General features: G+C 67.3%; 96 protein-coding genes, 1 tRNA gene and 2 riboswitches (1 of these 99 only partly in view). Of the genes, 28 read left to right on the top strand and 69 right to left on the bottom strand.

Features of this window, described 5'->3' with window-relative positions; genetic code table 11:
* The 13 genes from AC1D1A_RS17680 to AC1D1A_RS17740 all read right to left on the bottom strand — a co-directional run.
* A protein-coding gene (locus tag AC1D1A_RS17680) for an McrB family protein (protein ID WP_476948329.1) crosses the window boundary here: on the bottom strand, nucleotides 1–1,118 show its 5' portion. The gene continues 1,114 nt to the left of window position 1, outside the view; 1,118 of the gene's 2,232 nt are visible here — the first part of the coding sequence; its start codon is at nucleotides 1,116–1,118; the stop codon falls past the left edge of the window.
* A 68-nt stretch (nucleotides 1,119–1,186) separates the two neighbouring features.
* Complete coding sequence (locus AC1D1A_RS17685) at nucleotides 1,187–1,531, bottom strand: hypothetical protein (RefSeq protein WP_476857119.1); 345 nt, start codon at nucleotides 1,529–1,531, stop codon at nucleotides 1,187–1,189.
* Between the two features lie 59 nt (nucleotides 1,532–1,590).
* Complete coding sequence (locus tag AC1D1A_RS17690) at nucleotides 1,591–2,022, bottom strand: acyl-CoA thioesterase (protein WP_230007937.1); 432 nt, start codon at nucleotides 2,020–2,022, stop codon at nucleotides 1,591–1,593.
* Nucleotides 2,023–2,171: 149 nt separating this feature from the next.
* Nucleotides 2,172–4,247: an ABC transporter ATP-binding protein gene (locus tag AC1D1A_RS17695; RefSeq protein WP_476859698.1), complete on the bottom strand. Its 2,076-nt coding sequence runs from the start codon at nucleotides 4,245–4,247 to the stop codon at nucleotides 2,172–2,174.
* Nucleotides 4,244–5,977, bottom strand: coding sequence for an ABC transporter ATP-binding protein (locus tag AC1D1A_RS17700; protein ID WP_028275633.1), 1,734 nt, complete (start codon nucleotides 5,975–5,977; stop codon nucleotides 4,244–4,246). The genes AC1D1A_RS17695 and AC1D1A_RS17700 overlap by 4 nt, the downstream gene beginning before the upstream one ends.
* Before the next feature lie 308 nt (nucleotides 5,978–6,285).
* The gene (locus tag AC1D1A_RS17705) at nucleotides 6,286–8,280 is read right to left on the bottom strand and encodes an MDR family MFS transporter (protein ID WP_476948369.1); all 1,995 of its coding nucleotides are present in this window, start codon (nucleotides 8,278–8,280) and stop codon (nucleotides 6,286–6,288) included.
* Nucleotides 8,281–8,383: 103 nt separating this feature from the next.
* Complete coding sequence (locus AC1D1A_RS17710; RefSeq protein ID WP_476859696.1) at nucleotides 8,384–8,869, bottom strand: MarR family winged helix-turn-helix transcriptional regulator; 486 nt, start codon at nucleotides 8,867–8,869, stop codon at nucleotides 8,384–8,386.
* Between the two features lie 33 nt (nucleotides 8,870–8,902).
* Nucleotides 8,903–10,639, bottom strand: a complete 1,737-nt coding sequence (locus AC1D1A_RS17715) for a thiamine pyrophosphate-binding protein (protein WP_476948330.1) — start codon at nucleotides 10,637–10,639, stop codon at nucleotides 8,903–8,905.
* Nucleotides 10,636–11,715 carry an agmatinase gene (gene speB, locus AC1D1A_RS17720; RefSeq protein WP_476948331.1) on the bottom strand — a complete coding sequence of 360 codons (1,080 nt, stop codon included), beginning with the start codon at nucleotides 11,713–11,715 and terminating at the stop codon, nucleotides 10,636–10,638. The genes AC1D1A_RS17715 and speB overlap by 4 nt, the downstream gene beginning before the upstream one ends.
* Before the next feature lie 89 nt (nucleotides 11,716–11,804).
* Nucleotides 11,805–12,146 carry a P-II family nitrogen regulator gene (locus AC1D1A_RS17725; protein ID WP_230007931.1) on the bottom strand — a complete coding sequence of 114 codons (342 nt, stop codon included), beginning with the start codon at nucleotides 12,144–12,146 and terminating at the stop codon, nucleotides 11,805–11,807.
* Complete coding sequence (locus AC1D1A_RS17730; protein WP_476872080.1) at nucleotides 12,143–13,588, bottom strand: ammonium transporter; 1,446 nt, start codon at nucleotides 13,586–13,588, stop codon at nucleotides 12,143–12,145. Before AC1D1A_RS17730 ends, AC1D1A_RS17725 begins: the two co-directional genes overlap by 4 nt.
* Before the next feature lie 240 nt (nucleotides 13,589–13,828).
* The gene (locus AC1D1A_RS17735; protein WP_476872079.1) at nucleotides 13,829–14,605 is read right to left on the bottom strand and encodes a hypothetical protein; all 777 of its coding nucleotides are present in this window, start codon (nucleotides 14,603–14,605) and stop codon (nucleotides 13,829–13,831) included.
* A gap of 102 nt (nucleotides 14,606–14,707) precedes the next feature.
* Nucleotides 14,708–15,283, bottom strand: coding sequence for a helix-turn-helix domain-containing protein (locus AC1D1A_RS17740; protein WP_476872078.1), 576 nt, complete (start codon nucleotides 15,281–15,283; stop codon nucleotides 14,708–14,710).
* A gap of 282 nt (nucleotides 15,284–15,565) precedes the next feature.
* Between AC1D1A_RS17740 and AC1D1A_RS17745 the strand changes: the two genes are divergently transcribed.
* A complete protein-coding gene (locus AC1D1A_RS17745) occupies nucleotides 15,566–17,089 on the top strand; it encodes a sodium:solute symporter family protein (RefSeq protein ID WP_476851375.1) in 1,524 nt (507 codons plus the stop codon).
* 108 nt (nucleotides 17,090–17,197) lie between these two features.
* On the opposite strand, the gene AC1D1A_RS17750 is transcribed toward AC1D1A_RS17745, so the two are convergent.
* Entirely contained in the window at nucleotides 17,198–17,434 is a 237-nt protein-coding gene (locus AC1D1A_RS17750; RefSeq protein ID WP_079550403.1) for a hypothetical protein, read from the bottom strand.
* 234 nt (nucleotides 17,435–17,668) lie between these two features.
* On the opposite strand from AC1D1A_RS17750, the gene AC1D1A_RS17755 reads away from it, so the two are divergent.
* The gene (locus AC1D1A_RS17755; RefSeq protein ID WP_476873512.1) at nucleotides 17,669–18,961 is read left to right on the top strand and encodes a VIT1/CCC1 transporter family protein; all 1,293 of its coding nucleotides are present in this window, start codon (nucleotides 17,669–17,671) and stop codon (nucleotides 18,959–18,961) included.
* Nucleotides 18,961–19,920: a matrixin family metalloprotease gene (locus tag AC1D1A_RS17760; protein WP_476948332.1), complete on the top strand. Its 960-nt coding sequence runs from the start codon at nucleotides 18,961–18,963 to the stop codon at nucleotides 19,918–19,920. Before AC1D1A_RS17755 ends, AC1D1A_RS17760 begins: the two co-directional genes overlap by 1 nt.
* Nucleotides 19,921–19,924: 4 nt before the next feature.
* Here AC1D1A_RS17760 and AC1D1A_RS17765 read toward each other — a convergent pair whose 3' ends face one another.
* The 5 genes from AC1D1A_RS17765 to AC1D1A_RS17785 all read right to left on the bottom strand — a co-directional run bounded on the left by AC1D1A_RS17765 (nucleotide 19,925) and on the right by AC1D1A_RS17785 (nucleotide 24,754).
* A complete protein-coding gene (locus AC1D1A_RS17765; RefSeq protein ID WP_476948333.1) occupies nucleotides 19,925–21,058 on the bottom strand; it encodes an LOG family protein in 1,134 nt (377 codons plus the stop codon).
* Nucleotides 21,059–21,166: 108 nt separating this feature from the next.
* Complete coding sequence (locus AC1D1A_RS17770) at nucleotides 21,167–21,943, bottom strand: SDR family NAD(P)-dependent oxidoreductase (RefSeq protein ID WP_476948334.1); 777 nt, start codon at nucleotides 21,941–21,943, stop codon at nucleotides 21,167–21,169.
* A 27-nt stretch (nucleotides 21,944–21,970) separates the two neighbouring features.
* A complete protein-coding gene (locus tag AC1D1A_RS17775) occupies nucleotides 21,971–23,344 on the bottom strand; it encodes an MFS transporter (RefSeq protein ID WP_476948335.1) in 1,374 nt (457 codons plus the stop codon).
* 193 nt (nucleotides 23,345–23,537) lie between these two features.
* Nucleotides 23,538–24,245 carry a FadR/GntR family transcriptional regulator gene (locus tag AC1D1A_RS17780; protein WP_079550394.1) on the bottom strand — a complete coding sequence of 236 codons (708 nt, stop codon included), beginning with the start codon at nucleotides 24,243–24,245 and terminating at the stop codon, nucleotides 23,538–23,540.
* 14 nt (nucleotides 24,246–24,259) lie between these two features.
* Nucleotides 24,260–24,754, bottom strand: coding sequence for an SRPBCC family protein (locus tag AC1D1A_RS17785; protein WP_230008250.1), 495 nt, complete (start codon nucleotides 24,752–24,754; stop codon nucleotides 24,260–24,262).
* Nucleotides 24,755–24,793: 39 nt separating this feature from the next.
* On the opposite strand from AC1D1A_RS17785, the gene AC1D1A_RS17790 reads away from it, so the two are divergent.
* On the top strand, nucleotides 24,794–25,567 hold the full coding sequence (locus tag AC1D1A_RS17790; protein WP_476931864.1) for a gamma-glutamyl-gamma-aminobutyrate hydrolase family protein: 774 nt from the start codon (nucleotides 24,794–24,796) through the stop codon (nucleotides 25,565–25,567).
* Nucleotides 25,568–25,588: 21 nt separating this feature from the next.
* On the opposite strand, the gene AC1D1A_RS17795 is transcribed toward AC1D1A_RS17790, so the two are convergent.
* Genes AC1D1A_RS17795 through AC1D1A_RS17820 form a run of 6 tightly spaced genes read right to left on the bottom strand, consistent with a single transcriptional unit; the run spans nucleotide 25,589 to nucleotide 31,579 of the window.
* Nucleotides 25,589–26,623: a Gfo/Idh/MocA family oxidoreductase gene (locus tag AC1D1A_RS17795; protein WP_476948336.1), complete on the bottom strand. Its 1,035-nt coding sequence runs from the start codon at nucleotides 26,621–26,623 to the stop codon at nucleotides 25,589–25,591.
* Entirely contained in the window at nucleotides 26,620–27,414 is a 795-nt protein-coding gene (locus tag AC1D1A_RS17800; protein ID WP_476948337.1) for a TIM barrel protein, read from the bottom strand. The genes AC1D1A_RS17795 and AC1D1A_RS17800 overlap by 4 nt, the downstream gene beginning before the upstream one ends.
* The gene (locus AC1D1A_RS17805; protein ID WP_476851301.1) at nucleotides 27,414–28,517 is read right to left on the bottom strand and encodes a Gfo/Idh/MocA family oxidoreductase; all 1,104 of its coding nucleotides are present in this window, start codon (nucleotides 28,515–28,517) and stop codon (nucleotides 27,414–27,416) included. Before AC1D1A_RS17805 ends, AC1D1A_RS17800 begins: the two co-directional genes overlap by 1 nt.
* A 31-nt stretch (nucleotides 28,518–28,548) precedes the next feature.
* Entirely contained in the window at nucleotides 28,549–29,466 is a 918-nt protein-coding gene (locus AC1D1A_RS17810; protein ID WP_476851300.1) for an ATP-binding cassette domain-containing protein, read from the bottom strand.
* Nucleotides 29,467–29,481: 15 nt separating this feature from the next.
* Complete coding sequence (locus tag AC1D1A_RS17815; protein ID WP_028275613.1) at nucleotides 29,482–30,531, bottom strand: ABC transporter permease; 1,050 nt, start codon at nucleotides 30,529–30,531, stop codon at nucleotides 29,482–29,484.
* A gap of 52 nt (nucleotides 30,532–30,583) precedes the next feature.
* Nucleotides 30,584–31,579: a substrate-binding domain-containing protein gene (locus AC1D1A_RS17820; RefSeq protein WP_028275612.1), complete on the bottom strand. Its 996-nt coding sequence runs from the start codon at nucleotides 31,577–31,579 to the stop codon at nucleotides 30,584–30,586.
* A 348-nt stretch (nucleotides 31,580–31,927) separates the two neighbouring features.
* On the opposite strand from AC1D1A_RS17820, the gene AC1D1A_RS17825 reads away from it, so the two are divergent.
* A complete protein-coding gene (locus AC1D1A_RS17825) occupies nucleotides 31,928–32,668 on the top strand; it encodes a GntR family transcriptional regulator (protein ID WP_223914252.1) in 741 nt (246 codons plus the stop codon).
* Between the two features lie 94 nt (nucleotides 32,669–32,762).
* Nucleotides 32,763–33,659: a 5-deoxy-glucuronate isomerase gene (gene iolB / locus AC1D1A_RS17830; RefSeq protein ID WP_476851298.1), complete on the top strand. Its 897-nt coding sequence runs from the start codon at nucleotides 32,763–32,765 to the stop codon at nucleotides 33,657–33,659.
* Nucleotides 33,660–33,686: 27 nt separating this feature from the next.
* Here iolB and AC1D1A_RS17835 read toward each other — a convergent pair whose 3' ends face one another.
* Both AC1D1A_RS17835 and AC1D1A_RS17840 read right to left on the bottom strand, forming a co-directional pair.
* Complete coding sequence (locus tag AC1D1A_RS17835) at nucleotides 33,687–34,514, bottom strand: aldo/keto reductase (RefSeq protein WP_476948338.1); 828 nt, start codon at nucleotides 34,512–34,514, stop codon at nucleotides 33,687–33,689.
* 46 nt (nucleotides 34,515–34,560) lie between these two features.
* Entirely contained in the window at nucleotides 34,561–35,826 is a 1,266-nt protein-coding gene (locus AC1D1A_RS17840; protein WP_476948339.1) for an MFS transporter, read from the bottom strand.
* Nucleotides 35,827–35,990: 164 nt separating this feature from the next.
* On the opposite strand from AC1D1A_RS17840, the gene AC1D1A_RS17845 reads away from it, so the two are divergent.
* The gene (locus AC1D1A_RS17845; RefSeq protein ID WP_223915289.1) at nucleotides 35,991–36,440 is read left to right on the top strand and encodes a MarR family winged helix-turn-helix transcriptional regulator; all 450 of its coding nucleotides are present in this window, start codon (nucleotides 35,991–35,993) and stop codon (nucleotides 36,438–36,440) included.
* 101 nt (nucleotides 36,441–36,541) lie between these two features.
* Here AC1D1A_RS17845 and AC1D1A_RS17850 read toward each other — a convergent pair whose 3' ends face one another.
* From AC1D1A_RS17850 to AC1D1A_RS17890, 9 genes are all read right to left on the bottom strand, one after another.
* Nucleotides 36,542–37,957: a sugar porter family MFS transporter gene (locus AC1D1A_RS17850; protein ID WP_476873505.1), complete on the bottom strand. Its 1,416-nt coding sequence runs from the start codon at nucleotides 37,955–37,957 to the stop codon at nucleotides 36,542–36,544.
* Nucleotides 37,954–38,829, bottom strand: coding sequence for a sugar phosphate isomerase/epimerase family protein (locus AC1D1A_RS17855; protein ID WP_476948340.1), 876 nt, complete (start codon nucleotides 38,827–38,829; stop codon nucleotides 37,954–37,956). Before AC1D1A_RS17855 ends, AC1D1A_RS17850 begins: the two co-directional genes overlap by 4 nt.
* An 82-nt stretch (nucleotides 38,830–38,911) precedes the next feature.
* Nucleotides 38,912–39,925, bottom strand: a complete 1,014-nt coding sequence (locus tag AC1D1A_RS17860) for a Gfo/Idh/MocA family protein (RefSeq protein ID WP_476948341.1) — start codon at nucleotides 39,923–39,925, stop codon at nucleotides 38,912–38,914.
* A 16-nt stretch (nucleotides 39,926–39,941) separates the two neighbouring features.
* Nucleotides 39,942–40,853: a sugar phosphate isomerase/epimerase family protein gene (locus AC1D1A_RS17865; RefSeq protein ID WP_476860164.1), complete on the bottom strand. Its 912-nt coding sequence runs from the start codon at nucleotides 40,851–40,853 to the stop codon at nucleotides 39,942–39,944.
* Between the two features lie 91 nt (nucleotides 40,854–40,944).
* Nucleotides 40,945–42,453 carry a CoA-acylating methylmalonate-semialdehyde dehydrogenase gene (locus tag AC1D1A_RS17870; RefSeq protein ID WP_476948342.1) on the bottom strand — a complete coding sequence of 503 codons (1,509 nt, stop codon included), beginning with the start codon at nucleotides 42,451–42,453 and terminating at the stop codon, nucleotides 40,945–40,947.
* Between the two features lie 48 nt (nucleotides 42,454–42,501).
* Nucleotides 42,502–44,430 carry a 3D-(3,5/4)-trihydroxycyclohexane-1,2-dione acylhydrolase (decyclizing) gene (iolD, locus tag AC1D1A_RS17875; RefSeq protein ID WP_476948343.1) on the bottom strand — a complete coding sequence of 643 codons (1,929 nt, stop codon included), beginning with the start codon at nucleotides 44,428–44,430 and terminating at the stop codon, nucleotides 42,502–42,504.
* A 39-nt stretch (nucleotides 44,431–44,469) separates the two neighbouring features.
* Nucleotides 44,470–45,420, bottom strand: coding sequence for a Cgl0159 family (beta/alpha)8-fold protein (locus AC1D1A_RS17880; RefSeq protein ID WP_476948344.1), 951 nt, complete (start codon nucleotides 45,418–45,420; stop codon nucleotides 44,470–44,472).
* Entirely contained in the window at nucleotides 45,417–46,418 is a 1,002-nt protein-coding gene (gene iolC / locus AC1D1A_RS17885) for a 5-dehydro-2-deoxygluconokinase (RefSeq protein WP_223914263.1), read from the bottom strand. The genes AC1D1A_RS17880 and iolC overlap by 4 nt, the downstream gene beginning before the upstream one ends.
* 243 nt (nucleotides 46,419–46,661) lie before the next feature.
* Entirely contained in the window at nucleotides 46,662–47,066 is a 405-nt protein-coding gene (locus AC1D1A_RS17890) for a tautomerase family protein (protein WP_476948345.1), read from the bottom strand.
* A gap of 246 nt (nucleotides 47,067–47,312) precedes the next feature.
* Between AC1D1A_RS17890 and AC1D1A_RS17895 the strand changes: the two genes are divergently transcribed.
* Nucleotides 47,313–47,675 carry an ArsR/SmtB family transcription factor gene (locus AC1D1A_RS17895; RefSeq protein WP_476857099.1) on the top strand — a complete coding sequence of 121 codons (363 nt, stop codon included), beginning with the start codon at nucleotides 47,313–47,315 and terminating at the stop codon, nucleotides 47,673–47,675.
* Nucleotides 47,672–48,154, top strand: coding sequence for an SRPBCC family protein (locus AC1D1A_RS17900; protein WP_476857098.1), 483 nt, complete (start codon nucleotides 47,672–47,674; stop codon nucleotides 48,152–48,154). The genes AC1D1A_RS17895 and AC1D1A_RS17900 overlap by 4 nt, the downstream gene beginning before the upstream one ends.
* A 173-nt stretch (nucleotides 48,155–48,327) precedes the next feature.
* Here the strand turns inward: AC1D1A_RS17900 and sucD are convergent, their stop codons facing one another.
* From sucD to AC1D1A_RS17920, 4 genes are all read right to left on the bottom strand, one after another.
* Nucleotides 48,328–49,230 (bottom strand): succinate--CoA ligase subunit alpha, encoded by a 903-nt coding sequence (gene sucD / locus AC1D1A_RS17905; protein ID WP_476948346.1) that lies wholly within the window; start codon nucleotides 49,228–49,230, stop codon nucleotides 48,328–48,330.
* A 12-nt stretch (nucleotides 49,231–49,242) separates the two neighbouring features.
* Nucleotides 49,243–50,412 carry an ADP-forming succinate--CoA ligase subunit beta gene (sucC, locus tag AC1D1A_RS17910; RefSeq protein WP_018776032.1) on the bottom strand — a complete coding sequence of 390 codons (1,170 nt, stop codon included), beginning with the start codon at nucleotides 50,410–50,412 and terminating at the stop codon, nucleotides 49,243–49,245.
* Nucleotides 50,413–50,806: 394 nt separating this feature from the next.
* A complete protein-coding gene (gene pcrA, locus AC1D1A_RS17915; protein ID WP_476948347.1) occupies nucleotides 50,807–53,380 on the bottom strand; it encodes a DNA helicase PcrA in 2,574 nt (857 codons plus the stop codon).
* Nucleotides 53,381–53,742: 362 nt separating this feature from the next.
* A complete protein-coding gene (locus AC1D1A_RS17920; protein ID WP_476857096.1) occupies nucleotides 53,743–54,600 on the bottom strand; it encodes an inositol monophosphatase family protein in 858 nt (285 codons plus the stop codon).
* A 101-nt stretch (nucleotides 54,601–54,701) separates the two neighbouring features.
* On the opposite strand from AC1D1A_RS17920, the gene AC1D1A_RS17925 reads away from it, so the two are divergent.
* Nucleotides 54,702–55,352 carry a hypothetical protein gene (locus AC1D1A_RS17925; protein ID WP_476948348.1) on the top strand — a complete coding sequence of 217 codons (651 nt, stop codon included), beginning with the start codon at nucleotides 54,702–54,704 and terminating at the stop codon, nucleotides 55,350–55,352.
* 257 nt (nucleotides 55,353–55,609) lie between these two features.
* On the opposite strand, the gene AC1D1A_RS17930 is transcribed toward AC1D1A_RS17925, so the two are convergent.
* A complete protein-coding gene (locus AC1D1A_RS17930; RefSeq protein ID WP_476873497.1) occupies nucleotides 55,610–56,533 on the bottom strand; it encodes a hypothetical protein in 924 nt (307 codons plus the stop codon).
* Between the two features lie 310 nt (nucleotides 56,534–56,843).
* Here AC1D1A_RS17930 and AC1D1A_RS17935 point away from each other — a divergent pair, with 310 nt between their 5' ends.
* A complete protein-coding gene (locus AC1D1A_RS17935; RefSeq protein ID WP_164468567.1) occupies nucleotides 56,844–56,993 on the top strand; it encodes a hypothetical protein in 150 nt (49 codons plus the stop codon).
* Between the two features lie 150 nt (nucleotides 56,994–57,143).
* Here AC1D1A_RS17935 and AC1D1A_RS17940 read toward each other — a convergent pair whose 3' ends face one another.
* The 3 genes from AC1D1A_RS17940 to AC1D1A_RS17950 are packed head-to-tail and all read right to left on the bottom strand — an operon-like array spanning nucleotide 57,144 to nucleotide 61,205.
* Nucleotides 57,144–58,676, bottom strand: a complete 1,533-nt coding sequence (locus AC1D1A_RS17940; RefSeq protein ID WP_476860158.1) for a putative bifunctional diguanylate cyclase/phosphodiesterase — start codon at nucleotides 58,674–58,676, stop codon at nucleotides 57,144–57,146.
* Entirely contained in the window at nucleotides 58,666–59,175 is a 510-nt protein-coding gene (locus tag AC1D1A_RS17945; RefSeq protein ID WP_476851283.1) for a DUF7793 family protein, read from the bottom strand. Before AC1D1A_RS17945 ends, AC1D1A_RS17940 begins: the two co-directional genes overlap by 11 nt.
* On the bottom strand, nucleotides 59,172–61,205 hold the full coding sequence (locus tag AC1D1A_RS17950; RefSeq protein WP_476948349.1) for a glycosyltransferase family 2 protein: 2,034 nt from the start codon (nucleotides 61,203–61,205) through the stop codon (nucleotides 59,172–59,174). Before AC1D1A_RS17950 ends, AC1D1A_RS17945 begins: the two co-directional genes overlap by 4 nt.
* Before the next feature lie 520 nt (nucleotides 61,206–61,725).
* Here AC1D1A_RS17950 and AC1D1A_RS17955 point away from each other — a divergent pair.
* Nucleotides 61,726–63,327, top strand: coding sequence for a chitinase (locus AC1D1A_RS17955; protein ID WP_476948350.1), 1,602 nt, complete (start codon nucleotides 61,726–61,728; stop codon nucleotides 63,325–63,327).
* 75 nt (nucleotides 63,328–63,402) lie between these two features.
* Here the strand turns inward: AC1D1A_RS17955 and AC1D1A_RS17960 are convergent, their stop codons facing one another.
* Nucleotides 63,403–64,200, bottom strand: a complete 798-nt coding sequence (locus AC1D1A_RS17960) for a DUF998 domain-containing protein (protein ID WP_476872056.1) — start codon at nucleotides 64,198–64,200, stop codon at nucleotides 63,403–63,405.
* Nucleotides 64,201–64,282: 82 nt separating this feature from the next.
* On the opposite strand from AC1D1A_RS17960, the gene AC1D1A_RS17965 reads away from it, so the two are divergent.
* The 3 genes from AC1D1A_RS17965 to AC1D1A_RS17975 all read left to right on the top strand — a co-directional run bounded on the left by AC1D1A_RS17965 (nucleotide 64,283) and on the right by AC1D1A_RS17975 (nucleotide 65,378).
* Nucleotides 64,283–64,355: transfer RNA gene (locus tag AC1D1A_RS17965), tRNA-Arg, on the top strand.
* A gap of 1 nt (nucleotide 64,356) precedes the next feature.
* Nucleotides 64,357–64,974 (top strand): DUF6314 family protein, encoded by a 618-nt coding sequence (locus AC1D1A_RS17970; RefSeq protein WP_476948351.1) that lies wholly within the window; start codon nucleotides 64,357–64,359, stop codon nucleotides 64,972–64,974.
* Nucleotides 64,971–65,378, top strand: coding sequence for an NUDIX hydrolase (locus AC1D1A_RS17975; RefSeq protein ID WP_476948352.1), 408 nt, complete (start codon nucleotides 64,971–64,973; stop codon nucleotides 65,376–65,378). The genes AC1D1A_RS17970 and AC1D1A_RS17975 overlap by 4 nt, the downstream gene beginning before the upstream one ends.
* A gap of 46 nt (nucleotides 65,379–65,424) precedes the next feature.
* On the opposite strand, the gene AC1D1A_RS17980 is transcribed toward AC1D1A_RS17975, so the two are convergent.
* Both AC1D1A_RS17980 and AC1D1A_RS17985 read right to left on the bottom strand, forming a co-directional pair.
* Entirely contained in the window at nucleotides 65,425–67,338 is a 1,914-nt protein-coding gene (locus AC1D1A_RS17980; RefSeq protein WP_476858031.1) for an ABC transporter ATP-binding protein, read from the bottom strand.
* Nucleotides 67,335–69,002, bottom strand: coding sequence for an ABC-F family ATP-binding cassette domain-containing protein (locus AC1D1A_RS17985; protein ID WP_223914280.1), 1,668 nt, complete (start codon nucleotides 69,000–69,002; stop codon nucleotides 67,335–67,337). The genes AC1D1A_RS17980 and AC1D1A_RS17985 overlap by 4 nt, the downstream gene beginning before the upstream one ends.
* Nucleotides 69,003–69,280: 278 nt before the next feature.
* Here AC1D1A_RS17985 and AC1D1A_RS17990 point away from each other — a divergent pair, with 278 nt between their 5' ends.
* From AC1D1A_RS17990 to AC1D1A_RS18000, 3 genes are read left to right on the top strand one after another with little or no spacing between them, the layout of a single operon-like run.
* Nucleotides 69,281–70,027, top strand: a complete 747-nt coding sequence (locus AC1D1A_RS17990; protein ID WP_230012263.1) for a hypothetical protein — start codon at nucleotides 69,281–69,283, stop codon at nucleotides 70,025–70,027.
* Nucleotides 70,024–70,755 (top strand): hypothetical protein, encoded by a 732-nt coding sequence (locus AC1D1A_RS17995; RefSeq protein WP_476858029.1) that lies wholly within the window; start codon nucleotides 70,024–70,026, stop codon nucleotides 70,753–70,755. Before AC1D1A_RS17990 ends, AC1D1A_RS17995 begins: the two co-directional genes overlap by 4 nt.
* A gap of 43 nt (nucleotides 70,756–70,798) precedes the next feature.
* A complete protein-coding gene (locus tag AC1D1A_RS18000; RefSeq protein WP_476948353.1) occupies nucleotides 70,799–71,542 on the top strand; it encodes a hypothetical protein in 744 nt (247 codons plus the stop codon).
* 258 nt (nucleotides 71,543–71,800) lie between these two features.
* Here the strand turns inward: AC1D1A_RS18000 and AC1D1A_RS18005 are convergent, their stop codons facing one another.
* From AC1D1A_RS18005 to AC1D1A_RS18045, 9 genes are all read right to left on the bottom strand, one after another.
* Nucleotides 71,801–74,836, bottom strand: coding sequence for an alpha-mannosidase (locus AC1D1A_RS18005; RefSeq protein ID WP_476948354.1), 3,036 nt, complete (start codon nucleotides 74,834–74,836; stop codon nucleotides 71,801–71,803).
* A gap of 90 nt (nucleotides 74,837–74,926) precedes the next feature.
* Nucleotides 74,927–75,799 (bottom strand): formate dehydrogenase accessory sulfurtransferase FdhD, encoded by an 873-nt coding sequence (gene fdhD, locus AC1D1A_RS18010; RefSeq protein WP_476948355.1) that lies wholly within the window; start codon nucleotides 75,797–75,799, stop codon nucleotides 74,927–74,929.
* A gap of 134 nt (nucleotides 75,800–75,933) precedes the next feature.
* Complete coding sequence (locus AC1D1A_RS18015; RefSeq protein WP_476948356.1) at nucleotides 75,934–77,523, bottom strand: molybdopterin molybdotransferase MoeA; 1,590 nt, start codon at nucleotides 77,521–77,523, stop codon at nucleotides 75,934–75,936.
* Entirely contained in the window at nucleotides 77,520–77,807 is a 288-nt protein-coding gene (locus tag AC1D1A_RS18020; protein ID WP_476948357.1) for a DUF6457 domain-containing protein, read from the bottom strand. The genes AC1D1A_RS18015 and AC1D1A_RS18020 overlap by 4 nt, the downstream gene beginning before the upstream one ends.
* A gap of 21 nt (nucleotides 77,808–77,828) precedes the next feature.
* A complete protein-coding gene (mobA, locus tag AC1D1A_RS18025) occupies nucleotides 77,829–78,500 on the bottom strand; it encodes a molybdenum cofactor guanylyltransferase (protein WP_476851274.1) in 672 nt (223 codons plus the stop codon).
* Nucleotides 78,501–78,594: 94 nt separating this feature from the next.
* Nucleotides 78,595–79,095, bottom strand: a complete 501-nt coding sequence (locus AC1D1A_RS18030) for an HNH endonuclease (RefSeq protein WP_026266867.1) — start codon at nucleotides 79,093–79,095, stop codon at nucleotides 78,595–78,597.
* Nucleotides 79,096–79,314: 219 nt separating this feature from the next.
* Entirely contained in the window at nucleotides 79,315–80,073 is a 759-nt protein-coding gene (locus AC1D1A_RS18035; protein WP_230009730.1) for an NlpC/P60 family protein, read from the bottom strand.
* Nucleotides 80,074–80,368: 295 nt separating this feature from the next.
* Nucleotides 80,369–80,538: riboswitch (cyclic di-AMP (ydaO/yuaA leader) on the bottom strand.
* 136 nt (nucleotides 80,539–80,674) lie between these two features.
* Nucleotides 80,675–81,496 carry a M23 family metallopeptidase gene (locus AC1D1A_RS18040; RefSeq protein ID WP_476851273.1) on the bottom strand — a complete coding sequence of 274 codons (822 nt, stop codon included), beginning with the start codon at nucleotides 81,494–81,496 and terminating at the stop codon, nucleotides 80,675–80,677.
* Nucleotides 81,497–81,500: 4 nt separating this feature from the next.
* Nucleotides 81,501–81,714, bottom strand: a riboswitch (cyclic di-AMP (ydaO/yuaA leader).
* A gap of 150 nt (nucleotides 81,715–81,864) precedes the next feature.
* On the bottom strand, nucleotides 81,865–82,560 hold the full coding sequence (locus AC1D1A_RS18045; RefSeq protein WP_079555358.1) for an iron-dependent transcriptional repressor DtxR: 696 nt from the start codon (nucleotides 82,558–82,560) through the stop codon (nucleotides 81,865–81,867).
* 355 nt (nucleotides 82,561–82,915) lie between these two features.
* Between AC1D1A_RS18045 and serC the strand changes: the two genes are divergently transcribed.
* Nucleotides 82,916–84,046, top strand: a complete 1,131-nt coding sequence (serC, locus tag AC1D1A_RS18050; RefSeq protein ID WP_476931845.1) for a phosphoserine transaminase — start codon at nucleotides 82,916–82,918, stop codon at nucleotides 84,044–84,046.
* A 61-nt stretch (nucleotides 84,047–84,107) separates the two neighbouring features.
* Here the strand turns inward: serC and AC1D1A_RS18055 are convergent, their stop codons facing one another.
* Genes AC1D1A_RS18055 through AC1D1A_RS18065 form a run of 3 tightly spaced genes read right to left on the bottom strand, consistent with a single transcriptional unit; the run spans nucleotide 84,108 to nucleotide 86,475 of the window.
* The gene (locus tag AC1D1A_RS18055; protein ID WP_476948358.1) at nucleotides 84,108–85,427 is read right to left on the bottom strand and encodes an MFS transporter; all 1,320 of its coding nucleotides are present in this window, start codon (nucleotides 85,425–85,427) and stop codon (nucleotides 84,108–84,110) included.
* Nucleotides 85,428–85,471: 44 nt separating this feature from the next.
* Nucleotides 85,472–86,083, bottom strand: coding sequence for a DUF3027 domain-containing protein (locus AC1D1A_RS18060; protein WP_476948359.1), 612 nt, complete (start codon nucleotides 86,081–86,083; stop codon nucleotides 85,472–85,474).
* Nucleotides 86,084–86,091: 8 nt separating this feature from the next.
* Nucleotides 86,092–86,475, bottom strand: coding sequence for a cold-shock protein (locus tag AC1D1A_RS18065; protein WP_120955117.1), 384 nt, complete (start codon nucleotides 86,473–86,475; stop codon nucleotides 86,092–86,094).
* Between the two features lie 177 nt (nucleotides 86,476–86,652).
* Between AC1D1A_RS18065 and AC1D1A_RS18070 the strand changes: the two genes are divergently transcribed.
* The 6 genes from AC1D1A_RS18070 (at nucleotide 86,653) to AC1D1A_RS18095 (ending at nucleotide 93,768) form a co-directional block, all read left to right on the top strand.
* Nucleotides 86,653–86,886, top strand: a complete 234-nt coding sequence (locus AC1D1A_RS18070; RefSeq protein WP_079555362.1) for a hypothetical protein — start codon at nucleotides 86,653–86,655, stop codon at nucleotides 86,884–86,886.
* Between the two features lie 10 nt (nucleotides 86,887–86,896).
* Nucleotides 86,897–89,389, top strand: a complete 2,493-nt coding sequence (locus tag AC1D1A_RS18075) for a helicase-associated domain-containing protein (protein ID WP_476948360.1) — start codon at nucleotides 86,897–86,899, stop codon at nucleotides 89,387–89,389.
* On the top strand, nucleotides 89,386–91,032 hold the full coding sequence (locus AC1D1A_RS18080) for a DNA repair helicase XPB (RefSeq protein ID WP_476948361.1): 1,647 nt from the start codon (nucleotides 89,386–89,388) through the stop codon (nucleotides 91,030–91,032). The genes AC1D1A_RS18075 and AC1D1A_RS18080 overlap by 4 nt, the downstream gene beginning before the upstream one ends.
* 78 nt (nucleotides 91,033–91,110) lie before the next feature.
* Nucleotides 91,111–91,821 carry a response regulator transcription factor gene (locus tag AC1D1A_RS18085; protein ID WP_018775770.1) on the top strand — a complete coding sequence of 237 codons (711 nt, stop codon included), beginning with the start codon at nucleotides 91,111–91,113 and terminating at the stop codon, nucleotides 91,819–91,821.
* A gap of 2 nt (nucleotides 91,822–91,823) precedes the next feature.
* Nucleotides 91,824–93,290 (top strand): sensor histidine kinase, encoded by a 1,467-nt coding sequence (locus tag AC1D1A_RS18090; RefSeq protein ID WP_476851307.1) that lies wholly within the window; start codon nucleotides 91,824–91,826, stop codon nucleotides 93,288–93,290.
* Nucleotides 93,291–93,480: 190 nt separating this feature from the next.
* Nucleotides 93,481–93,768, top strand: coding sequence for a WXG100 family type VII secretion target (locus AC1D1A_RS18095; protein ID WP_026538909.1), 288 nt, complete (start codon nucleotides 93,481–93,483; stop codon nucleotides 93,766–93,768).
* Nucleotides 93,769–93,781: 13 nt separating this feature from the next.
* On the opposite strand, the gene AC1D1A_RS18100 is transcribed toward AC1D1A_RS18095, so the two are convergent.
* The 6 genes from AC1D1A_RS18100 to AC1D1A_RS18125 all read right to left on the bottom strand — a co-directional run bounded on the left by AC1D1A_RS18100 (nucleotide 93,782) and on the right by AC1D1A_RS18125 (nucleotide 99,606).
* Complete coding sequence (locus AC1D1A_RS18100) at nucleotides 93,782–94,852, bottom strand: RNase H family protein (RefSeq protein ID WP_476948362.1); 1,071 nt, start codon at nucleotides 94,850–94,852, stop codon at nucleotides 93,782–93,784.
* Nucleotides 94,853–94,987: 135 nt separating this feature from the next.
* Nucleotides 94,988–96,625 carry a chaperonin GroEL gene (gene groL, locus AC1D1A_RS18105; protein WP_079555368.1) on the bottom strand — a complete coding sequence of 546 codons (1,638 nt, stop codon included), beginning with the start codon at nucleotides 96,623–96,625 and terminating at the stop codon, nucleotides 94,988–94,990.
* A 295-nt stretch (nucleotides 96,626–96,920) separates the two neighbouring features.
* Nucleotides 96,921–98,189 (bottom strand): ABC transporter substrate-binding protein, encoded by a 1,269-nt coding sequence (locus AC1D1A_RS18110; protein WP_476948370.1) that lies wholly within the window; start codon nucleotides 98,187–98,189, stop codon nucleotides 96,921–96,923.
* A gap of 59 nt (nucleotides 98,190–98,248) precedes the next feature.
* A complete protein-coding gene (locus AC1D1A_RS18115) occupies nucleotides 98,249–98,452 on the bottom strand; it encodes a cold-shock protein (RefSeq protein WP_230008017.1) in 204 nt (67 codons plus the stop codon).
* A 158-nt stretch (nucleotides 98,453–98,610) separates the two neighbouring features.
* A complete protein-coding gene (locus tag AC1D1A_RS18120) occupies nucleotides 98,611–99,249 on the bottom strand; it encodes a LytR C-terminal domain-containing protein (RefSeq protein ID WP_476860139.1) in 639 nt (212 codons plus the stop codon).
* Nucleotides 99,250–99,342: 93 nt separating this feature from the next.
* Complete coding sequence (locus tag AC1D1A_RS18125) at nucleotides 99,343–99,606, bottom strand: DUF3263 domain-containing protein (RefSeq protein WP_223915291.1); 264 nt, start codon at nucleotides 99,604–99,606, stop codon at nucleotides 99,343–99,345.
* A 203-nt stretch (nucleotides 99,607–99,809) separates the two neighbouring features.
* Here AC1D1A_RS18125 and AC1D1A_RS18130 point away from each other — a divergent pair, with 203 nt between their 5' ends.
* Both AC1D1A_RS18130 and AC1D1A_RS18135 read left to right on the top strand, forming a co-directional pair.
* On the top strand, nucleotides 99,810–100,616 hold the full coding sequence (locus AC1D1A_RS18130; RefSeq protein ID WP_476872038.1) for a uracil-DNA glycosylase: 807 nt from the start codon (nucleotides 99,810–99,812) through the stop codon (nucleotides 100,614–100,616).
* Between the two features lie 51 nt (nucleotides 100,617–100,667).
* Nucleotides 100,668–101,507, top strand: coding sequence for a siderophore-interacting protein (locus AC1D1A_RS18135; RefSeq protein WP_476948363.1), 840 nt, complete (start codon nucleotides 100,668–100,670; stop codon nucleotides 101,505–101,507).
* 169 nt (nucleotides 101,508–101,676) lie between these two features.
* Here AC1D1A_RS18135 and AC1D1A_RS18140 read toward each other — a convergent pair whose 3' ends face one another.
* Nucleotides 101,677–103,173 carry a threonine/serine exporter family protein gene (locus AC1D1A_RS18140; RefSeq protein WP_476948364.1) on the bottom strand — a complete coding sequence of 499 codons (1,497 nt, stop codon included), beginning with the start codon at nucleotides 103,171–103,173 and terminating at the stop codon, nucleotides 101,677–101,679.
* 30 nt (nucleotides 103,174–103,203) lie between these two features.
* Nucleotides 103,204–104,277 carry a lipid II:glycine glycyltransferase FemX gene (locus AC1D1A_RS18145; protein ID WP_476948365.1) on the bottom strand — a complete coding sequence of 358 codons (1,074 nt, stop codon included), beginning with the start codon at nucleotides 104,275–104,277 and terminating at the stop codon, nucleotides 103,204–103,206.
* A gap of 114 nt (nucleotides 104,278–104,391) precedes the next feature.
* Here AC1D1A_RS18145 and AC1D1A_RS18150 point away from each other — a divergent pair, with 114 nt between their 5' ends.
* Nucleotides 104,392–104,961 carry a TspO/MBR family protein gene (locus AC1D1A_RS18150; protein ID WP_476872034.1) on the top strand — a complete coding sequence of 190 codons (570 nt, stop codon included), beginning with the start codon at nucleotides 104,392–104,394 and terminating at the stop codon, nucleotides 104,959–104,961.
* A 93-nt stretch (nucleotides 104,962–105,054) separates the two neighbouring features.
* Here the strand turns inward: AC1D1A_RS18150 and AC1D1A_RS18155 are convergent, their stop codons facing one another.
* Together AC1D1A_RS18155 and AC1D1A_RS18160 are read right to left on the bottom strand one after the other, a co-directional pair.
* The gene (locus tag AC1D1A_RS18155; protein WP_476948366.1) at nucleotides 105,055–106,467 is read right to left on the bottom strand and encodes an L-serine ammonia-lyase; all 1,413 of its coding nucleotides are present in this window, start codon (nucleotides 106,465–106,467) and stop codon (nucleotides 105,055–105,057) included.
* A gap of 174 nt (nucleotides 106,468–106,641) precedes the next feature.
* Nucleotides 106,642–107,144 (bottom strand): PLP-dependent aminotransferase family protein (locus AC1D1A_RS18160; RefSeq protein ID WP_476948367.1); only part of this gene is annotated, 503 nt, incomplete at its 5' end.

Below are 107,144 nucleotides of genomic sequence, written 5' to 3' on the forward strand. Positions count from 1 at the left end.
TCGCCGAGGACCACGCCGATCCGGACCTTGCCCGAGCTCTGGTAGAGCGCAAGGTCACCCGGCTTCATGACGGTCAGGAAGGCGAAGACTGCGGTCTTGGTGTCCTCACGCTCCACGTAGCCGAGGTGCTTGTAGTCCTCGTCAACGGCATTCTGGACCAGCCCCGCGGAGACGCCGGGGTCCAGCAGGCGGAGGTGTTCGACGTCGAGCGTCACCGCTTCCTCGTCCCGCCACTCGCCCAGCAGCTCGGCGTTGTCGTGGTGGGTGCGCAGGAGCCAGGCGCGGCGGCCGGGGTCGCCGACCTTCCGCCACTGGCTCACCAGCTGGCGTGAGTACCAGTCGATCCGCTGCCCGGCCTGCTGGTCCAGGTGCAGGCGGATCCGGTGGATGTCCGCCGAAATGTCCTCGTCGCTGTCCCCCTTGGCCCCACCCACGAGGGAAGCGAAAGCGTCACGGATCTCCTGCCGTTCGACATCGGCCACCACGGGTTCGAAATAGCTGGGCCAGACCAGGAACTCAATGCTGCGGCGGATGGCCGGCTGGTCATCCGGGGTGCCGGCGACCAGCCGGTGGAAGGCCAGCGGATCCTTGACCGCGGCCTGGACGACGTGGGCCGGCCGCCGTGCGACATGCTGCACGAAGCGGCAGAGCCATTTCAGGTGGTCCCAGATGGTCCAGTTGAATTCCGCGGTGCGGTCCCGGATCACGCCGTGGTCCGTCATGCCCGCGTAGAGCTCGTCGGGGAGCTCCAGGGCAGGCTCCAGCCAGGATGCCGCCTCGGCGACGCGGGCCCGTTTGACCTTCAGCGACTTGACCTCGTGGGCCAGCGGCAGGGACTGGAGGAAGAGTAGCTCCACGGCCAGTTGCTTCGCCCCGCGGGTGGCGTCTTCCAGGTTCTGGCGCAGGTTAGTCATCATCGGCGCCTTGGGATCCGGAACGCCCCGTTCGAGGCGTTCCAGCAACTCCGCGGCAGCCTGGACGGACCACGTTTTGGTGCGGCCGTCCAGGGGGGACGCCTTGCCGAGCAACCCCGGGCCCAGCACAAACCACGCCGCGTCTTCAATCTCCTTGGAGATACCGAGGGCGCGGTGCAGGGCAGGCTTCTTGGTTGGGGTCATACGTTCAATTTACAGGCTTAAACTGAACGCGCCCATTTAACGCCGCCCCTAAACTACCGGCCAGTAGATTATGGACGGGCGGGCAGCAGACCCGGTTTCGCGCCGGGCCGGCGCTTCACGCCGAAGGTGAAATACGTGGCCGGACCGATGAAATTCACCAGCGTGGCGAGCCGCCACATGGCCTTGCTGCCACGGATCTGCGCAGCCGGGCGTCGGCTGATGTCCGTCTGGGCTGCGACCAGCAGCGAGAGTTGGACGATGCCAGCCGAGATGGTTCCGAACCGTGCCATCGGCGAGAGTTCGTTCCACTTCTTCTTGCGGGTGTGCTGCTTGTGGATGTTCTGGTGCAAGGTGTTGCCTAGGTTGTGATGCATGTTCTTGTGCATGTCTTTGCCCATGTTCACGGCGACCACGCCTCCTTATGCGTCGGGATTGTTCATTCTAGGAGCCGTGCCGGGAACCGGAACAGAGGCTATGGGACCGGGTGGGCGCGGGTGTGGGGAGCCAGCCGGTCCTTCTGCTCCGGCGTCAGCCGCAACACCCGGCCGGTTGCCTCGTCCACAAAGGCAAGATGGCTCGTGGCCCGGACACAGTCCTCCCGCGTGACGGGATCCTGCACCAGGTAGTGGATGTCGAAACTGGCGCCCTTAACCGCCCCGATCCACAACTGGACGACGGCGGGCACGTTCCGGTACTCAAGGGTCCTGACGTACCTGATCTTGTGCTCGACGACGAGCGCCAGCGTCCCTTCCGGAATTTCATTGAAGAGCGGCACCAGCGGTTCGGTTCCCGGCAGCCCGGGACCCCGGGGCGGCCCGAAAGCCGCGATCCGTGCTTCTTCGAGGATCCGGACAATCTGGACGTTGTTGATGTGCCCGTAGGCATCCATGTCGCTCCAGCGCATCGGCACCTCCACCTCGAGGCGCCAGGGCTCCGTGGATGTGTTCTCCTCAGCGGGTCCACCCTTCCCGGCGGGGCCCGCGGCTGTGCCTGCGCTCTCCCTGCCGGGCCCGTTCCCGCCGGCTGCGCCGTTCCCGGCGGGGCCTGCGGCGCTCAGCTGTGCACCGCCGTCGCGTCCTCCGCGGAATCCGCCACGGCAGACTCTGCGTCCTCACCGGCGAACTGGGACATGTACAGCCTGTAGTACGCGCCCTGCAGGGCCAGCAGTTCGGCGTGCCGGCCCTGCTCGACGATCTGCCCGTCCTCCATGACAAGGATGGTGTCCGCGTCCCGGATGGTGGAAAGGCGGTGGGCGATGACGAAGCTGGTGCGCTCCGTCCGCAGCGCCGCCATGGCCTTCTGGACCAGGGCTTCGGTGCGGGTATCCACGGAACTCGTGGCCTCGTCCAGGATCAGCAGCGACGGGTTCGCCACAAAGGCCCGGGCGATGGTGATCAGCTGCTTTTCGCCGGCACTGACGTTGTTGCCCTCTTCGTCGATCACCGTGTTGTAGCCGTCCGGCAGCGCCCGGACGAAGCGGTCCACGAACGTGGCCTTGGCCGCCGCCATGATCTGTTCTTCGGTGGCGTCCAGCTTGCCGTAGCGGATGTTCTCGTAGATGGTGCCGCCGAACAGCCAGGCGTCCTGCAGCACCATACCGACCTTGGCGCGCAGCTCCGAACGGCTCAGCCGGGTGATGTCCACCCCGTCCAGGGTGATGCTGCCGGAGTTGAGCTCGTAGAAGCGCATCACGAGGTTGACCAGGGTGGTCTTGCCCGCCCCGGTCGGTCCCACGATCGCCACCGTGTGACCGGGCTCGGCCGTGAAGGACAGGTCCTCGATCAGCGGCTTGTCCGGCGTGTAGCTGAAGGTGACGTGCTTGAACTCGACGTGCCCGTCGGTCTTCGCCGGGAGGTGCTCGGTGGCGGTCTCGGCGTCCTGTTCGTCGGCGTCGAGGAATTCAAAAACCCGCTCGGCGGAGGCGACACCGGACTGCAGCATGTTGGCCATGCCGGCCATCTGGCCCAGCGGCTGGGTGAATTCGCGCGAGTACTGGATGAACGCCGTGGCGTCGCCCAGGCTCATGCTGCCCGAAGCCACGCGCAGCCCGCCGACGACGGCGATCCCGACATAGCTGAGGTAGGAGACAAACTGCATGACCGGCATGATCATGCCGGAGACGAACTGGGCTCCGAAGCTGGCCTTGTAGAGTTCCTCGTTGCGCTCGTCGAAGCGGGCCAGCATGTCAGCGTCGCGGCCGAACACGCGGACGAGGTCGTGGCCGGAGAACGATTCCTCGATCTGGCCGTTGAGCTCGCCGGTGTTCTTCCACTGGGCGGCGAAGAGTTTCTGGCTGCGGGCGCCGATGATGCCGGCGGCCACGCCGGAGAGCGGCAGGGCGACGAGGGCGATCAGGGCCAGCTGCCAGGACACGATGAACATCATGATCACGATCCCGATGACCGTCAGGGCCGAGTTCACGAGCTGGGCGAAGGCCTGCTGGAGCGCCTGCTGGATGTTGTCGACGTCGTTCGTGACACGGGAAAGGATGTCGCCGCGCTGGCGGGTATCGAAGTAGTTCAGCGGCAGCTTGTTGAGTTTCTTCTCGGTGTCATCGCGCAGCGTGCGCACCACGCGCATAACCAGCACGTTGAGGACATAGCCCTGGAGCCACAGAAAGATGTTGGCGACGAAATACATCACCAGCACCACGCTGATGAGGAACGCGAGCTTCTGAAAATCGATGCCGGCGCCCGGCACGACGTCCATCTTGGCCAGCATGTCGGCAAAGTTGTCCTGGCCCTGGGAGCGGAGTCCTTCGATGAACTGTTCTTTGGTGGCCCCGGCCGGGAGCTGCTTGCCGACCACTCCGGCGAAGATCACGTCCATCGCCTGGCCCAGGATCCTCGGGGCAATGACGTTGAGGACGACGGCGACCGTCACCATGGCGAGCACGGCGGTGATGCCGGCGCGCTCGGGTTTCAGCAGTCCCATGAGCCGTTTGGCCGAGGGCCAGAAGTGCTGGGCCTTCTTGGCCGGCACGGCGCCGAACATGCCGCCGTCGGCCTCGCCGGGCGTGTACTCCTCCTCGATGAAGTCATCTTCGATCAGGTCGGTGGCGTCCGTATCGGCAGCGGCCTGGCCGGCTGCGGTGGCCGGCGTGGTGGAGACTTTCTCGTTGGTGCTCATGCCACTGCCTCCGCGCTCAGCTGGGATTCGACGATTTCCTGGTAAGTGCTGGAGCTTTCCAACAGCTCCTCATGTGTTCCGCGGTCCACGATCCTGCCGTTGTCCAGCACGAGGATCTGGTCCGCATCGGCGATGGTAGACACCCGCTGGCCGACGATGATCACCGTGGCATCGGCCGTCTTGGCCTTGAGCGCCCGGCGGAGCCTGGCGTCGGTGGCGACGTCAAGGGCCGAGAACGAGTCGTCGAACAGGAAGACCTTGGGTTCGGTGACGAGCGCGCGGGCGATGCACAGCCGCTGCCGCTGGCCGCCGGAGACGTTGGTGCCGCCCTGGGCGATCCGCGCTGCGAGGCCACCCTTCTTTTCGCGCACGAACTCCGCGGCCTGGGCGACCGTCAGCGCCTCCCACAGGTCCGAGTCCGTGGCCTCGGGCTTGCCGAAGCGAAGGTTGTGCTCAATGGTTCCGGAGAACAGGTAGGGCCGTTGCGGCACCATGGCCACGCGCTGCGTGATCTCGGCGCGGTCCAGCTGGGTGACGGGGACGCCGTCGAGCAGGACCTCGCCCGACTCGGCGTCGTAGAGCCGCGGGAGCAGGGCCAGCAGGCTGGACTTGCCGGCGCCGGTGGAGCCGATGATCGCCACGGTCTGTCCGGGCTCGGCCGTAAAGCTGATGTTGCTGAGCACGGGAGCCTCGGCGCCGGGGTAGGCGAAGGTCACGTTGCGGAATTCGACGCGGCCGGCCTTTGCCGCAGGCGCCACCGGGGTGAGCGATTCGTGGATGGAGGGTTCGACGTCGAGCACTTCACCGATCCGGTCGGCGCAGACCGAGGCGCGGGGAATCATCATGGCCATGAAGGTGCCCATCATGACGGCCATGAGGATCTGCAGGAGGTACTGGAGGAAGGCTGTCAGGGAGCCGACCTGCATCTCGCCGGCATCGACGCGCTGGCCACCGAACCAGAGCACGGCGGCCGTGGAGATGTGCAGGATCATGCCGATGGCGGGGAACATCAGGACAAACAGGGAACCGATCTTCAGCGAGACGTCGGTGAGGTCCTGGTTGGCCGCGCCGAAGCGCTCGGCCTCGTGGGGTTCGCGCACGAAGGCCCGGACCACGCGGATGCCGATGATCTGCTCGCGGAGGACACCGTTGAGCCGGTCGATCTTCTCCTGCATGGAACGGAAGAGCGGCATGAGGCGGACCACGAGGTAGCCCACCACGACCACGAGCAGGGGCACGGACACCCAGACGAGCCAGGACAGGTTGAGGTCCTCGCGCAGGGCCATGAAGATCCCGCCGATGCACATGATAGGTGTGGCCACCATGAAGTTCAGCGCCATGAGCATGAGCATCTGGACCTGCTGCACATCGTTGGTGCCCCGGGTGATCAGGGTGGGGGCACCGAAGAGGTTGACGTCCCGCGCCGAGAAGCTGCTCACCTTGCGGAACACGCCGCGGCGCAGGTCCCGGCCGAACGCCATCGCCGCCTTCGAGCCGAAGTAGACGCCGGCGATCGCGGTGGCCACCTGGATCAGCGCGACGCCGAGCATGACGCCGCCGGTGCGCCAGATGTAGTCCGTGTCGCCGCGGGAGACGCCCTCGTCGATGATCTGGGCATTGAGGCTGGGGAGGTACAGAGCCGCGATGGTCGAGGCCAGCTGGAAGATGACCACAGCCGCGATGTATGGCAGATACGGCTTGGAATAGCGCCGCATGAGGGTAACGAGCATGCCCACGAGTCCTTACGAAGACTGAATTATAGGGAGACCAAATTATGGGGAGAGCAAAGTATGGGAGAGCTAAATAGTGAAGATTATTGGAAGGCTGATTGGAGACTAGCCCATGGGACCGACAGCCTTAGCCACCCAACTCTACGAAAACCCTCGCCCGGGAGGAACATCGGGAGCTCAATATCATCCAAACGGCGTACTTAAGCGGCTGCTGTGGTCTCCCCCGCAACCGTCTCGCCGCACGAAGGCCCCGCAGCCGCCCCTCGGGCGGCCGCGGAGCCTCTGCGGTCCGGTACTGTGAGCCGGCGCTACTCGGTCCGGTGCCGGCCGTGGGTGGCGATGTAGTCGGCAGCCGCGCGCTGCATCTTGCGCTGCTTGGCGAGCTGCCGGCGCAGGGCCGTGAGCTCCTCGGCAACCCGGGCCTGTTCCGCGGCGATCGCACGCTGCTCGGCGGCCTGCTCGTGCACCGCGCGCAGGGCGTCCGCCAGCAGCAGCTGCTGCTCCGCGAGGAGCCTCTGGGTCTGGAGCATCACAGGTACGACGTCGGCGGCTTCGGGCCGGTCCTCGGCCACCAAGGTCCGGGTCCGCTGGCGGGCGGCATCGGGGAAGCGGGATTCGGCGCGCTCCCGGCTGAGCACCTCGATGAATTCCCGGTCCAGGTCAACGATGCCGGTTCCGGCGGGCGAAGCTTCCTCGGCGGCGTCGTTCCCTGTGTAACCCGTGTTCCCCAGAGCCGGGGCCGTGGCACCGGCCATCGCGGCCATCCCGGCATCCGGGGCGTCCCCTGCGAGTTCGGCGGGTTCCGGCCGGACGTCGACGGTGCGGCGCAGCGGGCGTTCCTTGATGAACAGGATGGCCACCAGCGCCACGAGTCCGACGACTGCGGAGATCAGGAAGACCTCGGCGATCGCGTCGCCGTAGGCGGCACGCATGATGTCGCGGATCGGTGCCGGCATGTCCTTGAGGTCCATGCTGGCCCCCGCGGATCCGGCGGGAACCTGGATGCCGGCCGAAGCCAGCCCCTCCACGACGAGCTCCTTGACCCGGTTGCCCAGCACGGCGCCGAGGACCGATACGCCGATCGCACCGCCGACGGACCGGAAGAAGGCCACAGAGGCGCTGGCCGTGCCGATGTCCTTGGCCTGGACCGTGTTCTGGACGGCGAGGACGAGGTTCTGCATCAGCAGGCCCAGGCCGACGCCGAGGATGGCGGTGTAGATACCGGTCATCCACAGGTCAGTGGTGTGGTCCATGCTGCCGGCCAGGCCCAGGCCGCCGATCAGCAGGATGGCGCCGGCCACGAGGTACCGCTTCCACTTGCCGGTGCGGCTGATCAGCATGCCGGAGGCGACCGACCCGATGAGGTTGCCGGCGATCATGGGCAGCGTGAGCAGGCCGGCCTCGGTGGGGGTGGCGCCGCGTGCCACCTGGAAGTACTGGCCAAGGAAGGTCGAGGAGCCGAACATGCCCACTCCGACGGCCACCGAGGCGAGGATTGCGAGGGCGGTGGTCCGCTCAGAGATGATCTTGAGCGGGATGATGGGCTGGGCGACCTTGGATTCCACCAGCACGAGCAGGCCAAGGAGCACGATGCCGCCGCCCACCATGGCGACCGTCTGCCACGACCACCAGTCGTAGTAGTCGGGATTGCCGGCGAAGGAGACCCAGATGAGCAGCAGGCTGACGCCGGAGGTCAACAGGATGGAGCCGAGCCAGTCGATCTTGGCGGGGCGCTTGACGTGCTGGATCTTGAGGGTGACCTGCAGCAGGATGAGCGCGACCACGGCGAGCGGGACGCAGACGAAGAAGGTCCAGCGCCACCCCAGCGGGCTGTCGACAATGAAGCCGCCGAGCAGCGGGCCGCCTGCCGTGCCCACGGCCATGACGCCGCCCATGTAGCCGGAGTACTTTCCGCGGTCGCGCGGCGGAATCATGGAGCCGATGATGGCCTGGGCCAGGGCGGTGAGGCCGCCCATGGCGATGCCCTGGATGACACGGGCGGTCAGCAGCAGCGGGATGGTCTCGGACAGGCCGGCCATAACGGAGCCCGCCACGAAGATCACGATGCTCAGCTGGACGAGGACCTTCTTGTTGAAGAGGTCCGCGAGCTTGCCCCAGATCGGGGTGGTTGCCGCGTTGGCCAGGAGCGCGGCGGTGATCACCCAGGCGAAGTCCGTCTGGGTGCCCTTGAGTTCGGACATGATGGTGGGCAGCGCGTTGGCGACGATCGTGCTGCTCAGGATGGCGGTGAAGAACGCCGCCAGCAGCCCGGTGAGGGCCTCCATGATCTGGCGGTGGGTCATCGCCACAGGTTCTGCGGCGGTCTGGGATGCGCGGGATGCCCCCTGCGGAACGTCCGACGGGGCCGGGGACGGCCCTGTGGCGGCGGCGTGGCTAGCCATATATCTACTCCTCAACAATTTCGGTCGTATTCGTGGGTCCGGCCGTCGTTGCCCGGGCTGAGGTCCTGAGGGACTCAGCAAGTTTTTCGAGGGTGCGCGCCGTCAGTTCGACGTCGTCCTGGCTCCAGTCCTGCAGCAGGTCCTGGATGGTGGCCGTCCGCTGGTCCTCGATGAGACGCAGTTTCTCCGTGCCGGCGGCAGACAGGGCGATCAGCTGCGCGCGGCCGTCTTCCGGGTCCGGCCGGCGGACCACATAGCCGTGCTCTTCGAGGTCGGCGATGTGCCGGCTGAGGACCGGGGCGCTGACGCCGAGCCGCTCCGCAAGATGCGTGGCCCGGGATTCGCCCTCCCCCACAAAGCGCAGAACGCCTTGAAGCGCCACTCCGGTGTCCTGCCCGCGCAGGCTGGCGGCGGCAACGCAACGGACCGCGCGCTGCAGATCGAAGATCTGGTAAACGAGTCTGGCTGCAGCGTTGGATTCAACTGACATGATGGACACCCCTCTTTTGTTTGCCCTAGGCAACTATATACGAAAATGGTTACTTCGGGAAACTAACTCTCTCGTGGGAGGTGCCGCGCGGCCTCGGAAGACCCTTAAATAGCAAACGCGGACCGGCCGGGTCTGCCCCTCGCGGTGAGGGGCAGACCCGTCCGCGGCGAAGCCCGCCTTCAGGGCGTCCCCGACGTCCTCCGGGGCAACCCGGACGGCCGGGACGCCGAAGGACTCTGCCAGCTTGACGAAGTCGGGGCGGGCGAGCTCAGTGGCCGTGGCCTTGCCGAAGGCGCCGACCATGTATTCGCGCAGGATGCCGTAGCCGCCGTCGTCCACAATGAGCCAGGTGACCGGGACGTTGTGCTGCTTGGCGGTGGCGAGCTCGGAGATGGAGTACATCGCCGAGCCGTCGCCGGAGACGGCCAGCACTCTGGCGTGTCCGGCAGGTGCGCCGGCGGATGCGCCGGTGGTTTCGAGCCCGACGGCGCCGCCGATCGCCGCGGGGAAGCCGAAGCCCAGCCCGCCGGCGCCCTGCGCGGAGTGGAACTGGCCGTCGCGGGCATCCCAGCAGCTCCAGCCCCAGTAGGCCGAGATGGTCATGTCCCAGAACGTCTGCATGGCCGCGGGAACGGCCTCGCGGATGTCGGCCATGAACTTCAGTTCCTTGCCGAGGTCCTGGGACTCGAGCCGGGCCTTGACCTTGGCCAGGGTGTCCTTGACGAGTACCTCGGGAGCCGTGCCGTGCCAGTCGGCACGTTCGCCGTGCGGTTCAGTCAGGGCGGCGTCGAGGGCGRCCAGGGCCTGGCCGGCGTCCGCCCGGATGCCCAGTCCCGGGCGGTTGGACTCCAGGACGCGGGGCTCGGCGTCGATCTGGATGATCCGGCCGCGCGGTTCAAAGGTGAAGTAGTTGGAGGTGACCTCGCCCAGGGAGGAGCCGATGACGATCAACACGTCGGCGTCCTCGAGCACCTCCGTCATGTACTGGTCCTCGATCCAGGACTGCAGGGAGAGCTCATGGTTCCACGGGAACGCGCCGTTGCCGCCCGGGGTGCAGATGACCGGCGCCCGCAGCTTCTCCGCAATCGAGAGCAGCGACTTTTCGGCATGGCCCCGGCGGGTGCCGCCGCCGGCGATGATGGCGGGACGTTCCGCCGTCGATAGCCATTTCACGGCTTCGCGAACCAGCTCCACGCGGGGCGGGTTGTCAGCCGCTTCGGCGAGGGCGTCCTCCACGGGAGGCACCATGATGGGGTCCAGCAGGACGTTCTGCGGGATTTCGAGCCACACGGGGCCCTGCGGCGAGGAGATCGCCTCGGTCCAGGCATCCTGGATGGCCGAGGGGATGCCGGAGGCGTGCTGGATCAGCCGCTGGGACTTGGTGACGTTCGCGGCCGAGGCCTTCTGGTCATCGAGCTGGTGCAGCATGCCCTTGCGCCGGGCGCCAAGGCCCTCGAGCGGGATCTGGCTGGCCACGACCACCATGGGAACGCCGGTAGCGTAGGCCTCCTGCAGCCCGGCCAGGGACGTCAGCGCGCCCGGGCCGGTGGACAGGAACAGCACGCCGACTTCGCCGGTGGCGCGGGAGTAGCCGTCGGCGGCGAAGGCCGAGTTGTTCTCGACCCGGGAGGAGACGAAGTGCAGGTTCCCGCGGCCCATCGCGTCGAACAGGCCCAGGGCGTGCTGGCCCGGGATGCCGAAGACCGTCTTGGCGCCGAGTGCCTCAAGGGTTTCGACGACGAGGTCCCCGCCGTTGCGCACGCCGGTCATCGCGAAGCCACCGGCGAAGCCACAAAGGAGCTGAAGCCGGCGGGTCGGCGGGATTCCTGGCCGAGGGCCTGGGCAGCGTAGCCGTTCGGGGCGCCGAAGCGGTCCCCTTCGACGGCGCGGTCCGCCATCAGTGTTACGAGTTCGTAGGCGACGTGGCTTGCCGCCACGCCTGTGATCTCGGCGTGGTCGTAGGCCGGGGCGACCTCGACGACGTCGGCACCGACGAGGTTCATGCCGCGGAACCCGCGGATGATTTCCAGCAGCTCGCGGCTCGTGATGCCGCCGGCTTCCGGCGTGCCGGTGCCCGGGGCGTGCGCGGGGTCAAGGACGTCGATGTCCACTGAGATATAGAGCGGGCGGTTGCCGATCCGGTCCCGGACCTTGGCGACCGTCTCCAGGACGCCCTGGTAGTAGACGTCGGCGGAGGTGACGATGCCGAAGCCGAAGCGGTGGTCGTCGTCGAGGTCCTTCTTGCCGTAGAGCGGACCGCGGGTTCCGATGTGGCTGATGGCCTCGGTGTCCAGGATGCCTTCCTCGACGGCGCGGCGGAAGGGTGTGCCGTGGGTGTACTCGGCGCCGAAGTAGGTGTCCCAGGTGTCCAGGTGCGCGTCGAAGTGCAGCATGGCTATGGGGCCGCCGGCGCGCTCGGCGGCGGCGCGCAACAGCGGCAAGGCGATGGTGTGGTCGCCGCCGAGGGTGACGAGCTTGCTGCCGGACGCCGTCAGGTCCAAGGCGTTCTGCTGGATGGTTTCGATGGCGTCGTTGATGTTGAAGGGGTTGACCGCCATGTCGCCGGCGTCGGCAACCTGGATGTTCTCGAAGGGGCTGACGTCCCAGGCCGGGTTGTACGGCCGCAGCAGGCGGCTGGCCTCGCGGATGTGGTTGGCCCCGAAGCGGGCGCCGGGGCGGTAGGAGACGCCGGTGTCGAACGGCACGCCGACCACCGTGACGTCTGCCTTGGCCACCTGGTCCAGGCGCGGCAGGCGGGCATACGTGGCAGCCCCGGCGTAGCGTGGGACGCGGGATGAATCGATGGGGCCAAGGTTGCCATTGGCCTCGATGCGCAGCTCTTCCAAAAGAAGCCTCTCCTTCGAGGATTGACCGACGGTTGTGACAGCCATCATACACTCGAAGTTTCGTATTGCGCATCAGTTGTTTACCAACCTCAGGCGATGGCCGACGCGCCCCGCTCCCCCGTGCGGACGCGGACGGCGTCGCGCACCTCGATAATCCAGATCTTGCCATCGCCGAAGCGGCCCGTGCGCCCGCCCTCTTCAATGGCAGCCATGACGGCGCCGAGGGCGCCCTCGTCGACCAGGACTTCGAGCCGCACCTTGGGCAGCAGGTCCGAGCTGTATTCAGCGCCCCGGTACACCTCGGTATGGCCCCGCTGCCGGCCGTAGCCGCTGGCCTGGCTCACGGTCAGGCCGTTGACCCCGGCCCGCTCCAGGGCCGCGCTAACGGCCGCGACCCGCTCCGGCCGCACAATCGCCGTGACGAGCTTCATGACGACACCCTGCCGCGGACGGCCTCACCCTCGGCCTCGGCTTTGGTCCCGGCTGGGGCTTCGGCCGGGGTCCCGGCGTGGGCCGTCGCGTGGGCCTCGGCCGCATCAGTCCGGGCATGCGGGTCACCGGGGTGGAAGCTGCCGCCGACCATGAGGAGCTCATACGCCGTTTCGGCGTGCTCCGTCACGTCAATGCCGGAGAGCTCGTCGGCTTCGGAAACGCGCATGCCTATGCTCTTGTGGATCGCGAAGCCAATCAGTGTGGTCATGGCGGCGCTCCATGCCGTGACGATCAGGGCGGTGAGAATCTGTGGCCAGAACTGCGCCAGGCCGCCGCCGTAGAACAGGCCGCCGGCCGTCTTGGTGGACGGAAGCGCGAAAAATCCGAGGGCCAGGGTCCCCCACAGGCCGCCGACGAAGTGCACGGCCACGACGTCCAGGGAGTCGTCGAGTCCGATCTTGAATTTCAGCCCGACGGCGAGCGCGCAGACGGCCCCGGCGATCGCGCCGATCAGGATGGCGCCGATGGGGTCGATGAATCCGCAGGCCGGGGTGACTGCCACGAGTCCCGCGACGGCTCCCGAGGCGGCGCCGAGCGAGGTGGCATGCCCGTCGCGCAGCCGCTCCACGAGCAGCCAGCCCAGCAGGGCGGCGCTGGTGGCGAGCAGCGTGTTGGTCCAGGCCAGGGCGGCCGTGGCGTCGGCGGCGAGTTCCGAGCCGGCGTTGAAGCCGAACCAGCCGAACCAGAGCAGCCCTGCGCCGAGCATCACGAACGGCAGGTTGTGCGGGCGGATGTTGGGGTCTTTCATGAAGCCGAGCCGCTTGCCCAGAACCACGGCAAGCATCAGTCCGGCAATGCCGGCGTTCATGTGGACCACCGTGCCGCCGGCGAAGTCGAGGGCCGAGATCTTGCTGCCGATGATGCCGTTAGGTCCGAAAATGCCGCCGCCCCAGACCCAGTGCGCGATCGGCGCGTAAACGAGCGTGACCCAAAGGGCGGCAAAGAGGAGCCAGGGGCCGAACCTGACGCGCTCGGCCACCGCGCCGCTGATCAGTGCGACGGTGATGATGGCGAACGTGGCCTGGAAGCCGACGAAGATCATGTCCGGCAGGCCTGCCGCCTTGGAGCCGATGCTGGTGGTCAGCCCGCTCAGGCCGAAGTTGGTGAAGGGATCCCCGACGAAGCCGCCCAGCGCATCCGGACCGAAGGCCAGGCCATAGCCCCACAGGGCCCAGACGACGGCCACCACGCCCATGGCGCCGAAGCTCATCATCATGATGTTGAGGACGGACTTCATTCTGACGAGCCCGCCGTAGAAGAACGCAAGCCCGGGGGTCATCAGGAGGACCAGAGCGGACGCCGTGAGCATCCACGCGGTCGATCCGGGGTCAAGGACCTGCGGATCTGTTGCCATTCCTACTGCAAGCACAGAGAACTTCATAGCGGGAGCCTTCCTCGAGTGCCGGCGCTGCGAGGGCGCCGATGCGGCGAGACCATGTGATGTTTGGGACTGACGAGCGTCCCCCCGCCGTTGACGCTACTCACGGCGTGTTTCGGGAAGGCTTTCCCATTCTTGCGGGCACGTTACGTGCCGGCTCCGGGCATTAAATTGCCGTTTCCGGCAGATTGCCGGGATGTGACGTACATCTCACCGCGCCCGATCTCACCAAGGAAAGGGAGGTCAGCTGTACTTGAGGGTGAGCAGCAGGCGCTTGAGCTGGCTGTACTGCTCCGTGGTCATCCAGGCTTTGGCGGCGTCGACGGAGGCAAACGCCGGGCTGCCGAAGAGCACCCTGGCTTCCGCCCCGCCGTTGGCGAAGCTGACGTAGGCGGAGCCGGAGTCAGAGACCGCGGGCGCGAAGTCGCGTTGCTTGCGCACGCTCATGTGGAAATCGGACTGGTCGGCAAGGGAATCGAACGCGAAGCCGAAGGCCAGCTGTTCGCCGTCCACATCTTTCAGCCCCGGCACCGGAGCGGTGTCCAGCACGGTGCGGGCCACCGGGCCGGAGGCGTTGCTGGCGCTGGTGCTGCTGGTGATGGAAGCCAGTTCGTTGCCGGTGGCGTCGGCGATGACCGCCTGCAGGCCCCGCAGCTTGGCCGCATTCTCGGGCGAGCCCACCAACCGGACGGACCAGCCGCTCGGATAGGAGAAGGAGAGGTGCCCGTCCGGGAAGGTGAAGGTTTTCACGCCGGCCACCGCGCTGGCCGTGGCCGTGGGCGCGGCCGGGACGGGGGTAGCGGAGGCGCTCGGGGCAGCCGAGGGCAGCGCCGAAGCGGCAGAGGAGGCGGTCGGGGCGGCCGCACCGGGTTCCTGCTGCGCCGGGGCCGCGGATTCACTGGCGGGACCGCTTGCCGTTTCGCCGGCCCGCTGGCCCGCGGCGGCGCACGAGCTCAGGCCTAGGGCGGCCGCGAGCGCGGCGGCCACGGCCAGGGACAGAAAGACGTTGTTGCGGTTCATGGATCCCCCAGTTGATGACGCGAGCGGATTCCGCTCGTCCTGTGTATCTCCGGCGTGCGCCGTGCGGATACTTTTGCGGTGGTTACGGATGCGTTCATGCCTTCAGCGGCTGGCGGCGGGCACGAGCACCCACAGCACCTCGACGGCGTCGTCCGTGGGATTGACCCAGGTGTGGGGTTCCCGGCCGGGGAACGTTACGGTGTCTCCGGTGCTGAGCTCGAATTCCTCATTCGTGAGGATCAGGCGGATGCTTCCCTTGACCACATGCAGGACGTCGACGTCGCAGTCCACGGCATAGAGTTCGGACTCGCCGCGCCCGCGCGGCTCGATCACGGCCTGGATGATCTGGACGCGGCGCTCGGAGCGCGCGGTCAGCAGCCGCTCGACGATCCCCTCGCCGCCGAGGGAGATTCGAGGGCCCTCACTCTGCTTCGTGAGGTGCGTTTCGGGGGCGGCGAAGAGGTCGCCGATAGAGATGGACAAGACCTGGCACAGCGTTACCAGGGAGGCAACCGAGGGCGAGGTCAGGTCCCGCTCGACCCGGCTCAGGAATCCCTTGGTGAGCCCGGTGGCGTCTGCGACCTGTTCAATGGTGAGCCGCTGGGACTGCCTGGCGGCGCGGATCCGCGAACCGATGGCAACGGGAACATTGCTCGGTTCAACTGGTAGTGCCTTCATTTAGGAACCTTTCACGGCCGGCCGCTTGGCCCCATCATTGGAGCAATCCTAGCGGGAGCGGGCCTTCGTGACGCGGAGGCGGCGGCACCACGCCCGGCGTCTTGACTGTTACCGGAGTCACAGCATACTCTTCTGGGCAACATGTGTTGCCTATAAGGCAAAACTGGGGGTTCCGACGGAAATCCTCCTCTAACCACTTCCCGCAGCAGCGGCCTTGCCGAACATACTGTTGAGGCCCGGCAGGCCCGCATCCGCTGTCAACCAGCTCCAAGGAGCCTTTATATGGACGCAACTTTCGTCAACATCGCAATCGTGGTGGTGTACCTGGCCGCCATGCTGGCGTTCGGATGGTGGGGCAAGTCCCGCACCAAGAACAATAGCGACTTCCTCGTGGCCGGCCGCCGCCTCGGTCCGTTCCTCTACACCGGCACCATGGCCGCCGTCGTCCTGGGCGGCGCCTCGACCGTCGGCGGCGTGGGCCTGGGCTACAAGTTCGGCATCTCCGGCATGTGGCTCGTCGTCGCAATCGGCGCCGGCGTCCTGCTGTTGAGCCTGCTCTTCGCCAGCACCATCCAGAAGCTGAAGATCTATACCGTCTCCCAGATGCTGACCCTGCGCTACGGCAGCAACGCCACGCAGACCTCGGGCATCGTCATGCTTGCCTACACGCTGATGCTCTGCGCCACCTCCACGGGCGCCTACGCCACCATCTTCGTGGTGCTCTTCGGCTGGGACCGCGCCCTCGCGATCGCCGTCGGCGGGGCAATCGTGCTGGTGTACTCGACCATCGGCGGCATGTGGTCCATCACGCTGGCCGACCAGGTCCAGTTCGTTATCAAGACGGTCGGCATCTTCTTCCTGATGCTGCCGTTCACGCTCAACGCCGCCGGCGGCCTCGACGGGATCCGCAGCCGGGTGGACGCCACCTTCTTCCAGATCGACGGCATCGGCGCCCAGACGATCATCACGTACTTTGTGGTGTACACCCTCGGCCTGCTGATCGGCCAGGACATCTGGCAGCGTGTGTTCACCGCCAAGACGCCTGAAGTTGCCCGCTGGGGCGGCGCCACGGCCGGCATCTACTGCATCCTCTACGGCGCAGCCGGCGCACTGATCGGCCTCGGCGCACGGGTGGCCCTGCCGCAGATCGACGTCAAGGCCCTGGGCAAGGACGTCGTCTACGCAGAGGTCGCCACCCACCTGCTGCCCATCGGCATCGGCGGCCTCGTGCTGGCCGCCGCCGTCGCCGCCATGATGTCCACCGCCTCCGGCGCCCTGATCGCGGCCGCCACCGTGGCCCGCGCCGATGTGCTGCCGTTCGTTGCCGGCTGGTTCGGCAAGACGGTCAACACCGATGACACCGACAACCCGGAACACGACGTCAAGGCCAACCGCATGTGGGTCCTGGGCCTGGGCATCGTGGCAATCGTGATCGCCATCGTCACCAAGGACGTTGTCGCGGCCCTGACCATTGCGTACGACATCCTGGTTGGCGGCCTGCTCGTGGCCATCCTTGGCGGCCTGGTCTGGAAGCGCGGCACCGGCGTCGCCGCCGCGGCGTCCATGGCGGTGGGCTCGGTCATCACGCTCGGCACCATGATCATCCTGGAAATCAACGCCGAGGTTCCGCTGGACGGCATCTACGCCAACGAGCCGATCTACTACGGCCTGGCGGCCTCCGCGGTCGTCTACATCGCGGTGTCGCTGCTGACCAAGCCGACGGATCCCGCGGTCATGCAGAACTGGCGCCGGCGTGTCGCCGGCCGCGCGGCCGAGGAAGAAAAGGCCCCGGCCCTCACGCACTAGGGCCCAGGCCCGGCAGGGTCTTGACCGCAAGTTAAAGGTCGACGGCGGCGCTCCCCATTCGGGGGCGCCGCCGTCGGCCTTCAGGCAACTTAACGGGCCGCGGGAGGATCACTCATTTTCCTCCGGCGCAAGGAATTCTTCACCTTCCACGGGCACCACCGGCTTCTCGTCGCCCAGGAAGTCTTCCGCGTCCAGGGGAACGAGCCGGTCGGCCTCTTCGAGAAGCTCCTCGTCCTCGGTCTCCGCGGCATCACTGACGGGCGCGTCCTCGGCGTAGTCGTAGGCGGGATCGGACTCGAGTGACTCCCGGGCCGGCTGGATGGGATGTGATGCGGTGCTATCCATGATGCAACCTCCATGCGGCTTCGGTGGCGGCAAGGCCCCGGGGAGCCCGCCCTGGGTTTCATTCGAACACCGCGGACCCGGGCGGTCAAGGGCTCACAATTGCTGCCGGAAAGCGGCTGCGGGCGGGCCCGCCGGAGCAGGGCAGTTACGGCCTCCCTAAACTTTCCACTGAGGATTGCCAGCCGGAAAAGCGCGGAAATACGGGGTAGTCTGGAGTCGCAATGGGGCCGGACCATGCCCGACCAAACCCAGGAGTTTTTCGTGTCTCAGCACACCGAATCGGACCGCAACGATTCTTCGCAGCACCACCCGACACAGCCCTCTTCGGTCCGCGATACGGACCCGCGCCCCGCCTCGCCGCACGCCTCTGCTGGCCCCGGGGCGGCTCCCTCCACTGCCGCTCCCGTCAGCGCACCGAGCCCGTCGCCCGCAACAGACGCGAGCGCAGCGCCCAGCGCAGCGGACATCAAGCGCTGGCGACAGTATCTCGCCGACGAACGTGCCGAGGCGGCCGTCTACCGGGACCTGGCGCAGAACCGCGCCGGGGAGGAACGCGCCATCCTGCTGGCGCTGGCCGAGGCCGAGGGACGCCATGAAGCGCACTGGCTCCAGTTGCTGGGCGATCACGCCGGCAAGGACCGGCATGCCTCCCTCCGGAGCCGGTTCCTGGGCTTCCTGGCCCGGCACTTCGGCTCGGTCTTCGTCCTGGCCCTGGCCCAGCGGGCGGAGAGCCGCTCCCCGTACGCCACCGAATCGTTCGCCACCCCGGCCATGGTCGCCGACGAGCAGATCCACGAAGAAGTGGTCCGCGGGCTGGCCACCCGGGGCCGCAACCGGCTGGCCGGAACGTTCCGCGCCGCCGTCTTCGGCGCCAACGACGGGCTGGTCAGCAACCTGTCCCTCGTCATGGGCATGGCGGCCTCGGGCGTGGGCAGCCAGGTGGTACTCCTCAGCGGCGTCGCCGGGCTGCTGGCCGGCGCACTGTCCATGGGGGCCGGCGAGTTCATTTCCGTGCGGTCGCAGCGGGAGCTCCTCGCCGCGACCCGACCCACCCAGATCACGTTGGCGGCGGCGCCGCTGCTCGATATCGAGCACAACGAACTCCTCCTCGTCTATCTGGCCCGCGGCATGTCCCGGGAGGCCGCCGAGCACCGCGTCGCGGAGCGGATGGGCCTGTTGGACTGCGACTGCGATCCCAGCCTGTCCCTGCGTCCGGAACTGCCCGAAAGCGAGGACCAGCACGAGGCGGTCGGCACCGCCTGGGGCGCGGCGGCGTCGAGCTTCTGCTTCTTCGCCTCGGGCGCGATCGTGCCCATCATTCCCTTCCTGCTGGGCATGACAGGACTCGCCGCACTGGTGGTTTCCGCGTCCCTCGTCGGCTTGGCGCTGCTGCTTACCGGCGGCGTCGTGGGCCTGCTCTCCGGTACCTCGCCCGCCACCCGCGGCCTGCGCCAGCTGGCCATCGGCATGGGTGCCGCGGGCGTGACGTACCTGCTGGGCATGGCCTTCGGCGCCGTGGTTGGCTAGTGGACGGCCCTGAATTTCGGGACCGCGGACCTCGGCACAGCCGGCCAGCCACCGCTCTGCGGATCATCAGGAACCTCGCCGCCGCTGCGGTGATCGCCGCCGGCGCCTTCCTCACCGCCGGACTCGTCTACGGCGATCCGAGGTTCACGGGCCTCTTCGAGGTCTCCCGAGGAACGGGGAACAACGCAGGGCACAGTGCAGAAAACAAAGCAGGCAGTGACCTGCAGGCACAGCCCCAGGCTGGCCAGAAATCCGGCCAGCCTGCCGTGCCGGCCGGCGAAGACCGGACGGACACTCCCCCGCCCGGGCTCGAGGAGCAGGACCACCCCCTCGGCGCGGCCCGGAAACCGGAGGCCGCCAGCACCTCGTACAAGTTCCTCGCAACGAATGACGACGGCACTCCGGTGGGTTACTCGCCGTGCCGCCCGCTGCACTACGTCATCAATGCCACCCTGGCCCCGCCGGGTGCCGAGCGGCTCGTGGACGACTCGATCAGGACGATCTCGGAGGCCACCGGAATCACCTTCATCAATGACGGCCCCACGTCCGAGGCCCCCTCGTCCACACGTGCGCCCTACCAAAAGGATCTCTACGGGGACCGGTGGGCGCCGCTGCTGATCGCCTGGACCACCCCGGAGCAGGCGCCGCAGCTCAAAGGCCCGGTGATCGGCACAGGCGGAAGCACACACTTCAGTTTCGGCGACGGCCCCAAGAGCTTCGTCACCGGCAGCCTGGAGCTGGATGCCCCGCAAATCGCGGAAGACCTGGACCGCTCCGAGGGAGCGGCCTATGCCACGGCCGTGATCCTGCACGAGCTCGGCCATGTGATGGGCCTGGAGCATGTCGATGACCCGGCCCAGCTGATGTACCCCGAGATCGGAGCCCCGGACGGGCTTGCCGCCGGCGACCTGAACGGACTCTACGAGCTTGGCCACGCCCAGTGCCGCAAGGATCTCTGACCCCCTAGCGCTCCAGCGCCTCAAGGGCTTCTTCGACCGTATCGACCAGGAAGATCCTTCCCTCCATCCGGCGCCCTGACGCCAGGCTCTGTAAGAGGGGCCAGGCCGGGAATCGCCGCAGCCAGTGTTCGTGCCCCACCAGGACCATGGGAGTGACGGTTTCCGGAGCGGCGTAGTAGTTCTCGCAGGCGTCCTGGAAGATCTCCTGGACCGTGCCGCCCGAACCCGGCAAAAAGACAATGCCGCCGTTGCACAGTTCAAGCAGGATGGCTTCCCGGATGGCATTCGCGAAGTATTTGGCCACATGCGTGGCGAAGAAGTTCGGTGGTTCATGGCCGTAAAACCATGTGGGAATCCCCAGCGACGGCACACCCTCCGGGTGGCGTTGGGCGACCGCCGCGGCCGTCCGCGCCCAGGCGGCCACCGAGGGGCGGAAGGACGGCACCGCCGAGAGGTCGGCCAGGGCCCGCCGGAAGTCCGGTTCGGGGGCCTCGCTGAGGAAGGCGCCAAGATTCGCGGCCTCCATGGCCCCGGGGCCGCCGCCCGTGGCTACCACCCGGCCGCTGCGGGCCAGCAGCCGGCCCAGCAGCGCGGCTCCCTCAAAGACGGCGGTGCCGCGACGGGCAATGTGTCCGCCCATGACCCCCACCATCGTGCGGCCGGCGCGGAGATAGGTGCCGGCCAGTTCGTCGAGGGCCACGCCGATCGAGTGGTCATGCAGGGCGGCGGCCAGTGTCGCATCAAGCCGGCGTCGCTGGCCCGGCCGGATGCTCCACTGGTACACCCGAGCGTCGAGCGTGTCCTCGTAGGGTGAGGTGGCGATCCCGGAATAGAGTTCCTGCGGCGTGTACAGCTGCCCGCGGTAGGGGTTGAACGGCACGGCCGTGAGCCGGGGAAAGATGAGGGCGCCCCGGCCGCGCAGCAAGTCCTCCACACCGTCGTCGAACCTGCAGCCCAGGAAGACCGCGCCCTGGGCCTCAAGCGCCCCCAGCTGTGCCCGGCGGCCCCGCAGGTCCAGCGACTGGACATGCCAGCCGTGCATGCTGCGCGCCCCCGCCGCGACCAGCCGGTCGAAACCGGCAAGGCTCTCGACCTCCAACGTGCGGGGGCTGGGGTGAAGGCTGCGGGCGGCGTTCATGGAGCCAGCCTAGACCGTGGCCAAGCTCCCCCGTTGCGCTATCACTCTTGGTGGCCATTCCGGGATCTGAAGGCCCAAAAGTGATAGCGCAACGGGGGTGCGTGCGGGTTAGGAGACCTGGAGGCCGCCGTTGATGTCATAGGTGGCCGCGGTGATGTAACCGGCGTCCGGGCCGAGCAGGAAGGCGATCAGGGCCGCCACTTCCTCGCGGCTGCCGACCCGACCCATCATGATGCCCTCCGACATCTGCGCCTTGCGTTCCTCGCTCAGGGTGCCGCCCATGATGTCGGTGTCGATGGGGCCTGGGGCGATGGCGTTGACCGTGACCCCGAACTCGCCCACCTCGCGGGCCAGGGCGCGGGTGAATCCGATGATCCCGGCCTTGGAGGCGCTGTAGGCGACCTTTGAGTAGGTGCCGCCGCCCCGCTGTGCCGAAATCGAGGAGATGCTCACGATCCGGCCGAGCTTGCGCTCGATCATGCCCTTGAGCACGCGCTGGGAAACGATGAAAGATCCGCGCATGTTGATGGCGAAGACCTTGTCCCATTCCTCGACCGTGGTGTCCATGAACGGCGTCGGGGAACTGATGCCGGCCAGGTTGGCCAGCGCGACGATCGGGGGCAGCGAGCCCTCGATCTCGGTGATGGCCCGGTCAACCGACGCGGCGTCGGAGACGTCCGCACCGACGCCGATGGCCTTGACCGCACGGTTGGAACCGATTTCGGCCGCAGCGGCGCTGGCGTCCTCGGCATTGATGTCCAGGATTGCGATGGACCAGCCCTCGCTGGCCAGGCGGTCGGCGGCGGCACGGCCGATGCCGCGGGCTGACGCGGCTCCGGTCAGGACCACGGTGCGTTCAGTGGGGAATGTGGTAATTGATGTCATGACGAAGATTCCTTCGGGGGGTTCGGATCAGGATACTTTGGCCGGGTCGACGGCGGCAGCCGCTGCGACCGCGGGGTCAAGGCTGGCGTCGCCTTCGGGGCGCCGGTGAGCGTACAGGTAGGTGGCCACGGCCGTGAGGCACAGGCACAGGGACAGGAACAGGAGCCCGCTCTGGTTGCTTCCGGTGGCGTCCTTGAGGAGGCCGACCGCGTACGGGGAGATGAAGCCGCCGAGGTTTCCGAGGGAGTTCACCAGGGCCAGCCCGGAAGCGGCAGCCGCACCGGTCAGCGCCGCGGAGGGCATCGAGAGGAAGGGGGCGATCGCCCCGTAGATCCCCATGGCGGAGAGCGTCAGACCGACCATCGCGAGAATCGGGTTGACCGGGAGCAGGTAGCCGGCGGCCACGAGCCCGACGCCCGCAAGCACCATGCTGACCGAGGCGTGCCAGGCACGCTTGCCGGTCCGGTCCGCGCGCTTGCTCCAGAAGTAGACGAATACTGCGGCCACGGCATAGGGGATGAAGACGATGAAGCCGACCTCTGCCGTGGAGAACTTGCCCAGGGCCGCGACGATGGTGGGCATCCACAGGCCCAGGCCGTAAATCCCGCACACCAGGCCGAAGTACAGGGCGGAGTAGACCAGGGTGCGCTTGTCCTTGAGCCCGGCCATGAAGTTGTGCTTGCCCGACTGGGACTTGGCGGCCAGTTCGGCGTCCATGGTGGCGGTGAGCCAGTTGCGCTCGTCGGCTTCGAGCCATTTGGCGTCCCGCGGACGGTCCGTCATGAGGATGGGTGTCAGCAGGCCGAGGGCGATCGCCGGGATGCCTTCGATGATGTAGAGCCACTGCCAGCCCTGGAGGCCCATGACGCCGTCCATCTGCAGCAGGAGCCCGGACACCGGGGCGCCGAGCGCGTTGGATACGGGCTGGGCAAGGATGAAGATGCCCAGCACGGTGACGCGCTGCGCGGCAGGGAACCACAGCGTCAGGTAGAACAGGATCGCCGGGAAGAACCCGGCCTCGGCGGCACCGAGCAGGAACCGGACAATGTAATACGTGGTTTCACCGTTCACCAGGCACATGGCGGTGGCGAAGATGCCCCACGTGATCAGGATGCGGGCCAGCCATTTCCGGGCTCCGAACCGGTACATGCCGGCGTTGCTGGGAACCTCCAGGAGGGCGTAGCCAAGGAAGAAGATGCCGGCGCCCAGACCGTAGGCAGCGGAGTTCAGGCCGATGTCCTCGCTCATGGTGAGTTTGGCGAATCCGACGTTGTTGCGGTCCAGGTAGGCAACGAAGTAGAGCAGGACAATCAGGGGCATGACGCGGCGGCGGACCTTGCGGAGCGTGCGGTCGCCCAGTTCGCCGAGTCCGAAGGACTTGGGGGTTAATGAAGTCATCATCGACCTTCTTAAATGTTTTCCTGCCCTGCGGCTGTGCCGGGTGAGGAAAGCGGTGGATTGGGGTGGTCATCCTGCCCGCCTGGAAGCGTGTGCTGCAGGATACTTGTTGAGTCAGATGTCAGACATCTGATTCACGAACTAGCCAAAATCTTAGAATGTGATTCGGATTACGTCAAGAGTCCGGAGGCGGACGTCAGGACTTGGCGCCCCGGACGTAGCGCTCGTAGTCCGCATTGGTCTGGTCCATGTGCTCATCCATCGCCTGCCGCGAGCGCTCGGCGTCGCCGCTCAGAATGCTGTCCAGGACCCGCTGGTGGTAATCGATGGCGTGCTGCTGGATCACCTCGACGGCCGACGTTTCGCGCCGGGTCACGTACAGCAGCTGGCCCAGCTGGGCGAACAGGGCCCGGACAAAGGGGTTGCCGGACGCCTTCAGGACGGCGTCGTGGAAACCAATGTCCGCCTCCACGAAGCGGTCCAGGTCGCCGGAGTCGTGGAAGCGCTTCATGTCCGCGATGCACTCGCGCATGCGCTCGGCCTGCTCCGGGGTATAGCGTTTGGCGGCGAGCGCCGCGGCCCCGGTCTCCACCATGCGGCGCATCTCAATCAGCCCCACCGAGACCTGGTCGGCCGCATTGCCATGGGAGGCTGCCTTGAAGATCGCGTCCAGACCGGTCCAGTTGTCCGTGGGATTGACGAAGGTTCCCCGGCCGGCCTTCACATAGAGGATGTTTTGCGCCCGGAGGGCTTTGAGGGCCTCACGCACGGTGAGCCGGCTAACGCCGTAGGCCTTGGCGATGTCGGCCTCGGGCGGAATCGGGTTGTGGGGCAGGAGCTTTCCGTCAAGGATTTCGGTCAGCAGGCCGTCGACGAGATCGTCGACCAGTGTCCTGCGGCCCATCCCAGTTCCCACCTTCAGTCTCGTTTCGTGCTGCCATCCACATTACCCATGTCCGGGTGCGCAGCCATGTAGGCGTCGAGCTTGGCAAGCGTCTGTTCCAAATTGACCGGATGGCGGCGCAGGTAGCCGGCCAGCCGGAGAAAGCTCTTTCCACGGACCCGCCGCGCGTCCCATTGCTCGGTCACCAGCGTGCCGGGGGTACCGTCCGGGCCCGTGGCCGGATCCAGCAGGTAGCGCCACACGTGGCCGTAGAAGTGCCGCCACGCGATCCGGTGGCCTTCCTCGAACTCGCAGACCCTGTTCAGGATCTTGTAGTTCACCCGCATGCGCATTTGCATGCCGAACCTGGCGCCGAGGTACAGCCGTCCGGGCCCGCGCGGCTGGACGCCCTTGACCGTGTCCGAGCCGTCGATCACGCTGTGCAGGGCAGGCGTGGCGAGCACCTCGAAGATGGCTTCGGGGGCGGCGGCGATGTACCGGCTGCGGGACACGAGATAGCGGGGATTCATCTAGTAATCCTAGTCCGCGATCGTGTTGCAGAATGAGGCATGCAGACTTCCCGCAACCCCCTTCGCGGCCGGCCGCGCATCGGCGTTCCCGTCCGCCTCAGCAGTTCCTCCGATCCCGACCCGCGCGTGGCGGAAGCCAACGCATTGTTCGAGTACATCGTGGGGCTGCTGCGCGAGGGCGGCGGCGAACCGGTGCTGCTCGACGCTTCGGGGCCCGACGACGGCGGCCTCGCCGCGGCGATGGCCTGCCTTGACGGCGTCGTCCTTCCCGGCGGCGGGGACCTCGACCCCGCCCTCTACGGCGAGCTGCGCGGTGACGTCTGCTACGACGTCAGCCCTGCCCAGGACGCGCTGGATCTCGCCGTGGCGCGTCTTGCGATCGACGCCGGGCTGCCTGTGTTCGGCATCTGCCGCGGGCATCAGCTGCTCAATGTGCTTTACGGCGGGACGCTCATCCAGGACATGGCGCCGGGGACGGTGGCGCACCGCGAGCCCGCGCCGGTGCACGGGGCCGGCCCGTGGGCCTGGCATGAGGTGGCGGTGCGGGCCGGCTCCAGGGTGGCCGCGCTCTACGGCGGCGGTTCCGGTGCCGTGAACGTGAAGATCGCCTCCGGCCACCATCAGGCCGTGGCCCGGGTGGCCGGAGGGTTGCAGGTGACGGCCGTGGCCGAGGACGGGACCGTCGAGGCGCTGGAGGATCCGGAGCGCTGGGTGGCCTCGGTCCAGTGGCACCCCGAGGCCCTGGAGCTCCCGGCCGGGGAGCGGCTCGCGCCGTTCCGGGCCTTCGTCGAGGCGTGCCGCACCCGGCCCTGAGCCGGACGCCCCGGTCCGTAATCAGCTGCCGACGCTCACCGTCACCTTGACCGGGGCACCGGTGGCCAGCGATTCCTGGGCGGCATCGGCAACCCGGGAGGCCGCGACGGCGTCTTCCGGAGTACATGGATTCTCCCGGCGGCCAAGGATGAGTTCGACGAACGCCTCCATTTCGGAACGGTACGCCGTCTCGAACCGCTCGGCAAACGTCAGATGCGGCTTCCCCGCGGGGAAAGCGATCCCCGCTTCGGCGGAGGCCAATGCCGTCTTGTCGTCCAGGCCCACCATCAGCGAGCCGCGGGAGCCCTGGATTTCCAGCCGGACATCATGGCCCGCCCCGTTGTAGCGGGTCGCCGAAACCGTTCCCACGGTGCCGTCGTCGAACGTCACCAGCGCGAGGGCCGTGTCCACATCGCCGGCCTCACCGATGGCCGGATCCCCGTTGTTGGAGCCCTTGGCGTAGACCTCGACGATTTCGCGGCCTGTGAGCCAGCGCAGGATGTCGAAATCGTGGACCGAGCAGTCCCGGAAGAGCCCGCCGGAGCTGGCCAGGAACTCGACCGGGGGCGGCGTCATGTCGCACGTGACGGCACGCAGGGAATGGATCCAGCCCAGCTCGCCGGCCTGGTAAGCGCGGCGGGCCTCCAGGTAGCCGGCGTCGAACCGGCGCTGATGCCCGATCTGCACCACGCCGTTCCGGTCCCGGATGTAGTCGAGCACCGGCAGGGCGTCGGCCACGTTCAGGGCCACGGGCTTTTCGCAAAACACCGGGATCCCGGCGTCCACGCCGGCCTTGATGAGCTCGGGGTGGGTTCCGGTTCCGGTGGCGATGACCAGGCCGTCCAGCCCCGAGGCCAGCAGCGTCTGGACCGAGGGCAGGAATTCGGCACCGAGACCGCTTGCCACCGTCCGGGCGTGCTCTTCGGCGACGTCGGTGAGGCGGAGGCGGACACGGATCCCTTGTGGGTTCAGGACCTCGTTGAGTGCGGCGATGTTGTTGGCGTGCATGACCCCGATCCGCCCAACGCCGGCGAGTCCAAGGATTACGTCTTTCATACTTCTACTCTCATGTTTGGTGCGGGCACGGTGAACGCCGCACGGAAGGCCTCCAGGGCCGCATAACTGTCGCCACTGGCCCACGCTTCCATGCCCACGGTTCCTTCGTAGCCTGCGTCCGCGAGCGCCCTGGCGACGGCCGCGTAGTTGATTTCCCCGGTTCCGGGTTCGCAGCGGCCGGGAACGTCTGCCACCTGGATTTCGCCGAGGTATGGCAGGGCGCTCCGGACGAGCTCGACCAGGTTCCCCTCCCCCATTTGGGCGTGATAGAGATCCAGCATGAGCCTGGCGTTCGGGTGCCCGGCCGCCTGCACGAGCGCCAGGGTGTCCTTGGCCCGTGCCAGCGGGATGCCGGGGTGGTCCCGGATGGTGTTGAGGTTCTCGAGGCAGAACGTCACCCCGTGCTTCTCACCGAGCTTCCCGAGCCGTTCCAGGGTCCGGGCGCCGGTGGCCCACATGTGTCCGCTGGAGCGGTAGACAGGCCGGGCCGCGTGGCCGTCGACGAGTTCCGCCGGGTGGACCACCAGCCGGCTGACGCCAAGTTCCAGGGCAGTGGGGATCAGGGACTCGGCGGTCCGCACCACCTCGTCCGCCGTGTCCGGATCCACGAGGCTGCCGGAGCTGTATCCGGTCATGGAGGAGAACACCGCCCCGGTGGCCTTGAGCGCGCCGATGTCCTTGGGCCGCGAGTCCCAGAGTTCGACGTCGAAGCCGGCCTCGTGGAGCCGGCGCACCCGCTCCGTGAACGGCAAGTCCGTAAAGACCATCTCAGCGCACACGGCGAGCCGCATCAGAGGACCACGTTCTCGTTGACGGCCACTGTGTTGACCGTTGCCGGGGTCCCCCGCTTGACGGACTCGATGCAGGCCAGCGCCACGGCCAGTGCGCGCCGGGCGTCGCTGGCTCCCGGAGTGAGAGTGAAGGGCTTCGACTCCGGAGCGGTACCGTCACGCCGGGCGCGCACGGCGTCGGCGAAGTCCGCCAGCTCGTCTGTGTAGGCCTGCCGGAAGAGCTCGACGTTCAGCCGTGGGGTGTCGGCGGACATCCCCTCGGCTGTGAACCGGCGGGCAGCGGTTTCGGTGGCGCGGCCGGCCTGGACCATGCCCTTGGAGCCGAAAACCTCGCCGCGGATGTCGTAACCGTACAGCGCGCTGAAGTTTGCCTCGGCGACGGCGATCGCGCCGTTGCTGTAGCGGATGGTCACGACGGCGGTGTCCAGGAACCCCTGGTCCCGCAGTCCCGGCTCCACAAGCGCGTCGGCAACCGCATAGACCTCCACAGGTTCGGCGCCTTCGTTGAACCAGTTCAGGGTGTCGAAGTCGTGGATCAGGGTTTCGAGGAAGATGGTCCACGCGGGGATCCTTGCGGCGTGGCCGATGCTCCCCGTGCCCGGGTCCCGGGTCAGCGAACGAAGCAGTTGCGGCTGCCCCACGATTCCGGCGGCGAGGTCCTTCTTGGCCGCTTGGAAGTCTGCGGCGTACCTGCGGTTGAAGCCGATCTGGAAGTGCACCCCGGCGGCGTCGACGGCGTCAAGGGCCGCGTCGAGCTCCTCGAGCCCCTGACCGGCGGGCTTCTCGCAGAAGACGTGTTTTCCGGCCGCTGCGGCCTGGCCGATCAGGGCGGAATGGAAACGCGCGGGGCTGGCGATGACGACGGCGTCAATCGCCGGGTCGGCCAGGAGATCGGCAGCGTCGGCGGTCACCTTCGCGGTGCCCAGGGCGCCAGCCAGCGCCCCGGCAGATTCCAGGTTCGGATCCGCGATGGCGGCAAGGACGGCGCCGGGGACCCGGCGGGCAATGCTCTCGGCGTGGAAGGCGCCCATCCAGCCCGAGCCGATAAGTCCGATCCGCACCGGCAGAACGGCGTCGGAGGCGTTGCGGTTGAGATAAGCCAAAGGCTTGTCCTTTCAGGAGTTGGGGCGGCCGTTACCCGTAGGTCTTGCCGGTGGTCTGGGACACGTCGGCGACTTCGCCCTGGACTTCCTTGACGACGTCGCTGTGGCCGCCGAGTTGTTCGAGTTCGTGGGCGAGTTCGGCGAGTTCCGCGCCGCCGGCCATCTGGGCGGTGAGCTCGTCCAGGGTGATGTCCTTCTTGTCGTAATAGCCGATCGACTTGCCCCGTTTGAGCAGCAGGAACCGGTCCCCGACAGGGAAGGCGTGGTGCGGGTTGTGGGTGATGAAGATGACCCCGAGGCCGCGGTCGCGGGCCTGCAGGATGTAGCGGAGCACCACGCCGGACTGCTTCACGCCCAGGGCCGCGGTGGGCTCGTCCAGGATCAGGACCTTCGCGCCGAAGTACACGGCCCGGGCGATCGCGACGCACTGGCGTTCACCGCCGGAGAGCTGGCCGATGGGCTGCTCGACGTCGCGCAGGTCGATGCCCATCGCGGCGAGTTCCTTGAGCGTGATGTCCTTCATCTTCTCGACGTCCATGCTCTTGAACGGGCCGAAGCCGGACGTCAGTTCCGAGCCAAGGAAGAAGTTCCGCCAGATCGGCATCAAAGGCACCACGGCGAGGTCCTGGTAGACCGTGGCGATCCCGACGTCCAGGGCGTCCCGGGGGGAGCTGAACTTCCGCTCCTCCCCCATGATCTTCAGGACCCCGGCGTCGTGCTGGTGCAGGCCGGCGATGATCTTGATCAGCGTGGACTTGCCCGCACCGTTGTCGCCCAGCACGCAGGTGACGCGGCCGTTGTCCACCGCCATGGTGACCTCGGAGAGGGCGATGATGTTCCCGTAGTGCTTCCCGACCCCGTCGAGGGAGAGCAGGTGCACCGGGGTGTGGGTGAGGGGATCGTTTTCGTTCTGCAGCAGGGTCTGCTGGTCGATCTCTTTGGCATTCATGGTTCCGGGGCCCTTCTACTTCAGTTCCGCGCGGCGCTTGACGATGAGGTTGACGATGGTGGCCAGCAGCAGCATCAGGCCCAGGAAGAACTTGAACCAGTCCGGGTTCCACTGCGCGTAGACGATGCCCTTGTTGGCCATGCCGAAGATGAACGCGCCGATCGCGCCGCCGATCGCCGAGCCGTACCCGCCGGTGAGCAGGCAGCCGCCGATCACCGCGGCGATGATGTAGAGGAACTCGTTGCCCACGCCCTCACCGGACTGCACGGTGTCGAAGGCGAAGAGGTTGTGCATGCCCAGAATCCAGGCGCAGAACCCCACGGCCATGAACAAACCGATCTTGGTGGCCTTGACCGGCACGCCCACGGCGCGGGCCGCGTTCGCGTCCCCGCCCACGGCGAAGATCCAGTTCCCCACCCGGGTCCGCATCAGCACCCAGGTCGCGACCGCGACGAGCGCGAACCAGTAGAACACGGTGATCTTGATGTCGACGCCGCCGACGCTCACCGAGGAGGCGAACACCGCCCGGGCCGATGCGAAACCGTCCATGGTCGAGATCGAGGGCGAAGACACCGAGCCGCCGATCAGCCGGGTCAGGCCCAGGTTCAGGCCGGTCAGCATCAGGAACGTCGCCAGGGTGACGATGAAGGACGGCAGCTTGGTCTTGATCAGAATCCAGCCGTTGATGAACCCGACGGACAGGGAGACCACCAGGGCCAGCCCGACGCCGACCCAGACGTTCGTGGTGAAGTACCAGCTGAACAGCGACGCCGTCAGCGCCGAGGTGATCACGGCGACACCGGTGGAGAGGTCGAACTCGCCGCCGATCATCAGCAAGGACACCCCCACCGCCATGATCCCGATCGTGGAGGACCCGTACAGGATGGTTGCCAGGGCACCGGGCTGGGTAAAGGTCGGGGACACCAACGCGAAGAAGATGAAGAGGACGATCGCGCCCACCAGGGCACCGACCTCGGGACGTCCGAGCAGTTTCTGGAACGGACTGCGCTTGGCGACGCGCTCATCGGGCGCCGGCGACTTTGTCTTGGTCTGGGTGATGGTCATGATAAGTCTCCTAGCCGCCGGGCCGGCCTGGGCCGGCCCGGCCAGCGGGCTGTTAGCGGACGCCCTGCTGGGCGAAGGTCAGGACATCGGCCGCATTGGATTTGTCGATGACCGCCGGGCCTGTCAGCACAGGCTGGCCGCCGCCGATCTTGAAGCCGCCGCGCTTGTTCTGCCAGATGGCGTCAACGGCTCCGTAGCCCTGCAGCCACGGCTGCTGGTCCACGGTGAACAGAACTGCACCATCCACGATCTTCTGGGCGAGCTCCGCGTTGAGGTCGAAACTGGCAACCTTGGCAGAGCTGCCGGCGTCAGTGACCGACTTGAGGAGAGTCAGGGTGATGGGGGCGCCGAGGCCGATGATGACGTCGGCGTCCTTGGAAGCCTGAAGCTTGGCAGTCGCGGTGGACTGAACGGAGGTCATATCCTTGCCGTCGACGTAAAGGATCTCCGTTCCGGGAACCTTCGCCTTGACGCCCGCGCACCGTGCTTCAAGTCCCACGTGGCCCTGTTCCTGAATCACGCAGACCGGGTGCTTGTAGCCGTCCGCGGCCAGCTTGGTGCCCACGGCTTGACCGGCGAGCTGCTCGTTGGAACCGAAGTGGGTGAATGCTCCGAGCTGGGAGGAGACCGATTCACCGGCGTTGAGGCTCACAATCGGGATGCCGGCGTCGGAGGCCTTCTTCAGGACGTCCTTGAGGGCTTCGGGCTTGGCGAGCGTGACCGCGATGCCGTCGACCTTCTGGTCAATGGCCTGCTGAATGAGCTGGGCCTGGCGCCCGGCTTCGGGATCGGACGTATAGAGGAGCTCAACGTTGTCCTTCGCCGATGCCTCCTCGGCGCCCTTGCGAACAATATCCCAGAAGGTGTCACCGGCTGCGGCGTGCGTGATAAGGGCGACCTTGATGCGGGAGGTGCTGGCTGCCTGGCCTCCGCCAGCCGCATTGCCTGAGTCTGCGGGCTTGCCGCCGGTGCTCGAACACGCGCTCAGGGCCAGCATGGGTACAACGGCCGCCACGAGGGTCGCCTTCCGCCACGAGAACTTGGTCACGATCAATCTCCTTTGATTCCGGGCCACGCCGGCCGCTTCATCGCGTCGGTCCATGAGCCATCTACAACCGATCATGGTGACTCCAATCACAGTTGTCAATAGTTTGTCCTGACATTAGGATGTTTGGACGTAACGAAGTGTGATCGGAATGTCCCATTCGCGGGGCTTGACGGGCCAGCGCCGACAGCCCGACCCCCGCAAACAAGGCCCGTCACAGCAGCCCTTGGCACCTCTTGGCAGCCCTGCTACTATCAGAAAAAGGCAGTATGTCCTATCAAGCGAACATACACTGACATACGCGGGCAGGCCGGCACGACGACCGCCGCGGAGCACAAGGGAGCATGCCCAGTGGCGAATCAACTGAATCTGCGGATCGACCGCTCTTCCCCGGTGCCGCTGTACCACCAAGTGGTCCAGGGCATCGAGGCAGCGATCCACACCGGGCTGCTGGAACCCGGCAGCAGGCTGGAAAACGAGATCGACCTGGCCGCCCAGCTGAACCTGTCCCGGCCCACTATGAGAAAAGCCATGGACGAGCTGGTCCGCTCGGGCCTCCTGGTCCGCAAGCGCGGCGTCGGCACCCAGGTGGTGTCCAGCCAGGTCCGCCGCCCACTGGAACTCTCCAGCCTCTACGACGACCTGAGCAACAACGGCAGCAAGCCCACCACCGACGTGCTCAGCTTCTCGCATGAGGAGGCGGACGGCGCGATCCGGACGGCACTGCAGCTTCCGGCCGGCGCCAAGGTCTACCACTTCACCAGGCTCCGGAAAGTGGGCGGCAAGCCGCTGGCCCTGATGGAGAACTGGGTGCGGGACGACATCACCGCCATCGACGAGGCAAGCCTGGGCTCGCAGGGCCTCTACGCCATCCTCCGCAACGGCGGCGTGAACTTCCGGCTTGCCTCACAGCGGATCGGCGCCATGATCGCCAATGACTACCAGGCGCCGCTGCTCGAGACCACCCCCGGCTCCGCCCTGGTGACCATGGAGCGCACCGCGGTGGACGACACCGGGCGCATGGTGGAAACCGGGCACCATGTCTACCGGGCGGATTCCTACAGCTTTGAGATGACGCTGGTCCAGAGGTAAGCGTCCAGAGTTAGGCGCCAGCGACGGGCGCAACCGGCTCCAACCCGCACACACACGCGCCTGCCTCCGGCGCGACAACGAAAGGGCAGCTTCCATGGCCAACTGGGTCTATCCGCTCGGCACCGCAGCCGAAGGCAAGTGGGACATTTCCATCGGGACGTCCGATTCCGGACTGGAGGTGGACGGCTGGGCGCATACCGGGCTGAAGGTTGCCACGCTCGCTGCCGGCGGCACCGTCAGCCTGGACGCGGCGGCGGAGGAACGCATCGTGATCCCGCTCAACGGCTCTTTCGTGGCGACCGTCGACGGGCAGGACTATCCCCTGCCCGGCCGGGACAGCGTCTTCAGCGGCCCCAGCGATGTGCTCTACACCGGAGCCGGCAAGGCAGTAACCATCACCTCGGCCGAGGGCGGACGGGTGGCCGTGGCCACCGCGCCGGCCAAAGCTTCCTACCCGACCCGCCTCATCACGGCCGCCGAGACGCCGGTGGAACTGCGCGGGGCGGGCAACTGCTCCCGCCAGGTCCACAACTTCGGCACCCCCGCCGCGCTGGAGGCGGACCGCTTCATTGTCTGCGAGGTCCTCACCCCGGCCGGCAACTGGTCCTCCTATCCCCCGCACAAGCACGACGAGGAAAAGGACGGCGAGACCAACCTCGAGGAGATCTACTACTTCGAAACCCGCGTCACGCCAGGGGCGCCGCCGCGGCCCGGCGCCGACGACGCCATTGGCTACCAGCGCGTCTACGCCTCCGACGAGCGGCCCATCGACGTTGCGGCCGAGGTCCGGACCGGCGACGTCGTTCTGGTGCCCTACGGCTGGCACGGACCCGCCATGGCCGCCCCCGGCTACGACATGTATTACCTCAACGTCATGGCCGGCCCTGGCCCGGTCCGCGACTGGCTGATCAGCGATGACCCGCACCACGGCTGGATCCGCCAGACCTGGGAGGGCCAGGACCTGGACCCGCGGCTGCCATTCGGCCGCTAGGCCGTTCGGCTGCTCAGGCGCTGACAGCTAGCCATTGAACGTGGCCGGGTGCGGTCCGGTGCGCCCGTTCCGCTCAAGGGCATTCACGGCCGCCAGTTCGCCCGCGGAAAGCTCAAAGCCGAACACCTCCAGGTTTTCCCGGATCCGGGCCGGCGTCACTGACTTCGGGATGACGATCCTCCCCTGCTGCAGGTGCCAGCGCAGAATGACCTGCGCCGGGGTTCTGCCGTGCCGCGCGGCGATCTCCGTGATGGCCGGATCCGCCAGCAGTGCACCCTGGGCCAACGGACTCCAGGCCTCCGTCGCAATGCCCTGCGCCGCGTTGAACACCGTCACTGCGTGCTGCTGAAGGGCCGGGTGCAGTTCCACCTGGTTGACGGCCGGCACCGTTCCGCCCAGGTCGATGAGCCGCTGCAGGTGTCCCGGCTCGAAATTGGAGACGCCGATGGCCCTGACCCGGCCGTCGGCAAGGAGTTTCTCAAGGGCCAACCAGGAGTCGGCGTACCGGTCCGATGCCGGCGCGGGCCAGTGGATCAGGTAAAGATCCAGGTAGTCGAGACCCAGCTTGTCCAGGCTCGCGTCGAAGGCGGCAAGGGCCGGTTCGTAGCCGAGGTCGTCGATCCAGAGCTTGGACGTGATGAAGAGCTCCTCCCGGGCGATCCCGGATTCCGCGATCGCGCGGCCAGTTCCGGTCTCGTTTCCGTAGATGGCGGCCGTGTCGATGCTCCGGTAACCGGCCGCGAGCGCCGCTGCTACCGCCTCGGTGGTCTCGGCGTCGGGAATCTGGAAGACGCCGAAGCCCAGCTGCGGCATCTGCACCCCGTTGTTGAGGACGATATGGGGCATTGAGTTCACGGTGTCTCCTGTTGTTGTGGTCGGGCGGTCTGTTCTGTTCGAGCGGTCAGCGGGCAACGGTTGCAGCCTCGGTGACCGGAAGGTCTGTGCTGGTTTCCGCCGCTGCAACGGCGGGCACGGTTGATGCGCCGGTTCCCGGCAGGTCGGCGTCGTGCTTCTTTGCGTGAGCCGCAGCGAACGCCATCACTGCCAGGCCCAACAGGGTGATCCCGGCGCCGGCCCAGATGGGCGAGGTGTAGCCGAGGCCGTCGGTGATGGTGACGCCGCCCAGCCAGGCGCCCAGGGCATTGCCGACGTTGAATGCGCCGATGTTGGCGCCGGAAGCCAGGGTGGGAGCGCTGCTGGCGTATTTCATGACGCGCATCTGCAGCCCAGGAACCGTGGCGAAGCCGAAGCCGCCCAGCAACACCATGGAGGCGATGGTCAACGGCTGGTTGCCGGCGGTCAGGGCGAAGACCACGAGCACCACCACCAGAATGGCGAGCACTACCAGCAGGGTGCGGTCCACATTCTTGTCGGCTGCCTTGCCGCCCACGGTGTTGCCGATGAAGAGCCCGACGCCAAAGAGGATCAGCAGCCACGGGACCGTGGTGGCGGAGAAGCCGGTGACCTCGGTGAGGGTGAAGGCGATGTAGGTGAAGGCGCCGAACATGCCGCCGTACCCAAGGATGGTGACGAGGATGGAGAGCCAGACCTGTCCGGACCGGAAGGCACGGAGCTCGCCGCGCAGACCGCCGGAGGCAGAACCAGGGGCTGAGTCTCCCGAACCTGTTCTGTGCACAAGGGCGAGGATGCCGGCCAGGGCGAGGACACCGATCACGGTGATCGCCCAGAACGTGGAGCGCCAGCCCGCGGCCTGGCCCAGCATGGTGCCGAACGGGACACCGAGCACATTCGCAGCCGTCAGGCCGGTGAACATGATCGCGATCGCGCCGGCCTTCTTGGTGGGCGCCACCATGCTGGCGGCCACGACGGCGCCGATGCCGAAGAACGCGCCATGTGCGAGGGCGGCAATGATGCGGCCGATCATCATTACCGAGTAATCCGGCGCGAGCGCCGAGACGAGGTTGCCGGCGATAAACAGCACCATCAGCACGGCCAGCACGGGCTTGCGCTCGAAGCGCGTCACGGCGGCGGTGAGACCAAGCGCCCCGACCACGACGGCGAGCGCGTAGCCGGAGATGAGCCAGCCCGCGGTCGCCTCGGTGACGTGGAAGTCTGCGGCCACTTGCGGCAGCAGGCCCATGATGACGAACTCGGTGAGTCCGATGCCGAACCCGCCGAGGGCGAGGGCTATCAGGCCAACAGGCATGGAGGTGCTCCTTACAAAGCTGTACGGGATGGGGTATGGCGCGTAAGCTAGTAGTTGCAGACGCGTTATTTATTCTTGCACAAGCAGATACAGCGCGCAAGCAACTATTATTTGATGTGCCCGTCACCACCCCGCCGGGCACGCGAGTTGAAGGGAAACACGTGATGGGCATCAAGGACGACGCCGTCGAGGTCCGGGCGCAAGGCTGGCGGACCCTGGCGGCCCTGCACGGGCTGATCGAGGCCGAGCTGGAGCGGTCCTTGCAGGCCGAGGCGCAGCTCTCGGTCGTGGAGTACACCGTGCTGGACGCGCTGAGCCGGCAGGACGGCTGGCACATGCGGATGCAGCAGCTGGCCCGTGCCACGGCGTTGAGCGCGAGTGCCACCACGCGCCTGGTCAACCGGCTCGAGGACCGCGGGCTGCTGACCCGGATCCTCTGTGCGGATGACCGCCGCGGAATTTACACCGAGCTCACCCCCAGCGGCATCGCCCTGCTCGAGCAGAGCAGGCCGGTCCACGACGCCACGCTGGAGCGGGCGCTGGCCGAGGCCCAGGAAGTCCCCGAACTGGCGCCGCTGGTCGACGCCCTCCCCCGGCTGCACGCCGCGGCCTAGCGCGGCAACCGCCTCGCGCGAGTACGCAGAAAGAACGCAGAAAGCCCCGCCGGGGACGAATCCCGGGGGGGCTTGTGCGTGCAGGGCTTTCTTGACTGCGGCTAGACGGTGACCGGTTCCCTGGCGGCCGCCTGTTTGAAGAAGTATTCCAGGTCCTCCAGGCTCTTGCCCTTGGTCTCCGGAATGTACTTCGCGGCAAAGGCGATGGCCCCGACGCCGAGCACAGCGAAGACGAAGAAGGTGCTGGACAGTCCGATCGCGGCGAGGAGCTGCGGGAAGCCGAAGCCAACCAGGAAGTTCACGATCCACAGCACGAAGGCCGAGGCGCCCATGCCCAGGCCGCGGATCTTCAGCGGGAAGATCTCTGAGAGCATCAGCCAGGTGACCGGTGAGATTGCACCTTGCTGGAAGGCCAGGAATGTCACGGTCAGGGCCAGGATGACGAAGCCCCGGGCGGGGCCCTCGGGGAGGATGAGAGAGAAGACGCCGATCAGGAACAGCGCCGTCGTGGTGCCGAGCTGGCCAGTGATGAGCATCCTCCGCCGTCCCACTTTGCCCAGCAGCCAGATGCCCAGAAACGTGGCGAGAACGGAGATGACCCCGTTGGCGATGTTGGCCGTGAGGGCCGCTTCGCGGCCGAATCCGGACTCGGCGAGGATCTGCGTGCCGTAGTACATGATCGAGTTGACGCCCGTGATCTGCTGGATGACCGCGAGCCCGATCCCCACCACGAAGATGTGCCGGAGCCACGGAACACTGAGGTCCTTCCAGGAGCCCATCTTGGCCTTGTAGTCCTCCACGGCCATGGCCTTGACTTCTTCAAATTCAGCCCTGGCCTCGGACTGGGAGCGGATCCGCTGCAGCACACTGAGGGTTTCGCCGAAGCTGCCCATCGATGCCAGCCAGCGCGGGCTTTCGGGCATGAAGTTCATCCCGACCCAGAGCGCGATCGCCGGCAGGGTTGCGATGACCAGCATCCAGCGCCAGATCCCGCCGGCCTCGCCGAAGCTGTTGCCGAGGTAGGCGTTGAACATGAAGGCCAGCAGCTGGCCCGTGACGATCATCAGCTCGTTTTGGGTGACAATTCGTCCGCGCCGGGCACTCGGTGAGACCTCGGCCAGGTACACCGGCACCGTCACCGAAGCCCCGCCCACGGCCAGGCCGAGGATCAGGCGTGCCAGGATCATCACCTCCGTGTTCGGCGCGAAGGTACACGCAAGGGTGCCGGCGAGGAACACCACGGCCAGCACCATGATCATTTTGCGCCGGCCGTGGCGGTCCGCCAGGCGCCCGCCGAAGAGGGCGCCAAAGGCCGCCCCGAACAGCAGCGAGGAGGTCACGAGCCCTTCGGTCAGTGGCGTGAGGCCCAGGTCCACCTGCATGTACGGCAAAGCGCCGTTGATCACGCCGGTGTCGTAGCCGAAGAGCAGTCCGCCGAAAGTGGAGACGATCGTCGCGGTCCGGAGGGCCCGTTTGTGGTTGACGGGCCGTGTCACCTCGGCGACGGGCGCCGTCATAGGCTCGCCTTCGCGACGCGCTGTTTCATGGTCTCCAGCTGGTACCGGGAGACGTCCGCGGCGTTGTCGTCCTCGGCGAAGACGCTGGAGACCATCACCGTATCTTCACGGTCCAGGAAGCCGATCTCCTGCAGGCCGCCGAAGAACTCGTCCCAGTTGACGTCGCCGTCGCCGATTTTCAGGTGCTGGTGCACGCGGACGGGGTTGCCGGGCGGGTTGGTGATGTAGCGCAGGCCGTGTGAGGCGTGGTGGTCCATCGTGTCGGCGACGTGGACCAGGCGCAGCTTGTCGCCCGCGGCCCGCATGATCTCCAGCGGTGCGTTCTTCATGTGGAAGCTGTGCGAGGCCACGTAGACCAGGCCAACATTCTTCGAGTTCAGCCCGCGGATCACGCGGATCGCGGCCAGGCCCTCCTCGACGAAGTCGTCCGGGTGCGGATCGATCAGCAGGTCGATCCCCTCCCGCTCGATGATGGGGAGCAGCTCCTCCATGGAGCGGTAGAAGGCCCGCTCGGATTCTTCGGCCTTCTCCGGCCGGCCGCTGAATTCGGTGTTCATGGTGCCAACGCCCAGGTCCACGGTGATCTGGATGGCGCGCTTCCAGTAGCGGACGGCCGCCTCGCGTGCGTCCTCGTCCGGGCCGGACCAGCGCAGCACGGGCAGCACCGACGCGATTTCGATTCCCGCGTCCTTGCAGGCCGTCTTCAGCTTGCCCACGAGCTCGTCGTCGGCCTTCGGGTGGTTGAAGAAGGGGATGAAATCGGCGTGCGGGGTCATCTGCATGTACTTGTAGCCGAGGTCGGCCACCACGCGCGGGAACTCGAGGAGTCCGTGGCTGTGGTGGAACGGCGTGGGATCTAGGGCGATTTTCACGGTGAACACTCCATTGTGGATCTGGCGGGCGTGCGGCCGGCCGGCGCGTTCTTTGCAGTAGAAGGCGCCGGCCGGCGGGGTTTTAGCGGTACAGGGCGGGCTTGGCGTTGAGCTTCACGGCGACCTTTTCGCCGTTCTTCTGCGCCTCGACGCCGGCCTCGCAGCAGGCGGCCGTGGCGTAGCCGTCCCAGGCGGTGGGGCCGCCGATCTCATCGCGCAGGGCGGCGTCCACCCAGGACTGGATTTCGACGTCGTACGCCGCCCCGAAGCGTTCCTCGAAGCCGGGGGTGACGTGGCCGCCCCAGCGGCCGTTGCTGCGGGTGTACGGGCCTTTGTCGCCGCCGATGCTGACGATGCCGTCTTCGAAGGAGGCCTGGGTGGCCACCTCGTAGCCGAACTTCGCGTTGACGTAGATCTCGACGTCGGCCAGGACACCGGACTCGGTCTCGATCAGCACGTGCTGCGGGTCGTGTTGCCCGGCCGGGGCGTTCCGTGTGGCCTTGCCGAGGCGGACCTGGACCGAGGTGATTTCCTCGCCGGTGAAGTAGCGGATGGCGTCGAATTCGTGGACCACGGAGTCGTTGATCAGCATCTCGTTGGTGAAGCCCGCCGGGGTGGTGGGGTTCCGGTGCTGGTGGTGCAGCATGAGCAGCTCACCGAGTTCGGAGTCGCGGATGATTTTGCCGAGGGCGGCGTATTCGGCGTCGAAGCGGCGCATGAAGCCGACCTGGATGCGCTTGTGGCCCAGCTCCTGCTCGGCTTCGACAATCTTCCAGGAGGATTCGGCATCCGGGGTGAGCGGCTTCTCGCAGAGGATCGGGATGTCCTTGGCGATCGCCCTAAGCAGGATGTCCTCGTGCAGGAAGCCGGGGGTGGCGATCAGGACGGCGTTGACGTCGCCGTTGTTGAGGGCCTCCTCGGCGTCGGCGAGGGCGACGGCGCCGGGGATGCCTTCGATGGCGGCCTGGGCACGGGCGAGGTCGACGTCGACGACGGCGGCAACTTCGGCGCCGTGGATGCGGGTGTTGAGCCGCTGGATATGGTCTGCGCCCATACGGCCGGCGCCGATGACAGCTACGCGGAGGGTCTTGGTCATGATCTTGTCCTCAGTTCTAGTTGACGGCGGTGCGGGAGCCGCAGGAGAGCAGGTAGTTCCGGGTGCGCTTGGCGATCGGCATCGGGACGTCGAAGGCCACGGGATACATGTCCTGTTCCACAATGCCAAAGATCGGCCGGTTGAGCGCCTCCACGGCTTCGATGACGGCGCGCAGGTCCGGCAGCCCGTTCGGCGGCTCGGTCATCACGCCGGCCAGGTTGGCGGCGGCCCACGTCATGTTTTCCTCGTTGACCTTTTTGAGGATGTCCGGGTTGATCTGCTTGAGGTGCAGGTAGCCGATCCGGTCCGGATAGTTCTTGATCAGGTCGAGGCTGGAGGCCCCGCAGTATTCGGCGTGGCCGGTATCCAGGCAGAGGTTGAGGTACTTCGGGTCCGTGGCCGCGAGCAGGGTTTCGATGTCCTCCTGCGCGCCGACGTGGGAGTCGGCGTGCGAGTGGAACTGCTGCTTCAGGCCGAAATCCTCCAAGAGGGTCTTGCCCATGCGGTTGTGGCCGGAGAACAGGTCGCTCCACGCCTTCTCGGTGAGCGTGCCGCTCTCGACGGGCTCGCCGGTGACGTCGTCGCGCCACATCGCGGGAATGACCACGATGTGTTCGCCTCCCATGGCTGCCGTGAGTTCGGCGACCTTGCGGGCCGGCTCCCAGGCTTCGTCGTACTGATGGGCCCCGCGGTGGAATGCGGTGAACACGGTGCCGGCTGAGATCTTGAGGTCGCGCTGCTTGAGCTCTTCGGCGAGACGGGCCGGATCGGTGGGGAGGTAGCCATAGGGGCCAAGTTCGATCCACTTGTAGCCGGATTCGGCGACCTCGTCGAGGAAGCGTTCCCACGGGGTCTGCTGGGGGTCATCCGGGAACCAGACGCCCCAGGAGTCCGGCGCGGTGCCGATGATCAGCTTGTTCTCTGTCATTTCCATTCCTTCTCATCGAGTGCTCCGCAGGTGCCGTTTTGGACGCTCAAAACGGGGGTTGCGGAGCAGTCGATCGTGGTTAGTCGAGGCGTCAGTTGGACGGGAAGTTGTAGGAGGCGCCGGAGGCGTGCGTCGGTTCGGGCCAGCGCGAGGTGACCACCTTGCCGCGGGTGTAGAAGGAGACGCCTTCGGGGCCGTAGATGTGCTTGTCGCCGAACAGCGAGGCCTTCCAGCCGCCGAAGGAGTGGTACGCCACCGGCACGGGCAGCGGCACGTTGATGCCGATCATGCCCACGGTGACGGAGCGCTGGAACTTCCGGGCCGCGGCGCCGGAAGAGGTGAAGATCGCGGTGCCGTTGCCGTAGGGGTTGGAGTTGATCAGGGCGATGCCGGCGTCGAGGTCCTCCACCCGGACCACGACCAGGACGGGGCCGAAGATTTCCTCGGTGTAGGCGGTCATCCCGGCCGTGACGTGGTCCAGGACGGTCGGGCCGACCCAGAACCCGTCTTCGTGGCCGGGGACCACGAGGTCGCGGCCGTCCACCACCATCGCGGCGCCGGCGGTTTCGGCTTCGGTGACGATCTTCACGATGCGTTCCTTGGACGCCGGCGTGATGACCGGGCCCATTTCGGCGTCGGGCACGGTGCCGTTGTTGACCTTGACGGCCAGGGCGCGCTCCTCGACCTTCTTGACCAGCAGGTCGGCGGCTTCGYCGACGGCGACGGCGACCGAGATGGCCATGCAACGTTCCCCGGCGGAGCCGAAGGCGGCGGCGGCCAGGTGGTCGGCAGCGTTGTCGAGGTCGGCGTCGGGCAGGATGATCGCGTGGTTCTTCGCCCCGCCCAGGGCCTGGACGCGCTTGCCGTGGGCGGTGGCGGTCTCGTGGACGTACTTCGCGATCGGGGTGGAACCGACGAAGGAGATGCCGTCCACGTCCGGGTGGGTCAGGAGGCCGTCGACCGTTTCCTTGTCGCCGTGCAGGACCTGGAAGACGCCGTCGGGCAGCCCGGCCTGCTTCCACAGCTTGGCGAGCAGCATCGAGGCGGAGGGGTCGCGCTCGGAGGGCTTGAGGATGAAGGCGTTGCCGGTGGCGATCGCCATCGGGGCCATCCACAGCGGGACCATGACCGGGAAGTTGAACGGGGTGATGCCGGCGACGACGCCGAGCGGTTCGCGGAAGGAGAAGACGTCGATGCCGGTGGAGACCTGGTCCGAGTAGTCGCCCTTGAGCAGCTGCGGGATGCCGCAGGCGAACTCGATGACCTCGAGTCCGCGGCCGATCTCGCCCTTGGCGTCGGAGAGGACCTTGCCGTGTTCGGCGGTGATCAGTTCGGCGAGCTCGTCCACGTGGGAGGCGACGAGTTCGCGGAACTTGAACAGCACCGCGGTGCGCTTGGCCAGGGAGATGTCGCCCCAGGAATCGGCGGCAGCGCGGGCGGCGGCGACGGTGGTGTCCAGGTCTTCCCGGTTGGCCAGCCGCAGCTCCGCGGAGACGGCGCCGGTGGCCGGGTTGTAGACGGGCTGGGTGCGGGTGCCCTCACCGGCGGTTTCGGCGCCGTTGATGAAGTGGCTGATGGTGGTGACGGTCGTCGTTGACATAGTGGTGGACTTCCTTGGTCTGTGGCTGTTCGTGGTGATGAGGGGGGGTCAGCCGAGCAGCTTGCGCTGGCGGGCCTTATGGTCGGTGTAGGTCTGGAAGGCCTGCTTCGTGGAGTCGAGCTCGGAGACCTGGGAGACCGGAACGTCCCACCATGACTCGGAGCTGGGGGCATCCAGCAGCGGGTCGGATTCAACGTGGATGACGATCGGGCCGCCGCGTTCGGGGGCTGCTTTGGCGTCCCGGATGGCCTGCTCGAGCTCGGCGATGACCTTCTCCCCCGGTTCGATCCGGATCACCTTCACGCCGAGGCTTTCGGCGTTCAGGGCCAGGTCGACCGGGAGCCGGTCGCCGTCGTCGAAGCTGTGGTGTTCCTCATCCAGCGCCCGGTACTGGGTGCCGAAGCGCTGGGAACCGAGGGACTCGGAAAGCGAACCGATCGAGGCGTAGCCGTGGTTCTGGATCAGGACCACGATCAGCTTGATCCGCTCGGCGACGGCGGTGACGAGTTCGGTGTGCATCATCAGATAGGAGCCGTCCCCCACCATGACGACGACGTCGCGCTGCGTGCCGCCCTTGGCGGCTTCGGCCAGGGCGGCGCGCTTGACCCCGAGGCCGCCCGGGATCTCGTAGCCCATGCAGGAGTAGGCGTATTCGACGTGGTAGCCGAACGGGTCCCGGACGCGCCACATCTTGTGCAGGTCACCGGGGAGTGAGCCGGCGGCGCAGATGACGACGTCCTGGGCGTCCATGGCGCGGTTCGTGGCGCCGATGATCTCGTTCTGCGCCGGCAGCGGCGTGAACCGCGTGTTGAATGCCTCGTCCACGGTGGCGTCCCAGCGCTTCTTCTCGGCCGCGATCCGCTGCTCGAGGTCCGCGCCGATGCGGTAGCCGCCGAGGGCCTGGTTCAGCTTGACCAGGGTCTTGCGGGCGTCGGCCACGATCGGCAGTGAGGTGCCGTGCTTGTAGGCGTCGAGGGCGGCGACGTTGATGTTGAGGAATTTCACGTCCGGGTTCTGGAACGCGGTCCGGGAGGCAGTGGTGAAGTCCTCGTAGCGGGTACCGATCCCAATGATGAGGTCGGCCTCGGCGGCGATGGCGTTGGCCGCCGTCGTGCCGGTGGAGCCGATGGCCCCGAGGGAGAACTTGTGGTCCCAGGGCAGCACGCCGACGCCGGCCTGGGTGTTGCCGACCGGTATGCCGGTCAGCTCGGCGAACTTCGCGAGTTCCTCGTTGGCGTAGGCGTAGAGCACGCCGCCGCCGGCGATGATCAGCGGGCGCTTGGCGGCGCGGATCGCCTCGGCGGCGCGGCGGATGTCCTCGTCGTCGGCGTCCGGGCGGCGGATCCGCCATTCGCGTTCGGCCAGGAATTCCTCGGGCACGTCGAAGGCCTCGGCCTGGACGTCCTGGGGCAGCGAGACGGTGACGGCGCCGGTCTCGGCCGGGTCGGTGAGGACACGGAGTCCGTGGTGGAACGCGGAAAACAGCTGCTCTGGCCGGGAGACGCGGTCAAAAAACTTCGACAGCGGCCGGAATGCGTCATTGACGGTGATGTCGTAGGCGTAGGGCTGTTCGAGCTGTTGCAGCACGGGGTCGGCGGCGCGGGTCGCGAACGTGTCACTCGGCAGCAGCAGGACCGGCAGCCGGTTGGTGGTGGCCAGCGCCGCGCCGGTGAGCAGGTTCGAGGACCCCGGACCGATCGAGGTGCTGATCGCGAAGGTCTGGCGGCGGCGGGTGTGGCGGGCGAAGCCGACCGCCTGGTGGGACTGGGCCTGTTCGTTGCGGCCCTGGTAGTACGGCATGATCGTCGGATCGAGCTGCTGGAACTGCTTGAGGGCCTGGCCGACGCCGGCGACATTGCCGTGGCCGAAGATGCCGAACGTGCCCGGAATCAGGCGTTCCCGGAAGTCCTGGCCGCCGACCGAATCGACGGTGTACTGCTTGGACAGGTATTCAACGACGGCCTGCGCGACCGTCATTCTGCGTGTTCCTGATGCCGTGCTCATTCCCATGGGAAGCTACTCCGATACTTCTTTGGTGCGGGTGGATTCGGTGTGGTGCAGCAGCGAGGCCGCGGTTGCCACGGCGCCGGCGACGTCGCCGTCCTGCGGGTAGAGCAGGGTCCGGCCGACGGTGAGGCCCTGAACGCCGGGCAATGCGAGGGCAGTCTGCCAGCTGGCGAACACCTCGTCCTGACCAGCGTCCGGGTCTCCGCCAAGGAGCACGGTGGGCATCGTGGTGGAGGCCATGACGCGTTCCATCTCGGCCACCACGGGGAGCTTCATCCAGGTGTAGGCGCTGCTCGCGCCAAGGCCTTCGGCGATGGCGACTGACTTGATGACGGCATTGGTGGAGAGGTCGTTGCGGACCTTCCCCTTTTCGCGGACGGAGAGGAACGGTTCCACCATGGCGATCAGCCTGCGTTCGGCGAGGGAGTCGATGGCCCTCGCGGTCGCTTCGAGGGTGGCGACAGTGTCCGGGTCGCCGAGGCAGATGCGGGTCAGCATCTTGCCGCCGTCGGCGCCCAGGGCCTCGAGCGCGGCCGCGGTGTGGCCGGTAAAGCGGTCATCGAATTCGTTCACCAGGCCGGACAGTCCGCCACGGTTCATCGAGCCGAAGAGCAGCTTGCCCTCGAGCGCGCCGAGCAGGAGCAGATCGTCCATGATGTCCGGCGAGGCGAGGACACCGTCCACGTCCGGGTTGGCCAGGGCGATCTGCAGGCGGTCCAAGAGCTGGCGGCGGTCGGCCATGGCCACCGGATCGTTTCCGACGGCGAGCGCGCCGCGGGCCGGGTGGTCGGCGGCGACAATGAAGTTCTGCCGGTGGGCCCTGACACCGGGGTGGCGGCGCCGTGCCTTGGCGGCGCGGGCAATCGCTTCCGGGTCTTCGAGCCGGATAATGCTCAGGTGCTCGTAGCGGCGGGGATTATCGTTCACCCCACGGGTGGCGACGGCTGGGTTTGCACTCAAAGTGCTGCTCCTTCGGTGGCGTAGGTACCCGGCAGCAGCCGGCCGCGTTCGGCGAGCAGGCCGGTGACTTCGTCCGGCGTCGGCATCGCGTCGGCGCAGGACAGGCGGGAGGCGACGAGGGCGCCGGCGGCGTTGGCGAAATCGAGGACCTGGGCCAGGGGCCAGCCGGAGAGCAGGCCGTGGCAGAAGGCCCCGCCGAAGGAGTCGCCGGCGCCGAGGCCGTTGACGGTTTCCACGGGCACCGGGGCGGAGACCACACGCTCGGTGCGGGTCTTGGCCATGACCCCTTCAGGGCCCAGCTTCACGACGGCGATTTCGACGCCGGCCGCGAGCAGCCGGTCCGCCTGTTCGTCCGGGGTGCCCTCCCCGACGGCGACGGCGCATTCCTTGTCGTTGCCGATCGCGACGGTGACGTGCGGCAGGATCCTGGCGACCTGTTCCCGGGCTTCCTCCTCGGAGGCCCAGAACATCGGCCGGTAGTCGAGGTCCAGGATGGTGAACTGGCCTTCCTTGAGCCCGGTGCGGGGCCGTGCCTCGTGGGCCGTGAGCTGGGCGGTGCGGCTGGGCTCCTGGCAGAGTCCGGTGACGGTGGACCAGAAGATCCCGGCGTCCCTGATGGCGTCCAGGTCCAGTTCCTCGGCCTTGATCTGCAGGTCTGGTGCCGTGGGGAAGCGTCCATAGAAGTAGAGCGGGAAGTCCTCCGGCGGCTTGATGGCGCAGAACGTGACGGCGGTGGGCCATTCCTTGACCGCCGTGACGAAGGAGTCGTCCACGTTGAATTTGCGCAGTTCGCGGTGCAGGTACTTGCCGAAGGCGTCGTCGCCGGTGCGGGTGATGACGGCGGTGCGGCGGCCATGGCGGGCAGCGGCGACCGCTACGTTGGATGGGGATCCGCCAAGGTACTTTCCGAAGGACGTGACATCCTCCAGATCCACCCCGATGTCGTTCGGGTAGATATCAACACTGATGCGCCCGATCGTGAGCAGTTCGTGGGTCACGGTGATCGTGGACCTTTCTGGTGTGGACTCGATACCTTTGCGCAGCCTGAGCTTCGGCGTTTCTGCGGTGCTTATTCGGTGCTTTGGGGCCTGGCGTGAGCCGGGCCACAACCACTACTTTGCCTTAGAATCCATGTACTGTCAAAGGTTTGTACTGACATATTTACAACATGACACAGGGACTTCAAATGACGCCCCGCGCGGCGCCGCGGCGGCGGGGCAGGCGCCAGAAATACCGGGTGTTTACCTGGCAGGAACGCCGAGTTCGCCGGTGACGTACTGGGCCTGCCCGAAACCGAACGACCAGTCCCCCGCGGTGTTCTCGACATATCCGATGAAAACGTCCTCGCCGGCGACCCCCGCGGCGGCCAGCCTGTCCGCAATGGCGGCAAACAAGGACTGCTTGGCGGACTGGCTTCGCCCGGCCTGGGTGAAGATCTGGATCATCACCACGTCCGGCGTCCGCTCGAAGCCGAGCCCGGCATCCTGGGCGACAATTTGCCCCTCGGGATGCTCGGTCAGCACGTGGAAGTAGTCCCGCTCCGGAATGCCAAATGCGGCCACGATCGCATTGTGGATGCCCTGGCTGAGCCCGCGGAGCTGCTCCGCGCCGCGGCCCTGGTTGACGTCAATTCGTACGAGAGGCACTCGCATCTCCTTCGTTAGTTTGTCCTGACATACTAACAAAGTAATTTGGAGCTGCGCAAGGATTCCGTGACAGCACACAGCAACGCGGGGTCACTTAGCGCCCATCCTCGGGTGCGGTATGGGCGCTAAGTGACCCCGCGTTGGGGTATTGCGCAGGCCGGAGCCCAGGGATAGCGTTAACAACCTAGAGATTGATCAACAAGGCGGTTGATTATCCATGGTCGGGACGGGAGGTGGGGACACCAAGTGGATTCCAGCGACGACAGCGAGCTCGACGCGGCCTTCCTGGCCCTCGCCGATCCGGTCCGCCGCCGCATCATTGCCCGGCTCAGCCGGGGCCCGGCCACCGTCAATGAACTGGCGGAGCCCTTCGCGATCACCAAGCAGGCGATCTCGAAACACATCCAGGTCCTCGAGCAGGCGCAACTTGTCACGCGCACCCGTGACGCCCAGCGCCGGCCCGTGCACCTGAACCCTGCACGGCTGGAAGCGCTCACCGCCTGGATCGACCAGTACCGGCTGGTCCGCGAGGGGCAGTTCCGCAGCCTTGACGCCGTGCTTGAAATCCGCGCCGCCCAGAGCGGCACACAGGCAAAGGATGCATCATGAGCAACGCACTGAAATTGACGGTCCCTGAGGGTCTGCCGTTCATCGATTTCGAGCGTGAATTCGATTTTCCGGTGTCCGAGGTGTTCCGGGCGCATAAGGATCCCGAGCTCGTCGCCCAATGGCTTGGCCCGCGGCGGCTGACTATGGCTGTTGACCACTACGACTTCAGGACCGGCGGCAGCTACCGCTACACCCACACCGCGCCGGACGGCAGCGCCTATGGTTTCACCGGTGTCTTCCACACTGTCCGCGAGAATCATTTCGCCATCCAGACCTTCGAATTCGATGGCTACCCGGACGTGGTGAGCATTGAGTCCCTGACCTTCGAGGACCTGGGCGGCGGCCGTTCGCGGCTCAGCGGCCACGCGGTCTACCCCAGCATGGAGGCCCGCGACGGCATGGCTCAGTCCGGAATGGAGGGCGGCATGACCGAAGCCTACGAACAGCTCGAGGAAGTCCTCAGCGGGGCCAAGGTCTAGGACCTCGGGGTCTTAAAGAGTACGACGGCGACAGGTCACCTCCCGGGGAAGATGGCCTGCCGCCGACGTACCTAAAGAAACAACGCGGGGTCACTCCGCGCCCATCCCACCGAGTGGAATGGGCCGTAAATGACCCCGCGTTGCTGTAGTGCAGGTGCTTCGGTGCTTCGGACCTAGAGGGTCGCGAAGACCTCGCGCAGGAGCTTGGCGGTCTCGGACGGCGTCTTGCCGACCTTGACGCCGGCAGCCTCGAGGGCTTCCTTCTTGGCCTGGGCGGTGCCCGCGGAACCCGAGACGATGGCGCCTGCGTGGCCCATGGTCTTGCCTTCCGGAGCGGTGAAGCCGGCCACATAGCCAACAACCGGCTTCGTGACGTGGGCCTTGATGTAGTCGGCGGCACGCTCTTCGGCGTCGCCACCGATTTCGCCGATCATGACGATCGCCTTGGTCTCCGGGTCAGCCTCGAAGGCCTCGAGGGCATCGATGTGGGTGGTGCCGATGACCGGGTCGCCGCCGATGCCGATGGCGGTGGAGAAGCCGAGGTCGCGCAGCTCGTACATCATCTGGTAAGTCAGGGTGCCCGACTTGGAGACAAGGCCGATGGGGCCCTTGCCCGTGATGTTGGCCGGGGTGATGCCGACGAGGGCCTCACCCGGGGTGATGATGCCGGGGCAGTTCGGTCCGATGATGCGGGTGACCTGCTTGCCGTTGGCGTCCGCCTTGGACTGGGCCAGTGCCCAGAATTCGGCGGAGTCCTGGACCGGCACGCCTTCGGTGATCACGACGACGAGGCCGATGCCGGCCTCGATGGCTTCAACGACGGCGTCCTTGGTGAAGGCCGGCGGCACGAAGACGATGGAAACGTCAGCGCCGGTCTCGGCCATGGCTTCCTTGACGGTGCCGAAGACGGTGATCTCGGCGTCGCCGTGCAGGACCGTGGTGCCGGCCTTGCGGGCGTTGACGCCGCCCACAACGTTGGTGCCGGCCTTGAGCATCAGGGCGGTGTGCTTGGTGCCTTCGCCGCCGGTGATGCCCTGGACGATGACCTTGGAGTCCTTGTTCAAATAAATAGACATAGTCGAGTCCCTCTACTTCGCTGCGTTGGCGAGCTCGGCAGCCTTGTCGGCGCCCTCGTCCATGGTGGCGGCCAGGGTAACCAGCGGGTGGTTGGCCTCGGCCAGGATGCGGCGGCCTTCCTCAACGTTGTTGCCGTCGAGGCGGACTACCAGCGGCTTGTTCGCGGAGTGGCCCAGCTCGGCCAGTGCACCGACGATGCCCTTGGCGACGGCGTCACAGGCGGTGATGCCGCCGAAGACGTTGACGAAGACGGACTTGACCTGCGGGTCGCCCAGGATGACGTCGAGGCCTGCTGCCATGACCTCGGCGGAAGCTCCACCGCCGATGTCCAGGAAGTTCGCGGGCTTGACGTTGCCGTGGTTCTCGCCGGCGTAAGCAACGACGTCGAGGGTCGACATGACCAGGCCGGCACCGTTACCGATGATGCCGACTTCGCCGTCCAGCTTGACGTAGTTGAGGTCCTGCGCCTTGGCCTTGGCCTCGAGCGGGTCAGCAGCGTCCTTGTCTTCAAGGTGGGCGTGCTTGGGGTGGCGGAAGTCGGCGTTCTCGTCGAGGGAGACCTTGCCGTCAAGGGCAACGATGTCGCCGGCGCCGGTCAGGACCAGCGGGTTGACCTCCACAAGAGTGGCGTCTTCCTTCTTGAAAACGTCCCAGAGCTTCAGGATTACGCTGGCGACCTTGCCACGCAGTTCCTCGGCGAAGCCTGCCGCGGCGACGATTTCGTCGGCCTTGGCCTGGTCGATGCCCACGGCCGGGTCGATCGAGATCTTGGCCAGGGCCTCGGGGCGCTCAACGGCGAGCTGCTCGATTTCCATGCCGCCTTCAACCGAGCACATGGCCAGGTAGTTGCGGTTGGCCCGGTCCAGAAGGACGGAGAAGTAGTATTCCTCGGCGATGTCTGCACCCTGGGCGATCATCACCCGGTGCACGGTGTGGCCCTTGATGTCCATCCCGAGGATGTTGGTGGAGTGTTCAAACGCTTCGTCAGCGGTCTTCGCGACCTTGACGCCGCCGGCCTTGCCGCGGCCTCCGGCCTTGACCTGCGCCTTTACGACAGTTACGCCGCCGATTTTCTCGGCAGCTGCCTTTGCTTCTTCAGGGGTGTGCGCCACGATGCCAGCAAGCACGGGTACACCGTGCGCCTCGAACATATCGCGCGCCTGATATTCAAACAGGTCCACGGTTTAGTGTCCTTCTACGTCGAAGTAGTTTCTGTACAGCCGGACCCCACGTACTCGCGGTTACCGGGCTGCGGAATAAACGCACCCTGCGACAAGCTTGGAAACGAGCCACACGGCGCAATGCTCCTTTGGGAACTCTAGTCCTTCGATCGGACCAGCCCGTTCCAGAGTACCGGTTATGTGAGTAAGGACACTATTCTATGGAGCGTAGAAAAACCGCTAGATTACGGGGTTTTTGGGGTGTCCGACGGCGCTCCGAAGGCCGGCGCGGCCGTGCCAGACCCGCGTTCGTAAAGTACGGCGAACGCCCGTGCATCCGGCTGCACGGGGTGCTGGCGGACCGGTCTCCGGACTCCCGCCGGGTCTTCAGCCAAACGTCCAGCTACGCGGTCAGTTAGGCGTCCAGCTTGGTCAGCGGCGCGTAGCGCAGCAGCAGCCGCTTCTCGCCGATGTCGAACTTGACCTTGGCGACCGTCTTGTCCCCGGCGCCCTCCACCGCCAGGACGGTGCCGTTGCCGAAGCTGGTGTGGTTGACCTTGTCCCCCACGCTGACGGCGACAACTTCCTTCTGCGGCTGGACCCTGTTCTTGGCCACCGCGGCGGGAACGTCGGCGTTGAAGCCGGCGGACGGGCTGGCCGCGGCGCCGCGGGCTGTCCCGGCACCCCAGAACGATCCGCCGTAGCGGCTGGACCCGATCCCGGCACCGCTCCCCCAGCCTCCGCTCTGGCGGCTGGCGCCTTCGCGCTTCCACTCGACGAGCTCGGCCGGGATCTCCTCGATGAACTGGCTCGCGGGGTTGTACTGGCTCTGGCCCCACATGCTGCGGACCTCGGACCTGGTCAGGTAGAGACGCTTACGGGCACGGGTCAGCCCCACGTAGGCCAGCCGGCGTTCCTCGGCCAGTTCCTTGGGATCGGTGGCGGAGCGCTGGTGCGGGAACAGCCCGTGTTCCATGCCGGTCAGGAACACGACCGGGAATTCCAGGCCCTTCGCGGTGTGCAGCGTCATCAGGGTCACGACGCCGAGCCGCTTGGCTTCGGCGACGGCGGCCGCCAGGTTTTCGGCGTCACCGCCGGGGGCGTCCGGGATCTGGTCGGCGTCGGCCACGAGGGAGACCTGCTCCAGGAAGGCTCCGAGCGAGCCTTCGGGATTGTCGCGTTCGTATTCCCGGACGACGGCGACCAGTTCGGCGAGGTTCTCCACCCTGGACTCGTCCTGCGGGTCGGTGCTGGAGCGCAGCCCGGCAAGGTAGCCGGTTTGTTCGAGCACGGCTTCGAGGGCCGCGGCCGCGCCGGAGCCGGAAGCGACCTCGGCGAGGTCGTCGAGGAGTTTCACGAAGCCCAGCACGGCGTTGACCGAACGCGTCGCCATGCCCGGGGCTTCATCGGCGCGCCGCGCGGCGGCCATGAAGGAGGTGCGCTCACGCTCCGCCAGGGCGGCGACGGCACCCTCGGCTCGGTCACCGATCCCGCGCTTGGGTTCGTTGAGGATGCGGCGGAGGTTGACGTCGTCGTCCGGGTTGACCAGGACGCGCAGGTAGGCGAGGGCGTCCTTGATCTCCTTGCGCTCGTAGAAGCGGGTGCCGCCGACCACCTTGTAGGGCAGGCCCACGCGGACCAGGACGTCCTCGATCGAGCGGGACTGGGCGTTGGTGCGGTAGAAAATGGCCACGTCGCCGGGGCGCAGGTTGCCCTCGTCCTGGAGCCGGTCAATTTCCTTGGCGATGAACTGGGCCTCGTCGTGTTCGTTCTCGCCGACGTAGCCGACGATCTTCTCGCCGTCGCCCTCAGCCGTCCAGAGCCGTTTCTCCGGCCGGTTGGGGTTACGGGAGATCACCGAGTTGGCGGCGCTGAGGATGGTCTGGGTGGAGCGGTAGTTCTGCTCGAGCTTGATGGTGCGGGCGTCCGGGTAGTCCTTCTCGAACTCCACGATGTTGCGGATGTCCGCGCCGCGGAAGGCGTAGATGGACTGGTCTGAATCGCCGACGACGGTGAGCTCGGCCGCGTCGGGGCCCTCGCCGACGATCTCGCGCACCAGGGCGTACTGGGCGTGGTTGGTGTCCTGGTATTCGTCTACGAGGACGTGCCGGAAGCGGCGCCGGTAGGAGTCGGCGAGCGCCGGGAAGGCCCGGAACATGTAGACGGTCTCGGCGATCAGGTCATCGAAGTCCATGGCGTTGGCCTGGCGCAGGCGCTGGGTGTAGCCCTTGAAGACCTCTGCGACGGCCTGCTCGAAAGGATCGTTGTAGTTTGCGCTCAAGGAATAGCTGTCTGCGTCGATCAGCTCGTTCTTGAGCGCGGAGATCTTGTGCTGGATGGCCTTGGGCGCGAAGCGCTTGGGGTCAAGGTCCAGGTTCTTGGCCACCAGGGTGATCAGTCGCAGCGAGTCGGCGGAGTCGTAGATCGAGAAGTTGGAGTTGAGCCCGACGTTCTTGGCCTCGCGGCGCAGGATCCGGACGCAGGAGGAGTGGAAGGTGGAGATCCACATGGTCTTGGCCCGGCCGCCGACCAGCGCCTCGATCCGTTCCCGCATTTCGGCCGCGGCCTTGTTGGTGAAGGTGATGGCCAGGATCTCGCCGTGGTGCGCCCGCCTCGTGGCGATCAGGTAGGCGATCCGGTTGCTGAGCACGCGGGTCTTGCCCGACCCGGCGCCGGCGACAATCAGCAGGGCACTGCCGGCGTGCTTGACCGCTTCTTCCTGCTGGGGGTTCAGCCCCTCGAGGAGTTCGCCGGCGTTCGGAAGCTGCGGGCGGTCCCAGCCGCCGTCAGGGCCGTCGCCGTGCGGGGCGGCGCCGTGCGGGCTGCCGCCGTGCGGGCTGCCGCCGTGCGGGCTTCCGCCGTGCGGGGCGGAATCCGGTCCGGAATCCAGGCCCGCCAGGCCGGACCCGGAGCGCGATTTAGTGCCTGCCGCCGCCTTGGAGGCAGCTTGGAAGGGTCCGTCGGCGTAAGGGTCAAACAACATATCCATGGTGTATCTAAGTCTAGGCGGTGGCGCTGACAGCCGTGTCCGCCCGGCGGGACATGCCCTCCCCTGCCCGCGCCCAGTGGACATAATCCCCCTGCGCCCAGTCCTGGCCGCGAAGAATGAGCATGCCCCGCGGAAGCTGTCATGGAGAAGACCCGGGTTGTTCTGAAGACCGCCGAGGTTGTTCTGAACAATGAGCATGCGCTACGGACACAGCTCTGCCCAACGGACATGTCCTCCGCCACCTGTGCCCACTGGACATACTCCCTTTGTACCCGCTCCTGACAGCGAAAACTGAGCATGTCCCCCGGACCCCGCCGCGAACAATGAGCATGTCCCGCGGGGGAGGTCCGGCAGGCGGGAAGCTAGCCGACGCCCCCGGAGCTGAGCGCGGCGCGCAGCTGCTGGACCGCCGTCGTGCCTCCCGCGATGAACCAGTCGAGTCCGTTGACGCGCACGACGTCGGTCGCGCCGCCGGCCGCCTCCACGATCGCCTTCCCGGGCAGCCAGTCCCACTCGGGGCAGCTGTGCTGGAACCAGCAGCCGAGCTCTCCGTCCGCGACCCGGCCGAGGTCGCAGGAGCCGGACCCGAACATGCGCAGCGCGGCCGCCGACGTCGCTGCCGCGTGCCAGGGCATGGCACACATCGGATCGGCAAGCCACGTCGGGTGGATGTAGGTTGCCGCGCCGAGATCAGCCAGCGGCGTGTCGGAACGTCCGGTGCCACCGGACGCGCCGGGCAGGAAGGTGACCAGTTTTTCGCCATTGAGCGTCGCCGCACGGGACGTCCCGCCCAGCCAGAGTTTGTCCTCCTCCGGCTGGAAGATGGCGCCGAGCCCTGCACCGGAGGAATCCTTCAGGGCAATGGCCGAGCACCAGTACGTGGATCCATGCAGGAAGTTGAAGGTCCCGTCGACGGGGTCAATGACCCAGGTCCGGCCGCTGCTGCCCGCCACAGAGGCGCCCTCCTCGCCCAGGACGGCGTCATCGGGGCGGCAGCGCCGAAGCTGTTCCAGCACGTAGGACTCGGCGGCGTGGTCGGCGGCCGTGACCACGTCCGAGACCGACGTCTTCTGCCTGCCTTCAAGCCCGGCCTGCCGCATCAACAGCGCCAGGGTACCGGCCTCGCGGACCAGGGCCTCGGCCAGTTGGTAGTCATCCAGTGAGGGGTCGAGATCTGCGGTGCTGTGCCGGCCGAGCCGGTGTTTTCCTAGTTCGGTCACGCGTCCCAGACTATCGGCGCCCGCTGGCAGTGAACAGCCGGCGCGGGCACCCGGGCAGACGGCGGCGCGGAGGGGCGTGCAGGACGGGCGATAATGGAGCCATGGCCAAGACACCCGCGCAGCGGATCAAAAAGCACGGCGCCAACGCGGCGGTCCCCCAGCACCATCTCCCTCCGGTGATCAATCCGACCACCAGCCGGACACCGCAGAAGGCACAGAGTAACAGCAATCTGATTGTCATCGCCGGGGTCGTGGCCAGCCTGTTCCTGTTCTGGTATCTGCACCTGCTCACCCTCAACCAGCTCACGCAGTTGTCGGGCGGCCAGGCAATGCCCGACTCGTTGATGGGCGGCTTTGACCTGGGGTTCGTGGAGCATTTGCGCGCGGCCATGGACGCCGATGCCCGGGGCCAGCTGAACTATGTCCACAAGACGGCCGGGATGCTCTTCCCGCTGATCTTTGGCTTCACCTGGCTGCTGCTGATCGGAACCAACGTGGCCCGGAAATCCCTGCGCTGGGCGCTGTGGTCGCTGCCGCTGCTCTTTGCTGCGGTCCGGCTGTGGGGCAACACGGTGATCGATGAAATGATGTCCGCCGACACTCTCGACGGCGGTCAGGTCGCCCTGGCCTCCGGGCTCACCGTGGCCGGCTGGGTCCTCTTGGCGCTGAGCATCGTGGCCGGCGTCGCCGCCGTGTTACTCGGACGCAAGGCTGCCGCGGCTTCGGCCACCCCGGGACATGTCCAGTCCTGATTCGCGCGGCAGGGCTAGTTCTCTATTCCCGGCTTAGGACACCGGACATGTCCATTCCTGGTCGCGGCGGCAGGGCTGTTTCCCGATCCGCGGCATAGGACACGGGACATGTCCAGTCTTGGTTGCGGTGGCTGGAGTCGTCCCTCGCACCCGGCCCCGAGCACGGGACATGTCCAGCGTTCGGCCCGGCCGGTGGACATCTTGCCATTATGTCCATCCCTCAAGTCCAGCGGAGAGCATGTCCACTCAGAGCTGGCTCAGGGCGCGGCCGTCAGGAATTCCCGGGCCTGTTCGGCACGTTGCGGGGCGCCAGCCTTCTCAAAGTGGTCGGCTGCTTCCAGCAGGTGCGTCTGCGCCTCGGAAGCGTTCCCCACGGCAGCATGGGACCGGCCCAGCAACAGAGAGGCCTCGCCCAGAATCTGCGGTGACGTCTTTTCCGCGACGGTGCTGATCTCGGTCAGGATGGCGATGGCCGCCTGCGGGTCACCCGCCAGGAAATTCCAGTGACCGCGGTTCAGTTTCAGCAAAATGTGGTCCTCATCGGATCCGCCAATGACGTCCGTGGCCAGTTCAGCGCGTTCGATGCAGCGGAGTGTGTCCGCATCGGCGACCTCGGCGGCCAGGCGCATTGCCGCGGATGCTTTGTTGAATTTGGCCCAAATATCAAGATTTCGAGCCGGCGAAAAAGTTTCCGCCGCGAGCTCGTGATATTCAAGCCCCTCTGCCACTTTATTGCAGAGAAACGCAACATTGCCGATAACCCAGTAGGCCTTGCCGACCAGCTGGTCGTCGACCTCGTTGGATATGTCGTCGGCCAGCATCAGGCTCTCGCTCCAGGCCTCCTCCAACCTGCCGCTTTCGGCGAGAGCAGCGATGAGGGCCTGCCGGGCTTTGACGTTATTTTCCACGTCACCCGCCCCCGAAGATAAACGCGCGGCCATCCGCGCTGCGTCGGCCGCCTGCCCCAACATCCCGGCGCCCTGCCTGGCTTTTGCGAGCAGGATATTTGCCTTGCCGCGGGCATCTTCAGCCGGAGCTCCGAAGGCGCCATCCACCAGTTCGGCGGCAAGCGCGGCGCAGGCCTCAAAATCGCCGGCGTCAAGCAGATTCTCCGCCTGAAAGAGCCGCATGCCCCAGGCAGCCGTCAGGTCACCGTCGTTCGTCGCGATTTCCGAGGCCACCCGGGCGCTGCTGGCCGCACGGCCGAAGTCGTGGCTGCTTCGATGTTCCCGAGCCTGCAACTCTGCAGCGGCGTAGGACGGTGAAACTGAGTTTCGTTGCATGCCTCAATTATCCGTTGCCGCGCGAGCGGAATCGAACCAGCCACGCAAGAAGGACCTGCGCAGGGTTCACGCAAGATTCACACACGAGTGTGAATATCACATCCGGCGACAATTCTTTATAAATTGTTACCTTGTGGCGTGTCGATCTCCCCTATACTAAACCTGCATCACATGAGTCACATCAGCCTCTTACGTATCAGGAGTCCAAATGAAGAAAATCCTTGCAACGCTCCTCGTCGCCGGCGCGCTGGCCGGCGCCGGCCTGTCCGCCTCAGCAGCAGTGTCTGCCTCCAGCGGTTCGAGCCAGGGCTCCGTTGTAGCGGTCGGCTGGTGGCCGAACTCCACTCCGAAGAACTAATCGGAAACGGAACGGCTGCGGCGGGCATCGGACATCAAGTCCGGGCCCGCCGCTTTTCATTTAAGGGACACCATCTAGACCGCATCACGGCGACATGGAGACGAAAGCACAGCACCAACCAGCCCCGCCCCAACAACCAACAACCCGGAGCTACAAGAGCTTTCCACCCCCCGCAAACAACGCCACGATCTCGCCCGCCGGCGCGGGCCGGCCAAAGTAGTAGCCCTGCCCGCTGCCGCAGCCCATCTCGCGCAGGACTTCCGCCTGTTCCGCCGTCTCGATCCCCTCGGCCAGCGCCTTCAGCCCGCAGGCGTGGATGAGGTGCAGCACCGCGGCTACGAAGTCCCGCTGTTGCTCGTCGTCGCCGAGGCCGCTGATCAGGCTTCGGTCGATCTTGACCACGTTCACCGGCAGCTTGCGCAGGTAGCTGATGGAGGAATAGCCGGTCCCGAAGTCATCGATCTCGAGCTGCACGCCGAGCCGGCGAAGGCCGTTGAGCGAATACTGGTCGACGTCGCCGCCGTTGACCGCCATAGACTCGGTCAGTTCCACGATCAGGTTTGATGCATCCACGCCGGTCTCCCTGAGGATGTCCCGCACATGTTCGATCAGCTCGAGGTTTTGCAGTTCGGTGGTGGAAATGTTGACCCGGACGTTAAAGGTGCTGTCCACCTGCAAGTCCTGCTGCCATTTGCGCAATTGGCGCACTGCATTGCGCAGCACCCAGTGGCCCAGGTCCACGATCATGCCGGTTTCCTCGGCCAGGGGAATGAACTGGTCCGGCATGAGCAGACCGCGCTCCGGGTGGTTCCACCGGACCAGCGCCTCCACACCCTCGATCCTGCCGGTCGCGAGGTCCACCACCGGCTGGTAATGCAGGGTCAGCTGGTCCTGCCGGATGGCTTCGCGCATTTCCGTAATCATGACGCTCTGCAGCCGGCGCGCGTACAGCAGGGCCGGCTCGAAGACTTTGATGCTGCTGTGCTGCTGCGCCTTGGCCGCGTACATGGCCGTGTCGGCCTCCATGACCAGGTCATCGACGGACTGGCCGGGTTCCGCGATCCGCAGGCCGATGCTCGTTCCGCAGGTGACTTTCAGGTCCCCGACGTCGAGGCTCTCACTGAGTGCCTTGAGGATCCTGTTCGCCACCCTGCGTGCCCGGACCAGATTGGACTTCGGCAGCATGACGGCGAATTCGTCGCCGCCAAGGCGCGCCACGGTGTCAGTCTCGCGGACGGCGTCCTGGAGCCGGCGTGCGATGGCCCGCAGGACGTCGTCGCCGGCGCTGTGCCCCAGGGTGTCGTTAATGCCCTTGAAGGAATCAAGATCCAGAATCAGGAGGGCCGGCGGCATTTCGCCGCGCGAGGACTCCGCGAGGGCATGGCTCAGGACCGAGTTCAGTGCCGTCCGGTTGGCGAGTTGGGTCAGTGGGTCGGTCAGCGCCATGCGTTCGAGCTCCACCTGTGCCTCGCGCAGCATTGCCGTGCGGCTTTCGACCCGCTCTTCCAGCTCCTGGTAGATGGTCTGCAGGTCATCGGCCATCAGGTTGATGCCGGCGATGACGGCGGCGACGTCGTCGCGGGCTCCCGAATGCGGGATCCGGGTGCTCAGATCGCCGCCTGCGATCCGCACGATGCCTTCCACGAGGGCGTGCAGCCTGGGGTCCGGTGATTCATTCTTCACGGGTGTACTGCCTTAGCCACTCAACGGCCGCGGATTCGGAGGTGAAGAACTGGGCCGGGATCGTCTCGCTTCGGGACCGCAGGAGGTAGTGGGCAATGACCCGGTCCACCGGGCTCTCGCCCACCAGGGCGAACGCTGTCGCCGCTATGGAACCGCTGTAGACCCGGCGGGCCTCCATGCTGACACCGACGACGCCGGTGATCACCAGGAGCACCGGCATCCGCCGTCCCGCGGCGAGCGTGCGGACGATGTCGCCGGCGATGCGCGCCTCCGGACCCTCGATCTCCTGGTTGGCGGGCAACAGGACCTCGATGATTCCGCCGTCGATCATCCGCACCCCGATGCTACGGGCGGCACCGCCGTCGGCGAGCGCACCGTCGGCCGCCCGGGCCGCGGTGACCGCCGACGCCCCCAGAACGACGCCGGCCGCGGCCGCTGCCGTGTCCGGCAGGCCCTCCGGCAGCCGCCCCTCGGGCCCGGCCAGGGCCTCGAGCGTCATCGGACCGCAATTCGACGGCGGCGGTCCGCGGAGCCCCGGAGGTCACGGTTCAGCCGTCGGTCGCCGTGATAGAGAATCGTTTCCCAGTCGACTTCCTCGGCTGTCTTGGCAATCACGGGACTCTCCTTCACTTTCTTGGGCCTGGGACTGACATACAGCCAGTTAACCACCCCGAGGAAGACATCCACCGCGGAGTTGAGGACTCCGATGTAGGCGCGGATCGCGCCGGCAGCGAGGATGGCGTTGACGGAGGCGAAGGCCACATTGCCCCAGTTCCCCACTTGCGCGTCCCGCCATACGGTCAGCAGCGAGAAGGCGACGATCGCGTACGGGGTCAGGACGTAGATCGCCGGGGCGGCGGTGCGGTCCTTGACCTTGGGCGTGCGGGCGAAGGGAATCTTGTCGCCTGTGACGGCCTGCTGCAGCGATTTCAGCACGCCCGCCAGGTTGACCGGCAGCAGCACGAGGTTGAAGCCGTAGATCCGGAGGATGTCGCTGAAGCGGTGGCCGCAGTCGCGCAGGTCGCTGCCCATGGCCAGGAAGTACGGCAGGGCTGCGATGAATACGATCGGGCTCAGCAGCCGGCTGTCATAGGGGTACGCCAGGAGGAAGACGAGGCCAAAGCTGGCCCACGCGATGGAGGCCATGTAGTTCACCCGCAGCAGCACCTCCCGGAACAGGATCGCGCGGCGCTCGGACCGGTGTTGGCGGAGCTGGACCCACAGCTTGGGCAGGATCAGCAGGCCGCCGTTCGCCCAGCGCCGGCGCTGGACTACGAGGGAGCCGAAGTCCGGGGGCGTGGCGCTGTAGCTGAGCCGTTCCGGATAGTTCACCAGGGTCCAGCCGTGCTGGCCGAGATCGATGCTGGATTCGGTATCTTCGATGACGGTTCGGTCCTGGATGTAGGTCCGGATCTCGAAGGCTCCGTTGGTTTCCACCTCGACGATGTCCTCCAGGGCGCGTTTGCGGATGACGGCGTTGGCGCCCACCCAGAACGTCGCACCGTAGTAGGTCATGCCCTGGTGGAGGATGTGCTGGAGGTCGGTGGTGGCTCCGGCGACCCGCTCGATGCGGGTGGGGGCACCACGGAAGGAGGAATACGGCGTCTGGGTGACCGCGACGCGCTCGTTGCCGGCCGATTCCAGGAAGTAGACCAGCCGGAGGCAGTAGTCGCGCAGAAGCAGCGAGTCGGCGTCGAGCGTCAACAGGTAAGTCGTGTCCCGGACGTCCATGATCTCGCAGTCCACTTCCGGGGCGACGCCGGCGCCCACCTTGCGCAGGATCACGCCGTCGGCGGTGGTTTCCTTCTGCCAGGTGTGGCCCATCAGGGAAATGTAGGCATTGAGGTTCATGGCCTTGTTCGCCTCGTGGGAAAGGCTCTCGTATTTTTTGCGTTCGAACGTTTCGGTGGAGACGTTGAAGATCCAGGTCAGCCGGAGGTACAGCTCTTCGATCCGGGTGCGCGGCGGCGAGGTCTGCTGGGCCAGCGCAGCGTTCAGTCCCAGGAGTACGAGCCTCAGCTCGCGGGCCAGGCCCATCAGGACGAGGTCGACGAAGAACTCGTCGACGTGGTCCTCCACCGTTTCGGCAGCAGCCATCGATTCAAGCCATTCGGCGGCTGCCTCATATTCGGCGATCAGCAGGGCCACCTCGGCGGCAGTGCCGCGCCCGTGCGCCTTTTCCCGGTTGCGGAAATCGGCCAGGGCAGCATTGAAGCGCGACGCCGGGACGCTGAGTTCTGCGGCGATCTCCGCGGTCAGTGCGCGGGTCTTGTCCAGCCGGACCCGGTCACCAAGGTCCGAGGGATGCGGCGGGTCATCGAGCAGCAACACCACTTTGAGGTCCGGGAACTCCTGCAGCGCCGCGGACCACAGCGTCGCCCGCACCACCTGGGGTTCTTCGGCGTAGGAGGGCACCAGCACGGTGATGCCCTCGGCGTACTCGGCGAAGTGCCGGTCAAGCTCGCCGCGCGGCACCCTGGCATGGTCCCGGAACCGGTACAGGGCGCCCTGCCGGGCCATCAGGTACATGAGGGCGGAAAACGTCAGGAATGTTACGACGATTAGGTAGGAGACCGTCTCAAACTGAAACCGGAAACCCGCATTGGGGTTGTCCGCGAGCTCTTTCAGAATGGTGGAAATAACGTATGTTACCCAGGCCGCCAGCGTCGTGAGAATTCCCAGGCGGCCAAGGATTATTTTGCGCCTGGACGGTCTCGGATGAACAATTGACAGCGGCTCGGAACGCCGCTCTGCTCCCCATTGACGGCGCCGGACCGCACCTTTTTGTTCGGTGGTCGCGCTTTCCGAATCCAAGCGCGGCAAGACAAGCTGATCTGGCATTAGTCCCCATAAGACTGCAAAGTCGGCATATTGGCGCGCGCCTACGGCAAAACCCGCACGCCGCACCGGAATGTTCCGGTGAGTGCCCTTATGATAATGCAAGGTCAGAGGCTTGCCGGACATCAGACACCCCGGAAATTTCACGAGCTGATGCCGGCTGCCGGCGCGTGCCCGGCTGCCCAACGAAAGACGCACAAGGGGGGGCCCCGTGTCCGAACGATTCCCAGGCCGCAAACTATCTGTGGTCCGGCTGGGTGTACTCATCGGCGCCGTGGTGGCGGCCGCCGGCGGCGGCGTTGCCGCATGGGGCAACTTCCAGGACGTCCGGGCGGCCGAGGCCATCCCGTCCGTTTTCTCGGGATATGTCGATGTCACGGCCACGCCCCGGTACGCATTCGAGGACCCGGCGTCCAAGGAAGCCGAAAAGGTCGTGCTGTCCTTCGTGGTGGCTGATCCCAAGGAGCCGTGCTCACCTTCCTGGGGGGCGGCCTACTCCCTCTCCGACGCCGCGGCCTCACTGGACCTGGACCGGCGGGTGGCCCGGCTTCAGCAGCTCGGCGGCAGCGTGGCGGTGTCCTTCGGCGGGCTGGCCAACCAGGAGTTGGCCGTCACGTGCACCGATCCTGCCCAGCTCAAGTCGGCGTACCGGACCGTCGTCGACCGCTACCAGGTCAGCAGCATCGATCTGGACGTGGAAGGCGAGGCCCTGTCCGACCCCGCGGCCCTTCAGCGGCGCTCAGTGGCCATCGCCGCGCTCCAGCAGGAGCGCCAGCGCGAGGGCAAGTCCCTGAGCGTCTGGCTGACCCTGCCGGCGGATCCCAACGGCCTCACGGCGACCGGCAGCGACGCTGTCCAGAAGATGATCGCTGCGGGGGTCGACCTCACCGGCGTGAACGCCATGACCATGGACTACGGCGGAAGCATGCTGCCGGGCCGGTCGATGTACGAGAACGCGGTATCCGCCGCGGAAGCCACCCATCAGCAACTGACCGGCCTGTACCGGGCCGCCGGCACCGAACTCGGCAGCGGAACGGTGTGGCGCAAAGTCGGGTTGACGCCGATGATCGGCCAGAACGACGTCGCCGGCGAAATTTTCACCCTCAAGGACGCCCAGGAACTCAGCGCCTACGCCAGTGCCCGCGGCATCGGCCGGCTTTCCATGTGGTCCCTGAACCGTGACCGCACCTGCAGCCAGAACTTCCCGGACGTCACAAAGGTTTCCGATGGCTGCAGCGGCGTGGACCAGGGAAGCTCGTCCTTCGCCACGATCCTCGGCGCGGGTGTCATGGCCAGCCCGTCGTCTGCGCCTGCCGCCGCGGCTGCGCCGACGCCGGTCCCGGCCGTCAGCGACAATCCCTCCACCAGCCCGTACCCGGTGTGGTCCGAGAACACCGCCTACACCGCCGGGGAGCGGATCGTATGGCATTCGAACGTCTACGAGGCCAAATGGTGGACCCGCGCCGACACCCCGGATGATCCCGTCCTCCAGGGCACCGCGACCCCCTGGCGCATTATCGGTCCGGTCCTGGCCGCTGACCGGCCTACCCCGCAGCTGACGGCACCGGCCGGGACCGCCCCGGCGTGGCAGCCCGCCACGGTCTACCGCAAGGGCGCACGGGTGCTCTTCGAAGGTCGGGTCTTCGAAGCAAAATGGTGGACCCAGACCGACAGCCCCGAAGCTGCGCTGCAGGGATCGCCGGAATCGCCGTGGTCAAAGCTGCGGGACGAGGAACTGATGAAGCTCATGGCCCCGGCGACGGCGACTGCCACCCCGCTTCCCAGCGCGACGGCGTCCGCGCCGGCGCCCTAAGGGCCCGCTTCACCGGGCCCGGGCCCTCCAGCCCGGGCCTTGTGGCCTGCACGGGCCCGCCTCAACGTGCCTGCCTCAGCGGGCCTGGGCCCGGGCGAGCTTGCGCGCCGTGCGTTCGTGCTGGACCCGCTGGGCGATGACAAGGCCGGCCGCGGCGACGCCGACGGTGATGGGATAGCCCATGAGCCGTTCCAGGGCACCGGGTTCCGGCACGTGCATGCCCGTCAGCCCGCCCGCAATGAGCGCCCCCAAGGACACCGCCCCGCAGCCCAGGATGAACCACCCGAGCGGCGTCTGCCGGAGCCAAAGCCAACCGAGAATCAGGAGCGCCAGGGCGCCGGCGGCGAAGTACATCAGGGCGCCGGCCAGGTGCCAGGCCGATCCCGTGTCCTCGGGCACCAGCCCCACGATGACCGTTCCTGCCCCGGCGGCGCCGGTCAGCAGCCGCGCGGCGGCCGCTGCCACCACCCCTGCGCCCCAGCGCACGCGGCCGTGCGCCTGCCCCGATACCCGGCCGCGCCCAACTGGCACTGCGGTCCGCGCGGCACAGCACAGGAGCGCCGAGCCGAGCAGCAACGCGCCGACCACCATGCCAAGGCCTTGGACCACAAATGACGCGTTCATCAGCAGGTGCGCCGGCGAGCAGACGTCCCGGCCGGAGAACTCTCCGCACGCCACGGCGCCGAGGTCGCTGATGTAGCCCGTGCGGCGGCTGTATGGCTCCGCTCCCGCCCAGGCACCGATCACAGCCGACTCGGCCACGAAATACTGCAGCACGCTCAGCTTCGCCAGGGCCCCGACGTAAAACCTGGTCGCGGCCACATCGGGGTAGTAGAGGGCTCCGGCGGAAAGCTCGGTGGTTCCTGCAGTCATGCCAAGAGCGTAGTACGCGCGCTCACCTTGTATGCTTATATCCGTGTCCGACCGGACCGGCCCCGGCCGCCCGCGGATACCCGCCCTCGTAGCTCAGTGGATAGAGCACGGCTCTCCTAAAGCCGGTGTCGTTGGTTCGATTCCAATCGAGGGCACTTGAACATTCCTGCCCCGGACGAAACCCCGGACACGGGTCCGGGCTTTGACCTCCGCGCCTACCTGCGCGGCTCCTGGTCCGTCGACCGCACCCTGCTGGACCGCAGCACCGACACCAGCGGAACCTTCACCGGCGTCGTACGCTTCACTGCCGACGACGACGGCGGCCTGTGGTGGCGTGAAGAAGGCACCGTGCGCTGGGCACCCTCGGGCGGCGCGCCGTTCTCCGGCCCGGCGAGCCGGGAATATCTGTTGCGGCCGGCGGACACCCCCGATGTCCTGGACGTGTACTTCCCGGATGGCCGCCCCTTCCACCGCATGGGCTTCGCCGGGCAAACCAATCAGGACGAGCACTGGTGCGACCCGGACACGTACCGCGTGACATACACCTTCCGCGGTCCGGACCAATGCGGCTACCGCTGGGACGTCACCGGGCCGGCCAAGGACCAGCTGCTGGAGTCCGTCCTGCGACGGCTGAAAGCAAAACCAGACGCAAGACCAGAGGCACGACCAGGAACAGGCCCGGATCCGGATCCGGAGACAAAGCCACGCGTGATGCCGGATGTGACACCCGATGCGACGCCGGATGCCGCGCCGGATTTAGGGCGCGCCGGGTGAACCCGCGCATCGTCGTCTCCGCTGTCTGCGTTTTCGATCGCTCCGGACGCCTCCTGACCGTCCGCAAACGCGGCACGGACAAGTTCATGCACCCGGGCGGCAAACCCGAGGCCGGCGAAACAGCGGCCCAGGCAGCGGCGCGCGAGCTCGAGGAGGAAGTGGGGATCGTGCTGGCCCCGGACCGCCTGGACCTGCTGGGTTGCTGGCTGGCGGATGCCGCCAACGAGGCGGCCACCCAGATCGAGGCCACGGTCTTCACGGCGCCCGGGGTGTGGAGCGCCCGGCCGTCGGCGGAAATCGCCGAGATCCGTTGGCTGGACCTGTCCGCCGAGCTGCCCGGCGACCTCGCCCCGCTGCTGACGGACCATGTGCTGCCGGCCCTGTCCGCCAAGCCGTCCTGCTAGGACCTCCACCGGCCAGGACCTCCAACGCCGGCTTCCAAACGGCGGCTCAGTAGCCGGGCACGGATTCCTGTGCCACCGCGCTGGCCTCGGAGAACTGCGTCCGGTACAGCTCCGCATAGCGGCCCTCGGCGGCGAGAAGCTCCCGGTGGGTGCCGCGCTCCACGATCGAGCCGTCCTCCACCACCAGGATCGCGTCCGCCGCACGGATCGTCGAGAGACGGTGCGCGATCACGACGGCGGTACGGCCTTCCAGCGCGGCGCCCAGCGCCTCCTGGACGGCGGCCTCGTTGGTCGAATCCAGCGCGGCGGTGGCTTCGTCGAGGATGACCACCCGCGGCTGGGCGATCAGCAGGCGGGCGATCGTCAGGCGTTGCCGCTCGCCGCCGGAGAGCCGGTAGCCGCGCTCCCCCACCACGGTGTCCAGCCCATCGGGCAGGGACCGGATCATGTCTTCGAGCCGGGCACGGCGCAGCGCATCCCACATCTGCTCTTCGGTGGCCTCCGGCCGGGCCAGGCGCAGGTTGGAGGCGATGCTCTCGTGGAACAGGTGACCGTCCTGCGTCACCATGCCGAGGGTCGCGCGCATCGAGTCGAACGTGAGGTCACGGACGTCCACGCCCGCGCCGGGCGTCGTGCCGCCGAAGCGGATGGCGCCGGAGTCGACGTCGTACAGGCGTGACAGGAGCTGCGCAATGGTGGACTTGCCCGCCCCGGAGGAGCCGACGAGGGCCACCGTCTGGCCCGGCTCCACCCGGAAGCTGATGCCGTGCAGCACTTCCTCGCCGCCGCGGGTGTCCAGGGTCAGCACGTCCTCCAGGGAGGCCAGCGAGACTTTGTCAGCCGAGGGGTAGGCGAAGCGGACGTTGTCGAACTCCACCGAGAGCGGACCGGACGGGGAGGCCACCGCGTCCGGCTTCTGCTGGATGAGCGGCTTGAGGTCCAGGATCTCGAAGACGCGTTCGAAGCTGACCAGGGCGCTCATGATCTCGACCCGCGCGTTTGAAAGTGCCGTGAGCGGCGCGTACAGGCGGGTGAGCAGCAGTGCCAGCACGACGACGTCGCCCGCGTTCAACTGCCCGGCGAGCGCGAGCCAGCCGCCCAGGCCGTAGACCAGTGCCAGTGCCAAGGCCGAGACCAGTGTCAGCGCCGTGACGAAGGTGAACTGCAGCATGGCGGTGCGGACGCCGATGTCCCGGACGCGGCCGGCCCGGAGGGCGAACTCGCGGGATTCCTCGTCGGGGCGGCCGAAGAGCTTGACCAGCGTGGCGCCAGGCGCGGAGAAGCGCTCGGTCATCTGGGTGCCCATGGTGGCGTTGTGTTCGGCGGCTTCGCGCCGCAGATCGGCCAGCTTGGAGCCCATCCGGCGGGCCGGGATCAGGAAGATCGGCAGCAGGATCATGGCGAGCACGGTCACAAGCCACGATTTATTCAGCATCACCGCGAGGGTCAGCGCCAGGGCCACGACGTTGCTGACCACGCCGGAGAGCGTGCCGGCGAAGGCTGACTGCGCGCCAATGACATCGTTGTTCAGCCGGCTGACGAGGGCCCCGGTCCGGGTCCGGGTGAAGAACGCGATCGGCATCTTTTGGACGTGGTCGAAGACCTTCGTGCGCAGGTCCACGATCACGCCTTCGCCGATAGTGGAGGACATCCAGCGCGTCACCAAGCCGATTCCGGCCTCGGCGATCGCGACGACGGCGATCAGGACGGCGAGCCAGATCACGGTTCCGGCATCCGCGTGGGCGATGATCGCGTCGACCACCTGCCCGGCGAGGACCGGGGTGGCGACGGCCAGGAAGGCCATCACGATGGACAGCAGCACGAAGGCGATCAGTTTGCCGCGGTGGGGGCGGGCAAAACTGAAGACGCGCTTCAGGGTCTCCTTCGAGAACGGCTTGGACCCGCTGGAGGCGCGGGTGATGTTGTAGAGGGAGCTCCAGGCGACCCGGTCCATGCTCATTTGGTGTTGCCTTTCGGGGCATCGGCGTGCAGTTCGGTGACGACGCCGTTTTCGACGTTCCAGCGCACGTCCAGGCGGACGTTTTCGAGCAGCCGGCGGTCGTGGGTGACCAGCAGCAGCGCGCCGTCATAGCTGTCGAGGGCTTCCTCGAGCTGTTCGATGGCGGGCAGGTCAAGGTGGTTGGTGGGTTCGTCCAGAACGAGCAGGTTCACGCCGCGGGCCTGCAGCAGCGCCAGGGCTGCCCGGGTCCGTTCCCCCGGGGAGAGGGAGTCCACGGCCCGGTTGGTGTGATCGGCTTTGAGGCCGAATTTGGCCAACAGGGTGCGCACCTCGGCCGGGGTCTGCTCCGTCAGGACGGCCTCAACGGCGTCTGCGAGCAACAGTCCGCCGGCCAAGAGCCCGCGCGCCTGGTCGATCTCGCCGACGGCCACGGAAGCGCCCATGGACGCGTCACCGGAGTCGGGCTGCTGGACGCCGAGCAGGAGCCGGAGCAGGGTGGATTTGCCGGCGCCGTTGGGACCCGTGATCCCGATCCGCTCCCCCGCATTCAGCTGCAGGTTCACCGGGCCGAGAGTGAAGTCGCCCTGCACCGCGACGGCGTCGCGCAAGGTGGCCACGACGGCGCTGGAGCGGGGTGCCGCCCCGATGCTGAACTGCAGCTGCCATTCCTTGCGCGGTTCTTCCACTTCTTCGAGCCGGGCGATGCGGGACTCCATCTGCCGGACCTTCTGGCCCTGCTTCTCGGATGACTCGGTGCTGGCGGCCCGGCGGATCTTGTCGTTGTCCGGGTTCTTCTTCATGGCGTTGCGGACGCCCTGGGAGCTCCATTCGCGCTGGGTGCGGGCCCGGGAGACGAGGTCCGCCTTGGTGTTCGCGTACTCCTCGAAACGTTCCCGGGCGTGCCGGCGGGCAACGGCGCGTTCCTCCAGGTAGGCCTCGTAGCCGCCGTCGTATACCGCCACCGAGTTTTGGGCCAGATCCAGTTCCACGATCGTGGTGACGCAGCGCGCCAGGAACTCGCGGTCATGCGAGACCAGGACGGCGCCGCCGCGCAGGCCCTGCACGAAGGCCTCGAGCTTGGCCAGGCCGTTGAGGTCCAGGTCGTTGGTGGGTTCGTCCAGGAGCACGATGTCGAACCGGCTCAGCAGCAGGGCGGCGAGCGCCACGCGGGCCGCCTGGCCACCGGACAGGCCAGTCATTCCGGCGTCCGGGCCCACGTCGAGGCCAAGGTCCGCCAGGACGGACGGGATGCGGTCCTCCAGGTCAGCGGCGCCGGAGGCCATCCAGCGGTCGAAGGCCAGGGAGTAGGCGTCGTCGGAGCCCGGAGCGCCGGAGCCCAGCGCCTCCGCGGTGGATTCCATCTCCAGGGTCGCCTGGGCACAGCCGGTGCGCCGGGCGATGTAGCCCGCGACCGTTTCGCCGGCAATCCGTTCGTGTTCCTGCGGCAGCCAGCCGACAAAGGCGTCGGCGGGGGCCAGGCTCACGGTGCCTTCCTGCGGACCGTCGACGCCGGCCAGCAGCCGCAGCAGGGTTGATTTGCCGGCACCATTGGCGCCGACGACGCCGACGACGTCGCCGGGGGCTACGGTCAGGGACAGCTTCGAGAAGAGTGTGCGGTGATCGTGTCCACCGGAAAGATCCTTGGCAACAAGGGTTGCAGTCATTACTTCATCCTCTCACTGCGGCCCAAAACGGGCCTCCCGTCGGGGAGAAACTGCGGGTCCGGACGGGACAGAAAACCGGCCGGGCATAGAAGAACCCGCCGGTCCGGACTTGGGGGGTGTACGGACCAGCGGGTTCGACCATTTAGCATAGTTGAATTAGGACCTCACGCAAAATCCCAGCCCGCACCGCCACACCGCCGCCACCCCCCGCCTCAATCGCCGCTGCCCCACCGCATGCCAGTAGCCATACTGCCCGTCGACTCCGCAGGAAGCCCTAGATGCCACTACCCGCAAAGGCGTTCCAACTCTGGCTTCATCGGGTTGCCCCGTCCGCGAGCACAGCCGATCTCTGCCGGATCTCCGGGATCAAGCGCACCACCTTCGCCCAGCAGTTGGTCCGCGGGAAGGTGGCCGAAACCACCCTGGTCAGCATCAGCCGGGCCCTGGATTTGAGTCCGCTGGCGGAACTCGCTTCCTTCGAGCACTATGCGGAGCTGGCCGCCCCGCCGCAGCCGCCGACCCCGGCCGAACTCGTCAGCCAGGTCGCCACTATGGACCTGTTGCGCGCCGTCATTTCGCGTTCTTCCCCGGCCTACGGCGGCTACGGTGACCAGGGCAGCTCAATGACCCCGGCTCTGAGCCCCGCACCGCACGCCACGTCGGTCCGGAACTGGGTGGATGCGATTGACGATGGTGAATTGCGCCACCGGGTTTCGGCCGCCACCGGGGTGGCACCGCAAAATTACTCCGCGCAGCTCACGGCAAACCGGCTGTCCCCCGAGCTTGCGGTCGCGACGGCCCGCGCGGCGGGCGTAGGCTTCACGGGCGGGCTCGTCGCCACGGGCCTGATAACCGAGGCTGAGGCCGGCTGGACGGCCGGGGCGAAGCAAGCCGCGTTGGACGCTCTTTCCGACGGCGACCTTAGTGCCCTGGCCGGGGAACGTCTTCAGGCGCTCGGAAAATCGCTGCGGCGCCATGAGCAGGAGCAGGCACAAACACAAAAGATTTGGGAGAACCTCGGATGATCGCGATCCTGCAGTGGACCACACTGGCGATGTGCTGCGTCGCCACGCTCGTCCGCGTGCCCAGCGTCCTGCGGGGTGAGAACCGGTCCCTGTTCTGGATCCTTGCGCTGATGACCCTGGCGATCCTGCTCAGCATCGATGCCCCGTATCTGGCCGTGGACCAAGCCCTGGGAGGCATGAACGTCGCCAACCTGCTGCTGCGCTTCGTCATTTTCGCCGTCATCTTCTTCCTTGGTCTCCGGATGGCCCGGGGCTTCAGCGCGTGCGACGCCCTGCGGCTCATCACCGGCCCCATCGGCATCGCAGTAGCCGCTGCCGCCTCGGCTGTGGTGGTGGTGGTCTTCCTCATGATGGATACCGCCGGCTCCTCGGCGGGTTTGGTCGCCGTGTTCGCCAAGGACGGCCGCAATGCCGCCCTGGTGGAGTATTACGGGGCCGCCGGGCGCCTGTACCCCGCGTTCATCACCGCGGCCCTGTTTCCGGCGATGCTGCGGACCCTGCGCAGCGGACTTCCGGCCCTTGTCCGGTCCAGCGCCGGGTTGCTGGCCGTAGGCACCGTGGCCATCTGCCTCAGCCTGCTCTCCCCGGTCATCCCTCCGCCCCTCGGGTTCATGCGGTTCGTCATCAACTACTCGGCGGTCCTGTGCCTGGTCCTGGGACTGTGCATGATCTGGCTGGCTAAGACGCTTGCGAAGCGTGCGCCGAAGAAGCATGCTGGCATGATCTGACCACTTTGGGGCTGAGCAGGCAAGCGACGTGGGAGAACCGGGAATGATTGCAACCCTCCAGTGGGGCACGCTGATCATCTGCACCGTGGTGCTCCTCCTCCGCGTTCCGGATGCGATCCAGGGGCGGAACAGGACCGTCTTCTGGATCCTGGTGCTCGCGACCCTGTGCAGCCTGCTCTCGGTGCCCGGCCCCTATGAGGCGATCGATGGGGCGCTGGGGGGATGGAACCTCGCCCACCTGATCTTGCGCTTCCTCGTATTCGCCGCGGTCCTGCTGGTCGGTCTGCGCGTGGCGCGGGGCCTGGCAGACGAGCCCGGCTACCGCCTCATCGCTGGGCCGGCAGGGCGCTGGGCCCTGGCCCTCAGCGCCGTCGTCGTGGCGGTGACCTTCTTCTTCATGGACACCCGCGGGTCCTCGGCCGGCATGCTGGACATCGCGGACAACGGGGGACGCAATGCCGCCCTGGCGCCGTTCTACTTCGCGGCCGGCCGCACCTATCCTGCTTTTGTCTCCCTCGCCCTGCTGCCGGCATTGGTGGCCACCACCAGGAGCCAGCTGCCGCGGCTGGTGCGTGCCGCGGCCCTCCTGACCTGCCTCGGCGCCCTCGCCACCGCCTGCAGCGTACCCGCCTCCTTCGCCCCGAAAGCGTGGACCCTCGCTCAGCAGACGGTCAACTATTTGGCCGTCCTGGGCTATGTCCTGGGCCTGGGACTGTTCTGGGCTTCCGGGCTCGCCGCCAAAGAATCTCATAACGCTCGCGCAACATTTCGCAAGAACCAAAAGTAGGCATTCACAAAATCATTAGACCGTGAGAGAATCATGAATGTGTGAATGCGGCAATCGCTTCGTGTACGGAAGTCAGCCGTGCGAAGCAGAGGCAGCCGTCCAAGCGCCATTGGGGGGATGAGTGGTAGCGGTCCGGTAGGACCGCTCCCACTCAGCCTGTTTAAGGGGTTTTCCGGTTGTTCCCGACAGTATTCGGATTCCCCGACACTGCCGGCCGGATTCCCCTGCGGGAAAGGCGGCGTCAGGCGGCCCTGCCTGTCAGCGCACAAACCTCAGCGTGACCAGCTGGAACGGCCGCAAAGTAAGCTCAGCGGAATCGCGGCCCGCCGTCACTCCCGGGACATCGACGGGCCGTTCCAACAGATCCACGGCGTGCAGCCCGCGGACCGGGAAATTGGCCTTCACCGCGCCGGCGGACCGCTCCCCCAGTGCTTCGTAGAGCCGGACAATCACATCCCCGGAACCGTCTTCAGCGAGTTTGACCGCTTCAATGACAAGGGCCCGGTTGAACACCGTAACCACCGGTTCCACGCCGTGCGCCCCGCGCACCATCCGCGGCGCCAGGTTGGTGCGGTAGCCCTCTTCGACGGCGTCGGCGATCGTGGCGCCCGGGCGGACCGTGACGTGCAGCTCGTGCCTGCCCTGGTCCGCGCCGGGATCCGGAAACTTCGGTGCCCGCAGGAGCGAGAGCCGCACTGTGGTGGTGGTGCCGCCGTCGTCCTCCCGGACATTGCGGGTGACGTCGTGGCCGTAGCTGGAAGCGTTGGAGATCGCCACCCCATAGCCCGGCTCGGCGACGTGGATCCAGCGGTGGGCGCAGATTTCGAATTTCGCGGCCTCCCAGGACGTGTTGACATGGGTCGGGCGGAACACGTGCCCGAACTGCGTCTCCGCCGCCGACCGGTCGGCCCTGACATCCAATGCAAAGCCCAGCTTGAGCAGCTTTTCGCTCTCCTGCCAGTCCACGGCCGTAGTGATCGCGAGCGAGTCTGCACCCGGCGCTAGTGTAATCCGTTGGGTCACCGCGGAGGACCCGGCCATCCGCTCCACCACCACGACGGCGTCCGGGTTTTCGCCCCGGGGGTCGCGCTCCAGTGCCACCGAAAGCGCCTGTTCCAGACGGACGACGTTCCTGCGGTAGAAGGCGTCGATGTCCCACGCGTCCCATTCATTGGGCGTGTCCCGGTGCAGCTCCAGGAGGTTTCCCACCTCGCCGGGAGCAATCGCCTCGCGTCCGGTGGCCCGGTCCGTGAGGGATACCAGCAGTCCGCGGGCATCCACCACGGCACGGATGATGCCATTGTCCAGGATGTAGCCGCCGCCGTCCTCAGTGACCTCTACCGGCTGCCCGGGCCGGACCGGTTCAGCAGCCGCCAGGGCAGGCACGCCCAGGCGCTCGTGCGGGGCGGCGTTGAGCAGGAATTCCCGGCTGCCGGTGCCGAGGGCCGCCGCCGCGGCGTTCGTGATAATCGCTTCCAGTCCCCGTTCGACGGCGGCGTAGTTCCGTTCGGCGTCCTGGTGGACCCATGCGATGGAACTTCCCGGCAGGATGTCGTGAAACTGCTGCAGCAGGACCAGCCGCCAGAGGCGCTTGAGCTCCGCAGCCGGGTAGCGGTGCCCGGTCCGCACAGCCGCGGTGGCACTCCAGAGCTCGGCTTCCCGGAGGAGGTGCTCGCTGCGCCTGTTCCCCAGCTTGGTCCTGGCCTGGCTGGTGTAGGTGCCGCGGTGCAGTTCCAGGTACATCTCCCCCACCCAGACCGGAAGGGGCTCATACTCGGCCTGGGCCTGGCTGAAGAAGCTGGCCGCCGAGCCGACCCGCACCTTCGGGGATCCTTCCAGATCCGCCGTGCGCTGCGCTGCGGCCAGCATCTCGCGTGTTGGGCCCCCGCCGCCGTCGCCGTACCCGAACGGAACCAGCGACGTACCTCCGCGTCCGTGGTCCCGGTAGTTCCGTTCTGCGTGCGCCAGGTCCCGGGCACTGAGGTCGGAGTTGTAGCTGTCCACAGGTGGGAAATGGGTGAACACCCGGGTGCCGTCGATTCCCTCCCAGTTGAAGGTGTGGTGAGGCATCCTGTTGACCTGGTTCCAGGAGATCTTCTGGGTCAGGAACCAGCGGCTGCCTGCGGCCTTGATGATCTGCGGCAGGGCGGCGGAATACCCGAAGGTGTCCGGCAGCCACGCCTCCTGGCAATCAACCCCGAATTCGGCGAGGAAGAAGCTTTTACCCTCGAGGAACTGCCGTGCCATGGCCTCGCCGCCGGGCATGTTGGAGTCGGATTCGACCCACATCCCGCCGACGGGAACGAACTGGCCGGCGCGGACCTTGTCCCGGATGCGCCCGAAGAGCTCCGGATAGTACTCCTTCATCCACGCGAGCTGCTGGGCGGAGGAGCACGAAAAGATGAAATCGGGATTGTCGTCCATCAGGGCCACGACGTTGGAGAACGTCCGGGCGCACTTGCGGATGGTCTCCCGGACCGGCCACAACCAGGCCGAATCGATGTGGGCGTGGCCCGTGGCCACGAGCTGGTGCGCCGAGGCATAGGCCGGCCGGGACAGGGCTCCGGCCAAGGCGGCCCGTCCGGCCTCCGCGGTCCCGGCAACGTCGTCGGGGTCCATGATGTCCAGCATGCGCTCGAGCGACCGCAGGATGTCGTGGCGGCGGGGCAGGTCCATGGGCAGTTCGTGCATCAGCCCGCTGAGCGTGAGGATGTCCTGCTGCAGTTCCCAGACGGTCTGGTTGCGTTCGGCGATGGCGATCCTGCCGAGGCGGTACTTCGGCTCGCTGCCCGACGTCGCCTTGTCGCCGTAGGGGGTGGCGGCGAAAGTCCAGTTCTGGGACAAGTCGGGGTTGGCCGCGGCTTCGACGTAGAAGTCAACGGCCATGCCACTGCCCAGGAGCTTGAGCGGGATGTACTGGTTCCGCGGCGAGATCGCCTTGATGATGGTCCCGTCGGACCGCCAGGCAATGCCTTCGCACTGGAATCCCGGGAGGTCGCCGCTGAAGCCGAGGTCCACGAGGACTTCCACGGAGGTTCCGGCCGCGGTTCCCCAGGCGTCCGGCACCTCACCCCGGAGCCGGAGCCACTTGGTGCTCCAGGGCCGGCCCCAGGCCGCGCCGTGTTCCTGGGGCGTGAACTCCTGCCGCAGGGCCTCGAGCACCGGCACGGGTTCGTCCGGCGCGTCCCAGTTGCTTAGCGTCAGCGGCACGCTGCGCGGGTAGACGGCCGGGCCGATCCGGTCACGCAGAAAGCGGTCCAGCCGGACTTCCGTAAGACGGCGGTCGTCGTGCAATGTGATCCTCTTCAGCGCTGGGGGGTCCGATCGACTCCAATCGATGGATAAAACTTACGCCGCGGAGAACCCGTTGGCCAACTGTTGCCCCTAGCCGGCCGCGGGCGCCGGAACGGCTACGCGTTGCTGGCCCGCGTACACGTTCAGGCTGGTCCCGCGGCTGAACCCGGCCAGTGTCATCCCGCTGGCCTCGGCGAGCTCGACGGCCAGGCTGGAGGGGGCACTGACAGCGGCGAGGACCGGGATGCCGGCGAGGGCAGCCTTTTGGACGAGCTCGAACGATGCACGGCCGGACACCTGCAACACGGTGCCCCGGAGCGGGAGCAGGCCTTCGCGGAGCGCCCAGCCCACCACCTTGTCCACCGCGTTGTGCCGGCCCACGTCTTCGCGCAGGCACAGCAACTCGGCCGAGCCGTCGTCGGAGATCCTGAAGAGCCCGGCGGCGTGCACGCCGCCGGTGACTTCGAAGACCTCCTGGGCGGACCGGAGGGCGTCCGGGAGGGCCGCGAGCGTTTCGACGGGGACGGTCAGCGGATCGTGTGCCGGGCTGTAGTGCGAGGACTTCCGTACGGCAGCGATCGAGTCAGTGCCGCAGATGCCGCAGGAACTGGAGGTGAAGACGTTGCGTCCGGTATCGGGTCGTACGACGTCGGGCCTGAGCTGCGCCTCCACCACGTTGAACGTCTGCATGCCGTCGGCGTCTTCGCCGGCGCAGAACCTGAGCGAGACCAGCTGTTCGGGAGCCCAGATGATCCCCTCCGAGACGAGGAAGCCTGCGACGAGGTCGAAGTCATTGCCCGGCGTTCGCATGGTGACGGAGAATGACATGTTGCCGAGCCGGATTTCCAGCGGTTCCTCGACGGCAAGGACGTCCTCCCGGTGCCGGACCGGGAATTCGAGGGCCTGCGGGGACCCGTCCAGGACGATCTTGTGCACCTTGCGGCGCTGTGTCACACGGCCCATCCGGTGCTCCTAAGCAACATAGTGTGCCGCTGTTTGAAGCTAGCGGCTGTTTGAATCTTTGGCTGGTTCCATCATTGTAAGTGCCTGATCCTGGCGGCGTGCCTTGTCTCCGCGCCGGCGCAGCGGGCCAGGACTCAGCCCAAAAGGGCACTCCAGTCCACCGGCCCGTCACTGGCCGAGGTTTTCCTGGCGGTCCGCTTCGCCGCCGGCTTCTGTTCGGCGGCCGCTGCCGACGCGTCAGGCAACGGCGCACCCCACGGGAGGGCGAAGGCGGGGACCAGTTCCCCCAGCTGCACGCCATGGGGCGGGACCACCAGCACACCGTCGGCGGCGGCCAGCCCCCGCATCATTCCCGGGCCGGTGTGCTGCGCCGGCGATGCCATGCCATAGAGCAGCCGGAAGGGCATGAGCCGGGTCCGGCCCGGGTCGGCGTCAATTGTCGAGCCACAGGGCACCTCGCTGAGCGGGGGGATCGCGCCGTGCCCGAGTGCCGCCAGGAGTGGGGCACCGATCGTGGACAGCGCCATCATGGCCGCGAGCGGGTTTCCTGGCAGGCCGAGGATGTAGCGGCCGTCCGGCAGCTCGGCCAGCACGGCGGGGTGGCCCGGGCGCATGGCGATTCCGTCGATCAGCAGGCGGCCACCGAGCTCGGCGACCGAGCGCCTGAGGTGGTCTGTCCCGGAGCGCCCCGTGCCGCCGGTGGTGACCACGACGTCGGCAGGCAGGTTTTCACCGGCAGGATCGGTGTCCTCGAGGGCGGCGAGCCACTCGGCGTAGGTGTCGCCGACTTTCACTTCTTCGGTACAGATCCCGCCGAGCATTCCTACCACGGCGGCCAGTTGGGGTCCGAAGGTGTCGCGGACCTGCCCGGGTGCCGGTATCCCGCTCGTCACGACCTCGGAGCCAGTAAAAACGAGGCGGACCACGGCCTTGCCGAGCACGGGAAGGGTGTCACTTCCGGCCAGCGCGGCGAGGGCCAGATGGGCCGGGTTCAGGACCGTGCCGCGCTGGATCAGTACGTCCCCGGCGGCGGCTTCCTCCCCGGCCTTCCTGATGTGGTCGCCGTTGCGCGGGTCTCCCGGCTTCGCGGTGCCGCCCAGCTTCAGGACGGGCAGGCCGTCCTCGTCGACGTCGATGATGCCGCTTTCGCTGCGCAACACGGCCTTGGCCCCGGGCGGGATGAGGCCGCCGGTGGCAATCGGGCTGGCCTGATGTGGTGCCAGACGCTGGCCGGGTTCGGCCAGGATCCAGGGGCCGCTGCCGTTGACGGCCCAGCCGTCCATGGCAGAGGAAGCGTAATGGGGCATGTCCTGCCGGGCAACGACGTCCGCCGCGAGCGTCCGGCCGAGCGCCTGCCGCAGCGGAACAGGGGCGGCCGGGATGGGAACGGCGCACTCGAACGCGAGTTGCCGGGCCTCCTGCCACGTGTGGGCCAGGTGCCTGTGCGGCTCCGCGGCAGTGTCCTCGTCCGCGGCGTCCTGGTCCGCGGCGCCCTGGTCCCCTGCCTCCTCGTCCGCTGCATCCTGGTCCGCAGTGTCTTCGCCCGCTGCATCCTGGTGCGCCGCGATGTGAGGGCCACCAGAGCCGTCTACGGGAGCCTCTCCACCGCCAGTTCCGACGCCATTTCCGCCGGTATCGTTGACGCCATCTTCACCGCCATCTCTGACGCCATCTCCACCTGCGGCGGTGGTGGGGCCGTTGCCGTCCGGGGCCGCAGCCGTCATGCCCCGGAAGTTTCGGCGGCTGCGTAGTCCTTGGCGAGCCGGCGGGCCACGGCCATCGCGGACTCCATGGACACGGAGTCCGCGGCCTGCCCGGAGCCTGAGGCCAGGCCGGCCGCAAAGCCGGCAATGAATGTGGTCAGCGGTGCCGCCGGGCGCACCACGGAATGGGCGGCCACGCCGGCCAGGGCGAGGACCTCATTCACGTCAATCTCAACGTCGTCCAGCTCCAGGGCCTGGAGCAGGGCACGGCACCAGTCTTCCAGTGTTTCGTCCTGGCTTTTCACCGTTTGCCTCCATGGTCGAGTTCAGCTGTGCAGAGCCGGGCCGGAGCCCGGACCGCCGTCGGGAATCCTGCCGGATACCCCCAGTGCGGACGCGTCATCCCAGGTGTCGACGTCATCCGTGGAACCCGGGGGAACGCGAACTTCCCGCACGTCCAGCCTAGCAAGAAGGGCGAACACCGACGCGTTTTCCAACCGGTCCCGGGACGCGGCGTCCGCGACAGAACGATGTAGCACGGCCGTGCCATAAAAGCCCGCGAGCGGCTGTTTCCGGCCGTCGGCCGAGACGGCCATGACGCCGTCGGCCGCGTCCCTTTCCGGCGTGCCTGCACCGGACGCGGCCAGCGCCTCGGCCAGGGCATGGACCGCGCCTTCCGACCGGGGCATGTCACACGCCAGGACGAGGGTATAGGGCGCGGCTACTGCGTGCCGGCTCGCGTGATCGGCGGCCAGGGCGGCCAGCCCCGCCGCGATGGCTGCGGCCGGACCCGCGAAGGGCGGCTCTTCCCGGCAGGTCAGGACGCCGCCGGGCAGGCCCCCGGGGTCGGGGCCCACGACGACGGTGCGCCCCGCCGCGCCGGCGGCCCGCAGTGACCGCTCCAGGAGGGTGGCGCCGTCGTAGACCAGCCCGGATTTGGGCACGCCGCCGAGGCGTGAGGACCGCCCCCCGGCGAGAATGATGGCATCGAACTCCATCGTTTCAGCCTAGCGCGGCGCCAGCGGCCACCGAACAAGCCGTCACGTGCGCCGGCAGCGTCTTCACCGGCTGATCAATCAGCAAGGGGGCAGATCAGGCAGCCGATTCAGGCAGCAGGAACGGATCCCAGGCCGGCGTCGGCTTCTCGAGTTCCTTGATCTGCCAGATGGCACCCTTTGGCGGGCCCGGAACAAAACCGATCTTCCAGCCCATCTCCGCCGGCGTATGGTCGCTCTTGGCGTTGTTGCACCGCAGGCACGCCGCCACCAGATTCTCCCAGGAGTCGGCCCCGCCCCGCGATTTGGGCTGGATGTGGTCGATGGTGTGGGCAGCCTTGCCGCAGTACGCGCAGCGGTGGGCATCCCGGCGCAGCACGCCGCGGCGGCTCACCGCAGTCATCGTGTTGTACCTGGGCCGGATGTAGCGGTTCAGCAGGATCACGGACGGGCGGCCCAAAATGTCCTGGGGGCCGACCACGGGGTCGTCCCCTTCGGCCACCACGCTGGCCTTTCCGGTCAGGACAAGGACGAGCGCCCGGCGGAAGGTGATGACCGCCAGCGGTTCATATCCAGCATTCAGAACGAGAGTGCGCATCCGCATACCTCTTCACGGCCGCACCCGCCAGCGGCACGAGGGCCGGCTGCCCTCTGCATGGTCGGGCTATGGATCGACAACACAAGAGTAAACACTCAAGTGCCGGATCACCGAATATTTTTTCACCGGTGCGGTCCCGGGCGCGGAAAGTTCACTGCACGGCAACGCAAAAGACCCCCGCCTGCAGGCGGGGGTCTTTCGGAATGCTGGGGTTCGTGCTTAGGCGCCGACGCGGATGAAGACCGGGCCGGAGCCGACGTTGACGCTGTACAGCGCGGTGGTGCCGCCGTTCCAGCCGCCGTGCACTGCCATGCCGTTGCCGACGTAGACCGCGATGTGAGCCATGCCCACGCCGCCGTTCTGGTAGTAAGCGAGGTCGCCCGGGCGTGCCTCGGCGGCGCTCACGGTGCGGCCCAGGGACAGGTAACCTGCCGGCCAGCCGTGGTAGTGGATGCCTGCCGCGGCCAGGGCGTTGGTGGCGAGGGCGGTGCAGTCCTGCGCCACGCCGATCTGTGCGTAGGCAGCGGCGGCGATGGTCGCGCCTGCGCCGCTTCCGATGCCAGCGGGGGCCTGGGCAGCGACGCCGCCGCTGACGCCAAGCTCGGTGCCGCCGGCGCGGGTGGCCGTGGCGTCCTGGACCTTGACAACGGGCTTGGGAGCCTCGACAACGGGAGCCGGCGTGGTGGTCACGGCGGGCTTCTCGTAGGAGATCGCGATGGTGGAAGCGGCCGAGATGGTGGCCGGAGCTGCGGACTGGACTTCCAGGGCCGAAGCGGAGGTGGATTCGCGCTGAACATTGGTTTCAGCAGCGTTGGCTGCGATTCCGCTGGTCAGGACCAGACCGGAAGCTGCGGCGATGACCGCAGCCTGACGGCCCACGCCGCCGGCGTTGTCGCCGACAGCCTTAGCAATAACAGCCAGCGAGTTGGTCTTGGTGACCTCGGCGCGGTGCCGTGCAACGTTTGCACGAGTAGTCATTAAGTTCTCTCTTTCGTGATCCTTGGACCGCGCGCTTTCGGGCGCGGACTGAGGACGCTCCGGCATCTTGGGGGTACGCCGGATCGCCCCGAAATGGGTTACTTAGCGAAGGGTGTACTGCGAAGACGCGCCAAAAGCGGAAACTGCATGCTGTCCGGGCTCGCTAGAGATTGAGCCTGCGGAACGTGATCCAATCCGGGCGCCGGCAAGGGCGGCACGTGATGTGGATTCCAGCGGGCTCGACAGAGCCTCGCCGGTGCGCATGCGCGCAGAATTGTGGCGTGAAGACACGAAAGTAGCCTCTCCCAATGCCTACGAGGTGAGCTGTCGGATTCGGATGGGAGTCACCCGGCCGCGCTGCTTCCTGGGAAGCTTTGCGACTTAACCCCAAGGCCTTCTTTCGAAGGCCAAAATTGGTTCCCCCGCCCCTGCCAGACGATGTAATGCGAACGGACCTTGAGCGGTGGCAGAGCTAGGCAATCCACTCAAGAGCGCCAACTTCGGAAAAGTTGGCGTGCTTCAAACCCTACAGCAGTCCGGATCCAATGTCACATTCAGATCACGGCGTGTCACAGGAAGTTGAGAGCAGCCCATCGTCTTTTTAGAGCCAGCCGAGCGGGTCAACGACATCGCCGTTGACCATCACTTCAAAGTGGAGGTGGCAGCCCGTGGAGGCGCCGGTGGTTCCGCTCATGGCGACGACGTCACCGCGGGAAACCTTCTGGCCGACCTTGACCGAGGCCGAGGACAGGTGGTTGTACGTGGTCTCCAGGCCGTTGCCGTGATCGATGACCACGCGGTTCCCCCCGCCGAAGGGATGCCAGCCGTTGAAGGTCACGGTGCCGCTGGCGGCCGCGTGGACCGCCGTGCCGCACTGGGCGGCGAAATCCTGGCCGCGGTGGAACTCCCCCGCGCCCCCGGTAATGGGGCTGACACGGTAGCCGAAGGGCGAGGCCGTGACCAGCTGGTCGAGCGGCGCACCCAGGGTGCCGGCCGATGCCGCGCGGGTGATGGTGCCCACAGACTGGGCGCTCAGCAGCTGCTTGAGTTTCCCGTCCGGATCGCCCTTCGTGGTGACGGCCGTGCGGTTGAAGTCGACTTTGGCGGCGGCGGCAGCGGTGACATCCGGCTGCACGGCAGCGGAGAGCGCGCCGGACCCGCCCGGATTCGAAGCCATCACCGGGCTCGTGACGGGGACCGTCACGGTCAGAACCAGACCAGTTGCGGCCAGGGCGATCCCGGCCTTCTGCCCGACCCCGCTGGCCGCGGCAAAGTCCGTGACCTGGCGGAACGGACTGCGACGGCGACGGCGTTCATCCCGGTGCACGTCCCGCGGGCGTTCGGCCGTGTGTGCGACGACGGGACGCGGCTCCGGTGCGGGACCGGTCGCGCGGCGACGGCCCCTGGAGGTCTGGGTGGTCAAGAACGGTTCCTCTCTGGATGGCCTGCGAAGTTAGCTGTCGGATTCGGGTCAGAGAGATCAAAGACCCGGTCCGCCGTTGCAAGCAGCCACGCACAGATGCATCCCAGGGGATCCTTCGGTGGAAGCTGCTTGCCGCTGACGGACTTCACCCCAAGGCTGCCGAAGTAGCAGCCGAAAGTGGTTCCCCCGCCCCTGCCAGGAGGTAGTTCTGCGACTGATCCGCTGGCAGGGCTCGGCTTCGGATCAGGTAACGCTTTGGTATCGGTACTGGGCACTAACTATAGGCGATTAAGCCGCCCGGTAATAAATCCGTAACCGCAATTGTGGACAACTCATGGGTCGTCCCATGACCGGCGCGTAGTGGCTGGTCAGGCGACTGTTACAAAGACGTGCGCGGCAACCTCGGGCGGCAGTTCCAGGGCACCTTCGATATCGGGGACGCGGACCGAGATGTACTCCCCCACCCGCTCCAGCGAGACAAGCGCGCCAGGCCTGATTCCGCCCTCGTCGAGCTGGGCCAGAAGCTCCGGCTCCACCTGGATCGGCTCCGCGAGTCGGTTGACCGTAACCCGGGAAGTTACCCCGTAGCCGGCCATGGCCTCCAGCAGGTTCACAGGCCTGTCCACGGGGGCGCCATTGGGAACGCCGCCAAGATCCGCAAGCCCCGGAATAGGGTTTCCGTAGGGCGAGACTGTCGGGTGGTTGAGCATCTCGAAGATTCTTCGCTCGACGCGTTCGCTCATGACATGTTCCCAGCGGCACGCTTCCTCGTGGACGTAGGCCCAGTCGAGCCCGATCACGTCCGCGAGGAGGCGTTCGGCCAGACGGTGCTTGCGCATGACACCGATTGCACGTTTCCGTCCGGTTTCCGTCAATTCAAGGTGCCGGTCGCCGGAAACAACCACCAGCCCGTCGCGCTCCATCCGGCCGATCGTCTGGGACACAGTGGGGCCGGAGTGGCGGAGCCGTTCGGCGATGCGGGCGCGGAGGGCAACGATGTTTTCTTCTTCAAGTTCCAGAATGGTCCGAAGATACATCTCCGTGGTATCGATCAGATCCGTCATTCAGCTCAGCTCCTCGAGCGCAGTCCTAGCGTCATTCCCACCGTACCGCGTGCGGGCTGCATGCAGGATGCGCCCAGGCGGGAACCGCCGTACGTTCGCATGCCAGCCTAGCCTATTTTGAATTACTCCGGATAATCTTTCGATCGACCTGGAGCTATTATCCCAGCCCCAGCCGGCCGTCCCCGGCGTCTCAATGACCGGACTATGACAGGCCTTTTTCCGTATCGCCGGGAGCTGTCAGGCAAAATAAAACAGGCAGAATGAAACAGGCAGAATGAAAAGGGGGGTCCGTGGTAGCCATCCCTGCCCGCCACCTCCCAGCCACGCTACGAACCAGCCGAAAATTGGAGCCACTGTGAGCGACACCAGCATCACGATCCCCGCCAACCTCCTGCCCAAGGACGGACGGTTCGGCGCCGGCCCGTCCAAAGTCCGGCCGGAACAGATGGACGCCCTGGCCGCGGCATCGTCGAAGCTGCTGGGGACCTCGCACCGCCAGGCACCCGTGAAGAACCTGGTCGGCTCGGTGCGCAGCGGCCTCAGCGAATTCTTCCGGGCACCGGAAGGCTATGAAGTCGTGCTGGGCGTCGGCGGATCTACCGCGTTCTGGGACATTGCCAGCTTCGGGCTCGTGGAGAACAAAGCGCAGCACCTGTCCTTCGGCGAGTTCGGCTCGAAGTTCGCCTCCGCCACCAACAAGGCGCCGTTCCTTGCCGAGTCCTCCATCATCAAGGCCGAACCCGGCACCCGCCCCACCGCCCGGGCGGAGGCCGGCGTCGACGTCTATGCGTGGCCGCAGAACGAGACCTCAACCGGCGTAGCCGCCCCCGTCCAGCGGGTGGCCGGCGCCGACGAGGGGTCGCTGGTGCTCGTGGACGCGACCTCGGCCGCGGGCGGGCTGGACGTGGACGTGGCAGAGTCGGACGTGTACTACTTCGCGCCGCAGAAGAACTTCGCGTCCGACGGCGGCCTGTGGCTGGGCCTGTTCTCCCCGGCCGCGCTGGAACGGGCGGCACGGATCAAGGCCGGCGACCGCTGGATTCCCGACTTCCTTGACCTCCAGACGGCGATCGACAATTCCCGGCTGAACCAGACCTACAACACCCCCGCACTGGCCACCCTGGTGACCCTGGACGCCCAGGTGCAGTGGCTCAACGCCAACGGCGGCCTGGACTTCGCCGCCGGCCGGACCGCGGATTCTGCCGGCCGCATCTACCGCTGGGCCGAAGCGTCCGAATACGCCACGCCGTTCGTGGCCAAGGCCGAGGACCGCTCGAACGTGATCGCCACGATCGACTTCGATGATTCGATCGACGCCGCGGCCATCGCCAAGGTGCTCCGCGCCAACGGCGTCGTCGACACCGAGCCGTACCGCAAGCTGGGCCGCAACCAGCTGCGCATCGCCACCTTCGTGGCGATCGAGCCCGACGATGTCTCGGCACTGCTCGAGTGCATCGATTTCGTCGTGGCGGAACTGAAGAAGTAGCCCCGCGTCCGGCGTCGTCACGGCCCCTGAGAACCTAAGCCGTGACGGCGCCGTCGTCGTTTCAGGTCCGTCCGCCCTGCTGTGCCTCCGGCAGCGCGTCCCTGCCGGCACCGGCCGCCCCGGTCCGGCTTTCGACGCGGAAGTACCGCAGCCCGTGGGCGCGGCGGTTGAAGTGGAGCCGCAGGTGCTTCGCGCGGATGATCCACACCAGCCCGATCAGGGCCGCCAGCAGGCCGGCGCCCGCCGCGACCGCCATGGACCAGCGGGGGCCGGCGGTGTTTGCCACCCAGCCGACGAGCGGCGCACCAAGGGGGGTTCCGCCCATGAAGATCGCCATGTAGAGGGCCATCACCCGGCCCCGCATTACGGGCTCTGTCGTGGTCTGGACGTACCCGTTGGCGCTCGTCATCATGGTGATCGCGAACAGCCCCACGGGCACAAGTGCGACGCCGTACCAGAAGTAGTTCGGGGCCATCGCTGCGATGCCCGAGGTCACGCCGAAGGCGGCGGCCGCCCCGAAGATGACCCGCAGCCGTGGCTTGCCGCGCCCGGCGGACAGCAGGGCCCCGGCGACGGATCCGATGGCCATGATCGAATTCATCAGGCCGAAGGCCCCCGCGTCCAGGCCGAATTCGGTCCCCACCATGGCCGCGATGAACAGGGCGAAATTCAGCCCCAGGGTTCCCACGATGAAGATCGCCACCAGCACCACGACCAAATCCGGACGGTACCTCACATAGCGCAGCCCCTCCCGGATCCTGCCCTTGCCCGCCGGTGCCCGCGGCAGCCGGCGCAGCGACGACGACGGGATTTTCGCCAGGCTCAGCAACAGGGGCACAAAGGTGAGCGTATTAATGAGGAAGACCCAGCCGGGCCCGACGACGGCAGTGAGCACGCCGGCGACGGCCGGACCGATCATCCGGGCAACATTGAAAGACGCGCTGTTAAGGGCCACGGCGTTGGGCAGGTAGTCGTCCTGGACCAGTTCCGAGACGAAGGTCTGCCGGACGGGGGCGTCCAGGGCGGAGACCACCCCGAGCATCAGGGCGAAGGCGTAGACGTGCCAGAGCTGCGCCGCGCCCGTGACCACCAGGATGCCCAGCCCCGCGCTCAGCAGCGCCATGGCGGACTGCGTCAGCACCAGGAGCCGCTTGCGGTTGAACCGGTCGGCGACCAGTCCGGCCACGGGTGCCAGGAAGAGTTGCGGGCCCAGCTGCAGGGCCATTGTGATTCCCACCGCCCCGGCATCGTGCGCCGTCAGGTGGGCGAACACCAGCCAGTCCTGGGCGGTGCGCTGCATCCAGGTGCCAACGTTGGAAATGAGGGCGCCGACGAACCAGACCCGGTAGTTCAGGATGTGCAGGGATTTGAACGTGGACATCAGCCCCAGCCCTCCCCAGACACGCTCCCGGACGCTTCCAACCGCTAGTCGGCCTCGCCCGTGGAGCGTTCCCGCTCGTCGTCGTCGGTGTCAGTGGCGTCGTCGGCGTCAGTGTCGGCGTCAGCGGCGTCGGCGTCGGCGTCGGCGTCGGCGTCATCCTGCTGGTCGGCGTCGGACGCCTGTGACGGCGCTTCGGAACCGGACGGCGCCTCGGCAGCCTCGTCAGCCTGCGCGTCTTCCGGGCGGACCCGTTCGGCCCACGGAACCCAGGCCGGTGCCAGGATGGAGTCCTCGGAGGGCAGGAGCCCAAGTTCGTCCACCGTGACCACCTTGGAGCGCGAGTTGCGTGTCAGCACGGCGTACCACTGCCAGCCCAGGTATCCGGGGAGCCTGGATTCGAACAGGTGGGTCACCAGGCGGTCGCCCTCGCTCCGGGCACCGATGTGCTCGCCGATCTGCTCGGCGGGGGCAATGCCCTCCACCGCGGTGCGGGCGACGTCGACGGCGGCGGCCAGGAAGGCGTCAGGCTTGCCGGTGCGCCAGACGGGCACGCCGGCGCGCGGGCGGATTCCCTGCTTGGAGCCGGTTGCTTTGGCCCCGGCGGGCGCTGCGGTTCCGGCATCCGGCGCCGGCAACTGATCAGGTTCCTGAGTCATCAAAAGCCTTATACGTCCAGCTCGTCGGCAACCTTACGGAGGGCCGCTGCGATCGCCTTGCCCTTGTTGCCTTCCGGGTACTTGCCCGCGGACAGGGTCCCGGACAGGTTATCCAGCACGCTGACGAGGTCCTGGACCAGCGGGGCAAGGTCCTTGGCGCTGGGCCGCTTTGCCTTGGCGATGGACGGCGTCTTGTCCAGCACGCGCAGGCCCAGGGCCTGGGCACCCTTGCGTCCGTCGGCTACACCAAATTCAACACGCGTGCCGGCCTTGAGCTCCGTGATGCCTTCGGGCAGCGCGGACTTGGGCAGGAAGACTTCCTGGCCGTCCTCGCCCGCGAGGAATCCGAAGCCTTTTTCCTTGTCATACCACTTGACCTTGCCGGTAGGCACGTAATCAACCTTCTTCGTTCTGCGGGGACACGGCCGGCGGTCACCGCATCCGCATGGATACGCGGGTTCAGGGTATGACTGCCCGGACCGTGTTGGTCTGTATCTCCAAGGTTATCCTGCCTGGTTCACTTTAACGGCTTGAGGCGCGGGCGATGCCGGACTGTTAGCGTTGCCCCCATGACACTGACGCGTTACCGGCGGCCTTTGATGATCGTAGCGGCCACCCTTGCTGTGCTGTCCCTCGTTGCCGTCGGCGCTGTCATGGCGATGGCCTTCAACAATGCCGTGGCGCCCGCCTGGATTACCTCGACGGCCCTCTACGGCCTCCCGGTGGCATTCCTGCTCATGCTGGCCCTCGTTGTAGACGCGGTGGCAGCCCGGCGCCGCCCGCGCGGGCCCGGCGAAAGGTAACGTTGGAGCGATGTCCCTCATCCGCGCGCTCAGCAAGGAACTTCAGGCACGAAGCGACGAATCGTTGCGGGCCTTGTTCTCCGCGCGGCCGGACCTGATTTCTCCCGGCGTCCCGGACTTCGCCGCCCTCGCCGCCCGCGCCAGCGGACGCGTCAGCGTCCAGCGGGCACTCGAACGGCTCAACCGCCCGCAGATGCAGGTCCTGGAAACCCTGCACCTGTGCACCAACGCCGATACCGGGCACAGCGCGTCGGCGGCGATGCTGAAGAAACTGATCAACGGCTCCTCGGTTGCCGCCGTCGACCGGCTCCTCCATTCCCTGCAGGAACTGGCCCTCGTCCACCGCGCAGATCCGCCGCACGGCGCGACCCCCGCCGCCGCCAAGCAGCGCCACTACCTTCCGGTCGGCAGCCTCAAGGACGTGATTGGCATCTACCCTGCGGGGCTGGGGCGCAGCTACACCGAACTAGTGCGGCTCCAGCCTGCTTTCGCGCAGCGCGTGGTGCAGCTGGTGGGGGAACTTCACCGCGCCGGGGCGTCCATCTCTCCCGCCACGACGCCGATGGAAGCCGCCCTGTCCCTGCAGCACTGGACGGCAACACCGGAATCGCTCCAGCAAATCCTGGCCACCGCACCGGACCGGACCGCCGCCCTTCTGGCCCGGTTCGGGAACTGGGCCATGGGCGCCGTCCCGCAGGCGCAGCGCCGGGCGTCCGTGCTCCACGAAGGCGCCGACGTCGGCCCCGTGGACTGGCTGCTGGCGCGCGGGCTGCTGGTACCGCTGGACGCCGCGCACGTCGAACTGCCGCACAGCGTCGGAGTGTCGCTGCGCGGCGGGTTTGTCATCGAGAACTTTTCGCTCACGCCGCCTGTCCCCCGGCTGGGCAACACGAGCGCGGGGCTGCGCCGAAACGCCGCGTTGGGCGCCATCGCCGAGACGCTGCGGCTCGTCGGCGAAGTGCTCTACACCGTGCGCGAACAGCCGCTGGCGACGCTGCGAAGCGGGGGCGTCGGGGTCCGGGAGATGAAGCGGCTGGCGGATTCCCTGCGGATGGACGTGCACGAGGCCGGCGTCCTCGCGGAGCTCTGCGGAATGGCCGGTCTGCTGCGGCTGGACGTCGACAGTTCTGCGTGGGTGCAGCCGCCGCAGCTGGAGTGGCTGTCGCTGCCGCGGCAGGAGCAGTGGCTGTGGCTGGTCAACGCCTGGCTGGCCAGCGAGCGCGCACCGTCCCTCGTGGGCCAGCCGGTGAATGCTGCCGCCCCGGGCCCGGCCGGGCACCGGGGCCCGGCCGGGACCACCATCAATGCGCTCTCCGCCGAGGCGCAGCGGCCGGACGCCCCGGTGGTCCGGAAAAGGGTCCTGGAAATCCTGCACGAACTCACCCTTGAGGCCGTGGCGCCCAACGGGCAGGCCCCCGTCCTCGATGCCGCCGCCGTGCTGGAGCGTGCCGAGTGGACGCAGCCCCGGATGGCCAGGCGCTTCAGCTCGCTGATCCGCGGCATCCTCGCGGAGGCCGAGATGCTTGGCCTGATCGGCTCCGGGGCGCTGAGCCAGCTGGGCGCCGCGATCGCCGCCGAGCAGCCGGACGACGCCCTGGGGATCCTGGGCGAACACCTGCCGGCGGCCCTGCAGCACGTGTTGCTGCAGGCGGACCTGACGGCGGTGGCGCCGGGCTACCTCGACCCCGAACTGAGCGAACGGCTCCTGACCATGGCCACGGCCGAAGGGCAGGGACCGGCCACCATTTACCGGTTCTCCGTCTCCTCCGTGCGCCGGGCCCTCGACACCGGCCAGGACGCCGCGGCGATGCTGGACTTCCTGCGCCAGCATTCGGCCACCGCCATCCCGCAGCCCCTCCAGTACCTCATCGAAGACACCGCCGCGCGCCATTCCCGGCTCCGGGTGGGGGCCGCGGCCAGTTTTATCCAAAGCGAGGACGAGGCTGCCCTGCTGGAACTGCTCAACGCCCCGGCCGTGGCTGGCCTCGGGCTGGTGCGCATCGCGCCCACCGTGGTCGTCTCCCACGCCGCGCCCCGGGAAACCGCCCAGGCCCTCCGGGGTTTGGGGCTCGCCCCGGTCCTGGAGGAAGCTGCCTCCGCCATCGTCCGGCTGCGCCGCAGCACCCCTGCGCCCGGCAGCGGCCGGCCGGTGTACACCGCCCCGCGGACCGCTCCGCCGGAGGCCGACATCGAGGCCCAGCTGGCCGTGCTGCGCGCCAACGGGTCCCGGGCGCCGGGCTCCGGCGCCCACCCGCCGGCGGCCCCGGGCAGCGAGGAAGCGACCCAGTTGGGCCTCGAGACCCTGCTGAAGGCGATCCGCCTCAGGCAGCGGGTCATCATGAACGTCGTGGACAGCATGGGGAATGCCACCCGCGAGACGGTTGTTCCGGTAGCTGTGAATGGCGGGCGGGTGCGGGTGTTCGATCCGGTCAAGGAAATCGAGCGGGTCCTGTCCATCCACCGCATTATCGACGTAGAAGCTACAGAGGAATTGTTCCAGTGAATGACGGGCCCCTGATCGTCCAGAGTGACAAGACCATCCTGCTGGAGGTCGACCACGAACTCGCAACGGAGGCCCGGCACGCCATCGCGGCGTTCGCCGAGCTGGAACGAGCCCCGGAGCATGTGCACAGCTACCGGCTGACGCCGCTGGGGCTCTGGAACGCCCGGGCGGCCGGGCTGGACGCCGAAAAAGTGCTGGACACCCTGCTCACGTACTCCCGTTTCCCCGTGCCCCATTCCCTGCTGATCGACGTCGAAGAGACCATGTCCCGGTACGGCCGGCTCCGGCTGGAGAAGGACCCGCAGCACGGCCTGGTTATGCGCACCTCCGACTACCCGGTGCTCGAGGAAATCAGCCGCGCAAAGAAGATCGCCCCGCTGCTCGGGCCACGGATCGACGGCGAGACGGTGGTGGTGCATTCCTCCCAGCGCGGCCAGCTCAAGCAGCTGCTGCTCAAGCTTGGCTGGCCGGCCGAGGACCTGGCCGGCTACGTGGACGGCACCCCGCACCCCATCATGCTCAACGAATCGGGCTGGAAGCTGCGGCCCTACCAGCAACTGGCCGCGGAGAACTTCTGGGCCGGCGGCAGCGGCGTCGTCGTCCTTCCCTGCGGCGCCGGCAAGACGCTGGTCGGCGCGGCCGCCATGGCCACCAGCTCCACCACCACACTGATCCTGGTGACCAACACCGTCGCCGCGCGGCAGTGGAAGGACGAGCTCCTCAAACGCACGTCGCTGACTGAGGAGGAGATCGGCGAGTACTCCGGCTCCGTTAAGGAGGTCCGGCCGGTCACGATCGCCACCTATCAGGTCCTGACCACGAAGCGCGGCGGGCTGTACCCGCACCTGGAGCTCGTGGACGGCAACGACTGGGGCCTGATCATCTACGACGAGGTCCACCTGCTGCCCGCGCCGATCTTCCGGATGACGGCGGACCTGCAGGCCCGCCGGCGGCTCGGGCTGACCGCCACGTTGGTGCGGGAGGACGGCCGGGAGGGCGAGGTCTTCAGCCTGATCGGGCCGAAACGCTACGACGCGCCGTGGAAGGACATCGAGGCCCAGGGCTACATCGCCCCGGCCGATTGCGTGGAAGTCCGGGTGGACCTGCCCCGCGACGAACGGGTGGCCTATGCCATGGCCGAGGACGCCGACAAATACCGGCTGTGTGCCACCTCCGAGACGAAGACCCGGGTGGTCGAAGAACTCGTCGCCGAACACGCCGGGGAACAGCTCCTGGTGATCGGGCAGTACATCGACCAGCTCGACGAGATCGGCGAGCGCCTGGGCGCGCCGGTGATCAAGGGCAACACGTCGGTGAAGGAGCGCCAGCGGCTGTTCGACGCGTTCCGCGCCGGCGAGGTGCAGACCCTGGTGGTGTCCAAAGTCGCCAATTTCTCCATTGACCTGCCCGAGGCGTCGGTCGCGATCCAGGTCTCCGGTTCATTCGGGTCCCGCCAGGAGGAGGCCCAGCGCCTGGGCCGGCTGCTGCGCCCGAAGAAGGACGGCCGCTCCGCCCGGTTCTACTCGCTCGTGGCCAGGGACACCCTGGACCAGGATTTCGCCGCGAAGCGGCAGCGGTTCCTCGCCGAGCAGGGGTACGCCTACCGGATCATGGACGCCAAGGACGTCGGCACCGCGGGCTAGGCGGGTGCCGGGGATGCGGCCATGCAACACACAACCTCCATTCAGAAAACTCCCAGAGTCTGGGAGCATCATGGGAACATGAAGAAGAACGGTCCCGAAGCCAAGCTCCTCGTCGTCGATGACGAACCGAACATCCGCGAGCTGCTCTCCACGTCCCTGCGCTTCGCTGGTTTTGAAGTCGTCTCGGCCGGCAGCGGACGCGAGGCGCTGGCTGCTGCTGAGTTGCACTCCCCCGATCTGGCGGTGCTGGACGTCATGCTGCCGGACATGGACGGCTTCACCGTTACCCGCCGACTGCGCGCCGCCGGCAAGCACTTCCCGGTCCTGTTCCTCACGGCCAAGGACGACACCGAGGACAAAGTCACCGGTTTGACCGTGGGCGGGGACGATTACGTCACCAAACCGTTCAGCCTCGACGAGGTGGTGGCCCGCATCCGCGCCGTACTCCGGCGCACGCAACCCCAGGTCGACGACGACGCCGTGATCCGGGTCGATGACCTCCAGCTCGACGACGACGCCCACGAGGTCCGCCGCGGCGGGACCGTGATCGAGCTCTCACCCACGGAATTCAAGCTCCTGCGCTACCTCATGCTCAATCCGAACCGGGTCCTGTCCAAGGCCCAGATCCTCGACCATGTATGGGAGTACGACTTCAACGGCGACGCCTCGATCGTGGAGTCGTACATCTCCTACCTGCGCCGCAAAGTGGATATCGATCCCGATGCCCCGGCACTGATCCAGACCAAGCGCGGCGTCGGCTACGTCCTGCGGACTGCCGAGAAGCGCTGACCTTGCTGTACCGCTGGAAATCGGCGTCGCTGCGCTCTCAGCTCGTGGCCATCATGATGGCCCTCATGCTGGTGGCCCTCACGGCTACCGGGGCGGGCACGCTGACGCTGCTGCACAGCTTCCTGCAGGGCCAGGTGGATGACAAGCTCCGGGCCGCCGTCGAATCCGCGCGGCAGCAGCAGTCCTTCAGCCAGTTGCAGGAGACCAACTCCACCGTTCCCACCGACTACTCGCTGATGCTCTTCAGCCCCGGTCTTCCGCCCTACACGTTCGGCGGCGACAAGGAATCCCACCCCGCGCTCAGCACCTTTTCCTCGGTCGAGGCCCGGGAACGCCAGCAGATGCCCTTCCAGGTCCGCGGATCCGAGGGCGGCAGCTGGCGGGTCGTGGCCGTCAGCGTGGTGGACAACAACAACCGTGGCGCCGTCGTCGTGATCGGGCTGCCACTGGACCCCGTGGATTCGGTGATGGAACACGCTGCCCTGGTGGTGGTGGGTGTGGGCCTGCTGACGCTCGTGCTGGCGTTCTTCATTGCCACCTGGACTGTTTCGCGGTCCTTCCGGCCGCTGGCCCGGGTGGAGAAGACGGCCGCCGCGATCGCCGCGGGAGACTTGTCCCAGCGTGTGGAGGTGGAGAACCCGGGCACGGAGGTGGGCCGGCTTGGGAGCTCGCTCAATGCCATGCTCGCGCACATTGAGACGGCCTTCGCCGCCAGGATGGCGTCCGAGGCGCGGATGCGGCGCTTCGCCGCCGACGCCTCGCACGAACTGAGAACCCCGCTGGTGACCATCCGCGGGTTCTCCGAGCTGTACCGGCACGGGGCGTTGTCCACCCCGGAAGACGTGGCCACGGCGATGGGGCGGATCGAAAGCGAAGCCAAACGCATGGGAGCCATGGTCGAAGACCTGCTGCTGCTGGCCAGGATCGACGAACAGCGGCCGTTGCAGCAGAAGCCCGCGGACCTGCTGCTGCTGGCCAACGACGCCGTGGTGGACACCCAGGCGAGCGACCGCAGCCGCACCATCACCCTCACCGGGATTGACGGCGCGGCCCCGGCCGCCGCCCCGGTGCTGGGCGACGAAGCCAAATTGCGCCAAGTGGTCAGCAACCTGGTCGGCAATGCCCTGCGCTACACGCCGGAGGGCACCCCGGTCGAAATTGGCGTCGGGGTCCGGACCGCACCGGACGGAACACGGCAGTCCGTGATCGAGGTCCGGGACCACGGACCGGGGGTTCCGGATGAGGAGGCGGCCCGTATTTTCGAGCGCTTCTACCGGGCCGACACCTCCCGGACCAGGGAGACCGGCGGCAGCGGACTTGGCCTGGCGATCGTGGCCGCCATCGTCGGCTCGCATTCCGGGTCCGTGCGGGTCGGGAAGACCGACGGCGGCGGTGCCACGCTGGTGGTCAGCATCCCGCTCCTGGACGAAGAGGCCACGGAACGGTCCACAGCGGACTTATCCACATAGGGGCCGACGGCGGTGTCCGGCCGGCGCGCCGCCCGCCTACGCTCGAGGTGTCCGGAAGATCCGGATGAGGCAGCCGCTCCCCGCCAGCTCTCACCGAAAATGTCACCGCAATACCTCACCGCAGACCCGCTGACGTTCACCGTGCTTCGCCGGGCCGCGGCCGCCTCCCGAGCATTCGAGAGGCATTTCCATGAGCATCATCTCCGTCGATACCGAACTCCTCCAGCTAAAGTCCGCCAACGTGCAGGCCACGGTGGAGAGGATCAGCGCGGACGTCCACGCCATGAAACGGGGGCTGGACGAGCTCCAGGGCAGCTGGCGGGGCTCCGCGGCGACTAATTTCCAAACCCTCGTGGCCGAGTGGACGCTGACCCAGGGCAGGGTCGAGGCGTCCCTGGCGTCCATCAACCTCGCGCTGAACTCCGCTGCCGCCACCTATGCGCAGGCGGAACTGGGCAATGCGCAGCGCTTCACGTGAGCCGCACGCGCCCTCAGGCCTCGGGTGTGCCCTGGTGGAAGCGCAGGCGCCATTGGGAGCCTTCAAGGACCCACAGGGAGCTGCGCAGGGCTGATCCCTCACGGGTGTGGCTGCGGTAGGTCAGCAGGATGGTCTTCTCACCCAGCCGGTCCGCGCCCAACAGTTCCAGCTCCACGGCTCCGCCCGGGTTGTCCTCGAGTGACATCATCATGGCGTCGCGGGTCCAGATCCGGCCGGAGCTGCCGATTTCGGTGAAGCCCGGGTGGAGCAGCACGCCCGTGCGGCCCAGGTCTGCCCGGGTTTCGGGGCGGAGCAGTTCGCGTTCGAGGGACTCGACGACGGCTTCGGCGCTGGCCTCCGCCCGGTCTACGGCAGGTTCTTCTTCGAGTTCGCTGAAGAGGTCCGGTTCGTCGTAGGTCCCCGGCGCGCCAAAGAGTTCCTGCTGGCCGGCTGGCGCCGGGGCTGCCTGCGGCCGGGTCGCGGCCGCAGGGGCGGCGGCGGGTGGGGCGGCGGACTGGGCGGCGGGCTGCATCTTGTCCTGCTGTGTCATGCCCTGCTGTGTTTTGCCCGCTGGCGGTTCGCCCGCTGGCGGTTCGCCCGCTGGCGGTTCGCCCTCCGGGGTGCCGAACCCGGGACCCTGCCGGACGGCCACGCCCTGCTGGTACGCCGTGGCCGCTGCCCGGGCGCGGACGTCCGCCGCCTCGTTGAGCTCGTGCCCCGCGTGGCCCCGCACCCATTCGAAGGTGTACTTGCGGCCCACGAGCGCCTGGTCGATGTCCTTGAGGAGGTCCACGTTCAGCACCGGCTTGCCGTCGGCTTTGCGCCAGCCCTTGCGTTTCCAGCCGGGCATCCACTTGGTCACGGCGTTGATGACGTACTGGCTGTCGCAGAGGATCAGCAGGTCTTCCCCGGGCATGTGCGCCGTTGCCCGGAACAGGTCCAGCACCGCCATCAGTTCGCCCTGGTTGTTCGTGCCGTGGGGCCACCCCCCGGCCCGCCAGCAGTCGTCATTCACGTACCAGGCCCAGCCGGCCGGGCCAGGATTTCCTAAGGCCGAACCGTCGGCCGCTGCTGTAATCGTCACTGACCTATCCTGCCAGAACCCGCCGACGCCCACCGACGCTCCCTTGGACAGGGGCCGCGATTAACCGGCGACGGCGGCCCCACCCGAGGGTGGGACCGCCGTCGTCGAACAGCCGGTGATGGCTGGCGCGGGTGGTTAGAAACCGCCCATGCCGCCCATGCCGCCCATGTCGTCGCCGCCGCCCATCGGGGCGCCACCCTTCTCGGGCTTGTCGGCTACAACGGCCTCGGTGGTGAGGAACAGGCCGGCGATGGAAGCCGCGTTCTGCAGGGCAGAGCGGGTTACCTTGACCGGGTCGTTGATGCCGGCGGCCAGCAGGTCGACGTACTCGCCGGTGGCGGCGTTGAGGCCGTGGCCTGCGGGCAGGCCGCGGACCTTATCCACGACGACGCCGGGCTCGAGGCCGGCGTTGAAGGCGATCTGCTTCAGCGGGGCGTCGATGGCAACGCGGACGATGTTCGCGCCCGTTGCTTCGTCACCGGAGAGCTGCAGGTTCGCGAATGCCTTGGCGCCGGCCTGGATCAGGGCAACGCCACCGCCGGCGACGATGCCCTCTTCGACAGCAGCCTTGGCGTTGCGGACGGCGTCCTCAATGCGGTGCTTGCGTTCCTTGAGCTCGACCTCGGTTGCGGCGCCGGCCTTGATGACTGCAACGCCGCCGGCCAGCTTGGCCAGGCGCTCCTGCAGCTTCTCGCGGTCGTAGTCGGAATCGGAGTTCTCGATCTCGGCGCGGATCTGGGACACGCGGCCGGCGATCTGGTCGGCGTCGCCTGCACCCTCGACGATGGTGGTCTCGTCCTTGGTGACAACAACCTTGCGGGCCTTGCCAAGGAGTTCGAGTCCGGCGGTCTCAAGCTTGAGGCCGACTTCCTCGGAGATGACCTGGCCACCGGTGAGGATGGCGATGTCGGCCAGCTGCGCCTTGCGGCGGTCGCCGAAGCCTGGAGCCTTGACGGCGACGGACTTGAAGGTGCCGCGGATCTTGTTGACGATCAGGGTGGCCAGGGCCTCGCCCTCGATGTCTTCGGCAATGATCAGCAGCGGCTTGTTGGACTGCATGACCTTTTCCAGGACAGCAACCAGTTCCTTGACGTTGGAGATCTTGGAGTTGACGATCAGGATGTACGGATCCTCAAGGACCGTTTCCTGGCGCTCAGCGTCGGTGACGAAGTAAGCGGAGATGTAGCCCTTGTCGAAGCGCATGCCTTCGGTCAGCTCCAGCTCGAGGCCGAACGTGTTCGACTCCTCGACGGTGATGACGCCTTCCTTGCCGACCTTGTCGAGGGCTTCGGCGATCAGGGCGCCGATCTCGTTGTCGCCGGCGGAGATGGACGCGGTGGCGGCGATCTCTTCCTTGGTCTCGATTTCCTTGGCGGAGGCCAGGAGCTCGACGGTGACCGCGTCAACAGCCTTCTCGATGCCGCGCTTGAGGGACAGCGGGTCAGCGCCGGCCGCGACGTTGCGCAGGCCTTCCTTGACCAGGGCCTGTGCCAGCACGGTTGCCGTGGTGGTGCCGTCGCCTGCGACGTCATCCGTCTTCTTGGCAACTTCCTTGACCAGCTCGGCGCCGATCTTTTCGTAGGGATCGTCCAGCTCGATCTCCTTGGCGATGGAAACACCATCGTTGGTGATCGTGGGGGCGCCCCACTTCTTTTCGAGGACGACGTTGCGTCCCCGCGGGCCGAGGGTGACCTTGACGGCGTCGGCGAGGATGTTCAGGCCCCGCTCAAGACCGCGGCGTGCCTCTTCATCAAATGCAATGATCTTGGCCATAACGGCAGTAGTCCTTTCGGGACAGTCGTTAAGAATGAACCTTCGCTGTGGTGCCCGCGACGGACGATCCCAACCCCGCGGCCTCTGTATGCCGCCGGGTCCGGGATCTCACCCCAGCAAGGTGTTTCTTTAGCTCCTGGACCGGCTGCCCCACTTCGCGGCCGGGCGGACCGGGCGTCGTGTTAGCAGTCAGTGCGCTGGAGTGCTAAATCAATAATTAGCACTCCCCCGGGGAGAGTGCAAGCAGTGGCCGGCCGGAACCGGCCGCCACGCGGGCACAATACGCTACGAGCGATCAGCCGCCGCTGCTGCTCGCGGCTTCTGTGCCGTCCACCGTGGGCAGGTTGTCCTCGCCGTAGGTCGAAACCATGTAGTTCGCTTCGGTGATGTCGCCGTGGGCATCAAAGTTGATCCGTCCGGACTGGCCGTCGTAGTCCGGCCGCTGGCCTGCCCGGAGGACCCCGACGCAGTCCTTGTAGCTCGTGCATGACTCGCTGGCCGGCTGGCTGCCGCCGGCCCCGGTTCCGCCTGCTGCCGGGGTTCCGCCGGAGACCGCGACGAGGGACGCCGCGATGGAAGTGCCGGCGTCGTCCTCTGCGGCGGCGGCGGCGACGGCGGCCAGGACGACGGCGTCGTACGTCTCGGCGGCGAACACCATGTCCTTCAGCCCGGGATCAACGGCCACGAGGTCCGCCTGGAAGGCGGCGGAGGGAAACACGCCGGGCAGGATCCCGCGTGCACCCTCGAGCGCCCGGGCGCCCAGACCAGAGCCGTACTTGCTGACTGCTCCGTCACTGAGGACCAGCTTCTTGCCGGCGAGGCCGGCGTTGTTCAGCTCGGCGATGGCGCCCTGTGCGCCGTCGCGCGAGACCAGGATGACGGCGTCGGGGTTGGCGGCCTTAGCGGCGGCGACAGCCTGCTGCGCCTGGCCGGGGGTGAACTCCGCGTCCGCCACGACCTCCAGTCCGGACTGTTTCGCCGCACCAACGACGGCGGCGGCGACGTCTTTGCCGTAGTCGCCTTCCTCATGCAGCACCGCCAGGGTCCTGGCGCCGCCGTCTTTGACCAGTTTGGCGAGGACGGATGCCTGGGCGACGTCGGCGGCCGAGGTGCGGAAATAGTAGCCGCCGCTCTTGTAGTTGCTGAGCGCGGCGGCGGTGTTGGCCGGGGAGATCACGGCTACCTTGGCGTTGGCGAGCACGTCGATGGCGGCCGGGGCACGGCTGGAATCGGTCGGGCCGATCACGACGTCGGCCTTGGCAGCAACCAGCGCTTTCGCCTGGGCGGCGGTGTCCGTGCTGATGGTTTCCGGCAGCAGCTCCACCGGTTTGCCTTTGTGCCCGCCGGCAGCGTTGATCTCCTTGACGGCAAGTTTGGCCGCCGCGAGCTCGGAGGCGTTGAGGAAGTTCTGATTGCCCGTGTTGTCCAGGATCAGGCCGATGCGCAGGGTGCCGTCACCGCTGGCGTCGGCGCTGGCCACGCGGGCACTGCCCGCGGGGCCCAGGCAGCCCGTCAGGGCCAGGGCCGCTACTGTGCCCGCCGCCAGGGCGCGGCCCAGCGGCAAATGTCCTCCGCGGCGCCCGGCCGCGTTCCTTGGGGCGTTCGTGACGGCAGCCAGTACCACTAGGCGGGCCGGACGCTTTCGGCCTGCGGGCCCTTTTCGCCCTCGCCGACTTCCAGTTCCACCCGCTGGCCCTCGTCCAGGGCGCGGTAGCCTTCCCCGACGATCGCGGACCAGTGCACGAAGACGTCGTTCTCGGAACCGTCCACGGCGATGAAGCCGTAGCCCTTTTCGGCGTTGAACCATTTGACGGTTCCCAGTGCCATGGTGTCCACACTTTCAGCTAGCTTGCGTGCGGCCCACCTCGATGTGCGCCGCGGACTGCGAAAAGAAATCCGCAGATACTGTACCCACAGCGTCCCCCAGGAACGCCGGCGGCGGGCAGGGCCCCCGCCTAATAGTTATTGAGGCGTAACCGGATTGGCTACTGGTAGCCGGGGCCGAGCACGACGACAAGGGGCATGTTGAACTCGGCAGAGTCCACGAGGGTGTCGACGCCGAGGAGGGCTCCGAGTGCCTCCGCATTGCCCTTCTGCTCGATGCCGCTGTAGAAGATCACCGACGTCTGTTGCGGGACACCGCCCCAGTTGCCGGTCTCGCCCAGGACCCAGCCGTCGGAGGTGACGGTGCCGCCGACGCGGGTGGCGAGGCCGGCGGTGGTGGTCGCGTTGTAGATCGTCACCGGCTGCGTCTTGTCGACGGCGGCGGCTGTGGCGCTCGGCGTAGCTGACGGCGAAGCCGCCGGCGCGGCGGCGGCGTCCGTGCCGGCCGGCTCCGGGCTCGTCGGCGTGGGACTGGGGCTCATGGTGCTCGTGGCGGACGGGCTGCTGCTGGCAGATGCGGACGCGCTGCCACCGGCCGTCACGGCCGCGGCCTGGCCTGCGGAGAAGCCGAGCTTCGGCAGGATCAGGAAGGCCACCAGGCCGATGGCCAGGGCTACGCAGCCAGCCGCCAGGATCGGCGCCAGGCTCCGCCGCCGCGATGCCGCGACGGCCCGGTGGACTCCCTGCCGGGTAGAGGTCTCCGGGACCCGATCAAATTCATCCCGAGCGTATTTGGTCATGGTAAAACGACGTCCTTGCTGATTTCATACGGGGTGCCCGAGGCCGGAACGGACGCAACAGGACGTGCGCATCCGGCTGCTCGTGACGCGACTTTACGAATCTGTTCCCAGACGACGGGCAGTGCGGGCACGTTGGCGTGATGTACGTAGTCTACGCAATCTCTTGACCAGCATGGGATCGTGGGCCAGCGCATCCTCGGTATCGATGAGGGCATTGAGGATCTGGTAGTAGTGCGTGGCGGACAGATCGAACAGCTCGCGGATGGCCTGTTCCTTGGCCCCGGCGTACTTCCACCATTGCCGCTCCAAGGCCAGCATCTGCTGGTCGCGGGCGCTCAGCGCAGACTCCGCGGACACCCCGTCCGGGCCCGCGCCGGCGGTTGGGAATCCGGCAGAATCCCCCGCGAGCACGTGCTCTTGCGCTGTTTCGGCCACGACACACTCCTGGTTGATTCCGAAAAACCTGGCTGGTATCCGTTAAAAAGTCAGTCCCAATGCTACGGCCGAATGACAGGGTTGTCATTCGGGCGGGCGCAGAAACGGGCCTTAGCTGGGGAAGAATGGGTGCTGTGTTTGATGCCGAGTTTGACCCCGCCAGTGAACCCGACGCGCTGTTCGAGCTGGAGCCCGCAGCCGCGGACACCCTTAGCTTCGCGGACCTGGCACGCAGGCCGCTGGACGCGCTGGTTGCTCCGGACTGGGCGGGACCGCTGGCGCCGGTGGAGGCGCAGTTGCGCGAAGCCCTCGCCTTTGTCGCGGGCGAAGTGGCCGCCGGGCATGGCGTTCTGCCATCGCCGGCAAACCTGCTGCGGGCTTTCCGGCAGCCCCTGGCCGGCGTCCGCGTGCTGGTGGTGGGCCAGGACCCGTATCCGACGCCGGGGCACGCCGTGGGGTTGTCCTTCGCCGTGGACGGCGCCACCCGGCCGATCCCCCGCAGCCTGGCAAACATCTACAAGGAACTTCAGGCCGATCTCGGCTTCCCCCCGCGCGTCCACGGGGACCTCAGCCACTGGGCGGACCAAGGCGTACTGCTGCTCAACAGGGTGCTCAGCGTCCGTGCCGGCGCGGCGGGCTCGCACCGGAACAAGGGCTGGGAGGCTGTGACGGCGGCGGCCATCCGGGCAGTCGCCGGCCGCTCGTCCGTATCCGGCGCGGGCCATGCCCCCCTGGTGGCGATCCTGTGGGGGAAGGATGCCGAGTCCGTGCGGCCGCTGCTGGGGTCCGCAGCCGTGATCGCCAGCGCCCACCCCAGCCCGCTCTCGGCCTCGCGCGGCTTCTTCGGGTCCCGGCCGTTCAGCCGGGCCAACGCCCTGCTGCTGCAACAAGGCAACGGGACGGTCGACTGGGAGCTTCCGCCGTTGCCGTAACAGGCCCCCGCGCAAAGCTCCCGCCGGGGGTTCTTGGTTAGGCTTAGCTGCATGACATCCGTCCCCGCAGCCACCACCGCCACCCGGAATTCGCGCCCCCAGACCGATCTGACGGTCCTGCGCAGGGAGCAGCTCTCCCCGCACATGGTCCGGATCATCGCCGGGGGCCCTGGCTTCGCCGGGTTCGTCAACAACGACTATGTGGACCGGTACGTCAAGATCGTCTTTCCGCAACCCGGCGTCGAATACCCGGATCCGCTGGATTTGTGGGCCGTCCGGGAAACCATGCCGCGCAGTCAGTGGCCGCATACCCGGACCTACACGGTCCGCTGGGTGGACCCGGCGGCGCAGGAACTGGCCATTGACTTTGTGATCCACGGCGACGAGGGGCTCGCCGGCCCTTGGGCGGCCTCGGCCCAGCCCGGCGATCGCCTGACTTTCACCGGCCCCGGCGGCGGGTACAACCCGGACCCGGCCGCGGACTGGTACCTGTTTGCCGGCGATGAATCAGCGTTGCCGGCCATCGGCGCGGCGATCGAATCCCTGCCGGAAGATGCCCGCGGCCTCGCCCTGCTCGAAGTGGACAGCGACGCCGACGTCCAGGCCATCGCCGGGCCGGCCGGCGTCGAACTGCGCTGGCTGCTGCGCGGCGGCGCACCCGCCGGTGAGAGCGAACTGCTGGTCACCGCGGTGCGCGACGCCGAGTGGCCCGAGGGCCGGGTGCAGGTCTTTGCCCACGGCGAGCGGGGCTACATGAAGGGCCTCCGGGACGTGTTCTACGTGCAGCGCGGGCTGGAGCGGGCCCAGGTGTCCCTCTCGGGCTACTGGGCCAAGGGCCGGGTGGAGGACGACTTCCAGGCGGAGAAGAAGCTGCCGATAGGCAAGATCTAGCGGCTCGCCTCCCCTGGCTGTCCGGCGGGTGGCGCTGCGGAGTTTCCCCACCTTTGCCACCATCGACGCCGGGACACGCCGGCGCGGCGGGCTGACACGCCGTCGCGTCCCGGCAAAAGTAGGGAAACCCGGCGCCTTAGGGGAGCCGGACGGGCAATCCTCGCAAGATCTAGCGGCGGCGGGCCCTGCGCCGTTCGTTGCTCGCCAGGCTCCGCGTCAGGGGCCGCGCCAAGGTGTCGCCGAGCACGATGCCGGCAGCGACACCGAGCACGATGGCCCCGGCGTTGAGCATGCCGCCGGCGCCCATGAGAATCTCCGATTCCTCGATGGTCAATACATACATCGACCGGAATATAGTGAGTCCGGGGAGCAGAATCAGCGCGGCGGGAACGGCCACCACCAGCTGTGGGGCGCCCATCCGGAGGGCCACGACGCGGGCCAGCAGGCCGATCACCACGGCAGCGAGGGCCGGGGCGAAGCGGGATCCGATGCCCAGGGCGTCGCCGCCGATGAGGACCAGGTAGCCCACCACCCCCACGGCAGCCGTCGGCAGCAGTAGCTTCCAGCTGGTCTGTTCCGTGATGCCGATCATCAGCACCGCAATGGCGATCAGGATGACGATCACCCACAAGTCATACTTGGGCGGGAATGTTTTGGTGACGTCAATGGGATCCATGCCGGTCATGTCCCCCACAACGAACCCGACGGCGATTCCGGCGACCAGCGCCCCGAAAGTCAGCATGGTGGACAGGAACCGGCCGGCCGCCGTGACGGGGAAGCCGTTGATCGCATCCTGCACCGAGGACACCAGGCGTCCCGTCGGCAGGAGCAGCAGGATCCCGCCGACCACCACGATCTCGGGGGCAATCTGCACTCCCAGCGGGCTGCCGAAGCGCCACAGCAGCAGGGCGATGATGGTCACCAGGAACGAACACGAGGCAGTGATAAAGAAGTCCGGCGTACGCCAGCGGCCCAGCTGGCGGGCCAGCAGGCTGACCAGAAGGTTGGAGAGGAACGCGACGACCGAGGCGCCCAGTCCGCCGCCCAGGACACCGACGAAAACGGCAGAGAACACGCCGAATGCCACGGTGACCATCCAGCGCGGGAATGGCTTGGAACTGTGGGTGATGTCCTCAAGCCGCCGCACAGCCTCCTCACGTCCCACGCCGCCGGAGACGATGTCCGTGACGAGCTGGTGCACCTTGGCCAAGCCCGCGTAGTTGTTGGTCCAGGACCGCACGACACGAAGCAACGTGATGGGCGTCTGGTCCTTGGGGGCATAGTTGATGGCCACCGACTGGTTGGTGATGTCCACTTCGATGTTCTTCAGTCCCAGGGCGGCCGTGATGGCGATGATGCTGGTCTCAACTTCCAGGGCTCCGGCGCCGTAACGGAACATCGATTCCGCCAGATGCAAGGCAAAGTCGATCGTCTTGCGGGCCGAGGCGTCGACGCCGCCGACCTGGATCATCGGGTTCGCATAGGGGCTACCGGCGAGCCGGTCAACGATGCTCATGGGCGCCGTCGGCGGGTTCTCGCCCTGTACCAACCTGCGCAACATGCGCTTCGCGGCGGCGTTCTGGCGCACCTCCACCGGCGACATCGGCTGCGTTCGGGGCAGGCCGTCCGTGGGCGGCCTGCGGTGGCCGCTGTATCCGTTATTCATTCCGGCCTCCTCACTGTCCTCGTCGGCTGTTTAGTAAAACTGCTGGCCCGTGCGCCGGGTGTAGACCTGGCGGGCCACGCGCTCCCCCGCCATCATCCAGGCCTTGTATTTCAGCGGGCTCAGGACCTGGTCATAGCAGCCGACAAAGTCGGTCACGGTTTTGCTGAAGCTGGTCTTGAACAGGCCCAGGCCATGGAACGGGTTTGAGGTGTCCTTGAGCTTGTCGCTCGGCGGCGTGCCGCAGAAGTCGTATTCGGTGCAGCCAAGGTCCTTGACCTGGTTGATTGCGGTCCACTGCACCAGGTGCGAGTCACCGTACTGGCCACGCTTCTGCAGGGAGCCGCCGTCCTTGTACGTTCCCTTGCGGCCGTAGTTGATCACGAATGCGCCCACCGAGGGCACCCCGTTTTCGTACACGAAGAGCAGCCTGCCCTGATCCCGCTTCAGAAAGTTGGTCCAGAACTGGCGGTAGTACTCGTACTCGCGCACCCGGACCTGGGACTTGGCTTCCACCGTGGTGGTCATCAGGGCATACATGGCCCGGAAGTTCTCTTCCGTGGGCTCGACGTTGTGGACTTCCACGCCCTCGCGGATGGCGCGGCGCACGGCGTTGCGGCCCCGGGAGTGCAGGTTGCGCAGCAGCTGGTTTTCCTCGGGCGCAATATCGAGCAGCGCCGTGGAGTCGTTCGGCTGCAGGTTGTGGGTCTTGACCAGGCCGGCGCCCTCAAGGATCCGCGCGGCGTCGTCGGACAAGACAACATCCGGTTCGATCTTGATCGCGAAGACGCCCAGCTTGGCCCTTTTGACGAATTCCGTGTTCGCCGCGACGATCCCGGGGATGTCCTCGACGGACGCCACGTCGGGTCCCTTGATCAGGTACCAGAGCTTGCCGAGGACCGGAAAGGACTTCTCCAGGACCAGGTTGTAGCTCGTGTAATCGGCCGACTCGTACACCAGGTGCAAGGGCTTCCAGCCAAAGTGCTGTTTGACCTCGGCGAAGGCTTCCGATTGCAGGAGATTGCCGCCGTTGGGGTTCGCGGTGACGTGGGCATCCCAGTTGGCAATCTCTTCGGCAGAGGCAAAACGGGCAGTGAATTCTCGCAAGGGTGCGGTATCCAATCATTGCGGTACGAGCTTCGGCGGCATGCGGACATGCAGCCCCAAGTCTATCGGTCCGCACCCTGCCGCCGGTCCGGGTCAGGCGGTTACGCTGGTCTCATGCAGGCTCAGCAACAACCGCTGGAAGGCCGTCCGGGGGCGCCCGGCGGCCACTCTAAGGGCGTCGGAAGCGGCGCGGGCGGCGGCTTCTCCCAGGTGGTCGCGCTGCTGCTGTTCCTCTGCGCGTCGGCGCTCGTTGCGGCCTTGGGCGGCCTGGCCACGGCCAACCACGTCAACGGCTGGTACGCGACCGCGGACAAGGCCCCGTGGTCCCCGCCGAACTGGGTTTTCGGGCCTGTCTGGACGGTCCTGTACGCCGCTATGGCCGTAGCGGCGTGGCTGGTCTGGCGCAGCCGCGCCCCGGGGTCCAAAGCGGCCCTGACAGCCTACGGCGTGCAGTTGGGGCTGAACCTGCTCTGGACGCCGGTCTTCTTCGCCTTGTACCCGGCGCTCGGGACGCCGGCGCTGTGGATCGCGTTCGGGATCATCGTGGCTTTGGCCGTGGCCGTGGCCGTGACGGTGGTGCTCTTCGGACCGATCAGCCGGGCGGCAGGACTGCTGATGCTGCCCTACCTGTCGTGGATCGTGTACGCATCCTCGCTGAACCTGTGGGCGGCACTGCACAACTAGCGCCTGCACAGCTGCAGGCCGCATGGCTGTAGACCGCATGGCCGGAGCAGCCGGCCAGCGCCACGTCAGGCCCGGCCGGCGGCGGTCAGATTCCTAGCACTCCACGACGTTGACGGCGAGGCCGCCCATTGCGGTTTCCTTGTATTTGGAGCTCATGTCCTTGCCGGTTTCGCGCATGGTCACGATGACTTCGTCCAGGGAGACCCGGTGCGTGCCGTCGCCCCAGAGGGCCATTTTGGCGGCGTTGATGGCTTTGGCGGCGGCGATCGCGTTGCGTTCGATGCACGGGACCTGCACGAGCCCGCCGATCGGATCGCAGGTCAGGCCCAGGTTGTGTTCCATCGCGATTTCCGCGGCGTTCTCCACCTGCTGGGGCGTGCCGCCCATGACTTCGGCCAGGCCGGCGGCCGCCATCGACGACGCCGAGCCCACCTCGCCCTGGCAGCCGACTTCCGCCCCGGAAATCGAGGCCTGCTCCTTGTAGAGCACGCCGATGGCGCCGGCGGTCAGCAGGAACCTGACGATCGTGTCGTCGCGGTCGGCCTGGGTGGCCTGGTCCATGCCGGGGGCGAAGTGCAGCGCGTAGTAGAGCACGGCCGGGATGATGCCGGCGGCGCCGTTGGTGGGGGCGGTGACGACGCGGCCGCCGGAGGCGTTTTCCTCGTTTACGGCCAGCGCGATCAGGTTGACCCATTCCTGCCAGTACTTCGGGTCCCGGTAGTCGGGGTCCTGTCCGCGGGTTTCCTTCATGAGCCGTTCGTGCCAGTCCGGGGCCCGGCGGCGGACCTTGAGCCCGCCCGGCAGCAGCCCGGTGCGTTTGAGGCTGACCTCGACGCAGCCTTCCATCACCGAGTAGATGTGCAGCAGCCCGTCGCGGATTTCCGCTTCGGTGCGGGAGGCGCGCTCGTTGACGAACATGATCTGCCCGATCGAGAGGCCCTTGGACTGGCAGCGGCCCAGCAGTTCCGCGGCCGTGCGGAACGGCAACGGCAGTTCCTTCTTGGATTCGTCGAGTTCCTTCAGGGCCGCGTCTTCCTCGCCCTCGCGGACGATGAAGCCGCCGCCGACGGAGAAGAACGTGGCTTTGTGGACGGTTTCGCCGTCGGCGTCGGAAACCGTGAACGTCATGCCGTTGGTGTGCCGGGGCAGGATGGTCAGCGGCCGCAGGATCATGTCCTTCACCCCGTACGGCAGGGCGACCGAGCCGGCCAGCTGCAGGGTGCCGGTCTCAGCGATCGTGGCCAGCCGTTCCTCCACTTCCTCGGGCAGGATCAGTTCGGGGTGGAAGCCTTCCAGGCCGAGCAGGATCGCGGTCATGGTGCCGTGCCCGTGGCCGGTGGCGGCCAGGGAACCGTACAGGTCCACGCGCAGCGACGCTACCTTCTCCAGGTTCCCGGAGGCCTTGAGTTCCTCGGCGAAGAGGGCGGCGGCCCGCATGGGCCCCACGGTGTGTGAGCTGGATGGCCCTATTCCGATGGAAAAGAGGTCGAAGACTCCAACAGCCATTGTCGGTTCCTAACTAGGTCTTGCTGTGGCCCGGCAGAGGGTCCTGCCGGAAGGCGCTGCGGGCGCTGGTTGGCGGCCGCATGCCGGATGCACGACGCCGGGCGGCGGCTTGTGGCGGCAACCCGGCGTCGTGATCTGTACTGCTGTTAGTTCTGTACTGCTGCTACTTCAGTCTTACGTCGCCTGGGCGAGGTTATCAACCGAGGGGTAGAGCGGGTGGGCGGCGGCGAGGGCCTGGACCCGGGTGCGGAGACTGGAGAGGTCGGCGCCGGCGTCGGCGGTCAAAGCCTCGGCGATGATGTCGGCAACCTCGGTAAAGGCCGCCTCGCCAAAACCGCGGGTCGCCAGCGCCGGGGTGCCGATCCGCAGCCCGGAAGTGACCATCGGCGGACGCGGATCGAACGGCACGGCGTTGCGGTTGACGGTGATGTCGATCGCCGCGAGCCGGTCCTCGGCTTCCTGCCCGTTCAGCACGCAGTTGCGCAGGTCCACCAGGACCAGGTGCACGTCGGTGCCGCCGGAGATCACGTTGATGCCCTTGGCGGTCACGTCGTCCTGGACCAGGCGCTCGGCGAGGATCCGGGCGCCGGCCAGCACACGCTCCTGGCGTTCCCTGAACTCCTCGGACGCGGCGATCTTGAAGGCCACGGCTTTGCCGGCGATGACGTGCTCCAGCG

It is taken from the genome of Arthrobacter sp. P1_B9, assembly GCF_056406495.1.

Bases quoted from the DNA above. Each gene is read 5' to 3' on its own strand.
- AC1D1A_RS17775 (WP_476948335.1), bottom strand. From the start codon at position 23,344: ATGATGACTTCATTAACCCCCAAGTCCTTCGGACTCGGCGAACTGGGC.
- AC1D1A_RS18015 (WP_476948356.1), bottom strand. From the start codon at position 77,523: ATGACGGCTGCGGCCCCGGACGGCAACGGCCCCACCACCGCCGCAGGT.
- mobA (WP_476851274.1), bottom strand. From the start codon at position 78,500: ATGGAGTTCGATGCCATCATTCTCGCCGGGGGGCGGTCCTCACGCCTC.
- AC1D1A_RS17985 (WP_223914280.1), bottom strand. From the start codon at position 69,002: ATGACTGCAACCCTTGTTGCCAAGGATCTTTCCGGTGGACACGATCAC.
- AC1D1A_RS17695 (WP_476859698.1), bottom strand. From the start codon at position 4,247: ATGAGCACCAACGAGAAAGTCTCCACCACGCCGGCCACCGCAGCCGGC.
- fdhD (WP_476948355.1), bottom strand. From the start codon at position 75,799: ATGGGCCGTGTGACACAGCGCCGCAAGGTGCACAAGATCGTCCTGGAC.
- AC1D1A_RS18030 (WP_026266867.1), bottom strand. From the start codon at position 79,095: ATGCGCACTCTCGTTCTGAATGCTGGATATGAACCGCTGGCGGTCATC.
- AC1D1A_RS17960 (WP_476872056.1), bottom strand. From the start codon at position 64,200: ATGACTGCAGGAACCACCGAGCTTTCCGCCGGAGCCCTCTACTACCCC.
- sucD (WP_476948346.1), bottom strand. From the start codon at position 49,230: ATGTCTATTTATTTGAACAAGGACTCCAAGGTCATCGTCCAGGGCATC.
- AC1D1A_RS18140 (WP_476948364.1), bottom strand. From the start codon at position 103,173: ATGAATAACGGATACAGCGGCCACCGCAGGCCGCCCACGGACGGCCTG.
- AC1D1A_RS17950 (WP_476948349.1), bottom strand. From the start codon at position 61,205: ATGTACCTGATGGCCCGGCAGGGCGCCCTGTACCGGTTCCGGGACCAT.
- AC1D1A_RS18060 (WP_476948359.1), bottom strand. From the start codon at position 86,083: ATGACTCAGGAACCTGATCAGTTGCCGGCGCCGGATGCCGGAACCGCA.
- AC1D1A_RS17730 (WP_476872080.1), bottom strand. From the start codon at position 13,588: ATGAAGTTCTCTGTGCTTGCAGTAGGAATGGCAACAGATCCGCAGGTC.
- AC1D1A_RS17925 (WP_476948348.1), top strand. From the start codon at position 54,702: ATGGCCAAGACACCCGCGCAGCGGATCAAAAAGCACGGCGCCAACGCG.
- AC1D1A_RS18150 (WP_476872034.1), top strand. From the start codon at position 104,392: ATGCAGGCTCAGCAACAACCGCTGGAAGGCCGTCCGGGGGCGCCCGGC.
- AC1D1A_RS17690 (WP_230007937.1), bottom strand. From the start codon at position 2,022: ATGCGCTGGAGCGACATGGATGCCTACGGGCACATCAACAACGTCCAG.
- AC1D1A_RS17935 (WP_164468567.1), top strand. From the start codon at position 56,844: ATGAAGAAAATCCTTGCAACGCTCCTCGTCGCCGGCGCGCTGGCCGGC.
- AC1D1A_RS17815 (WP_028275613.1), bottom strand. From the start codon at position 30,531: ATGACCATCACCCAGACCAAGACAAAGTCGCCGGCGCCCGATGAGCGC.
- AC1D1A_RS18095 (WP_026538909.1), top strand. From the start codon at position 93,481: ATGAGCATCATCTCCGTCGATACCGAACTCCTCCAGCTAAAGTCCGCC.
- AC1D1A_RS18135 (WP_476948363.1), top strand. From the start codon at position 100,668: ATGACATCCGTCCCCGCAGCCACCACCGCCACCCGGAATTCGCGCCCC.
- AC1D1A_RS18070 (WP_079555362.1), top strand. From the start codon at position 86,653: ATGACACTGACGCGTTACCGGCGGCCTTTGATGATCGTAGCGGCCACC.
- iolD (WP_476948343.1), bottom strand. From the start codon at position 44,430: ATGACGGTCGCGCAGGCCGTCGTTGAATACCTGTCCAAGCAGTACACC.
- AC1D1A_RS17845 (WP_223915289.1), top strand. From the start codon at position 35,991: ATGGGCATCAAGGACGACGCCGTCGAGGTCCGGGCGCAAGGCTGGCGG.
- AC1D1A_RS17725 (WP_230007931.1), bottom strand. From the start codon at position 12,146: ATGAAGCTCGTCACGGCGATTGTGCGGCCGGAGCGGGTCGCGGCCGTT.
- AC1D1A_RS17795 (WP_476948336.1), bottom strand. From the start codon at position 26,623: ATGAAAGACGTAATCCTTGGACTCGCCGGCGTTGGGCGGATCGGGGTC.
- AC1D1A_RS17770 (WP_476948334.1), bottom strand. From the start codon at position 21,943: ATGACATCAATTACCACATTCCCCACTGAACGCACCGTGGTCCTGACC.
- AC1D1A_RS18120 (WP_476860139.1), bottom strand. From the start codon at position 99,249: ATGACCAAATACGCTCGGGATGAATTTGATCGGGTCCCGGAGACCTCT.
- AC1D1A_RS18115 (WP_230008017.1), bottom strand. From the start codon at position 98,452: ATGGCACTGGGAACCGTCAAATGGTTCAACGCCGAAAAGGGCTACGGC.
- AC1D1A_RS18130 (WP_476872038.1), top strand. From the start codon at position 99,810: ATGGGTGCTGTGTTTGATGCCGAGTTTGACCCCGCCAGTGAACCCGAC.
- AC1D1A_RS17990 (WP_230012263.1), top strand. From the start codon at position 69,281: ATGCCACTACCCGCAAAGGCGTTCCAACTCTGGCTTCATCGGGTTGCC.
- AC1D1A_RS18000 (WP_476948353.1), top strand. From the start codon at position 70,799: ATGATTGCAACCCTCCAGTGGGGCACGCTGATCATCTGCACCGTGGTG.
- AC1D1A_RS17740 (WP_476872078.1), bottom strand. From the start codon at position 15,283: ATGAAGGCACTACCAGTTGAACCGAGCAATGTTCCCGTTGCCATCGGT.
- AC1D1A_RS17710 (WP_476859696.1), bottom strand. From the start codon at position 8,869: ATGTCAGTTGAATCCAACGCTGCAGCCAGACTCGTTTACCAGATCTTC.
- AC1D1A_RS17980 (WP_476858031.1), bottom strand. From the start codon at position 67,338: ATGAGCATGGACCGGGTCGCCTGGAGCTCCCTCTACAACATCACCCGC.
- AC1D1A_RS18085 (WP_018775770.1), top strand. From the start codon at position 91,111: ATGAAGAAGAACGGTCCCGAAGCCAAGCTCCTCGTCGTCGATGACGAA.
- AC1D1A_RS17850 (WP_476873505.1), bottom strand. From the start codon at position 37,957: ATGACGGCGCCCGTCGCCGAGGTGACACGGCCCGTCAACCACAAACGG.
- AC1D1A_RS17840 (WP_476948339.1), bottom strand. From the start codon at position 35,826: ATGCCTGTTGGCCTGATAGCCCTCGCCCTCGGCGGGTTCGGCATCGGA.
- AC1D1A_RS17995 (WP_476858029.1), top strand. From the start codon at position 70,024: ATGATCGCGATCCTGCAGTGGACCACACTGGCGATGTGCTGCGTCGCC.
- AC1D1A_RS17700 (WP_028275633.1), bottom strand. From the start codon at position 5,977: ATGCTCGTTACCCTCATGCGGCGCTATTCCAAGCCGTATCTGCCATAC.
- AC1D1A_RS18055 (WP_476948358.1), bottom strand. From the start codon at position 85,427: ATGTCCACGTTCAAATCCCTGCACATCCTGAACTACCGGGTCTGGTTC.
- AC1D1A_RS17810 (WP_476851300.1), bottom strand. From the start codon at position 29,466: ATGAATGCCAAAGAGATCGACCAGCAGACCCTGCTGCAGAACGAAAAC.
- AC1D1A_RS17735 (WP_476872079.1), bottom strand. From the start codon at position 14,605: ATGAACCGCAACAACGTCTTTCTGTCCCTGGCCGTGGCCGCCGCGCTC.
- AC1D1A_RS18155 (WP_476948366.1), bottom strand. From the start codon at position 106,467: ATGGCTGTTGGAGTCTTCGACCTCTTTTCCATCGGAATAGGGCCATCC.
- AC1D1A_RS17750 (WP_079550403.1), bottom strand. From the start codon at position 17,434: ATGGATAGCACCGCATCACATCCCATCCAGCCGGCCCGGGAGTCACTC.
- AC1D1A_RS18075 (WP_476948360.1), top strand. From the start codon at position 86,897: ATGTCCCTCATCCGCGCGCTCAGCAAGGAACTTCAGGCACGAAGCGAC.
- AC1D1A_RS17860 (WP_476948341.1), bottom strand. From the start codon at position 39,925: ATGACCAAGACCCTCCGCGTAGCTGTCATCGGCGCCGGCCGTATGGGC.
- AC1D1A_RS17865 (WP_476860164.1), bottom strand. From the start codon at position 40,853: ATGACAGAGAACAAGCTGATCATCGGCACCGCGCCGGACTCCTGGGGC.
- AC1D1A_RS17745 (WP_476851375.1), top strand. From the start codon at position 15,566: ATGGACGCAACTTTCGTCAACATCGCAATCGTGGTGGTGTACCTGGCC.
- pcrA (WP_476948347.1), bottom strand. From the start codon at position 53,380: ATGGATATGTTGTTTGACCCTTACGCCGACGGACCCTTCCAAGCTGCC.
- AC1D1A_RS17755 (WP_476873512.1), top strand. From the start codon at position 17,669: ATGCCCGACCAAACCCAGGAGTTTTTCGTGTCTCAGCACACCGAATCG.
- AC1D1A_RS17800 (WP_476948337.1), bottom strand. From the start codon at position 27,414: ATGCGGCTCGCCGTGTGCGCTGAGATGGTCTTTACGGACTTGCCGTTC.
- AC1D1A_RS17705 (WP_476948369.1), bottom strand. From the start codon at position 8,280: ATGACCCACCGCCAGATCATGGAGGCCCTCACCGGGCTGCTGGCGGCG.
- groL (WP_079555368.1), bottom strand. From the start codon at position 96,625: ATGGCCAAGATCATTGCATTTGATGAAGAGGCACGCCGCGGTCTTGAG.
- AC1D1A_RS18045 (WP_079555358.1), bottom strand. From the start codon at position 82,560: ATGACGGATCTGATCGATACCACGGAGATGTATCTTCGGACCATTCTG.
- AC1D1A_RS17790 (WP_476931864.1), top strand. From the start codon at position 24,794: ATGCAGACTTCCCGCAACCCCCTTCGCGGCCGGCCGCGCATCGGCGTT.
- iolB (WP_476851298.1), top strand. From the start codon at position 32,763: ATGGCCAACTGGGTCTATCCGCTCGGCACCGCAGCCGAAGGCAAGTGG.
- AC1D1A_RS17945 (WP_476851283.1), bottom strand. From the start codon at position 59,175: ATGACGCTCGAGGCCCTGGCCGGGCCCGAGGGGCGGCTGCCGGAGGGC.
- AC1D1A_RS17765 (WP_476948333.1), bottom strand. From the start codon at position 21,058: ATGAACGCCGCCCGCAGCCTTCACCCCAGCCCCCGCACGTTGGAGGTC.
- AC1D1A_RS17900 (WP_476857098.1), top strand. From the start codon at position 47,672: ATGAGCAACGCACTGAAATTGACGGTCCCTGAGGGTCTGCCGTTCATC.
- AC1D1A_RS17785 (WP_230008250.1), bottom strand. From the start codon at position 24,754: ATGAATCCCCGCTATCTCGTGTCCCGCAGCCGGTACATCGCCGCCGCC.
- AC1D1A_RS17780 (WP_079550394.1), bottom strand. From the start codon at position 24,245: ATGGGCCGCAGGACACTGGTCGACGATCTCGTCGACGGCCTGCTGACC.
- AC1D1A_RS18035 (WP_230009730.1), bottom strand. From the start codon at position 80,073: ATGACTACTCGTGCAAACGTTGCACGGCACCGCGCCGAGGTCACCAAG.